Genomic DNA, 93,666 nt, shown 5'->3' on the forward strand with positions numbered 1-93,666 from the left:
CCGTGGGCGTCCATCGCCGACCTTACTGCAAAGTTGCGAGCGGCGCAGACTGTCCAGATAAGGCGACCAGTTCCTCGCGGGCGTAATCCTTGCTGCCGAAGCGGTTGGTCAGGTTGCGGTTGAGCCGGGTCGGATGGCCGGTGGCGTGGGTCAGTTCGTGAAGGCAGGTCCGGTAATAGTTGATCTGCTCAAAGAAAGCGGGCTGCGGCGGCACCTGCACGAAGTCATGGCTCGGCACATAGAATGCCTTGTCGCCGCCGATGCGGAAATCGACGCCGCTCGCCGCAATCACCGCCTCGGCGACGGGGACAATTTCGCGGTCGGGAAGCGGCGCAGGATCGGCGGCAAGACCGGGGCGAAGCCCTTCGCATTGGGCGACATTGAACACGGTGAAGCGCTTAAGGAACGGGATCGCCTTGGCGTCGCCGCCCTCGCGCTCGACGCGGGCCTTCTCGCCCTCGGGAACGAAGCGGTCGGCATAGACCACGATCTGGCCGCGTTCGCCCTTGATGACACAGCCGCCCGCCTCGCGCGCCTGCCGGAAGGTCAGCCAGCTTTGCGAGGGATAGCCATTGGCGATGACCGCGCCCCACAGCAGCAAGACATTGACGCCCGAATAGCTGCGCCCGGTGAGCGCGTTGCGAGGCAATGAAGGACCGGCGCAGGCGGCACCGCCCCACGGCTGGACCCACGGCACGCGCCCCGCCTCAAGCTCGGCGATGATGCGGGCGGTCACCTCGTCATAGAGATTGCCGCGTGGCTCGGCACTGTCGCCCAAAGCCTTGCCACGCGCACGACGATTCGTAGGACTCGACACCATAGCCTCCTCACCCGCCCAAAAAGCCCCATGGCCTCCCCCGAGAGGCGGGGGGTGGGCGGCGAGACGCGACCAGAGGAGGCCCGGCTCCAGCGGCGCGCGCACCCGAAGGGGCGCAATGGACGTGAAGCACTCCGCGCAGCGGAGTTGCGAGCGCCGCGACGGGCCTCAGGCGGAAGCGCCGGCCACACCCGCCGACGAGGGAAGGCCCACAAACAACGCCGTCGCGTCATCAGGACGCGGCGACCACAGATGCGCCATGCGATCGTCACCGTAAGGCCGAGACCCGCAAGGGGCTCGGGGTCGCGGGAGCGACCTAGAGCGCGGTCGTGGGCGGCGAAGCCGCGATGCCCCGCGCCGCCCGGCGCGAGACAAGACGCACCCTTGCATGCGGCCGGCCAGCGCGGCGGCGTGCGCGCGGGCCTGTGGGCCAGCCGCCGCCGTGCTCCACGGTCGCGCAAGTGTGCAGACGCGGGTCAACCAGACGCGCGACCCCTGGCGGCGGCGCAGCGACGCCAGAGTGCGCACCGCAGATCCCGCGTTCGACCAGGCATCGCCGCCGTCCCGCGAGGCGCCTCACTTCTCGCGTTGCCGCCGCCGACGGGAAGCCGCGCGTGCCTGTTCGCCGAAAGCGGTGATTGCGCTGCGCAGTCCATCGCCGGTAATCCACCGTGCCCGCGCAAGATGCGTGTCCCAGCAGGTCTGGGCGCGCATCGCATCCGTGGTTGGATCGATACCCAGAATCTCGAGCGAGCCGTCCTGCCAGGCGACGCCGTCCTTCTCGGCATCCAGCAACTCGGCATAAGTGAGCAGGTGCCGCCGATCATAGTCAAAGACGGTCTCGCCCGACGGCGCGACGGTATCGAGAGGATCTGACGACATCGGGCCTCGGTTGCTCAATGGCCGACCAGCGGCCGTCCCCTCTATACATCAAGTTGGTGTAAGATACAGCTGAAGTCACGGTCTCACATCAATTTGATGTGAGGGACTGGTGGCGCGAGGCATCCACGATAGTCGCTATCGCTGGGTGATCGAGCAACTGATCGAAGCCCGCAAGCAACAGGCGCTGACGCAGCAGGCCGTGGCGGAGAAGCTCGGCAAGCCGCAGCAATATGTCTCGCGCTACGAGACGGGCGAGCGCCGGCTCGACATTTTCGAATTCATCGATGTCGCGACCGCCTTGGCGATCGACGCGCTCGCCCTGGTAGGCAACGCGCCCAAATCCTAGATTCGTCCTGCCAATACGCCGCGCGGACCTGCGCGGATGAGGGCGACGGCGAGCGGGATCATCCGGCGTACGCGCGATTTGAGATGCTCGCCGTCTCCGGGCCAGTCGCCGCCATAGATGCCAAGGCCGATCGCGCGCTGGCTGGCGCCCGCGGCGGTCGCGTCGCCGACCCGGAGCGCTTCCACCAGCCTGCCGAACCGCGTCCCGACATCGGTTGGCGGCTCCCGACCGCGCAGAAAGGCATCGAGGCGGCGGGCCGACTCGAGCTGGGGTTCAAGGATGCGACCATAATCGATCAACGCCGCGACCGGACGCGGCCCGTCGTCGAGGGCGCCATCACGACCTTCCAACTGCAGTGTTCCGTCCAGGAGGTCGAGCAAGACATGCCGTCGATCCGCAATCCGAATCCCGCGACGCCCTATCCGTGCGAGATCGAGCGCCGGACCCGACCGCGCCGGCACCACCGCCAGCAGACGCGGGTTCGCGGCCGCCGTCCAGGGCGGGACCGCGTGGGCGCAGTCAAGCTCGGGATCAGCCGGGAAAGTGCAGCCCCCACAGAGCAGCAAAATGAGCGGCGGCCTCGCTGGCAGGGACAGCGCGCATGTCCGCGCGGTAGGCCGGATCGCGCCGCAGCAGTTCCCAGGCGAGCGCCGGCCGCCCGCCGGCGAGCACGGCCGCGTAGGCAACCGTGTCCCGCCAGTCGGGAAGCCCGGACATCGGCATCAGTCCTGCCGATCCGCGAGAAAGGCGACCGCCTGCGCTTCCTGATCGGGACGCAGCGCGTCGATCGCGCCGGGATATTCGGGGACCGATTCCCCAAGCAGTATCGACGGGCATTGCCCCTCGACATTGCCGAGATTGGGTCGGTGCTGCGCATAGCCGACCAGCGCCGCCAGCTCGGGTGAAAAGTGCCGCGCGACCGCCGGCGGATATACCAGCCACTGCAGTTCGAAGGGTCTCAGCCAGCCGAGGCAATAGCTGACGATCACACCACGGCGCGGCGCGGCCGATATGTTGCCGCCACCGCCATGCAGCGTCGAGCCGAGAAACAGCAGGGCGTCGCCCGGCGCGAGCTCGGGGACGACCGCATCCTCCTCGGGCAGCTCGCCGGCATCCTGGTCGACATGGCTGCCGGGCCACAGCCGCGTCCCCCCATTCTCGAGTGTGAACGGGTCGATCGGCCACATCACGTTCACGAGATATTCCATGCTGCCCTTGGGGCCGGCCCACATGTCCTGGTCGCGATGGGGCAGTTGCGCCGGTGCGCCGGGATGGATCTCGACCGCCTGCGTCAGGTTGAGCGCGATGCGCTCGCACCAGGGCAGCAGCATGCGTTCGACGATCGCCAGCACCGCCGGGTGGCGGACCAGCGCCTCGGCATGTGGCGAACGTCGGAGCAGAGCGCCGAAACGTCGGGTGCGGTGCCCGTAGAAGACGCCCCGGCACATCGGCGTCAGAGCGAAAGATGGGGCGAGGTCGGCGGCCAGGGCGCCGATCGTGGCAGGATCGAGCGCGCCGCGCATCACGCTCACGCCCTCTCGCGAGAGATCGCCGGTGGCGATGTCGATGCCCACGCTCATGCCGCGAGCTCCAGCGCGCCGACATAGGTGCCGGTCCAGGCGAGCCGCTCGCAGATGTCCGACGTGACCTCGATGCGGAAGGCGCCGATCGGACCGCCGGCAATGCGAAGGGCGGGGCCGAGCGGTTCGGCGCGCCATCCCATGGCGAGCACCTCACGCCTGAATCCCTCGGGGATAACGCCGGTGATGTGCTCGAGCCCGCGCGCCAGCGCGAAGTCGGCCATCGCCGAGATCAGTGCGCTTCGTAGCTCCCGCCTGCGGGCGGCACCGTGGCGGCTCGGCAGGCAGAGCCGCGTGCTCTCCCACGTCGTTGGTCCCACGGGAACGCCCGCGATGCAAAGGTGGGGAAATATCTCGCCCAGCAGGTGCGGCAGCCAGCTCGGCAGCATGCGCAGCGACGCCTCGTGTCGTCCGCCATCGTCGATCGAGATGATATAGACGGCATCGGCGGTGTCGAATTGGTCGATCTCGAAGCGGCCGTCGACGACGGGGACGTCCCAATCGAAGAAGTCCACGAACTGCGCCTTGCGGTCCGCGAACATGGATTCGAGCGCCGCCTGATGCGCGCTCCCGGGGTAGTTTTCGATGGTAAGGATCATGTGCTGCTCCCGTGGCTTGATGCGCCGCGAGAGGAAGCAGCTTTGGACAGTCAGCTTTAGCGCCCGGAATCCACGGTCCTTGACGGCCGCAATTCGTCCGTCGCGATCTCGCCGGCGAGGATCGCGGCCGCCAGCAATTCGGTGCGGTCGCTCGCCCCGAACAGGCGGCGCGCATCCCGCATGTAGCTCTCGACGGTGCGGACGGTCAGGCCGAGCCGATGGGCGATGAGCTTGTCCTTCAGGCCCTGTCCGGCGAGCAGGATGCAGTCGCGGTGGCGCGGCTCGAGCCTCGGCAACGGACCGCGCTGCGCCGGGCCGGCAAACCGGCGGGCCTGCTGGAAGGCGAAGGTGCCGAACGTCTGCGCAGGTCCGAGCAGCATTTCGGCGCGGCGCACGGCCTTGAGGCCGGCGAAGGTGCAAGACCCGAAGCAGGCGCCGAGCCTGGCACAGGGGACGGTGATCCCCTCGTTCAGTCCCTCGCGGCGACCAAGTTCCAGGGCAAGCCGGTCATGGCGATCCAGATCGATGATGGCGGGCAGGTTCGACCACAGGAACGCGGCCTCGGCGAACAGACAGCCGCGCATGACCGGATCGCGGCGGTAGCGGCCTTCGGCGATGATGCGCCGGGTGGCACCAGCCGCATAGTCGCGCAGGTCGACCGTTCCGGGCTTCGGAGATCGCAGATCCTCGTGCGTCAGGATCGCAAAGTAACGGCAGCCCAGATCGTCGGCGAACGCGCGCGTCACCGCGCGAAGCTGGGCGCGATCCTCGGTGTCGCGGATCGCGCGGACAATATCGTCCAGCAGACTGAACGCGCACTCGTTCCACAGCCGGCTGCCTCCAGCCATGTAGACCTCCTGCCGCGGCATGCCGCGAACCCGGGCCCCCTAAGCCGGTCGGTTGATCATCCTGCCCCGTTCGCGACTATGACAAGGCGACGCCCGAAATGGGTAACGTGGCGATCGATCCGTTCCGGTGCCAGAGCCTCCCCGACGGTGCGTTACCCATATCGATGCGCGGCTGGTCTAACCGGGCATTCGCGGGACCCGCCGCAAGGATCGAACAGGGCTGGCGAAAAAAATGCGTGGGTAGCCAAATTTCGCGTTACCAATTGTCCCGGTGCGGACTGTCATGTGCACTTCGGACAATTGCAGCGAGGTTCACCCCGCCTGAATGGTCGACGATGACGAGCTCAATGCCTGGTTCGTGCGGGAGGTGCTTCCTCTCGAGCGGGCGTTGACGTCCTACATCCGTCGCAACTGGAGGGTGTCTGAAGACGTGCTGGAACTGAGGCAGGACATATATGAGCATTCGCTGATCGGTGCGCGCCGCGCACTGCCGCTCAATGCGCGTGCCTATGTCTTTACAATCGCCCGCAATCACCTGATCAACAACGCCAAGCGGGCCCGCATCGTGCCGATCGATACGATGGCCGACCTGGATGACATTCACCACGACATCGACATGTTCGAAGCGGAGCGGGCGCTTACCGCGCGGGACGAACTGCGCCGCGCGAAAGAAGGGATCGACAAGCTGCCGCCCAAGTGCCGCGAAATCATCCTGCTGCAGAAGATCGACGGGATGACCGATCGCGAGGCGGCGGCGTCGCTGGGCGTCTCGGTCGAGACGGTCCGGCGCCAGATCAAGCTCGGGATGAAGGCGCTGTTCGACCACATGGCGGGCGGGTCGGGCAGGATCGTGCGCAAGAGCTATAGGCGGCGCGCGGACGGTGAGGTGCTGCCATGAGGCGGCAGGAAGCGATCGAGGACCAGGCGCTCGACTGGTTGATTCGCCGTAATGCGCCGGACTGGACCGAGGACGAGCAAGCCGAGCTCGATGCCTGGCTCGACGAGTCCATGGCGCACAAGGCGGCGTTCTGGCGCGCGGACCATCTTTGGCAACAGGCGGACCGCATTCGCTCGCTCGGGATCGAGCACGACGATCGGGCCGACGAGCACGGCCCTCGCCGCAGATGGTGGCCGGCGGCGATCGCCGCCAGCCTGGTCGCCGCCGTCGGCATTGGCGGATTGTCGGTCGCTCCGCGATTTCTCGACCAGCCTGCACCGCAGGTGCAGCAGGCCCGCTTTGATACGCCCATCGGCGGGCGGCGCGTGGTGCCGCTGGTGGATGGCAGCAAGGTCGAGTTGAACACGCAGACGGTGCTGCGGACGGCGGTTGGACAGAGCAAGCGGGAGGTCTGGCTGGACTCGGGCGAAGCGTTCTTCGAGGTCGCGCATCGCGATGGCGAGCCGTTCGTGGTCCATGCCGGTCGCCAGACGATCACGGTCCTCGGCACGAAATTCTCGGTTCGCCGCGACAAGGATCGCGTGACGGTCAATGTGCTCGAAGGGCGGGTCCGGGTCGACGACGGCGAAGGCGCGATGGCCCATGCCGCGATCATCACGGCGGGCGATACGGCGATCTCGCGCGGGCCATCGACGCTGATCGCAGCCAAGTCGGAGGAGCGGGTCGCGGATGCGCTCGCATGGCGCGACGGCATGCTGAGCTTTGACCAGGCGCCGCTCACGGAGGTCGTCGCCGAGTTCAATCGCTACAATCGCACCCGGCTCGTCGTCACCGATGCCGCTGCCGGGCGGATCCCGATCGGCGGCTCGTTCCAGGCGTCGAGCGTGGACTCCTTCACGCGACTGCTGCGCGACGCATACGGCCTCAAGATCGAGCGCGACGACACCACCGTGAAAATTTCGGCGCCGTAGCGTTACCAAAAGCAAAGACCGGATTGTCGCACCCTTCCATTGGGGCAGATAACCTGCCCGGAATGGGGGCAAAGAAATGATCCGGACACTCGCGGCAGCATTGGCGACCAGCACGTGCATTGTGGCGCTCGCCACGCCTGCGGCAGCACAGACGCGCGAGTACAACATTCCCGCCGGCTCGTTGAAGTCTGCGCTCGATGCCTATGTTCGGCAGTCCGGTCGGCAAATCGTCTATCGCGCCGACGAAGTCCGCTCGGCCCGGTCTCCCGGTGCTCGCGGACAACTGTCGGCCGAGGCTGCTCTCACCAACTTGCTCGCAGGCAGCGGCTTCAAAACCCGCGTCGATGGCAATCTCATTGCGATCGTGAAGGCAGGAAACGTCGAAGGGGTCGTTAGCCAGGGCAGCCCCCTCGCGCGCAACACCAAGGGGCGGCAGGTGCAGCGCGCTCGCGGGCATGGCATTGTCGAAGGCAAGGTCGTCGACAATGCGACCGGTGCCGCTTTGAAGGGCGCGCTTGTCGAAATCGTCGAAACCGGAGAGGTCACGCGCACCGACGATCTTGGGAATTTTCGTCTGGTCGGCGTGCCGGCTGGCGAGTTGACCGTCCGCATATCTTATCTCGGCTATGCCGAGGTCACCAACGACGTGTCGGTATCTGGCAACGCTCCCGTGCGCGTGCAATATTCGCTTCTTGCGGGACAGAGCGCCGATATCGTCGTGACCGCCTATCTGTCGTCGCGCGCGCAAGCGCTCAACCAGGAGCGCACCGCCGACAATGTCTCGACTGTGATCTCGAGCGACCTGCTTGGCGACTTTACAGGGACCACCTTGTCCGAAAGCCTTCGCCGCGCGCCCGGCGTTATCTTCGACCGCGATGCGGCAACCGGCGATGGCACCAATATTACCATTCGCGGCATGGCGCCCGATTTCAACGCAGTGAAAATCAACGGCGTTGAGCTTCCTGAAGGATCAGGTGTCGGACGATCCGCGTCGCTCAACAATGTGCTTACCGAGTCCATTAACAAGGTTACAATCTCGAAGACGCTGCTTCCAAGTCAGGACAGTGCGGGAACCGGCGGGCTTGTCGAAATCGAAACGAAAACGCCGCTGGACCGGCCACGGCGCTTCGTGTCGGTGAGTGTCGAGGGCGCCAAGCGCGGCCGTGATTTCACCGACGACTTCCTCGTCGGCGGTACGGCCTCGGCGCGTTTCGGTGCCAACGACCAGTTCGGTATTTCGGCGTCCGTCCAGTATCGTGACCGCAGCTTGATGCGCATCAGCTATAATACGAGCCCCTTCTTCGGCCTGTATCTGCCGCTTCAAGTCGATGGCACCCCGACGATAACTTCGACTTCGGACATCGATCCGCGTCTCGCCTTTCCATTCGAGCAAGGATCCGACGGCGTCTATCCGATCGGGCTAGATATTTCCTCCGACCGCACGCGCACAAAAAATCTGAGCGCCACCCTTAGCGCGGCTTGGGAAGTCGACACGCATACGAAACTGTTCGCCGACTATCAGCGGCTCGATCTCAAAGTGAACCGATACTCTGAGTCGCTTAGCATGTTCGCGAATCCGATCTCCTATGCGCCTCTTCCAGTCGCTGCCCTCGGAGGCGAGGTGCGTCAGGCGATCGACTGGTCGAGCCGCAGTCTTGGCGTTACGCCGTCCTTTTCATATACGCCCAATGCGAAGACGACGACCGACGTGCTGTCTTTCCGCGGCGAAACCAATCTTGCCAGCTGGAGCTTCAAATATTTGGCCGGCTACGCCAAAGGGCGGACGCGCGGCGAGACGATGAATGTCAATTTTGAATCACCGACGCTTGTCCTGACGGACGACCAGCTTTTGCCCGAAGCGTTCGATCCGGTGGAAGGCCGCGTCATCACGCCCTTTCCCCAGCTTCGTCCAGGCATGAGTTCGATTCCGACTCCCTTGCTTTCGCAGGCCGGTCTCGATCTCCTCAACGCCTCGACTTACGAATGGCGACGCGCAAACCTCTACAGCGCGCGGGGACAGAACGAGCGGTGGAATGGTGAGTTCAGCGTCAGGAAAGAGTTTGCTTCGAGTGTTCTGCGGTCCATCGAAGCTGGTGCGACCTACAAAAATTCAAAATTCTCGGACCAATCGGGCGTGGCTTTTGACTATGCCGCGCTCGTCGTGGGGCTTTCCCCCGCGACCTTCGGCTTGCCGCTCACCGACTCGCCGCTTTCTCCGATCGGCGTCGATTTCGGCTTCCGCAATCTCAGCCGGGAAGACGGGATCGCCTTCGCACAGATTTTGCAAGACGCCTGTTTGAGCACCGTCTGTCCGACCGGATCGAAATATGCTCGCTATATCAACCCGGCCGACAGCCGTCTGAAGGACGAGTTTACCCAGGAAAGCGAGCTCTCGGCCTATCTGCAGGCCACGCTGCAGTTCGGAAAACTCGAAGTCATCGGGGGTGCGCGCGTCACCCGCGTCGATGTCAAAGCCGTCAATCTGCAGGGGCCGCGGATCTTTCGGGCGGATTTCAGCCAGGATGATGACTTCTTTGCCGTCAATAATGCCGTCGTGGCGGATAGGGCGCGGCAGACCGACGTTCTTCCACGCATTCTCGCCAATTACCGGTTCGACGAGAATAATATCGTACGCCTTGGCTATTTTATGACTGTCGCGCGACCGCAGATCAATCTTCTGTCGCAGACACCCGGTGTCACGCTTTTCCTAGGCCCCCTGCCTGGGCCGCGAGGCAACCTTCCGTCGCTGTTCGTCCAGTCGGGCAATCCGGACCTCAAGCCTGCGCGCACCGACAATTTCGACCTGAGCCTCGAACATTATGACGGCGCGATCGGCGTCATCAAACTGGGTGTCTTCTACAAGCGCTTCCACAATCTTTTGGAGTCGACCTACCTGTCTGGCGCGGCGACGATCGACGCGGTGAGGGGCGTGCTGCCCGACGATCCGCGCTTCGCCGACGTCCTCGCCAATCCGAATAACTATAATCTGACGCTGTTCCGCCCACTCAACAATGAGGACACAGCCGATCTGTGGGGCGTCGAAGCGGCGATCGAACGGCAATTCACCTTCCTTCCGGCGCCTTTCGACGGGCTCGGGGTCTATGCGAACTACACTTATGCCAATAGTTCGAAGAACCAGCCGATCACCTGGACTGCAAAGCCGGTGCTCGACGCGCAGGGCGCTATCGTGGACTTCGAGTCCGAAGATATCGTTCTGCGCGATCTTCCGTTCAGCGGGCAGGCGAAACATTCGGGAACTTTGGGCCTGACCTACAACAAGAAGGGATTCAGCGGAAATCTCGCCTACACGATGCAAGGGCGCAGGACCGTCGGCTATATCGGAAACGGCATCAGCAATTTCGAGGAATCCTTTGGAACGCTCGATTTTCGTGCCCAATATAGCACCAAGCTCGCCGGCGGCGATTTCCAGATATTCCTCGAAGGAAGCGATCTGTTGCGGGGGGCGAGCGATTCTGGACTCCGCAGCTCGCAAGGCACCGGCAGCGGATCCAACGGCCGTTATCTGTACCGCGGATCCTATTATGGCGGCAGGCAGCTTCGCGCCGGCGCGAAATTCTCCTTCTAACGCAAACGTCTATCCTACGCGATGTGTCGGACTCACCGATATGGCAGGTGAGTCCGGGCATCGTCGACCGAGGTGCCCATGACATTGATTCCGCGACGTCCCGCCAAGCGGCATATCCCGCTTCGCCATTCCCTTCTCCTTGCCTCGGCGATTGGTGCTGGCCTCCTCGTATCGTTCCCCGCCGTTGCGGCTGAGCAAGCATGCGTGAAAAAGGAGGTGTGCATCGAAGCTGGCGACACTATCCTCCTTCATGTCGCCCGGTCACGTCTCGGCGAGGATCTCATCTGGATCCGCGAGCCGAGCGAAGAAGTGCGCTACATCAAGATGGAGGAGGTTGGCGCGGAGTCCGGCAAGCCCGAACTCCGCCTCACCATCGATCCCGACGAAGCCGATTATGACGACCTTCCGGGATATGCGCCCTCGTCCCACCTTCCGCGCGGAATCAGCCAACCGAACCTCTTCGATGCGTCGGGACCGCTTGCACCCTCGAACCTCGTCGATGGCTATGTCTTCGACATCACCGCACTGCTGAAGGGAGATCGCACTGAGGGCGCCGACCTCGGTGCGGTCAAGTCCGATAGCCTCAAGCTCGCCAGCCTTCGTGCATTTGGTGAGACGGTCCTGGTCGGTCTGAATGCGAGTTACGAGATCAAGAATTCGCCAGGGAAGCAGGGCAATTTCACGACCTACTGGTCGTTCCGGCTGCCGCCCGCGGAAGCGATGGAGGCACAGCCCTACAATGAGAAAATGGGGGGCTACAGCGCGATCGACAACCGGCGCAAAACGGGACGTCGGCCCGCGAATGTAGTCAAGTTCCGCTTATCGGCTGCCGATGTGGCGAAGGGGACCCCGGTCATCAGATTCTATCTCGACCCTGCAATCCCGCTGGCATTGAAGCCCGCGGTCGTCGAAGGGATACTGGCCTGGAACAAAGCTTTCATTCCCCTCGGCATCGATCATGCGATCGAGGTCCGCGAGATGCCGCCGGGTGAAAGCTGGCCCGAATTCCGAACAAGCGTCTCAGCGCTTATCTGGGGGCCAATCGATCGTTCCGCCAATCTCGCCACGGGCGGAGGGACGGCTCGGCATGTCATCGATCGCCGGTCGGGCGAGATATTGAAGGCCGATGTCTTCGTCGATGGTCCTTTTTTCGACGGGTTGCGGCAATTCTTCGCCGTCGCTCCGAGAAAACTCGAAGGAACCGACTATCTCGACGTAACGGGTCCAATCCATCTCGCCTTGCTGCGCCGCTTGACGGGGCACGAGGTCGGGCACGGCATCGGGCTGCGCGACGGCAACTATGGGATCGGAACCTATTCTGTTGCCGCGCGCAGCGATCCCCAATGGCTCGGCAAGATGGGTTTTACTCCGAGCATCATGAACTACGAAGAGTATAATCGCCTGATAGAAGCCTCGCCGGCTCCGAATTTTCCGCTCGACTATCTCATCGCCGGCGTCGGGCCGGGCGATGTTCATCAGATCGGGCTTTCCTACATGATCGCCGATGGCCTCACCCGCGCGCAGCGGATCGAACGCATCCAGTTGGCGGCGCGGGCGCAAATCGATCAGCCCTGGCTCCGTTTCATCGGGCAGGATTTTCTTCATGCCGTGCCTACGAAGATCGCAGACTACGACGACACGAAGGCGCTCGAAGTGGCATGGGCGAAGACGTCGGACGGGCTCGCGGTGCTAGGCCGCGACGCGGCGCGCGGCAGCATCGACCCGGCGACCGCCGCACTCTTGTACAAGGAACTGCAGTCGAGTTTTTCGGTAACGCTCATGAAGCATATCGACATCGTCGGTGCGACCGAGAAGGGCTATACCGAGGCGGCCTGGCCAAATCCCGTCTACCAGCCCGTCGCGGTCGAGCGTCAGCGTAGGCTCGTGGGCTATGTCGCATCGAACCTCAGCCGCTTTTCGGAGAGCTTCCTCGAAGGCGCACCGCCGACGATCAAGACGAGCATCATGCTCGGCGCGGCGAACGCGGTAGGCCAGACCGCGCTACTCTCGCTCCTCGATGGAAACCGGATTTTCGCGCTCGAAAAGGCGATGGTCCTCGGCAAAATGGCCTATCCGGTCGGTGTCTATCTCCAGGACATCCGCGAAGGATTGCTCGGGGCGGGGCGTTGCCCGACGCTTTCCGAAACGCAAAAGCAGCTTCGGCAAAGCTATGTTGATGTGCTCGACCTTCTCGCCAAGCGAGCATCAACGACGGTGCAGATGGCGATCGACAAGGAAATGGGAGTGCTGAAGAGGCAGGCGGCCTGCGGGGACGAGCGATAGGCCGTCGCCTAAGTTCGGTATGAGCGCGACCGCCCAGAGCTGGAATGTCGTCATGCCGCTCGTCGAAGGCTTCGGCATGTCCGTCGGCGGATCGGCCGCAATGCGTGCGGAGATGCCGCACTCGTTCGACTCATGGCAGATACTCACCCAAAGGGACGAATTACATGATGTTTCGGAAAATTCTCGTTGCGGGGCTGCTTGCCTCGGTACCTGCTCTCGCGCCCTCGGCCGCCGCCAAGCCAACCGCTTCGATTACCAAGCCTGCTGTCTCCGATCCGCTCGCCGCGCTTGAACTCGACGTGCCGGCGAAAAGGTTCGTCTTGAAGAATGGCCTGACGCTTATCGTCCATGAGGACAAGTCGGCGCCGCTCGTCGCGGTCAACATCTGGTATCATGTGGGCTCGAAGAACGAACCGAAAGGGCGTTCGGGCTTCGCGCATCTCTTCGAGCATCTGATGTTCAACGGCTCGGAGAATTTCAACGACGACTACTTTAAGGCCACCGAGAAGATCGGCGCGAGTGACCAGAACGGCACCACCAATCCCGACCGCACCAACTATTATCAGACCGTGCCCAAGGCGGCGCTGGACTCGATCCTGTGGCTCGAGTCCGATCGGATGGGGCATCTTTTGGGCGCGATCGACCAGGCGAAGCTCGACGAGCAGCGCGCGGTCGTGAAGAATGAAAAGCGCCAGGGCGAGAATAAGCCCTACGCTAAGGCGTCGGATCTCATCATGGCGGCGACGACGCCATCGGAGCATCCTTATGGCCATTCGACCATCGGCTCGATGGAAGATCTCGATGCGGCCTCGCTAGACGATGTGAAGCAATGGTTTCGCGACTATTATGGCCCCTCGAATGCGGTGATCGTCTTGTCGGGTGACATTTCGCCCGAGGAGGGTCTTGCCAAGGTCGAGACATATTTCGGGAGCTTCGAACCGGGAACGCCAGTGTCGCAGCCCAAGAGCTGGCCGGTGCGGATGGCAGGAGCGGTGCGAGAGGTCGCCTATGACCGCGTCGCGCAGCCACGCCTTTACCGCGTCTGGAACATCTCGGACTATGCCTCGGCCGACACCGACTATCTGCAATTCCTGGCGCAGGTGCTCGCCGGCGATCGCAACTCGCGCCTGGTCAAGCGCCTGGTGATCGACGAGCAGGTCGCGACGGGTGTCTCCGCCGAGGTCGACAATCGCGAGATCGGCGGCCAATTCTACATCAGAGTCGACCTCAAGCCCGGCGCCGACATTGCCGCGGCCGAGCGCGCGATCGGCGAGGAATTGAAGAAGATATTGGCCGCGGGGCCGACCCCTGCCGAAATGGCGCGGGTGCGTACGCAGAATGTCGCGGGCTTCGTGCGCTCGATGGAATCGATCGCGGGCAAGGCCAGTCTTCTTGCCGAAAGCCAGACCTATCTGGGTTCGCCCGATGGCTGGAAGCTCGGCTGGTCGCGCTATAAGGCGGCGAAGCCCGCCGATCTCGTCCGCGCCGGCAACGCCTGGCTGACCGGCGGTGACTATGTTCTCCACGTCCTGCCCTTCGGCCAACTCGCCGCTTCGGGGGTCGATGCCGATCGCAGCAAGCTCCCCGAGCCGGGCGCGACGGCGCCGGCGAGCTTCCCCGCGGTCGAACGTGCGACGCTTGGCAATGGTCTTGAACTGGTGGTGGCGCGGCGGACGGGGGTTCCGGTCGTCAACATGACGATGCTGATCAGTACCGGGACGCCGGCGGATTACGCCTCGACGACGCCCATGACGGGCGCTCTTGCCATGGGCCTGCTCAAGGACGGCACCGCCTCGCGAACCGGCGAGCAGATCGTCGACGAACTCGCCGCGCTTGGTGCCAGCGTCGGCGCGGGTGGCGGCGGCGAGCAGAGCACCGTGACGCTCTCGGCGGTGAAACCGACGCTGCGCCAGGCGCTCGCCATCTATGCCGATGTCCTCCTCCATCCTGCCTTTCGCAGCAAGGATGTCGAGCGCGTGAAGGAGCAGGCGATAGCCGGCATCACCTCGGCGCGGCAGGACGGGGCGTCTGCGGCGGGGCGTCTCTTCCCCTCGCTCATGTACGGGAAGGCATCGCCCTATGGCCGTCTCGCGACCGAGGCCGATGTCGCATCGCTTCGCCCCGCCGATCTTGCGGCTTTTCACGATCGCTGGTTCAAGCCGAACAATGCGACGCTGATCGTCGCGGGCGATACCACGCTCGCCGAACTGAGACCGCTCGTCGAGTCGGCGCTGGCCGGGTGGCAGCGCAGCGCCGTCCCCGAGCATATCGTCCCCGAGAGCGCGTCGGCTAAGTCAACTGTGGTCTATCTCTTCGACAAGCCCGGTGCGCCGCAGTCAGCCATTCGCGCTGCTGTGATCGCACCTAAGCGTGCCGATGGCGACGAAATCGCGCGCGATCTGTTCAACACCGCGTTCGGGGGCAGTTTCACCTCGCGCATCAATATGAAGCTGCGCGAGGAAAAGGGCTGGGCCTATGGCGCTTCGAGCGGGATCTCAGGAGGGCGTGGAAGCCGGCTCTTCGTCGCGCAGGCCTCGGTCCAAGCCGACAAAACCGTGGACTCGATGACCGAAATCGCCACGCTTCTCAAGGACGCGCTTTCCGGCAAGCCGGTCGACGCGGCCGAGCTCGCGCGCGCCAAGGACAATATGAGCATGGGCCTCTCGAACGACTGGTCTAAATCGAACGGGATCGCGCAATATCTGCTCGACGAAGCCGTCGCGGGCCTGCCGGAAGACTACTATGCTGAGTATGCGGCGCGGATCGGCGCGGCGGGCGAAGCTGGAGTAAATGCCGCCGGTTCGGAATTGCTGGCGCGCAAGCCGCTCACTTGGGTAATCGCGGGCGATCTCGCCAAGATCGAGGCTCCGATCCGCGCGCTCGGACTTGGCGAAGTGCGCGTGCTCGATGCCGATGGCAATGTCCTGCGCTGATCCCAACGGGTTGCGTGTGCGGTAGGCGCAAGTAACCAGTAACTCTCGGTCACAGACAGCGATTGAGCAGCTGCAAAGGCCCCATAAAGTTATTCTGTGGCCCTTGCCGGTAGCTCACACCAAGCGGCCAACTCTGACACTTTCCGACCAAGCCAGCGGACACCTTTCGTCCAACGCAGGCGGAGGTCGGAAAATGACGCCTACCAAGCTGCTCATCGGTCAGATCCTCGTGGTGCTCGCGATCATCGTCGCGAGCATCTGGACGGCGACGCAGTGGGCGGCGGCGAAGCTCGCGTACCAGCCCGAGCTCGGGTCGCCCTGGTTCGTCGCCTTCGGCCAGCCGATCTATCATCCGTGGTCGATCTTTCCGTGGTGGTTCTCGTTCGACGCCTATGCACCGATTATTTTCGACGAAGCCGGCGCGATCGCGGCGGCAGGCGGCTTCATCGGCTGCGCTGCCGCCATTTTCGGGTCGCTCTGGCGCGCCCGGCAATCGCACAACGTAACCACCTATGGCTCGGCGCGGTGGGCGACCAACCGCGACATCACCACCGCCAGGCTGTTCGATGATCGCGGCGTTGCCTTGGGCCGGCTCGGCACGCGCGACCTGCGCCACGACGGCCCCGACCATGTCATGGCGTTCGCGCCGACTCGCTCGGGCAAGGGCGTCGGCCTAGTCGTGCCGACGCTGCTCAGCTGGACCGGCTCGACCGTCGTCCACGATATCAAGGGCGAGAACTGGCAGCTGACCGCTGGCTGGCGTTCGCGCTTTTCGCATTGCCTGCTGTTCAACCCGACCGACACCCGCTCGGCGCGCTACAATCCGCTGCTCGAAGTGCGTCGCGGTGTAAACGAAGTCCGCGACGTCCAGAATATCGCCGACATTCTCGTCGATCCCGAGGGCGCGCTCGAACGCCGCAACCACTGGGAGAAGACCAGCCATTCGCTGCTGGTCGGCGCGATCCTTCATGTCCTCTACGCCGAGGAAGAGAAGACGCTCGCTCGCGTCGCGACGTTCCTCTCCGACCCGCAGCGCAGCTTCGCCGCGACGTTGCGGCGGATGATGGCGACGAACCATCTGGGCCCGGCGGAGGCGCCGATGGTGCACCCCGTCGTCGCGTCGGCCGCCCGCGAGCTGCTCAACAAGAGCGAGAACGAGCGCTCGGGCGTGCTCTCGACCGCGATGTCGTTCCTCGGCCTGTATCGCGACCCGACCGTCGCAGCTGTCACCGCGGCATCGGACTGGCGCATCGCCGATCTGGTTGAGGCGGGCCATCCGGTCTCGCTCTACCTCGTCGTGCCACCGTCCGACATCAGTCGCACGAAGCCGCTGGTCCGCCTGATCCTCAACCAGATCGGCCGCCGCCTGACCGAGGAGCTGCACGGCGTCGGCAAAGATGGCGAGGCTGGCCAGGGTCGTCACCGCCTGCTGATGATGCTCGACGAGTTTCCGGCGCTGGGGCGGCTGGATTTCTTCGAGACGAGCCTCGCCTTTCTGGCCGGCTATGGGGTGCGCGCCTTTCTCATCGCGCAGAGCCTCAACCAGATCGAGAAGGCTTACGGCGAGCACAACGCCATCCTCGACAATTGCCATGTCCGCATCGCCTTCGCGACCAACGACGAGCGAACCGCCAAGCGGATTTCGGACGCACTCGGCACCGCGACCGAGCAGCGCGCGATGCGCAACTATGCCGGCCACCGGCTCGCGCCCTGGCTCGCGCATGTCATGGTCAGCCGGCAGGAAACCGCCCGTGCGCTGCTGACGCCCGGCGAAGTAATGCAACTCGCGCCGACCGACGAGCTGGTGCTGATCTCTGGGCATCCGCCGATCCGGGCCGAGAAGCTGCGCTATTATGAGGACCGCAGGTTCACCGCTCGCGTGCTGCCCGCGCCGTCGCTGGATGCCACCGGCTATCGCGACCTCCCTGCTGCTCGCCCGGATGATTGGGCAGGACAAGTTCGCGGCGCCGACATGCGGCTCGCCGCCAGCAACGATGCCGACGAAGGCGTCAATGCCGGCGACCTCGAACAGGCGCGCCATCCCGCGCATGAGATCGAACCGACAGTCGTCGTCGAGCCCGAGATCGCTGACCCGCTCGGCCTCGGCGAGGACGATGGCGACCAGGCGGCCGAGCGTCGCGCGATGGACCGGGTGCAGGCGCTCGGTACCGCGCGCACGGTCTATGGTCTCGATGCCGCTTCGGGCCGTCCCGACGACCTGCAGCTGGGGTTCTGACCATGGAAAAGGTCCGCCACCAGCTCTTCCTGCCGAGGCCGCTCTCTGACCGGCTCGAAGCGCTTGCCGCCAGGCCCGGCGCGAGCAAGTCGGCGATTCTCGTCGACGCGGTCACCGCCTGGCTCAATCGCCGCGGTGCCTCCGAGCTGGAAGACCGGTTCGCAATCCGGCTCGACCGGCTGACGCAGGCGATCAGCCGGGTCGATCGCGACGCCTATGTGATCCTCGAAACGCTGGCGCTGTTCATTCGGTTCGAACTCGCGATCCAGACGCCGCTGGCTGAAAATGACAAGGCGGGCCGCGCGCTCGGCGCGAAGCGGTTCGAGGCCTTCGTCATGCAAGTCGGGCGGCAGGTGTCGACCGGGCGCCGCACATTGGGTGCCGACGCGGGGGACGGCGAATGACCACCGTCGTTCCCGCAACCTCCGCCGAGCGCCGCCGGCGCATGCTGATTACAGCGCTCGGTGCCGACATCGCCTCGGCCATGCGCGATCCGCTGGTTGTCGAGATCATGGTCAACCCGGATGGCGCGCTGCGGCTCGACCGGCTCGGCGAAGGCCGCCTCGATACCGAAGTGCGGATGGAGGCGCCCCAAGTCGAGCGCATCATCCGGCTGGTGGCGAGCCATGCCAGGGCCGAAGTCCATGCCGAGCATCCGATCATCTCAGCCGAGCTGCCGTCGCATATCGAGGGCCGTGCGGGCGAGCGCTTCGAAGGCGTGCTCCCGCCGGTCTCGTCGGCACCCTGCTTCTCGATCCGAAAGCCGGCGCAGAAGCTGCACACGCTCGACGACTATATCGCCGACGGGCTGATGTCGGAGGTCCAGGCCGATGCGCTGCGCGCCGCGGTCACGCAGCGCTACAATATCCTCGTCGCCGGCGGCACCAGTTCAGGCAAGACCACGCTCGCCAATGCACTGCTCGCCGAGATGGCATGGGTCGATAGCCGGGTCATCCTGATCGAGGACACACGCGAGCTGCAATGTCCGCTACCCGATACGGTCGCGCTGCGCACGCGCCCGCCGCAGGTCACGATGACCGAACTGGTGCGCTCGACCATGCGCCTGCGTCCCGACCGGATCATCGTCGGGGAGGTTCGTGGCCCCGAAGCACTCGACATGCTCAAGGCATGGAACACCGGCCATCCCGGCGGGATCGCGACCGTCCACGCCAACAGCGCGATCGCCGCGCTCTATCGGATCGAGCAGCTCGTGCAGGAGGCGGTGGTCACCGTCCCGCGCCAGCTGATCGCCGAAGCCATCGACATCGTCGTGTTCATTTCCGGCCGCGGCGTGGACCGCCGCGTGTCGACGATCGCCCGCGTCGCCGACCTCGACCCGGACACCGGTTCCTATGCGCTCGCCAACCTTCCGACCCTCAGCCCCAAGGAGATTTGATCCATGCTTCATATCCAGCCTTCACGCCTCTCGTCCAACCGCCACTTTTTCACCGGCGCCGCGATCGGCCTGGCCCTCGTCGTCACCACGCGGGTCCAGGCCGCGGGCTCGGGCATGCCGTGGGAGGAGCCGCTCCAGCAGGTTCTCGAATCCGTGCAGGGGCCTGTCGCCAAGATCGTCGCGGTGATCATCATCATCGTGACCGGCCTGACACTGGCGTTCGGCGAGACCGCGGGCGGCTTCCGGCGCCTGATCCAGATCGTGTTCGGCCTGTCGATTGCCTTCGCCGCGTCGAGCTTCTTCCTGTCCTTCTTCAGCTTCGGCGGTGGGGCGCTGATCTCGTGATCGGTAACGGCCAGCATATCGACGGCTTCGAGGTGCCGATCCACGGCTCGCTCGGCTCGCCCTTGCTGCTCGGCGGCGCGCCACGCGGACTGGCGATCGTCAACGGCACGCTCGCCGCAGCGGTCGGTCTCGGCCTCCAGCAATGGCTGGCCGGGGTCCTGCTCTGGGCGGTCGGGCACAGCGTCGCGGTGATGGCCGCCCGCCGCGATCCGAGCTTCGCGCCAGTCCTCCTCCGCCACATCCGCCAGAAGGGCTATTTCGCATGCTGAACCTCCGCGAATATCGCGACCGCGCCGAGCGGCTCGCCGATCATCTGCCCTGGGCGGCGCTGGTCGCGCCGGGGGTCGTCCTCAATAAGGACGGCAGCTTCCTGCGGGTGCTGGCGTTCCGCGGTCCCGACCTCGAGTCCGCGACCGAGGCCGAATTGGTCTCGGCCTGCGCGCGCGCGAACAATGCGCTCAAGCGCTTCGGCAGCGGCTGGGCGCTGTTCTTCGACGCCGAGCGGCGCGAGGCGCTGGCCTATCCCGACAGCGACTTCCCCGATGTGGCGAGCTGGCTGGTCGATGGCGAGCGGCAGGCCGCGTTCGAGGCCGAGGGCACGCATTTCGAGAGCCGCTATCACCTCACCCTGACCTGGCTGCCGGCCGCCGACGCGACGGATCGCGCTGGGCGCTCACTGGTTGAGCGGCCCGATGGCGAAAAGGCGCGAGACTGGCGCGGCGCGCTCGAAAGCTTCGTTGCCGAGACAGACCGCGTGCTCGACCTGCTGGCCGGCTTCATGCCCGATGTTCGCCCGCTGGACGATGGCGAGACGCTAACTTTCCTCCACAGCACCATCTCGGACCGCCGCCACGCCGTCGCCGCGCCCGAGACGCCAATGTATATCGACGCCATCCTCACCGACACGCCGCTGGTCGGCGGGCTGGAGCCGCGGCTCGGCGAGTTGCATGTCCGCACGCTCACGATCCTCGGGTTCCCGAGTCTCAGCCGTCCCGGCATTCTCGACGCGCTCAACCATCAGGATTTCGGCTATCGTTGGGTCACGCGCTTCATCGCGCTCGATAAGACCCTGGCGACCAAGACGCTCACCTCGCTGCGCCGCCAGTGGTTCAACAAGCGCAAGTCGGTCACCGCGCTGCTGCGCGAAGTGCTCTACAACCAGCCGGCGCAACTGCTCGACAGCGATGCCGACAACAAGGTGGTCGATGCCGACCAGGCGCTCCAGGTGCTGGGTGGCGACCATGTCGCGTTCGGCTACCTGACCACGACGATCACGGTCACCGACCGCAGCCGGGCCGCGGTTGAGGACAAGGTTCGCGCGGTCGAGCGGATCGTCAATGGCCTCGGCTTCACCGCGAAGCGCGAGGGCGTGAACGCCGTCGAGGCCTGGCTCTCGTCGCTGCCGGGCCATGTCTATGCCAATGTCCGCCAGCCGCTCGTCCACACGCTCAACCTCGCCCACTTGATGCCGCTGTCGTCGGTGTGGGCGGGACCAGTCCGGAACGCGCATCTCGATGGCCCGCCGCTGCTGGTCGCCAGGACCGCGGGCTCGACGCCGTTCCGGCTCTCCACCCATGTCGGCGACGTAGGCCACATGATGGTGGTCGGCCCGACCGGCGCCGGCAAGTCGGTACTCCTCAGCCTGATCGCACTCCAGTTCCGCCGCTACGCAGGGGCCCAAGTCTACATCTTCGACAAGGGCAATTCCGCGCGCGCCGCCGTGCTGGCGATGGGCGGCGCGCATCATGCGCTCGGGTCGTCCGAGGCTGACGGCGAGGCACTCGCCTTCCAGCCGCTCGCCGGCATCGACGAAGCGGCCGAGCGCAGCTGGGCGTCCGAATGGATCGCGGCACTCCTCGCGCATGAGAATGTGCCGGTCACCCCGGACGTGAAGGACGCGATCTGGACCGCGCTCGGCAGCCTCGCCTCCGCACCGCGCGAGGAGCGGACCATGACCGGCCTCGCGCTCCTCCTCCAGTCCAACTCGCTGCGGATGGCACTCCAGCCCTATACGCTGGAGGGTCCGCACGGCCGGCTGCTGGATGCTGCCGAACAGCAGCTCGCGCTTGCCGACGTCCAGTGCTTCGAGACCGAGACGCTGATGGGCCAGGCCGGGGCGGTAGCGCCGGTGCTGACCTATTTGTTCCACCGCCTGGAGGAGCGCTTCACGGGCAAGCCGACCCTGCTCATCCTCGACGAGGCATGGATCTTCCTCGACCATCCGCTCTTCGCTGCGCGCATTCGCGAGTGGCTGAAGGTGCTGCGCAAGAAGAATGTCGCGGTGCTGTTCGCGACGCAGAGCCTCGCCGACATAGCCGGCTCAGCGATCGCGCCTGCCATCATCGAAAGCTGCCCGCAGCGCATCCTGCTGCCCAACGACCGCGCGATCGAGCCCCAGGGCCATGACATCTACGGACGGTTCGGCCTCAATGACCGCCAGATCGAGCTGATCGCGCGGGCGACGCCCAAGCGGCACTATTACCTCCAGTCGGCGCGCGGCAACCGGCTGTTCGAGCTCGGCCTCGGGCCCGTGGCGCTGGCGCTGTGCGGCTCGTCCGACCCGGCGGCGCAGGCGCGGATCGACGCGATCCTCGCCGAACGCGGCCACGAACATTTCGCGGAAGCCTTCCTGCGCGACGCCGGCCTCGACTGGGCGGCCGATCTCGCCGCCGATTTCCCGGCCCCATCCGACCCCGATCCTCAAGCCCCCCAAGAAGGAGAAGAATGATGCGTATTCCCAATCGAAAGCACCTGATCGCCGCAGCGCTCGGCATCGCAGCCTGCGGCTCGCTCGGCATGGCACTGGTCGCCCCCGCCACGCCCGCCCATGCCCAGCTCGGCGGCGTCGTGTTCGATCCCAGCAACTATGCCCAGAACATCCTGACTGCCGCGCGCACGCTGCAGACCGTCAACCAGCAGATCCAGCAGCTGCAGAACGAGGCTCAGATGCTGGTGAACATGCGCAAGAACCTCACCCGCATCGATTTCCCCCAACTCGACGCGCTCAAGCAGAAGCTCGCCGAGATCGACCGGTTGATGGGCCGCGCGCAGGCCATCGACTTCCGCGTCGACCAGCTCGACGACAAGTTCCAGAAGCTGTTCCCGCAGGATTTCTCGTCGGCGCTGCGCACCGATGTGCGCGTGCGCGATGCGAGGTCACGTCTCGACGCCAGCATGGGCGCGTTTCGCCAGACGATGACCGTGCAGGCGCAGGTCGTGGAGAACATCCAGGCGGATACCGAGGCGTTGGCGGACATCGTCGCGCGCAGCCAGGGCGCCGAAGGCTCGCTCCAGGCCCAGCAGGCGACCAACCAGCTGCTCGCACTCACCGCCAAGCAGCAGTTCCAGCTGCAGCACATGATGGCCGCGCAGTTCCGAAGCGAAGCTGTCGAGCAGGCACGGCGCGCCACCCAGGCCGCGGAGGCCCGCGCCGCCACCAAGAAGTTCCTCGGTTCCGGATCGGCCTACACGCCTCGATAGCCCCCTCGGGGCCGCCAGGCCCGATCCGGACCAGCGATCGGCGGTTTTCCCCTCGCCACCGGTCGCCGTCGCGGGGCGCGGTTCCGCTCCCCCAGCCGCGTCCCGCGACATCCTTTAGCGACAGCAGGAAGGCAGTCCCTTTGAACGACCTCAACGTCATCGACCGCTTCCTGCAGGCGTTCATCACCTACATCGACAGCGGGTTCGGGCTGCTCGGACCCGATGTCGGATTCCTGACCGCGACGCTGATCGGCATCGACATCACGCTTGCCGGCCTGTTCTGGGCGATGGGCGGCGAAGACAATGTCATCGGCCGGTTCCTGCGCAAGATCCTCTTTATCGGCGCGTTCGCGTTCATCCTGAACAGCTTCTCGACACTCGCCGACATCATCTTCCGCTCGTTCGCACAGGCGGGACTGACGGCGGGCGGGGGCACGCTCTCGGCCGACGACCTGCTCAAGCCCGGACGCCTTGCCGGGACCGGCTTCTCGGCGGCCTGGCCGCTGCTCGAACAGGCCAGCGAGATGGTCGGCTTCACGACCTTCTTCGACAATTTCCTGACGATCATGGTGCTGCTGTTTGCCTGGGCGCTGGTGATCGTCGCCTTCTTCATCCTCGCCGTGCAGATGTTCGTCTGCATCCTCGAGTTCAAGCTGACGAGCCTCGCCGGCTTCATCCTCGTGCCGTTCGCGCTGTGGAACCGCACCAGTTTCCTCGCCGAGCGCGTGCTGGGCAATGTGGTCAGCTCGGGCATCAAGGTGATGGTGCTGGCCGTCATCGTCGGGATTGGCTCGAACTTCTTCACCGAGTTCACCGAGGCGCTGCAGGGCCAGGAGCCCGACATAGGCCAGGCGATGAGCCTCGTGCTCGCCAGTCTCTCGCTGTTCGGCCTCGGCATCTTCGGACCGTCGATCGCCTCCGGCCTTGTCGCTGGCGCGCCGCAGCTCGGTGCGGGTGCTGCCCTCGGCACGGCCGTTGGCGCGGCCGGCGTGACCATGCTTGCCGGGGGTGCTGCCGTTGGCGGTGCCCGCGCTATCGGCGGGGCGGCGCTCGGCGCGGTTCGCTCGGGCACCGCGATGGGGTCGGCCGCATCGACGGCCTACCAGCTCGGCCGCGAGACAGCCGCCACGCCATCCGTCGGCGCCGGCCTCGGGGGTGTGGCGCGGGCGGCCGGAAACGCTGCCAAGTCCCGCGCCAGCGGCGCACTCGGGCTGGGCGAAGCCGCCGCAGGTGGCCGGCAGGCGGCGTGGGATGCGCTCAACCAGCGGAACTCTCCGTCGCCGTCGCAGAGTGGGCCGGGCGGCGGCGGGGAGACCGGCACGCCGGCCTGGGCACGCGCCATGCGAGACCAGCAAACCAGCCGGCATCGCCGCCAGCTCGCGATCCACACGCTCCAGCAGGGCGACCGCGGCGGCGCGTCCGCCACCCCCGACATCAAGGAAAGGAACGACTGAGCCATGTTCTTCAAGCGAAGTGCGCAGCGCTACGGGCGCATGCCAACGCCGGAGACGCCCTACCAGCGCGCGGGCCAGCTCTGGGACGAGCGGATTGGCTCGGCGCGGGTGCAGGCGCGCAACTGGCGGCTGATGGCGTTTGGGTGCCTCGTGCTCACCGCCGGCACGTCGGCGGGCCTTGCCTGGCAGTCGTTGCAAAGCCGGGTCACGCCCTATGTCGTCGAAGTCGACAGGCTCGGCGAGGCACGCGCGGTACAGCCCGCCGATGTCGAGTATCGGCCGACCGACCCACAGGTCGCGTGGCATCTCGCGCATTTCATCACCAACGTCCGTTCGGTCTCGCTCGACCCTGTGCTGATGCGCCGCGACTGGCTCCACGCTTATGATTTCGCGACCAAGCGCGGTGCGCAGTTTCTCGGCGATTATGCCCGGGCCGCATCCCCGTTCGCCAATGTCGGCGAGCGGACCGTGTCGGTGCAGGTCACGAGCGTCGTGCGCGCATCGGACAAGTCATTCCAGGTCAAATGGATTGAATCCGCGTTCGAGCGCGGCAGTCCGGCAGGCGTCCAGCGCTGGACCGCGATCCTGACGACCGTGACCAGGCCGCCGGCATCGGCCGACATCCTGCGCAAGAACCCGCTCGGCATCTACGTCGACGCGATCGACTGGAGCCGCGAACTGGACGGCGAGGCTCCCGTGCGCCCTGCGCCGACCGCGTTACCCGCGGACGTACCCTCGACTGTCGCAAGCTCGATCCCCGCCGGGTCGCCGCTCGATCCCGCGACCGGCACCCCGGCCATCAACATCCAGGAGACGCAACCATGAAATCGGCCATCCTTCCAGCGCTTGCCGGAATTCTCGCCGCCACGCCGGCACTCGCCCAGCCCGAAACAACGGCGGGATCGATCCGTCAAGTCGCGACCGCAAACCGCGCGGCGACGTTCCGGCCGGCGCCGTCCGGGTTCATCGGCGGTGCGCAGGTCTATCCTTGGAGCGAGGGCACGATCTATATCGCCTACACGGCGCCCGGACTGGTAACCGACATCGTCCTCCAGCCCGGTGAATCGCTGATCGCGGTGGCGAGCGGCGATACCGCGCGCTGGATGATCGGCGACACTACCAGCGGCTCCGGCGAGACGAAGCAAACACATTTGCTCGTGAAGCCCTTCTCGGGCGGTCTCGTCACCAATCTTGTCGTTACGACAGACCGTCGCACTTATCATGTCCGGCTGGTCAGCACTTCGGCGACCGCGCTGTCGTCGATGCGCTGGACCTATCCGCAGGATGAGTTGCTGGCGCTCCGACGCAAGGCGGATGCCGAGCGAGCCGCCGCGCCTGTCGCGACGGGACTTTCGGTCGAGACGCTTCACTTCAACTACGCGATCAGCGGCGACAAGCCTGCATGGCGTCCGTTGCGCGCATTCGACGACGGCCAGCGGACCTATGTCGAGTTCCCCGCATCGTTGGCGAGTAGCGAGGTGCCGCCACTGTTCCTCGTCGACCGCGAGGGCAAGGCTGAGCTGGTCAACTACCGGCTGAGCGGCCGATTCTACATCGTCGACCGGATCTTCGACGCCGCGGAGCTTCGTCTCGGCCTCAAGAAGCAGCAGATTGTTCGCATCGACCGCACAGCGCCATCGGCCAAGCGGAGGGGCGCATGACGGAGACCGCTGCACCCGCGCCATCCGCATTGGGCTTGCCGCCGAAGGTAGATCCAGAGACCTTGGCCATCCGTTCACGCCCGGCGCGTGCGATCCGATTCCGAAAGAGTGCGATCATCGGCATCGCGGCGCTTGGGTCGGCCAGCCTGATGGGGATCGCCTGGATGGCGCTCAAGCCGCAGGTGTTCCGGCAGGTGGCTCAGGATAGCGAACTGTCACAGCCATTGTCGAAGCCTGCGTCTGACGCGCTCTCCGGCTTGCCGACCAGCTACGGCGACGCGCCGAAGCTCGGGCCGCCGCTTCCTGGCGACCTCGGTCGGCCGATCCTGCGGGCGCAGCAACAGGCGGAGGGCGTTACTCCGCCCGCGCGGGTCGATACTGCCGAAGCCGAGCGCCAACAGCATCACGCCGAACTCAAGGCCGCACGGGAATCGGGATTGATGGCGCAGGTTCAATCGAGCCGTGGTGCTCCGGTCTCGAGGGAGATTGATCCGGCCGCGAGCGTATCAGGCACCGAGCCAACGCAGCCGGCCGCAGCCGGCACCCGTAAGGAGCAATTTGTCTCGGCGCGCGACAAAGACGGCGACCTCAACTCCGGCAGCCTGGTCGCGCCGGTCTCGCCGAACAGCGTGCTCGCCGGCAGCGTCATCGCGGCGAGCCTCATCACCGGGCTGAATTCCGATTTGCCCGGCATGGTCACGGCGCAGGTGACGCAGAATGTCTTCGACACGGTGACGGGGAATATCCTGCTGGTGCCGCAAGGTGCTCGCCTGATCGGCAAATACGATTCCGTCGTGGCCTTCGGGCAGCGACGCGCGCTGGTCGTATGGCAGCGCCTCCTCCTGCCCGATGGCGGGTCGATCAGGCTGGACAACATGCCCACGACCGATCCGGCAGGCTATGCGGGGCTCGCCGACAAGGTCGATTTCCATACATGGACACTTCTCAAGGGCGTGGCGATCGCAACGCTGCTCGGGGTCGGCTCGGAATTGTCGATCTCCGGTGAAAGCGATCTCGTTCAGGCCATCCGCGAGTCCGCCCAATCCAATACGGCACGGGCCGGAGACCAGATCACACAGCGCAATCTCGACATTCAGCCGACGGTCACGATCCGCCCAGGGGCGCCCGTCCGCGTTCTGGTGACCCGCGATCTTATCCTGGCGCCATGGCGCGGCGCGACGGAGAATTGACCAATGGTGGATCTGAAACTCGCCAAGTTGCCGGATCGCGCGCCGGTCAAGCTCGCCATTACCATAACGCCCGACTTGCAGAGCGCCCTCAACGATTACGCCGCGCTCTATGCGCAGGCGTATGGCCGCGAGGAGCCGGTGACCGAACTGATCCCTGCGATGCTGACGTCGTTCCTCGAGAGCGACCGCAACTTCGCCAGGGCGCGCGACGCGCGCAAGGGGCGGCCATGATCGAGCGGGCCTGGGAGCAGAAGATCGAGCCCCTGACGGTGCGTATCTCGACGGCCGTCCGCATCACCGGTCTCAGCCGGTCGAGGATCTACGAGCTGATCCAGTCCGGCGACATCGACACGGTGAAGGTCGGCCGCTGTACGCTGGTTCAGTTCGCGAGCCTGAAGGCACTGACCCGCAGTCGAGCGGCGTCGGATGGCTGAGGTTGGCTACCGGCCATTCGCTTGAACCCGACAGCTTATTGCAACCTCCGCGGAAGTCGTCCCGAACTGGATGGTCGACTATCGATCGATGCCATCGTCGGCGCGGGCGTAGAGTTCGGGACGCGTCCGGGCGAAGTGCAGGCGTGTCGCGCGAGCCTCGACAAGACCCGGTGCGAAGGCCTCCCATGCCGCCACCGCCGCGACGAGACTGCCTGATCGATCGAGCAGCCGGTCGGCGAGCGCGACCACGACCAAGTTCGGCGTGACTTCGGGCCGGACCGCCAGCAGTCGCTCCAGCGCCTGCGCCTCATTTCCGGGACCAAGTCGGTCGGCGAGGATCGCCAGCGCTACCCCGGCGGAGCGTCCCACGCCGTGGAAGCAATGCACCAGCAGCGAGCGATCGGTCCAAGCCCGCGCGAAGACGACCGCGCGCTCCACGTCTCCCAGCGTCGCCACGCGGATGCCGAGGCTGTCGGTGTCGACGTCCTCGAACTGGAGCACGAGATGCGCCCTTCCGGGATCGGGCGCGAACCGAAGTCGCAGGTTCGGCCGGGCACCCGGATCCTCGATCGTGATCACCGCGTCGAACTTGCGCTTGTGGCGCTTCGCCTGCGGCAGGCTTCCGACGGACACGCCGCCGGGCTCGGGTAATGCGAGCGGGGTTGGCTTGATGTATTTCGACATGGTTTGTGCTCACGGAATTGCGGCGAAAGGGCAAGGACAAGGCGCGCGTTGCTTTTGGGAACGTGCCGGTAGCTGTCTGGCCAGCGGCGCTCACGGCCGGCGATCAGGCGCGCCGCGCCGCCGGAAAGGCTGGCCGTAGGATCTTCCCACCGTCGCGCAGCTGGTCGAGATAGTCCGACCAGCGCTGCATCATGACGACGCGCTCGTCCCAATATTCGCCGCGAGCATAGGCTCGCCGGACCTGGTTGGTGTCGACATGGGCGAGCTGACGCTCGATCGCGTCGGGGTTCCATTCGCCCATTTCGTTGAGCAGCGTCGCGGCCATCGCCCGGAAGCCGTGCGCGGTCATCTGGTCGGTCGTGTAGCCGAGCTTGCGCAGGCCCTGGTTGACGGCATTCTCCGACATCGCCTTGCGCGGCTTGCCGAGGCACGGGAACAGGTATTTCCACCAGTGCGTGTGCTCGTGAAGCTCCTTGAGCATCGCGATCACCTGCCGTGACAGCGGCACCCGGTGCGGCCGTCGCATCTTCATGCGCTCCGCAGGGATGAACCAGATCGCCTCGTCGAAATCGATATCGGTCCATTCGGCCTGCCTCAGCTCGCCGGGCCGAAGCAGCACATGTGGGGAGAGCCGCATTGCCATGACGGTGACCTTGTGGCCGCTGTAGCCGTCAATGGCCCGGAGCAAAGCGCCGACCTCGGACGGCCGCGTGATGGCCGCGAAATGCTTGACCTTGGGCACGGCGATCGCGCCGCGAAGGTCGGCGGCAACATCCTTGTCGCACCGAACGGTCGCCACGCCATAGCGGAACACGCGGCTCAGGACGCTGCGCATGCGCCGTGCGCTCTCGTAGGCGCCGGTCGCCTCGACCTTGCGAAGGACAGCGAGCGCCTCATGCGGCGTGATCTGCGCGATCGGGATGGTGCCGATCAATGGATAGGCCTTGGCGAGAAGCCAGCGGATCTTCTCGACGGTCACCGGCGCCAGGCCGTCCCGTTCGCACTTGACGAGCCATTCCTCGGCGACCGCCTGGAACGTGTTGGCGGCGGCATATTTCGCGGCGATCCGCGCACGCTTCTTCTCAAGCGCCGGATCGAGGCCCTCGGCAATCTTCTTTTTGGCTTCATCACGCCGCGCCCGTGCATCGGCTAGGCTTATGGTCGGCCACCCACCGAGATGAAGCTTCTTCTGCTTATCCAGGAAACGGTAGTTGAAGCGCCATAGCTTCGAGCCGTTGGGCTGGATGACGAGATAGAGGCTTTGAGAATCGCTCAGGGTCCAAGCCTTTTCCCTCGGCTTGGCGGCATTGATCTGGATGTAGGTCAGCATGGTCGTATTCCCAGCAAGGCCGGGTCGATCCGAGGGCAACAAAAGGAGCAACTTTTGTGGTCGCTGCTGTTGCCCTTAGCCGGATTTCGCCGGACGGTGTCTGGCGATTCTCGGCCTAAAAATGCTGTGAAACCAGCCGCTTACTGGACGCTGCTGGACGTATCCAGAGCCAGTATTGGTGCCCAGAAGAGGACTCGAACCTCCACGCCCTTTCGAGCGCCGCCACCTGAAGACGGTGCGTCTACCAATTCCGCCATCTGGGCACGGGCGGTGCGCTTTTCAGGGCGCCCCGCAGGGTAGGTGGGCGCCGATACGGGTTGGCCGCGCGGATGTCAACGGCGTTCGATGGTTCTTGTTGGCAGGCGGTGCGCGTGGGGGTGGGATGCTTTGGCCGGTTGCCCCGGCGCGGGGCTTGTGCCAAGGGCGGAGCCATGCGGAACGGCGCGGGTCGGGCCTTTGGCCCGGTGCCGGCGCAAGACCTGAAGGACGCATCGAACCATGAGCGAGAGCGCAAACGCATCCCTGGCCGGAAAGGTCGTCACCGTGCTGGGCGGCAGCGGTTTCTTCGGCAGGCATCTGGCCCAGGAACTGCTGGCGCGCGGCGCGCGGCTGCGCATCGCCAGCCGCAATCCCGAGCGCGCCTTTCGAATCAAGCCGCTGGGCAATCTGGGCCAGGTCGCCTTCGCGCGCGTCGACGTGACGCGGCCCGAAACGCTGGCGCCGGCGCTGGCCGGATCGGACGCGGTGGTGAACCTTGTCGGCGCTTTCTCGGGCGATCTCGATGCCTTGCAGGGAAGCGGCGCGGGCCGCATCGCCGCCGCGGCCAAGGCCGCCGGAGCGAATGCTTTCGTGCATGTCTCGGCGATCGGCGGCGATGCCGGCTCGGCGGTGGCCTATGCCCGGACCAAGGCCGAAGGCGAAACGGCGATGCGCGCCGCCTTTGCCGAGGCCACGATCCTGCGCCCCTCGCTGCTGTTCGGGCCGGACGACAATTTCGTGATGATGTTCGCGCGGCTGATCGCGCTGTTCCCGGTGCTGCCGGTGTTCGGCCCGCAAGTCCGGCTCCAACCGCTGTTCGTTGACGACGCGGCCGCGGCGGCCGCGCTGGCGCTGGCCGATCCGGCCGCGCACGGCGGCAAGACATACGAGATCGCCGGCCCCGAAGTGATCAGCATGGTCGATCTCAATCGCCAGATAGCCCGGGCGCAGGGCCGCAAGCGCAGCTTCATCGAACTGCCCGACGCGGTTTCGGGCGGAATCGCGGCGGCGACCGGCTGGCTGCCCGGGGCACCGATCACGCGCGATCAGTGGGATCTGCTCAAGGCCGGCAGCGTGGCCAGCGGATCGTTGCCGGGGATTCGCGATTTCGGCATCCATCCGCGCCCGATCGAGCTGTTCCTCGATCGCTGGATGGTCTCCTTCCGCAAGCACGGGCGATTCGGCGAAGCCACCACGGCGGGGTAAGGCGGCTCGCGCGCCGCCTCCGCTCGGAATGGCCCGAGCACGCAGCCGATGGGCGTTACGCGTCCACTTCGGCGTAGTGGCTGGGCGGCTGGATCACTTCCATCCGCTCGGACAGCAAGGGGCGGAAACTGGGCCGGCTCTTGATCCAGCGATACCATTCGTTCGCCTGCACGTGCGAGGACCAGTCGATCCCGCCGAGGTAATCGGCGACGGAGATCTGCGCGGCGGCCGCCAGATCGGCCAGCGTCATCGTCGGGCCGGCCAGCCAGGGGCGATGATCGATCAGATAATCGATGTAATCGAGGTAATCGTGCGCCAGCTTCATCGAATCGCGCAGCATCCGCGCGTCGGGTGACTGGCGCAGGACCAGCCGTTTCTTCATCCGCTCATGCAGCAGCGGGCCGGAGACATCGCCGAAGAAGTTCTCGTCGAACATGGCGATCAGCCGCCGGATCTCGGCGCGCTGCTGGGCGGTGCCGCTGATCAGTGGATTGCGATCGACGGTTTCCTCAAGATATTCGCAGATCGCCCGGCTGTCGGACAGGGTGATACCCTTTTCCTCGTCCTTGATCACGGGGGTGCGGCCCGCGGGGTTCATCGCGAAAAAGCGGTCTTCCCCTTCCCAGGGCTTGGCCGTCTGGAGTTCGTAGGCGATGCCCTTTTCGCTCATCAGCAGGCGGACCTTGCGGCTGAACGGGCATAGCGGGAACTGGAAAATGTGCCACATGGTGATCTGGAATGCCAAAGCGGGTTCTCCGCGTCCACCCGATGGCGATTCGCCGCACCTGCGAAACAGGTGGATAAATCGCCGCGCGCCGGTTCGGCCACGCGGGCAAGCGCGCTGTTGCCGGTTTCCCGCATAGCGGCTTTCGCCGCGCTGAACATTTTTCGCTCCGGCGCTGCCGCGCGCGATTGACCCGCCCGGGCCATCGCCACACAAAGCGCGCGAACGGACAACCGGGAGACACGCATGTTCAGCCATATCACTGTCGGCAGCAACGATCTGCACAAGGCGAAGACCTTCTATGACGCCGTGTTCGGCACCATGGGCGTGGAACCGCTGATGTTCGATCCCGATGGCGCGGGGCGGCTGGCCTATGCGCACAAGGGGGCGAACTTCATGATCTGCACGCCGATCGACGGCAAGGAAGCCTGCCACGCCAATGGCGGCACGATCGGCTTCGGCATGGAGACGCCCGAGGCGGTCGACAACTGGCACGAGGCGGGCGTCGCGGCCGGCGGCACCTCGATCGAAAACCCGCCGGGCGTGCGCGAATTCCCCTTCGGCAAGCTGTACCTGGCCTATCTGCGCGATCCTGACGGCAACAAGCTGTGCGCGCTGCACGCCATGGCCTGACCCCACAAGCGAGAGAGGATACAACAATGCTCCTGAAAAGCCTGCGGCTGGGCAGCAATGACCTGGCCCGAACCCGCGCCTTCTACGATGCCACGTTCGGCGCGTTCGGCGTCGAACCTTCGGCGACGCCGGCCGAGTACCCGATCGTGATGTACACCCTGCCCGGCGGCACGCGCTTCGTCTGCGGCCCGGCGCGCGATGGCCAGCCGGCCACCCACGCCAATGGCGGCACGATCATCTTCGAGGCGCCCAGCGACGACGCGGTGCGCGCCTGGCACGCGGCCGGGCTGGCCAACGGCGGCACCTCCGAAGGCGATCCCGAGCCCAAGCCGCAGGCGCGCGGCGCGTTCGGCGCCTATCTGCGCGACCCGGACGGCAACAAGCTGGGCGCCTATCACGGGCTGGCCATGGGCTGAGCGGATGGCGCAGGCGGTTCAGGTCACGCCCGACGGGGGCCGCATCGCCATCGCCCGCGACTGGGTGCCCGAAGCGCCGGTCGCGCTCGAATTCAATGGCCTGGCCTATGCGGTGATGATGGCGACGCCGGCCGAACTGGAGGACTTCGCCATCGGCTTCGCGCTATGCGAGGGGCTGGCGGCGGATGCGGGCGAAGTGACCGACATCGCCGTGGCCGAAGTCGAGAACGGCTGGATCGTGCGCACCGCACTCTCGGGCCTGGGCGCCGAGAAGCTGGGCGAGCGGGTGCGCACCCGCGTCGCCGAATCGAGCTGCGGCCTGTGCGGCATCGACAACCTGGCAGCCGTCACGCGCCCCCTGCCGCCGGTGCCCGCGCACGACGCGATCGAGCCCGCCGCGATCTTCCGCGCCCGCGCCGCGCTCGGCCCCAGCCAGACGCTGGGCGCCCGGACCGGCGCGGCGCACGCGGCGGCCTATGCGGCGGCGGATGGCACGCTGACCTGCGTGCGCGAGGATGTGGGGCGGCACAACGCGCTCGACAAGCTGGTGGGCGCGATGGCGCGGGCCGGCCAGCCGCTGACACCCGGCTTCGTGCTGTCCACCGCGCGGTGCAGCTATGAGATCGTCGAGAAAGCGGTGAAGGCCGGCGCGACGAGCCTTGTCACCGTGTCGCTGCCCACCACGCTCGCGGTCGAACGCGCGCGCGCCGCCGGCCTCAGCCTGTGGAGCCTCGCACGCAAGGACAGCGTGCTGCTGGTCAATGGATAAGCAAATCTTGCTCGGGGAGGAATTCTCCTACCGCGAGAGCAGGAACACCGCGTGTTCGGCGCGCAGGTTCGCGGCGGCGGGGCTGCAGCGGGTGTCGCCCGAGAGGAACCAGGCGTCCTCCACCTTGATCCCGCGTTCATCGACCAGCGCGCGGAAATCGTCGACCGTCAGGTGGTGGATGTTGGGCGTCTCGTACCAGGCCACCGGCAGCAGCCGCGTCACCGGCATCCGCCCGCCCCACAGCAGCGAAAGCCGCACGCGCCAGTGCGCGAAGTTGGGAAAGCTGACGAAGGCGTGCCGGCCGATCCGCAGCAGTTCCTCCAGCACCTTGTCGGGCCGCATGGTGGTCTGCAAGGTCTGGCTGAGAATGGCGTAGTCCACCGACTGGTCGGGATAGAACGCCAGATCGCGATCGGCATCGCCCTGGATCACCGACAGCCCGCGCGCCACGCAGGCGCCGACATTGGCCGGATCGATCTCCATGCCGCGCGCGTCGCATCCCTTCTGGTCGCGCAGCGCGGCCAGCAGCGTGCCGTCCCCGCAGCCCACGTCCAGCACGCGCGCGCCATCGGCCACGTTGGCGGCGATGATCGCAAGATCGGGGCGCAAGGTGGCGGTCATCCCGCGATCGCCTGCAGCGCGGCGAATTCGGCGGAGAGGCGCTCCATATAGCGGTCGGGCCGCAGCGGCGCGTGAAAGCCGAGCCCGGCATAGACCCCGTGGGCATCGGCGGTGACGAGGGCGAAGCGGCGCACAGTGGCATAGTCGGGATGGCGCAGGAACCAGTCCACCATGCGCCGGCCGATCCCTTCGCCCCGATGCCCTTCGGCCACCCAGACATCGGCCAGCCAGGCGAAGCTGGCCTTGTCGGAAATGAGGCGGGCATAGCCCACCTGGCCATGCTCGCCATGATAGGCGCCCAGATTGTGCGAGCCGGCCATCTGCCGCTCCACCGCATCGCGCGCGATGCCTGGCGTCCAGTAGCTGGACGCCAGCCAGCCATGCACGCGCGCACGATCAAGCCGGGCGGGATCGTCGCAAAGCGCGATCATCCCAGGAACCCTTCGACCACCCGATCGAGCGCGGGGACATCGAGCAGGAACGAATCGTGCCCGAACGGCGCCGACAGCTCGACGAAGCTGACCGGCAGTCCCGCGGCATTGAGCGCGTGGACCACATTGCGCGATTCGGCGGTGGGATAGAGCCAGTCGGTATCGAAGCTGACGAGGCAGAAACGCGCCTTGGTCCGCGCGAAGGCATGGGCCAGCAGGCCGCCATGCTCTTCGGCCAGATCGAAATAATCCATCGCGCGGGTGATGTAGAGATAGGAGTTGGCATCGAACCGGCCGGTGAACGAAAGCCCCTGATAGCGCAGGTAGCTTTCCACCTGGAAATCGGCATCGAACCCGAAGGTCTTCTCGGCGCGGTCCTGCAGGCGGCGGCCGAACTTGTCGGTCAGCCCCGCTTCGGACAAGTAGGTGATATGCGCGGCCATGCGCGCCACCGACAGGCCCTTTTCGGGGCCCTTGCCGTGTTCGTAATAGTCGCCGTCGCGCCAGGCGGGATCGGCCATGATCGCTTGCCGGCCGACTTCGTGGAACGCGATGTTCTGCGCCGAATGCCGCGCGGTGGAAGCGATCACCATCACCGCCCGCGCGCGCTCGGGGAAGTTCGCCGCCAGGCTGAGCGCCTGCATCCCGCCCATCGAGCCGCCGACCACCGCGTGCAGGCTCTCGATCCCCAGCGCGTCGAGCAGCGCGACGTGGCCGCGCACCATGTCGCGAATGGTGATGACGGGAAAGCGCATGGCATAAGGCGCGCCATCGGGCGCGAGGCTGGCCGGGCCGGTCGATCCCATGCAGCTGCCGATCACATTGGCGCAGATCACATGGAACTTGTCGGTATCGATCGGCTTGCCCGGCCCGACCATGCGCGACCACCAGCCCGGCTTGCCGGTGATCGGGTGCGGGCTGGCGAGATACTGGTCCCCGGTCAGCGCGTGGGTGACGAGGATCGCGTTGTCCTTCGCCGGCGAGAGCGTGCCGTAAGCCTCATAGGCGATGCGCACCTCCTCAAGCTGCTGGCCGCCATCGAGGACCAGCGGCTGGGGGAGCGTCAGGACCGCGCTCGGCTCGATGATGGTGGCGCTTGCCATGGTGACCCGGCAATTGGGGTTCGCCCCGGCCCCTGTCAATCACAGGCTGTCAATCGAAGGCTGTCATTTGCGGGGCCGCTTCGCTAAAGGCCGCACCGTCATGACCAAGACCATAGCCTCCACCATCGTCCCGCAGCCCAAGCCGTGGATCGAGGCGATCCATGCCTATGTGCCCGGCAAGGCGACGGGCAAGGACGGGCGCCCGCTGATCAAGCTTTCGGCCAACGAGAATCCGCTGGGCACCAGCGAACTGGCGCTGGCCGCGCGCGCCCGGGCGCCCCTGCCCTCGCTCTATCCCGATCCCGACAGCAAGGCGCTGCGCGCCGCGATCGGCGCGCGCCACGGCATCGATCCGGCGCGCGTGGTGATGGGCACCGGATCGGACGAGCTGCTCAACCTCGCCGCGCAAGGCTATGCCGGGCCGGGCGACGAGGTGATCTACGTGCGCTATGGCTTTTCGGTCTACGACATCGCCGCGCGACGCTGCGGCGCGACGCCGGTGGTTGCCCCCGATGCCGATTACGGCACCGATGTGGACGCGCTGCTCGCGCTGGTGACGGACCGGACGCGCGTGGTGTTCATCGCCAATCCCAACAATCCCACGGGCAGCTACCTGCCCCGTGGCGAGATCGCGCGGCTGCACGCCGCCCTGCCCGCCGATGTCCTGCTGGTGATCGACCAGGCCTATGGCGAATACCTCGCGCCCGAGGACGAAGACGGCGCCATGGCGCTGGCCCTGGCGCACGAAAACGTGCTGGTGACGCGCACCTTCTCCAAGATCTTCGGCCTGGCCGGAGAGCGGATCGGCTGGGGCACTGGCGCGCCGGGCCTGATCGCGACGCTCAACCGCATCCGCGGGCCGTTCAACGTCTCGGGCACCGGGCAGGCGATGGCGCTGGCCGCGCTGGGCGACGCCGATTTCGTCGAGCGCAGCCGGCTGCACAACCGCGACGAACGTGCCCGCTTCGTCGCCGCGATCGCCGCGCTGGGCAATCACGGGTTGCGCGCCCTGCCGAGCGAAGCCAATTTCGTCCTCATCCTGTTCGAAGGCGCGCTGAGCGCCGAGGCGGCATACGAGGGACTGGCCGAGCGCGGCTATATCGTGCGCTGGCTGCCCGGACAGGGCCTGCCGCAAGCCTTGCGCATCACCATCGGCCACGCGCGCGACATGGACGCCATCGCCGCCGCGCTGCGCGACATGGCGCAAGCGGCGCGCTGATGTTCGCGCGCGTCGCGATCATCGGGCTGGGGCTCGAAGGCGGCTCGATCGGCCTGGCGGTGCGCGCCTACCTGCCCGGCACCACCACCACCGGCTATGACATCAACCCCGCCACGCGCGAACGCGCCGCCGAGCGCGGGCTGGTGGACCGGGTCTGCCCCACCGCGATCGAGGCGGTGCGCGAGGCGGACCTGGTGATCTTCTGCGTGCCGCCCGGCGCGATGGGCCAGGCGGCCGCGGAAATCGCCGCAGTGCTGCCGCCCGATTGCCTGGTCAGCGATGTCGGCTCGTCCAAGCAGGCGATCGCCCGGGCGCTCAGCGAAGCGCTGCCCAACCACACGGTGATCCCGGCACACCCCGTCGCCGGCACCGAGAATTCGGGGCCCGACGCGGGCTTCGCGCACCTGTTCCGCAACCGCTGGTGCATCGTCACCCCGCCGCAGCACACCAACCTGCTCAAGCTCACCGAACTGGTCGCCTTCTGGGAAGCGCTGGGTGCCAATGTCGAGATCATGGATGCCGAGCATCACGATCTGGTGCTGGCGGTGACAAGCCACTTGCCGCACCTGATCGCCTATACCATCGTCGGCACCGCATCGGATCTTGAGGACGTGACCCAGAGCGAGGTCATCAAGTATTCGGCCGGCGGCTTTCGCGATTTCACCCGCATCGCCGCTTCCGACCCGACGATGTGGCGCGACGTCTTCCTGTCGAACCGCGACGCGGTGCTGACCATGCTGCAACGCTTCACCGAGGACCTGACCGCGCTCCAGCGCTCGATCCGGGTGGGCGATGGTGACGCACTCTTTTCACATTTCGCGCGCACGCGGGCGATCAGGCGTTCGATCATCGAGGAAGGGCAGGACGACAGCCGACCCGATTTCGGGCGCGGCGACCACGAAAAATCCTGACCTCTTCGGGAGCTTTCGCACGCGCCACGACTTGTCGAGGCAAGATCCACGCTTCGGGACGCAGAGCCGCACATGAAGATCAAGATCAGGACCGAGCTCGACTACGACTGCCCCAACCCCACCGACCTGCTGCTCCAGATCGAAGCGGCGATCATCCCCGAACAGCGCGTGCTGGCGGCGCATATCGACTTGCCGCAAGCCCAGCATTTCGCGCGCGTCCCGGGGCATGACGCGATCGGCGATCGCATCTGGCTGCGCTTTCAGGGCAATCTCAAGGTGGTCTACACCGGCGAGGTGGAGATCGATCGGCTGGATGCCGATATCAGCCAGCTCGCGGCCGTGCCGCCCCACTTCCTGCCGGGCGAGACGGTGCAATACCTGCTGCCTTCGCGCTATTGCCCTTCGGACCATTTCCTGATGCTGGTGGAGGCCGAATTCGGCCATCTGGCCGGCGGCGCCCGCATCGCCGCCATGCGCGACTGGATTTACCAGCACGTCGTCTATGCCAGCGGCAGCAGCAATGCCTTCACCGGGGCGATGGAGACATTCGTGGACCGCCACGGCGTGTGCCGCGATTTCGCGCACCTGATGATCACCATGGCCCGGGCCAGCGCGATCCCGGCGCGCTTCGCCAGCGTCTATGGCATCGGCGTGGAGCCGCAGGATTTCCACGCGGTGGCCGAAGTGTTCCTCGACAACGTGTGGTACGTCGTCGATGCCACCGGCATGTCCTCGTCCGGCCGCATAGCCAAGATCGGCATCGGCCGCGACGCGGCGGACGTCTCGTTCCTGACCAGCTACGGCACGGTGATCATGAACAGCCAGATAGTGGAAGTGACGGAAGCCTGAAGGCTGGCGCAGGCGCGATCGCGCTCCATGGCCATGTCTCCACCCGCCCCCTCGCTCCGGCGGTGCCACGGATACCGAGCCGGGCTCAGCCGTTCAGCGCGTTGATCGCGTCCAGCACCCTTGCCTCGATCTCCTCGCGCGGCAGGCCCGGCGCGATCGTTTCGCCCACGCGGTACGTGATCGTGCCCGGCCGCTTCCATCGCCGGTGATACAGCGGCCCGCTATCGACCGCGATCGGCACCACCGGCAGGCCGATCAGCTTGTAAAGCCCGGCAAAGCCCGATTGCAGCGGCGCGCGTTGCCCGTGGGGCACGCGGGTGCCTTCGGGAAAGATCACCAGCGGGCGCCCTTGCGCCGAATAGACCCGCGCCGCCGCGATCATCGCGCGCAGCGCCTTCGCGCCTTCCTCCCGCTCAACCACGACGACGCCATAGGTCCGGGCGGCCCGGCCCCACAGCGGGATGCGCACCAGTTCCACCTTGGGAAAGGCCGCCGGCCGATGCATCAGCACCGGCGTGTCGATCGCCTCGAAGAAGCTCTCGTGCTTGACCGCGACCAGCACGGGCCCTTGCGGCATCGTCCCTTCGACCGCCACGCGGATGCCCAGCAGCCGCTCCACGCACCAGCGGTGATAGCGCGCCCAGCTATCGACCACGCGAGCGAACGGCTCGGGCCCGATCACGCCGGCCGCGAAGGCCGCCGCCACGAAGCCCAGCGTGCCGCCATAGAAGGCAAGGTAAAACGCCAGGCTGCGCGCGATATCCCCCGAACGCACCGGCATCAGCGCTTCCACAGGCCCACAAGGTAGCTCGCGAGGAACTTGTGGTATTCCAGGAACAGGCTGCGCAGCGTGGGGCGCGATGGCACCGCATCGCGCAGCAGCGTTACGCCGGGCGGCAGCTCGCGCCCCAGTTCCAGCGAGGCGCGGCGCATGTGCCAGTCGGACGTGACCAGCCGCACCGTCCTGGCCTTGCGCGCACCGATCCAGCGTGCCGCCTCCACCGCGTTGGACCGCGTGTCGTAAGCGTCATAGCCCAGCGTGACGCAGCAGGCCATGAGCCGGGCCGGCACGTTGTATTCCGCCGCGAATTCCCTGGCCCGGACCTCGCGGTCCACGCCCGAGACGAGCAGCCGGGGCGCCAGCCCCTTGCGCAGCAGCCCCAGTGCGTGATCAATGCGTCCGCCGCTGCCCGTCAGCACGACGATGGCATCGCTGCGCGTGCCGTCGGCCGGCCCGGGCAGGACGATGGCGAAGGCCAGGAAGCCGAGAATCCAGATCAGGAACAGCGTGGCGGCGATGCGGCGGTACATGGGCCGTGGCTTACAGCATCTTGCGCAGCGCGCGCACCACCGTCAGGCGCGCGGTGATCATCGCCAGCAGCGTGGAAAGCACCGGAACCAGCGCGAGCAGGACCCAGTCGCCCGGCCCCAGCGCGCCGTTATCGACCATGCCCGCCCCCAGCCCGGCAAAGCGGCGGCCCAGGAACAGGATCACCACCACCGCGAGCACCAGCCCGACAAGGCCGCCCGCCATCGCGTCGATCGCGATCGAACGCTGGAACACGCGCGCGATCTGCGCGTCGGTGCCGCCCAGCAAGTGGACGATCTCGATCGTATCGCGATTGGTGCCCAGCGCGGTGCGCGCGGCCAGCAGCACCGCCGCCGCCAGCGCCGCCGCCAGCAGCGCCACCAGCGCGATCGCCAGCCATTGCAGCGAGACGATCGCGTCGAACACCGGGCGCAGCCAGTTCGACTGGGCATCGACTCGCGCGGAAGGCGCGACCTTGGCCAGCCGCGCCTGCACCGCCGCCAGTCGCGCGCGCGTGGCTGGGCCATCGAAACGCACGTCGATCAGCGCGGGCACCGGCACGGCCGAGCCCACCGCGCTTTCCAGCCCGTCGCCCAGCCACGGCTCGATCAACGCGTCCACTTCCTCATCGGGTACCAGCCGCAGCGTAACCACGCCGGGCATGTCCCGAAGCGCGTCCAGCGCAGCCCGCGCCTCGGCCTTGCGCACTTCGGCGCGCGCCTCGACGATCTGGACGGTGACGCCGCCTTCCAGCTCGGCCCGCGCCGCCACCACCGCGTTGCCGAGCGACAGGCCGCCCGCCAGCGCGATGACGGTCAGCGCCACCATGATCGCGATGACCCACGGCATCGGCCCGGAAAGCCGGGTCTGCGGCACCAGATCGGTATCGCTGCCGACGAACAGCCGGCGCGCGCGCGACAGCGACGGGCCCGATCCGGCCCGCGCCGCGCGGTTCTGCCCGGAACGGGTCGCGCCGATCACGGCGTGGCCCTGCGCGGCGGATAGCGCAGCGCGCCGGTGGGATCGGACAGCCGCCCCTTGTCGAGCCGCATGATCAGCGAATCCGGCACTTTCTGCAGCAAGTGGACATCGTGGGTGGCCACCACGATCGTGGTGCCCTGGCGATTGAGCGCTTCGAACAGCCGCAGCAGCTTCACCGCCATTTCGGGATCGACGTTGCCGGTCGGCTCATCGGCCACCAGCATCTCGGGCCGGCCGATCAGCGCGCGCGCAATGGCGACGCGCTGCTGCTCGCCACCCGAAAGCGTCGCGGGCCGCGCGTCGAGCCGGCCGGCAAGCCCCACCCATTCCAGGATATCGGCCACCGGCTTTTCCAGATCACGCTCGGCAATGCCCGAAACCCTGAGCGGCAGGGCCACGTTGTCGAACGCCGACAAGTGGGGCACCAGCCGGAAATCCTGGAACACCACGCCAATCCGCCGCCGCAGCGCCGGCAGCCGGCTGCGCGGCAGGGTGATCGCATCGGCGCCGAACATGCGGATCATCCCCCGCGAGGGGCGCTGCGCGAGGTACAGCAGCTTGAGCAGCGAAGTCTTGCCCGCGCCGCTCGCGCCGGTGAGGAAATAGAAATTGCCGGGGTAAAGCGTGAACGACAGATCGCTCAGCACTTCGCGATCGGTGCCATACCGCAGGCCGACGTTGTCGAAGTGAATGATTTCCCCGTCGGCGTTCAGACTCATCAATCTTTCTTTATGTGGCCTCTATTTGACCCGTGCAGGCCTATAGCCGTCAATGAATGTGGAAAAAAGGGCATAGGGCGCTCATCCCCAATCCCGAACGCTTGTCGCTAAGCCGGCAGTCATGCTTTACGGAAAGTGTCATGATTATCGCCTGCCCTGCCTGTTCAACGCGTTACGCCGTCCCGGACAGCGCGATCGGGATCGACGGGCGGACAGTGCGATGCGCCAAGTGCCGCCATAGCTGGTTTCAGGAAGGGCCCGAATACGCCGCCGAGCCCGGCGAGTTGCCGCGGGACCGGGCCGCCGCCGCGCCGGAACCGGCCGTGCCGCCCGCTCCGCCCCCTCCCCGCGCGGCGCCGCCGCCACCCTCGCCTCCGCCTTCGCCTCCGGTCGCGCCGCCGCCCGAGCCCGAAGCGGAACCCGGCTTCAGCGAGCCGCCGGTCGCCTCCCGCTTCGAACGGGTGGCCCCGCCGCCGGTCTATGACGATACCGAATCGGTCGCCTATGCGGACGAAGGCCCGTCCAGCTTCGATTACGCGCCACCGTTCCGTCCGCGCCGCAACTGGTCGCGCCTGGGCACTTACGCGGCGGTGGTCTTCGCCGTGGTCGCGCTGGGGCTGGCCGCCGCGATCGGCTGGGGCGGCATTCCCGCCTGGCTGCCGATCCCGCTGCCCCACGCCACTTTCGCCGAAGCGCAGACGGACCTGCAGCTCGATTTCCCGCCCAACCGGCAGGATCGCCGCACGCTGCCCAACGGCACCGAATTCTTCGGCGCCAGCGGCACGATCAGCAATATCGGGCGCGAGACGCGCAACGTGCCCACGATCCTGATCGTGCTGCGCGATGCGCGTGACCGGATCGTCTACAGCTGGGAAGTGGTCCCGCCCAAGCGCCAGTTGAGGCCCGGCGAATCGATCACCATCAACGAAGCCGTCACCGACGTGCCCAAGTCCGCGACCGCTGCCGAAATCGGCTGGAAGCCGGGCTGACGCACCGCCTTCGCGCCACGCCGGGCAAATTCCGCGCAATGCCGGATGACCGCTTGCAGCCCCCCGAACCCTTTGCTAAGGGCCCCCTCCTGCCACGGGACCGAGGGCTTGCTCCGATCCCGTTGATTTAGCGGTCGTGGCGGAATTGGTAGACGCGCAACGTTGAGGTCGTTGTGGGCGAAAGCCCGTGGAAGTTCGAGTCTTCTCGACCGCACCAGGCAATTTTCGAAAGATCGTGAATTTCGCCTTCGGGCGACTGCCCCCTGCGCGCGCTGGTGCCTGCCGTCGAGTTCCCTTAATCTGCGGGACCGGCTTGGCAAGGATGGCGTGAAACCATGAAGAAGGCTCCCCTGCGTCTCGCCCTCGCGGCGATCATGGCCGGGACTCTGGCGGCAAGCGAGGCGACGGCGAAGGAAACCGCGCCCGCGAGGGGAGAACTGGCGGTCGAGGAACGCTCGCTCGCCGATCTGTCGACGGCGCTGGCCACCGGGCGGACCAGCGCGCGGGCGCTGGTGGAAGCCTATCTGGCGCGGATTCGCGCGATCGACGATGCGGGGCCCGCGATCAACAGCGTGATCGCGGTCAATCCGCAAGCGCTGGCCGAGGCCGACCGGCTCGATGCCGAGCGGCGGGCCGGCAAGGCGCGCGGGCCGCTGCACGGCATTCCCCTGCTGATCAAGGACAATATCGAAACCGCCGACCCGATGCCGACCACGGCCGGCAGCCTGGCGCTCAAGGACAACCTGACGCTGCGTGACGCGCCGTTCGTCGCGCGGCTGCGCGCGGCCGGGGCGATCATCCTGGGCAAGACCAATCTTTCCGAATGGGCCAATATCCGCGCGCGTCGCTCGACCAGCGGGTGGAGCGCCGTGGGCGGCCTGACGCGCAATCCCTATGCGCTCGATCGCAATGCCTGCGGATCGAGTTCGGGCAGCGGCGCCGCCGGCGCGGCCAGCCTGGCCGCGGCCGCGATCGGCACCGAAACCGATGGCTCGATCACTTGCCCGGCCGCGATCAACGGCCTTGTCGGCCTCAAGCCGACGGTGGGCCTGGTCTCGCGCAACCGGATCGTGCCGATCTCGCACAGCCAGGACACCGCCGGACCGATGACGCGTGACGTGCGCGATGCCGCCCTGCTGCTGACCGCCATGGCCGGCTCCGATCCCGCCGATCCGGCGACCGCCGGAGCCGACGCGCACCCCACCGACTATGCGGCGCGGCTTTCGCCCGATGCGCTGAAAGGCAAGCGGATCGGCGTGCTGCGCTTCGCCATCGGCTCCGACCCCAAGACGGCAGCGGTGTTCGAAACGGCGCTGGCCGATCTGCGCGGCGCCGGCGCGACCCTGATCGACATCGCCGACCTGCCCGGTCGCGACAAGCTGGGCGATGCCGAAACCACCGTGCTGATCACCGAGCTGAAAGCCGACCTCAACACCTATCTGGCGACCACGCCGCCCGCCGTGCGCACGCGCACCCTGGCCGACGTGATCGCCTTCAACCGGGCCCACGCCGCCGCCGAAATGGCCTGGTTCGATCAGGGCCTGTTCGAAGACGCACAGGCGACCCGCGGGCTGGACGATCCCGCCTATCGCGCCGCGCGCGAGCAAAGCCGGCGGCTGGCCGGCCCCGAAGGCATCGACCGGCTGCTGCGCGAAAACACCCTCGACCTGCTGGTCGCGCCGACGACGGGCCCGGCGTGGACCACCGATCTGGTCAATGGCGACCATTTCGGCGACGGCGGGGCGGGCGATCTCGCGGCGGTCGCGGGCTACCCGCACCTGACCGTGCCGATGGGGCTGGTGCAGGGGCTGCCGGTGGGCCTCTCGTTCATCGGACCGGCCTGGTCCGAAGCCGAGCTTCTGAGCGCCGGCTATGCCTATGAACAGGCGACGCACCGACGCGAACCGCCACGCTATCGGCCCACCGCCACGCCGTGAAGCGAACGGGCCGTCGATCCCGGCGGCGGCTATTGCGGCAACGGGGTGAATTCCTGGTCGTCACCATCGGGCAGCTTCATCCTTTGCTGCCGCCAGTCCTCCTTGGCCTGCTCCAGCCGTTCCTTCGAAGACGAAACGAAGTTCCAGAACAGGAAGCGTTCGCCCAGGGGGGCCCCGCCCAGCACCATCACCGTGGCCGCCTCGCTGGCCGAAACCGGCACGTCCCGGCCCGGTTCCAGCACGGCCATCTGCCCGGTCCGCAACGGCTGGCCGGCGATCTCCACGGAGCCGGCGGCGACATAGACCGCCCGCTCGGCATGTTCGGCCGGCAGGATGCGCGCCGCGCCGGCCGCCATGTCCCAATGCATGTAGAACTGCGGCGAATGGACTTTGACGGCGGCCTTCATCCCTTCCGCCTCGCCCGCGATCAGCCGCCCTTTCACGCCCTTTTCCTCCCATGTCGGCAGATCCGCGCCGGCGAAATGGTGGAAATCGGGATCGGTCTCCTCATCCTCGACCGGCAGCGCCACCCAGGCCTGGATACCGTGCATGCGCGCGCCATGCGCGCGGGCATGTTCGAAGCGCTCGGAATGGGTGATGCCGCGCCCCGCGACCATCCAGTTGACCTCGCCCGGGCGGATTTCCTGGTGCGAGCCCACGCTGTCACGATGCGTCAGCGCGCCATCATAGAGATAGGTGACAGTGGACAGGCCGATGTGCGGATGGGGCCGCACATCGAGCGTGCGGGGAATGCCGGCGGGAAGGTCGACCGGCCCCATATGGTCGAAGAAGATATAGGGCCCCACCATGCGCCGGGCATGGAACGGAAGCACCCGCCCGACTTCGAAACCGCCGCCCAGATCATGCGTGCGCCGGCTGATTATCCGTTCGATCATCGATGCTCTCCTTGGCCGCGCTTGTAGCCGGAGCGGCGGCCGTCCGTCCAACCCGAAGCGGCGGTCGAATCGGCTTGCGCCCTCCTGCCGAATGTCACACCGCATCTTGACCAATAATTGACACTCAAGAACAGATTGAGAAGTATTGGTATTTTTCAGAAATATTAAAATAATTGTTCTCGTTAATTCCAGAATTATAGGTTATTCTCACCCCAAACAGTCAAGACCGATGCTTTCGCAACCTTTTCAGTCGACGACGTGCAGGGGGATGAAACATGGAAGACTCCAGCGAAGCCGAGCGCACGGCAATCAATACCTGGTTCGAACGCCTGAAGGATCGCGATGCCGATCTCCATCGCGCTCTGCTCGCCTCCCTGAACGAGAATCAGGATGGCGGCGGACCGGCCCTTCGCGGTGAAAGCACGGTCCGGGCCGAGGCGGCCGGGCTCATGCCGCAAGCGCGGATGCGGACAGAAACGATCGTCCAGCTCGGCAGGCCCGCGCTCTTCGTGGTGGGGGGACAGATCCAGCCAGAAACCCCGCTCAGCGACAGTGTCTCGAAACTCATGGTCGAACGCGTGACGGCGGCGAGCGGTGCGCTGAATCCCTGGATGCCGCTGATCGGCCGGATCGACGTGGAGAACCATCCCGCGGGCTTCAACTATGTCGGCACCGGCTGGCTCATCCAGCCGGGCCTGGTCTGCACCAATCGCCATGTCGCGGAGCTGATCGGGCGGCGCGAAGGGGCCGAATTCACCTTCTCCCGCGGGCGCTTCGGCAAGGCGCTTGGCGTCTCGCTCAACCCCGGCCACGAAAATGGCGGGCCGACGGGGCCAGGCGGCGCATTCCCGATTTCCGGGATCGCCTGGATCGAACCACAGGACGGCCCGGATATCGCCCTGCTTCATGTGAACATGCCCGATGACGGCACGCGGCCGCGCTGCATCGAACTTGCCGACGATGATGGCCAGCCCGACGATTTCATCGCCACCATCGGCTATCCCGCCCGCGCCTATGAGGATGCGATCCCGGACCAGGACTGGATGGACGAGATCTATGGCGGCATCTACGATGTCAAACGCATCGCGCCGGGACAGCTCGACGAATTGCGCGCCGACAGCACGACTTACGATTGCACCACGCTGGGCGGTGCATCGGGTTCGCCGGTGTTCGGCCTGAAACACGGCAAGGTCATCGCGCTGCACTTCGCCGGCCTCTACAAGATCGAGAACTACGGCGTGCCGGCAAGAGTGCTGCGCAAGTACGCACAAGGCATCCCGAGCGTCACCACCACCGCCGAGAATCCCGCCGGGCAGACCACCGGAACGATAATCGCAGGGGCGGGAGCAATCGACCTGCGGCTTGCCTCGACCGGCGCGGAAAGCTCGATCGTGGTGCCGCTGCGGATCAGCCTCTCGCTTGGCGAACCGGCAATGACCGGCGCCGATGCGATGACGCTGGATGCCGCCGTGGCCAGCCTGGCCGCGCGGGACCATCCCGGCGTCCTGGCGGTCAAGCCCGGCTTCGATGGCCGGTCGGACTGCATTGTCGTCGCGGTATCGCCCGATCGGTTCGCCGCCGTCAGCGCCGCGATTCCCGCGACTTTCGCAGGCTACCCGGTCGACGTGCGCTATGCCACGATCCGGGAACAACTCGGCCTGTCGGAGCTGGGCCTCGAAGCGAGCGGCGCCATCGTCTACGACGATACCCGGCGGCAAGGCCCCGCCTTCAGCTTCGAGGAAGTGTCCGACGAGGACATGACGGTGATCGCGCATGTCGGCCCGGAATTCAGCTTCCCCGTGCTGGCCAGGTTCATTGGCGAGACGCGGACCAGCCTGACCTCGTCGATGTACCAGTTCTTCGCCAGCCACATCGCCGATGCCGTGCGCGAAAGGCTGGAATCGGCGCAAGTCAGGATGCGCCTCGTCCTCGATCCGGCGACGCGCGACGGCACGGCGGACCAGCCCAAGCCCGGAGAATTCGACCGTAGCGACACTTTCGCCGCGTGGCGGGCCCATCATGCCTTCGAAAACATCTATGTGCGCAAGGGGAACGGCGGCCTGGTCAGCAGCGCCTATCACATCAAGGTCACGGTCCGCGACGGCGAATGGGTATGGCTGTCCAGCGGCAACTGGACGAAAAGCAGCCAGCCCGCCCCAGATCCGGTCACGCACCGGGCCAAGGGGAACCGCGAATGGCACATCGTGATCCGCAGCCCCAGGCTGTCGGCGATGTTCGCCGCGCACATCGAGGCCGATTTCGCCCAGTGCGGCGAGCTCATGGGCACGGCCGAAGCCCCGGCGATCACCGAACAACTGGTGGACGTTCCCGAAGATGTGGTCGTCGAAGCGCCGGTCGAACTGCTCGAACCGCTGGAGATCACCGGGCGCAAGGTGCGGGTCAAGCCCATCCTGACGCCGGACCGGCACGGCCGGGTCTACACCGATGCGGTCCTTGATCTCATCGCCTCGGCGCGCGGCGAACTGCTGTTCCAGAACCAGTATATCAAGATTCGCAGGAACATGGCCGGAAACCTGGGCGAGCTGGTCGATGCGCTGGTGGCCAAATCGAAAGCGATCGAGAACCTGCGCATCATCCTGCGCTCGGGCGACGTGGCTGACGACGTGGCGGAACTGCGCCGCCGGGGCATGGACGTGATGCGCTGCGTCCGCGTCATCGCCAATACCCACACCAAAGGCATCATCGCCGACGGCCAGCGCGTCATCATCGGCAGCCAGAACTGGAGTTCGGACGCCGTGACGTTGAATCGCGACGCAAGCCTGCTGTTCACCGATGCGGATATCGCGGGCTACTTCCGCAAGGCGTTCGAGATCGACTGGGCCCGCGCCCGCCCGGCCGCCGGCATCCACGAGGAACGCCCTGTCCTTCCCGCGCGGGGCGAGGCGCCGCCTCCAGGCTATGTGCGCATGACGCTGGCGGAATACCTGAACGGCTGAGGCGCGGACAACGGATATCGTGGCGGGGCCGGCTCGGCGCGCCCCGCGCATCTGGAAGAAAGGACGGCCATGTCCGATGCCTATCTGACCATTCGCGTCCCCCTGCGGGAGCCGGGCGGGGTGATGGAGGAATCGGCCGGAGCGCCAGCCATCGAACTGGAATGGATCGACGCGCAAGGGCTCGCCGTGGGCGCGCCGCTGCTGGTGCCGCCGCCGGAACAGGTGCTGTCGGAAACATTCGGCGCGCCGGGCGGGCCGCAATGGGGGCACAGCCAGGCGGACGCCATGGTGCCGGCAATCCAGCCCGAAAGCGCGCGATCGCTGCGGATCGGCGGACGGGGTCTGGCGACCCGGCAAGTCACGCTCGAAGCGGCCAGTCGCCGCGGGCTGGGAGCACCCGACGCCCCGCCTTCGCCGCGCGGCCGTGCGGATGCCCCGTGGCGCCTCGCGGTGGTCGCCGACGGATACCCGACCTTCGCCGCCTTCGACGCGGACCTGGAGCGACTGTGGCGTGATTTTTCCGAGGCGCGCCCCTTCGACACGCTCATTCTGGAAGGACTGGTCGGCATGGTCGGGCTGTACTGGCGATCGGACGACGGGCGCAGCCTGTTCGACGCCCGGCCGCGCGACGAAAACCCCTGGATCATCTATGGCACGCACGAAGCCGTGAACACCGCCGTGGCCGGAACCGGGGAGAGCCACGCCAAGATCCTCGTGGTGATGAATCGCGGCGAACGCGGCGGCGCCGGAGGCTTCGACAGTTCGCGGCCATCGTGGACGACCAACCGCGATTCCGAAGGCGAAAGCTGGACGCAGATCGCGATCCATGAACTCGGCCATGCCTTCGGGCTTGCCGATGAATATGCGACAGCGGGCAACGGCACCGCCGTACCCGATCCGATCGAACCCAATGTCAGCACGGAGCCGAACCCGGCTACCGTCTCCTGGCGAAGCCATGTCACGATAACCAACGGCGAAGTACCGAGCCTGCCGGCGGGCATGGCCAATTCCTACCCGGACGGGGCCATCGGCACGTTTCAAGGCGCGCGGTATGATGACACCGCGTTCTTCCGCTCGTCATATGGTTGCCGCATGAAATGGACGACGTGGGAATTCTGCGAGGTCTGCGCGGCCCACATCACCGATATCGTCAGGCGCCTTGGCTGAAATGCGCCGCGGGCCGCCACCGCCGAAACGCAGGCGGATCGCCCCGCAATAATAGCGCCCGATGTACCGCAAGAAGATCGGACAACCTCCAGTCTATCCGTGCTATTTTTAAACTTGTTCTCAGATCATTGTAGAATTACATTCACTGAGTTTCGATTCGATCATACCGTCCTATCGGCCCGTATGAGTGACTATTTCCCTTTCGACATATTATATCGCCTTCTCAGGGCACGCCGGGCCGCATACTAAAAAATACTTATCCAAAAAAAAATCGCTTTCTGTACTTTGCATCTCCGCGCCGGTGCGTGAAAATGGGAAGGGCTTTCCAATGGGAATTTTCAAGAACTGCAAGGATCCCACGCTGACCGCCCTCAAGAAGCAGGGCTTTAACGTCGTGCAGGTTCCGCGCGTCAACCTGCTGCCGACGCAGCTTCTCGTCGGTGTCAATGGCCGGCTGCGCTATATGGGCGACCTCACATCGGTATTCGTTCCCGACCCGCAAGGCGCGCCGATTCCCCCGATCGGGCCCGATCAGCCCGGCCCGAACATCAGCGGCACGAAATCCGCCGATGTCGGCATCGGCGTCGGCCTCGACATTCTCGGCGGCCTTATCTCGGCGCTTGGCGGATCGACGCTCGGCATCAATGTCGCTTATGCCAAGGCCGCCTCGGTCCAGTTCGAATATGCCGCGACACAGCGCAGCGATACGCAGATCGCGCTGGTGGACCAGTTCCTCGCCAGTTCGACCATCAACCCGTTCGCGCGATCGGCCAAGGCGATGCTCGATGCGGACCAGGTCTACGTGGTGACGAGCGTGATCAAGTCGGACACGATCAATGTTTCCGCCAAGGATTCGAACAAGGTATCGCTCGCGGTCAACGTGCCGGTGATCCAGAACGCGATCGGCGGCAAGCTGTCGGTGACGGCAAGCGGCGATGCCGCTTCGGTCGTGACCTACAAAGGGCCCATGCCGCTGGTCTTCGGCTTCCAGGCAGTGCGGCTGATCTTCGACGGCGCTGTCTATCGCACGATGAAGCTGGTGGAAGCGGGAACCGTCACCGGCGAAGCCGTTGGCGGAGCGCCGATCATGCTGGATGTGGAGCAGATGCTGCTTGCTGACGGCTGAGGGCCGGTGCGGGAGGAAGTGGCCATGGCCAATCGAATTCAGGAGCAGCTTCGGATGCTCGCCGTTCGCGAGCGGATGCGCGAAGGGGGAGCGGAACGCATCGGCGAGGCTTCCGCGAACCTCCCGGCCGACGCCGTGCCCGAACGGCCCGCCGAAGCGCTCGACAATGTCGCCGACAACTTGCGCCAGTTGCGCCAGCGGGACGCGCAATGGCTGGAAGGAACCGACGCGACGGCATGGGAGCAGGCCCGGGATATCTTCCTGGCCCATGCCGGCCCGATGCTCGGCCGCGCGGTCGGCCGCCAAGCGCCGCACCCCCACGACGGAGTGGTGGCCGAAGCCGTCATCATCGCCGACGGCACCCGGCCAAGCTTCCTGCTGTGCGATGGCAAGGTCGATCCGGCGGACCCGTTCCTCGGCACCTGGGGAGGCGAGGTCGCCACCGCGCGGACCGCCGGCATTGACCGGCTGGCGGGGGCCGTGGGCCGCATCCAGCCCCAATCCGGCCACGCCCGCAATTTCATCGGCACCGGAACGCTGGTTTCCGCCGATGCCGGCGACGGCACGGGCCTGATCCTGACCAACATGCATGTCATCGAGGAAGCGCGCAGCACTTTCGGCATCGCGATGACCCCGGTGGGCGACGCGCTGCGGATCGACGGCCATATGGAGATCGACTTCGTGGGCGAGGCGTGCTCGCTCGGCCGCAATCGCTTTCGCATCGTCGAGGCCCGGTATCCGGCGGGGGCGGGCAGGATCTTCACGGGCATAGATGCTGCGGTGGCGACGATCGTGCCGATCGACGAGACCTCGCGCTTTCCCGTGCCCACGCCGGCGCTCAGCACGCTTCCGGCCTATGCGACGGGTGGCCTGACCTCGCTCGCGACGATCGGCTTTCCCGCCGCGCCCGGCTTCCACGACGACCCCGAAGTCGACTGGAACTTTGTCATCGGCACGCTGTTCGGCAACAAGTTCGGCCTGAAGCGCCTTGCCCCCGGCCTGTTCACCCAGCCCCTGGGCAGCCATCCCGAAGACATCGGGCACCGCGCCATCGGCCATGACGCGACGACGTTCGGCGGCGCGTCCGGTTCGCTGGTCGTTGCCTGGCTCGATGCCGATACGCCCGGCTTCGCGCTGCATTTCGGCGGGCAGACCAGCGCGAGCAACTATGCGGTTGCGTTCGCCGTCGAACGGACGGCGCTGGAAGCCATCGGCGTGCCGTTCGACGGGGCGGCGCTCCCGCCCGTGCCAACGCCTTAGCCACCATGCCCGGTGAAAGCGCACGACTGGCCGAATGGACCACGCTGTCGAACGGACGGTTCGGCGAATGCTACGTAACCGTGAAGCCGCGCGGCCGGGGACGCCAGTGGGAAGAGATCGTCGCGCTGGCGAAGCGTCGCGAAAAGCGCATGGCCTGCGAGGAAGCGGAGCGCGAGGGGTTTCTCGACCGGCTGACCGAAGCCGTGGTCAACTGGGAGTTCCGGGCGGGCCGGCCCGCGGCGGACATCGCGCAATTGCTCGACAGGAGTTCAGGTTACGGTCTGCTGCAAGGAATGACCGACCAGCAGAAAGGCTTCATGTCGGCCCAAATCCTGATGCCGCTGCTCAAGGTGAGCCAGGCCAGCGCGATCGTCTTCCGCTCCGATCCGGTCCAGAAGCAGATCGGCACGGGTTTCCTGGTCAGGCCCGACCTGGTGCTGACCGCCGGCCATGTGGCGCTGCGCGTCATGTCGACGGAAGACGGCGATGCTGAACCGCTCGCCGGCGCGCAAGACGCGGCCGGGACGAACGGCACCTGGTCCGACAGCCTGATCCCCGGCCTGGAATTCCACTTCACCGCCCTGCCCGGCCATGCCGCCAATGATCGCTTCGTCGTCCGGCCAGCCGCGCAGAAGCCGCTCATCTGCTCGTCCCTTCCCCACGGCACGCCGCCCGACCGGCTGGACCTGTCGACCACGCCACCGGCGGATTCGCGGCTCGATTTCGCGCTCATCAGGCTTGCGCAGCGGGTCGAGCATGTCGATCCCGTCGAAATCGTCGACCATGTGACCGTCGAGGAAGGGCGGGCCTGCTGGGCCTTCGGCTTTCCCGGCGGCAACCTGCTGATGATGGACGTCGCCAATGTTGCCAAGATCGAGGCTGCGGCCGGCCGCTGGCGCCATTTCGCCAACGCGGCGGCGGGCATGTCCGGCGGATGCTGCGTCAATGCCGAAGGGCAGGTCGCCGGATTGCACGAAGGCACGCTGGAACTTGTGGAAGGCGGCAAGCGGGTCCGGTACAACCGCGGCATCAGCATGGCCGCGATAAGAGCGGCGCAATGCCGGGGCGGTGCCGATCCCTTGCGCCAGCGCGTCGTGACGCCGGGTCTTGAATTCCAGGATTCGGCCATGGTGATGAACCTGTATCGCGCCGGGCTGGATCTTGGCGCCCAGGAGGCCGGCTGGCGGGAGCAATGCACGAGCGCCTTCGGCCACAGCCCGCTGGACGAGGCCCCCTTGCCGCCGTTCCATCCGTGGTTTCCCCGGATCGATTTCGAACGGTGGGTGGACGATGAGGATCGCCATGCACGCCTTTGCCTGATCCACGGCGCCCCCGGTGTCGGCAAGAGCTTCACCCCCCGTATCCTGCGGGCCAAGCTGAGCGCGCTGGCGGCCGATCTGCTCTCGCTGAGCCCAACGAAGACCACCGGCATGGCCTGGGAAGACGCGGTCAGCCAGGAACTGGCCGGCGAGGACGCGGAATATCGCACGGCGGCGGCGGCGGCACGCTACACCGATGTCGATTCGCTGATCGCCGAATTGCGCCGGCGATCGACGGACCGGCGGCGCAAGCGGTTTGTGGCGCTGGATTTCGGCAGGGGCGATGCCGGGCGCCTTGAAGGGACGCCCTGGTTCAGCCTGGTGATCGCGATGCTGCTGAACGACTGGATCAAGGTTCTGCTGATCGGGCTGGACGAAGCGGACCGCAATGCGCTGGCCGACCACCTCTATGACGATCCGGTCATGCGCGAGATCACGACGCGCGAGATCGAGCTTCGGCACATCGGCGAAGCCGAATTCATCGGCTATGCCGGCGATCTTGCCAAGGCGCGCGGCGTTTCGCGCAAGATGTCGGACATCCGGGCCTTCGCCCAATCGAACTTCGTCGACCTCACTGGCGACGACAGGGCCCCGTTGCAGACGGTTTCCGCCGCGCTGACCGCCATTGTCTTCGAACGGAGCCTGGGATGACGCCTGGATTCGATCTGAAGGGGTTCGATCTCAACAAGCTGGCCATCGCCGACGGCCTTGCCGATCCGGGCGCATCGGAAGATGCGCCGGTGGACCTGCTGCGCCGCCGCCTGGCCGTGCGCGGATGGGCCCGCCCGCTCCTGCTCATCGACGAAAGCGATGCCGCGCGGCGCGACAAGTTCCTGTCCGCGCTGGCCCCGGAGGTGGAGACCGCGGTGGAGACGCGCCCGGGTCAATGGTATCTTGCCGTCCCGGTGCGCCGCCGCGTGCTGGCGCGGTGCGGGCGCGAAGAGCTGCGGTCCGCCGTCGCGCCGCTTCCGGGAGAAGATCCCGGCGACCCGCTGCGGCAAGCCTTCTCCCTGTGGGTCGAGGATCGCTATCCGCCGCTCGATACACTCCCGTCCGATGTGCTCCCCGAACTCGACAACGTGCGCGGCTGGACCGGATCGCAATGGTCCGCGCCCTACGGCGCGCAGCAGATCCGGGCGGAAATCGCCGCACGCACGCTCGACGCGGATCTGCGCCGGATGACGGCCTATCCGCTTGTCGGACAGCACCACCGCGACGCCTGCGACCTGCTGGAAACCTTCGCGACCCGCCCCGCGCGCGGCGGCGCGAGCGGCATCTACCTCCACGGCGGCGGTGGCACCGGCAAGACCACGCTATTGGCCTTCCTGCAAAACCGGCTGCGCCGCCGCAAGCCGCCGATCGCGATCGCGCGGATCGATTTCGACGAGCCCGCGATCGATCCCGCGCGCATGTCCACGCTCAATCTGGCGCTTTACGAGCAGCTTGCGCGATGCGTGCCGGGCATTGCCGAACGTGGCGACTTCATCCTCGACAATCTCCGCCAGCTTTCGCAGATGCAGCGCAACGCCGATTTTGCCGAGCGCGGGGGCCCCGGATCGGGCCTGAAACGATCGACGGCGGTCGCCGCCGAATCCGTGTTCGCGCAGACCGCGTCCGATGAAGGTTCGATCCTTTACCACACGCTGGCTGCCGACGTGCTGCGCGGCCCGCTGGTGCTGGTGCTCGATACGGCCGAACTGATCCTTTCGCATAGTGACCGCGCCATCTCCGGGCTGGTCTTCTGGCTGCGGTTCCTGCGCTCCGAAGCCCAGGCGGAGGATATCCGCCTGATCGTGGCGGGCCGTGACGCGCCGCCCGGAACGAGCGAGGCCGAGCAGGGCCCGGCAACCCGCGGCCTGCTGGAGCGTCTGGCCGAAGAAGGCGTGGAATTTGATCCGCCCATCGCGCTGACCGAGCTTGACCCCCAGGAATCCAGCCAGCTCCTGCGCAACAGCGGCATCGCGGACAAGGCCGTCGCCGACGCCGCCGCCGCCGCGGTGCCGGGCAATCCGCTGCTGCTGCGCATCACCGCCGATGCCTTGCTGAGCGACGACAGCGATATTCGGCAAACGGTGCGCGAGGCCCATCAGGAAAGCCGGATCGATCCCGACAGCGCGCGAAACTATCTGATGCGCCGCATCGTCGCGCATGTCGCCGATCCCGAAGCGCGGCCCTATGTCCTTGCCGCGCTTTATTCCCCCTTCGCCACGCGCGATCTGCTGCGCGAGGTGATCATGCCCGCGGTCGAACGCGGCGGCGGAGCCGGCGCGGCGGACGGGACCCAGGCCCGCCGACGCGCCGATCGCCTGTTCCGTGCCCTTGCCTCCACGCACTGGATCGCCAGCCCGAACCTCGACAGCCGCACGGTGCGCTTCAATCGCGACATCCGGGCCTTCGCGCTCAAGCTGATGGCGGCAAACCCGGACAGCGGCATTCTTGAGCGGGACCTGCGCCAGTCGGCGGCGATCCATCACTTGCAGCGCCGGAGCGGTTTCGACCGGGCGCTGGCGATCTATCATCTCGCCATGCTGGGCCAGCCCTATCGCCGTCCCGCGATCAAGGCCCGCGCCGAAATGGCGCAAGTGCTTCGCGACGTGCTTGATGAATTGCCCGAAGCGCTGCGGAACTGGCTGACCGCCGAGCCCGAACCGACAGGGGCTTCGGCGGCCACGGCGCCCGATGACGCGCCGCCGGCGATGTCGGACGCGGAATGGCGCCTCTATCTTGAAGGCGAGCCGGATCGCGATGGCGAAGGCATGAAGCTCGTCAAGGACGACCGGGCCACCGAAGCGCTCGCGCTCTATGCCTCCCGGCCGACCCGGCCGCATGGCCTGGCGCCTCCCTTCGTCGTGCGCGCGCTGGCCGACCTTGGCGACTGGCACAACGAACTGATCGACATCGAGGCGATTATCGCCACCCAGCAGGAACGCTGGCTTGGCGCCAGGCGCCTGACGCCGGACGATCTTTCGGAACTCTACTGGGTGACGCGCTTCGCGCTCCAGCGCGATAACGCCGTTCTTCCGCAGCCATACGTCGGCTTGCTGCGGCACATCACGGCGATCACGTCCGGCCCGGGCCTTACCGCCTTCCCGGCGCTGATCGCGGTGGCCGAGGCCAGGCTGAAGGTTGCGATCATGGACCCGAGAATGCGCCGGGCCGCGCTGGCTTCCGGCAACGAACCCAGAGTGCTGCTGGGCGCGGCGGACGACGCGGGGTTCGAGCAGGTCGAACTGGCGGCCGGCCAGATCGCCGTGGTCCAGGCCAACTGGTGGGACAGGCTGCAGCGCATTCCCGAGATCGCCAGGGCCCTCGACTTGTCAAGGCTCCATTGGCTTCAGCAAGACCTGCTTTCCCTGCAAGGCCGGCCTATGGCCGAGGTCAACCGGCTGTTCGATCGCCTGCGCGAACGCGTGCCGGTCAAGGTCGGGAGGCTCGACGAAAGGCAGCGAGCGCTTCTCTTGCGCGGCATGACGCCGGAATTCCACCGCCCCATGCGCGAAGCGTTGCTGACCGTCTGCGCGGACGGCATCGTCGGCCCGGCCACCCGCGCCCTGCTGGACCCGGTGCTGGGCGCCATGACCATCCTGCCCGCGGAGATGAAGCCCGCCGCCTTCTACGAACGGCTTTCCGGCAATCCGCGCGCCTGGGCCTCGGCATTGGTCAGCTTCGCCGACCAGTGCCGCCTGCTGCCGCTGCTGGCGGGCACGATCGCGACCCGGGCCGCCGACGAAAGGGCCCGCCGCATCGCCAAATCGTTCCAGTCCTGGGACGCCGCCCTGTGCCGGTCCGGGTCGAGCGACTGGAGCTTGCCCGATTGATCCGCCACGCCATCGCCAACGAGAGGACACCCAGACCATGACCGCGCAGAGCCTGATCGAGGAAGCCGTCGCCAGCGTCGATGCGATGACACCCGCCGCTTCGGTGGAGGCCGAAAGCACGGCGGGCCACGGCACGTTCTTCGGCATCCCGGTGAAGATCGAATTCGATCTCGACGGCCGCAGCGGCCGGCTGCTTGAGCCGATCCGTTATGTCACGCAGGCGGGTGTCGAATGGCCCGTTCCGCAAGACGCATGGCTCGATGGCGCCTCGATCCCGCGTGCGTTCTGGAGCATCATCGGCGGGCCGTACGAGGGGCGCTATCGCGAACCCTCGGTCGTCCACGATCACTACTGCATCGTCAAAAGCCGTGGCTGGAAGGACACCCATCGCATGTTCCACGAGGCGATGCTCTGCCGCGAGGTTCCCGCGCTCAAGGCACGCCTCATGTTCTATGCGGTCTACCGCTTCGGCCCGCGTTGGCGTTTGGGGGTGGAAGCCGAAGCGGCCATTCCCCCCGCGCCCGAGATCCTGACCGACGACAAGGCCGCATCCATCGTCCGCGACGCGCGGATCATCGCGGAAAGCGCCATGTCGATGGAAGCGATCGAACAACTGGCCGACGCCAGCCGCGCGGCCGGCTGACGGGGCGGCGCCTTACCAGCGGTCGCGCCCGGCGATCAGGTTGTCGACCATGCGTTCGATCCATGCGCGCCGCTCGGCCGGCGGAACGCGCCGCTGGCCGAGCATGGCCAGGCCGTGCCAGCCGCGCAGCAGCAGGATGAAGCTTTCGGCCGGCACTTCGGGCTGGCGGCACGCCACGCCGTCGGCCCGGGCGCAGGCCGCGATGAACCCGGTGATCTGGCCGATCCCGATCCGCGTCGTCTCGGCGGCGGCGGCGGCGACTTGCGGGAAGTGCTGCGCCGCGCCGTAGATCAGCCGGTTCACCTCCAGAAACGCGCCTTCCAGGCTGAAGGCCAGCGCGCGATCGGCATAGGCGATCAGGCCCTTGCGAAGATCGGGCGGACCATCGGACCGCAGCGCGGACAGCGCCGCCATCCGCTCTATCTGCTGGGTCATGATCGCGCGGAACAGATCGTCCTTGGTGGCAAAGCGCCCCAGCAGCGTCGTGCGCGCGACCTGGGCGCGCTTGGCGATGTTGCGCATCGAAGCCCCGCCATAGCCGCATTCGACGAATTCACGCAGCGCGGCGGCAAGCACCGCGTTCTCGATCTCGGCGGTATCCTCACTGCGCGGGCGGCCTCTGGGGCGCGGCCCCGCATCGGCGCGGAATACTGGCATTGTCCCGGTCAAATCCGCTTGCTCCCCGGCCTTTCGTGCCCGGCTCCATCTGCCCTCTTGCGAATAAACAGTCCATATGGAATATTTAATAGACACACGGATTCGGCGTCCCGCAGGGGGCGCACGATCGGGGAGAGGACAGGCCATGGCCACCAGGGCGGGCGAATTCGTCGACAATGCGCCGCGCATCGCGGAGCTGGACTTTTCCGCCATGCGGATGCGTGTGCCGACCGATCGGTATCATTCGGCCGAATTCGCCGCGCGCGAGCGGGCACTGCTGTGGATGCGATCCTGGCAATTCGTCGGCCGGGCGGACGACATTCCGCAAGCGGGCGACTGGATGGAATACCGCCTGTTCGACCAGTCGTTCGTGCTGGTGCGCGGGCGCGACGGCCGGATTCGCGGCTTCGTCAACGCCTGCCGCCATCGCGGCAATGCCTTTTGCGAGGGCAAGGGGCGCTCGGCACGGTTCACCTGCCCTTATCACAACTGGTCCTACGGGCTGGACGGCAAGCTCCTGGCGGTGGCCCGGCCCGATTTCACCGGCACGCTGGAAGAATTCGTCGGCGACAAGGACCAGTTGGGGCTGATCGAAGTGCCCGCCGATATCTTCGCCGGCTTCCTGTTCCTCAATCCCGATCGCGCCGCCGCGCCGCTGGGCGAGACGCTGGGCGAGGCCGCCGAACTGCTCGCGCCTTATCGGCTGGAGGAGATGGTGCCTTGCGGCCTCAACGTGCGCGAGGGCCTGAAGTGTAACTGGAAAGTCATCATGGATGCCTTCCAGGAAGGCTACCATGTGCAGGGCATCCATCCCGAACTGGTACCGGCGATGGACGAATCGCAGGAACGCTATCGCTTCCTGGGCGATCACAGCGTCGCGACGGCGCCGTTCGGCGCGGCGAACATGGCCCATTCCGGGCTGGACATCCAGATCGCCGCGATCCGCAACCTGCCGGCGACCTTTCCCGGCGTGGCCGACGCGCTGCCGCGCTTCGACGCACTGGTCGAACGCTATCGCGGCGCCGACGGCACACTGCCGGCCGATGCCAGCCCGCGCGACCTGCTGCAACGCGCCATGCGCGAGACGCTGGTGGCCAGGGGCCTCGACGTCGGCGGGCTGACCGACAACCAGATCAGCGACAACCAGTTCTGGATCCTGTTCCCCAACTTCTTCATGACCATCCATGCCGGCGAGGCGACGGTGATCGTCGCCCAGCCGCACACCAGCGGCGATCCCAACCGCTGCTTCTGGCACGTGATGAACCTGCAATGGTTCCCGCCCGAGGAACGCGCGGCGCGCCGCGCCGAATTGCTGGAAATCGCCGAGGGCGATCACTTCCCCTATTTCCTCGCGCTGGAGCAGGACTTCGCGCAGATGGAACGCCAGCAGCGCGGCCTGCGCAACCAGGCGCAGGCCAGTCTCACGCTGACGCGGCAGGAAGTGCGGCTGGCCCATTTCCACGCCGCGATCGAAAGCTGGGCGTACCGCGCCTGATCCGGGCGCCCGCCATCACGCCGCGAACCGACAGACCGCACCGATACACCGCACCGGGAGAACCCTTGCCATGGAAATCATCACCGCCACCGCGACCAGCGACGAACTTGGCCCCCTCACCCGGATCGTCAACGCCTATGCCGAAACCCACGGGCGGCTGACGGCGGCGGGAATCTCCTCGCCGGCGGACTGGGAGCCGCTGGGCGAATATGTCGCGATCGACGAATTCAGGCGCGTCGGCGCTTATCTGGAGGAATTCGACTGGCAAGAATATTGCCAGTTCCTCACCGACTGGGCCGAAGGTACCCGCTTCGAGATGACCGTGTTCCGCATCACCGAGGCCGGCCGCGTGGTGATCCAGGAGATCGAGGAGCGCCACTATCGCGGCGAGGAATTCATCCGCAAGAACGTGGTCGCGATCTATGCCTTCAACGCGGACAACAAGATCGTCCACCTCGACATCTATGAGCAGGCCAGCGATTCGGGCCGCTGGATCATCGAGGCGGCCAGCGCGGCGATGGCCTGAAGCGGCAGGCTCACCCCGGCATTGCGTTGCTAGGCGTGCGCCGCCACGCGCTGGCCGCCGAACCGGACGCCGGCCAGCGTGATCAGCCCCGCGGCGATCAGCACCACGCCTGAGGAATGGCCGAAGCGGGCGGCGGTCAGCGCTTGTGCCGCGATCGGCAGCAGCGCGCCGCCCACGATCCCGCCGCCGTTGAACGCCAGCGAAACGCCGCTGTAGCGCACGCGCACCGGAAACAGCGTCGCCAGCCAGCCGCCCAGCGGCGCGTTGGCAAAGCCGAGAACGAACATGGCCGCGCCCACCGCGAGGCCGGCAAGCAGCAGCGAGCCCGATTCGAGCCCGGCCTGGAAGCCCAGGCCGACCGCGACGGTGCCCAATGCGGCCACGGTCAGCAGCGGCGCGGGGCCAAGGCGATCGCCCAGGGCGCCGGCGATCAGGATCGCGCCGATATAAAGCAGGCTGGCGCCCATCTGCACCGCCAGGAAGGCCTGCCGGTCATAGCCGAGCGGTCCGCTCGCCTGCGCCAGCGCGAAAGCGGTGGCAAGGTAGAACAAGGCAAAGGTGGCGACCACGCCGGCGCTGCCGCACAGCACCGCGCGCCAGTGCCGCGTCAGCACTTCCAGGAAAGGCAGGCGCACCGGCGCGGCGCGCTTCAGCGCCTCGCGGAAGGCGGGCGTCTCCTCGATGCGGAAGCGGACATAGAGGCCCACCGCGACCAGCAATCCGCTGGCCAGGAACGGGATGCGCCAGCCCCAGGCCATGAACGCCGCATCGTCCATCGCCGCGCCCAGCGCCAGGAACACGCCATTGGCGGCAAGGAAGCCCAGCGGGGAGCCAAGCTGCATGATCGAAACGAAGCGGAAAGCCCAGCCTTCGGGCGCGTGCTCGGCCGCCAGCAGCGCCGCGCCGCCCCATTCGCCGCCCAGCCCGAAGCCCTGGCCAAAGCGCATCAGGCACAGCAGCGCGGGCGCGATCCAGCCCGCCGTCGCGTAAGTCGGCAGCAAGGCGACGGCGAGCGTGGACAGCCCCATCATCAGCAGCGAGGCGACCAGCGTGGACTTGCGGCCGATGCGATCGCCGAAATGGCCGAACGCCACCGCGCCGACCGGACGCGCGAAGAAGGCGATGCCGAAGCTCATCAGCGCCAGCAGGGTCTGCGCCGCCTGCGACTGGGCGGGAAAGAACAGCGGCCCGAACACCAGCGCGGCGGCCGTGCCGTAGATGAAGAAATCATAGAATTCGATCGCGGTGCCCATCAGCGCCGCGAACAGAACTCGCGCGTTGGTGCAAAACGGGTGCGGCGCCAAGGGGCTCAGCCCCGCTGGTGCAGCAGCGGCAGGCCGGCGCGCGGCCAGTCCACCGCGACCAGTCGCCCGGTGCCCGAGACGGTGATGAACGCGGTGCGCAAATCCTCGCCGCCAAAGCAGATATTGGTGCAGTAGGGCTCCGGCCCCTGCCAGTATTCCAGCTTCTCGCCTTCGGGCGAGAACACGCTGATCCCGCCCGTCACCAGCGTGGCGACGCAGATGTTGCCATTGGCTTCCAGCGCCATCGAATCGAAACGCTGGTATCCGCTCGCCCCGCCCACCATGGTGCCACCATTGGGCGAGGGCCAGGGTTCCTTCGCCAGTTCGCCGGGGCCGACGATCGGCCAGTGCCACAGCCGCCCGGTCTCCGTCTCCGAGACGTAGAGCGTCTTTTCGTCGGGCGAGAGGCCGCAGCCGTTGGGCGTGACCAGCGGGAATGCGGCCTGCCGGATGAACGATCCGTCCGCCGCCGCGAAATAGACCGCGCCGCAATCCATCTGCCGGCCATAGGTCTTGCCGTGATCGGTGAACCACATGTTGCCTTGCGCATCGAACACGATGTCGTTCGGCCCGTTGATCGCCACGCCGTCGCATTCGGTGTAGAGCGTGGTGACCTCGCCAGTGGCCAGATCGACCCGCTGGATCGAGCCGCCGGTATAGGCATCGGCGCGGCCATGCGGGCGCATGTAGCCATCGGCCTCGGTGATCCAGTTGAACCCGCCGTTGTTGCAGACATAGCAGGCGCCGTCCGGGCCGATGGCGGCGCCGTTGGGCCCGCCGCCCAGCTCGGCGGCGACTTCCTTGGTGCCATCGGGCAGCACGCGGATCAGCCGGCCGCCCTTGATCTCCACCACCAGCACCGATCCGTCGGCCATCGCGATCGGGCCTTCGGGGAATTCGAGCCCATCGGTGATCTGCCGGAATTCCAGCCGTTTCGTTTCCATCCTCGCCCTCCCCTGGTGGTCTTACGCGCGGTCGATCACCTCGATGATCGCCGGGAAATACTTGTCGCCGATACCCTGTTCGATCGCCGCGCGGTAGTATTCGGCGGCAAGGCGCGGCAACCGCGGCTCGACCTGCATCTGCTCGGCCAGCTCGATGGTATAGCCCAGATCCTTCAGCACATAGGGCGAAGGGAAGGCCTTTTCGGGAAACTGGCGCGGCACCATCGCCTTGAAGCAATGGTTGCGCAGCGCGAAGCTGTCACCCGAACCGAGCGAGACCGCCTCGACCAGCTTGGCCCCGGTCACGCCCGCCCGTTCGGCCACGACGACCATTTCGGCCAGCGCCGCCACTTGCTCGAACAGCAAGGTGTTGTTGATCAGCTTGACCACCTGGCCGCAGCCGACATCGCCGCAATGCGTCACGTCGCTGCCCATGTAGCGCAGCAGCGGCGCGATCCGCGCGAACAGCGCGTCAGCGGCGCCGACCATGATCGAAAGCGTGCCGTCGATCGCCGCCTGGCGCGTGCGCGCGACGGGCGCATCGGCGAAGAGCAGGCCCTTTTCCGCGAGCATGGCTGCGACCGCACGCGCCTCGGCAACGGCGGTGGTCGAAAGATCGACCACCACGGTTCCGGGGGCGGCATGAGCGGCGATCTCCTCGCACACCGCCGCCACCTGCTTGCCGCCGGGCAGCGAGAGGAAGATCACTTCGGCCTGCGCGGCCAGTGCCGCCACCGATGCGGCCGGCCGCGCGCCCGCGGCCCCCGCCGCTTCCAGCGCGGCCGGAACCCTGTCGAACGCGTAGACCGGGCCCTGGTGCTTGCGCGCGACATTGGCGCACATGCCCGAACCCATGACGCCCAGGCCGATGAAGCCGGCGGGAATTGTCTGATCGCTCATCGCCTCAATCCATCAACATGCCACCGTTGACGTCGAGCGTCGTGCCGGTGATCCAGTTCGATTGCGGCGAGCACAGGAACAGGATGCCCTGCGCGATATCCTCGGGCTGGCCATAGCGGCCGAGCGGGACATTGCTGTTGGCGGTCGGCCCGCTGGCCGGCGGCGGCGCGCCATCGGTGCACTTCTGCCACATCGGCGTCTCGACCGGGCCGGGGGCGATGATGTTGGCATAGACGCCATGCTTCGCGCCGGACTTGGCCACCCATTTCATCAGGCCATGCACCGCCGACTTGGCCGCCACATAGGCCGGGCCCGAGGCGACGCCGCCGATCTTGGCGGCGATCGAACCCAGCGCCACCATCTTGCCATAGCCCTGATCGACCATCACCGGATAGATCGCGCGCACCGGATTGACCACGCCCATGGTGTTGACGCGCCAGATCTTCTCCCATTCCTCGTCGCTGGCATCGGCCAGCGAGAGGTTGGAAATCGCGCCCGCGCAAGCGACCAGCACGTCGATGCGGCCATGCGCGGCCAGCGTGCCTGACACCACGCTGGCGGTATCCTCGGCAGAGGTCACGTCATAGCGTATGTAGTGGACGCGCTCGGCGCCTTCGAACGGGTTTTCCGCGCCCAGATCGGTGGCGATCACGGTCGCGCCCGCCGCCGCGAACGTGCGGACCACTTCGCTGCCGATGCCGCCGGCGGCACCCGTGACGATCGCGACTTGCCCATCCATGCGGGGCATCGCGCTTATCGGGATATCGACCATTCCTGTCTGTTCCTTCCTCTCCCGCCGGCGCCTGGTTCCGCCGGTACGGTCAGTAAATGATTTCAGCCTCTTCCAGCCTGCGCCGCTCCGCCCGGTCCATGCCGAGCAGCTCGCCGTAGACGTGATCCTCATGCTCGCCGAGCTTGGGCGTGCCGCGATGGATGCCCACGTCCGCGCCTTTCGACAGGCGCATCGGCACGCCGACGGCGGCGCGCACCGTGCCATCGGGCTCGACCACATCGACGATCGCCTTGCGCGCGCGCAGATGGGCATCGCCGGCCAGCTCGGGCGTGGTCCAGGAGGCATGGGCGGCAATGCCGTGGGCCTGCAGCGTCTCGGCCGCGGCATTGGCATCCTGCGTGGAGGTCCAGGCCGCGACAGCCTCGTCAAGCGCGGCCTGGTTGTCGTTGCGTGCGGCGGCGGTGGCGAAGCGCGGGTCGGCAGACAGCTCGGGCCGGCCCATCGCCTGGGCCAGCGCGTGCCATTGCGCATCACCGGCCACAGCGATGGCGATCCAGCGATCCTCGCCGCTGGCCGGATAGACGCCGTGCGGCGCCATGCGCGCGTGCGCATTGCCCATGCGGCCGGGCGCCCCGCCGGCGGCGGCGAGCAGCAGCGCCTCGCCCACCAGCGAGGAGGCCACGTCGCGCGCGGCGACATCCAGATGCGTGCCACGGCCGGTGGCGCGGCGCCGGTGCAGCGCAGCCATGACCGCCATCGCCGCGTTCATGCCCACGGTGTGGTCCATGACGTGGCGGATCTCGACCGGCGGCCCATCCTCGTATCCGGTCAGCGCGCCCAGCCCGCCCCAGGCGCCGAACAGCGGGGCATAGCCGGCGAAATGCGAATCCGGCCCGCTCTGCCCCGAGGACGAGACCGAGAGCATGACGATATCCGGCTTGACCGCCTTGAGCACGTCATAGCCCAGCCCCAGCCGGCCCATCACGCCCGGCCGGAAGCTTTCGGCCGCCACGTCGGACAGGCCGACGATGCGCTTGGCCAGCGCGATGCCTTCGGGCTTTTTCAGGTTGATGCGCACCGAAAGCTTGGTCGATGCCACCTGGTCGAACGTCGCCGGGCCCATGCGGCCATAGACCGGATGCGGCTTGCGGAACGCGTCGGGACGCATCGCGCTTTCGATCTTGATGACTTCGGCGCCCAGCTGCGACAGCAGGTGCGTGCAGAACGGCCCGGCATTGTGCACGGTGAAATCGGCGATGCGCAGGCCGGCAAGGGGCTTGGCCATGATCAGCCCTCCACTTTCTCGGCTTCGCGGCGGCTTTCGCCCAGCGCCGGCGGTCCGCCCGCCAGCGCCAGCGACGCGCCATCGAAATGGAAGGGCGAGACCAGCACGTCGAGCACGCCCGCGCCCGCCACCACCACCGGCTGGAACAGGCCGCGATGGCGGCATTGCGGATCGGCCAGGATTTCCTCGGGCGTCTTGTAGCGCGCCAGCGGCACGCCCAGCTTCTGGCCGGCATCGACGATATCGTCGACCTTGCGCACGGCCGCCCAGGCGCGGATGTGGCCATTGATCATCGGCCCTTGCCGGCTGCGTTCCAGCGGATCGCCCAGCGCGGGATCGAGCGCCCAGTCCGGCCGGCCGAGCAGGTCGACCAGCCCGTCCCACTGGCGCTGTTCCAGCGTCAGCAGCTCGACATGGCCATCGGCGCAGGGGATCACGCCGCCATAACGGAAGCTGCGCTCGACCCGGTGCTCGATCGAGCCGTCGCCCAGGCGCTGGATGGCGAAGGCGCCGACGGCAAGGCCGGCGTCCTGGCTGGAGATATCGACATACTGGCCGCCGCATCCGGGCCGCGCCCACAGCGCCGAAAGCGCGCCCAGCGCGGCGGCGATGCCGCCCTGCATCGTGCCGAAATGGCCGAAGATCTTGAGCGGGGGCCGATCGGGAAACATCTCCACCGCCAGCCCGTTGGGCAGCAGGTTGCCCTCGCCCGAAGCGTGCTGGACGATCAGGTCCTCGCCGGTCCAGCCCGCCTTGGGCCCGCTCGCGCCGAAGGGCAGGACCGAGACATGGATCAGATCGGGATGGCGCCCGGCGACGGCCGCCTCGTCGAGCCCTAGGGCAGCGCGATCGGCCAGCGGCGTATCGTCGATGAACACGTCCGCCTCGCCCAGCCGCGCCGCGAGCCGTGCGTGATCCTGGCCGCCGGCCAGGTCGAACACTTCGCTGTCCATGCCGGCGGCAAGATAGGCGAACAGCGCGCTCATGCCGCTCTCGCCGCCATCCTGGCCGGGCAGGAACGGAGGCTCACGCCGCAGCGCCGAACCTTCGGGCGGCTCGGCCAGCAGCACGCGCGCGCCCAGCACGCCCAGCAGCCGCGCGGCATAGGCCGCCGCGACACCGGAGGCGTGCGCGACGACCCGCAATCCCGCAAGCGGCCTGATCTCCTCTTCCGACACGCAGCCTGGCCCTAGCGGACGACCGGCAGCTCGAGATCGAGATTGGCGCCATCGACGAACACCTTGATGTTCGGGTCGAGCGAGGGCAGCACCACCGTGGCCAGGCCCGGCGTGGTCAGCTCGCCGCGCTGGTTCTCGCCCTTGATCTCGATATCGACGAGGGCGTGGCCGTCCTTGACGTACTTGCGCGTCACCTTGCCGCGCGCCCAGGTGCAATCGCCCATGGTGTTGAAGCGGCTCATGCGGGTCTTGATGCGCTTGAGGAAGCCGGCATCGCCCATCCAGTTGGTGACGAGGCTGGCCATCCAGGCCGAACGCTGCGGGCCGTAGTCATAGACGCCGGGCACGCCCACTTCCTTGGCGGTCGATTCGCGGTGGTGGCCGATGCCGGTATATTCGATGCCGCCGCCCGCTTCGGGGTTGCGGAAGAAGTGGCCGGGGTGCTTGACCGCGTTCTTGAAGATCACGCCGTGGGTGTGGCCGCGGCCGCAGCCGACCAGGAAGCCCATGGTGTCCATCAGCGAGAGCGGACCGCGCACGATCTCGGGCAGTTCCTCGCCTTCCTGGACTTCTTCCCAGTAACGCACGTTGCCGCCGCGCATGTTCTTCTCTTCGTCCAGGATCGCCTGGTCGATGCGCTCGAACTCCTCGGGGGTGTATTCGTGCGTCTTGATGTCGGCATACTTGCCGGCCTCGCGCGCGGCCTTGCGCTCGTGCCGGGTGCAGGTGCCGAGCGCGCGGCTGACCAGTTCGCCGCGCTGGTTGTAATAGCTGGCCTCGACATACTGGAGCACCAGCGTGCCGGAGAACTGGCTTTCCTTCACTTCGACGCCGACGACGCGCTCGATCGCGGTGATGCGATCGCCGGGGCGGATGTGGCGGAAGATCTCCCAGTCGTTGCCCGCATAGAAGCCATGCACGCCCGGCAGGCCCCAGCGGGTGCGGCCGACCCAGCCGAATGCCATCGGGAAGTTGGGGTGGGCGACCATCGAGCCATGGCGCGACAGGCGGCCATGCTCCAGATCGCGGTACAGCGGATTGAGATCGCCGATGCCGTTGCAGAAGTTGCGGATCGTGTCCTCGGTCGCGTCCTGCAGATAGGGCCCTTCGGGCCGCAGCTGCATACCGATCATGTTCTCGGCGGCCTTGATCGCCTCGGGCGTGATCTTGCCTTCGGCCGGCGCCGCGCCGACTTCCTTGTCCTTCACCTCGGTGGTCATGTCTTGCTCCTCTTCGGGCGCCGGAAAGGCTTCGCTTTGCGCCGGATTCGTTCAGATTGTGGATAATGCATTATTTTGCCGGATAGCGAGAGTCCAGTGCGCCGGGCATCCCCGACGCAAAAAAGTCTCGTTCAATCGCGGGGCTGGGGCTGGCGCCGCGCTCAGGCGGCCCAGTCGAACTCCGTCGAAGCGACGATCGCGCCGTAGCGGCCCATGCAGGCGATCGCGTGCATGTGCTCGTCGGGCGTCACGCCGGCGCAGCAATCCTCCAGGATCACCACTTCGTAGTCGCGATCATGCGCCTCGCGCGCGCCCGAATGGACGACGCCATTGGTCGAAACGCCGCACATGACGATCCGCTCGATCCTGTTGGCGCGCAGGATCGCTTCGAGCGAGGTGGCATAGAACGGGCTGACCCGGTGCTTGACGATGTCGAAGTCGCTCGGCTCGGGCGCGATCGCGGGATGGACTTCGGTGCCCTTGGTGCCGAGCTGGAAGATGCCGTTCTTGCGCGCGCCGGAAAAGATCGGCGAAGCCTCGGGCACCTCGCGGTAATCGCTGGAAAAGCCGACGCGGACATAGCCCACTTGCGCCCCGGCCGCGCGCGCGGCGGCGATGGCGGCGGCGGTGTTGGCCAGCACGCCGCGCTCCTTGCACTGGATGCCATAGGTCTGGGCGTTGAAGCCGTCCTCGGCCACCAGGTCGTTCATCATGTCCATGACGAGGAAAAGGGTCTTTTTCATAGCGATCTGCTCTCCGCTGAAGGGGGATTGGGCAAGCTGGCGACCGAGTCGCGCAATTCCTGGAAACCGGCCTCGATGTGCTGGCGCGTGGCCAGCATGGCGGCGCCGGCGTCGCCCGCGATCAGCGCCGCGAGCATCTCGTCATGCTCGTCGGCCGCGCGGCTGACCCGGCCCTTGAGCCGGTTGATCAGATCGAACGGATAGCGCGCCCACAGGATCTGCACGAAATGCAGCGTCTGCGGCATCGCCGCGATGGCGAACATGCGGTGGTGGAAGCGATAGTTCGCCGCGCGCGCCGCCTCGTTGTCGCCCGCCGCGAACGCGCTGGCGAATTCGGAAGCCAGCACTTTCAGCTCGGAAATGTCGGCCCCGGTCACGTTCTCGGCCGCGCCGCGCACGAGCTGGGTTTCCAGCAGGATGCGCAAGTTGAGCACCTCGCGCGAGGTTTCGAGGTCGAACGGGGCGACCGTGGCGCCGCGATAGCTGTCCCCGATCACATAGCCTTCGGCCGCCAGCAGCTTGAGCGCCTCGCGCACCGGCGTGATGCTGGTGTTGAGCATCGTGGCGATTTCCTGCTGCTTCAGCCGCGCGCCGCGCGCGAAGCGGCCGGAAATGATCCCTTCACGAAGAAAATCAGCAACCTGCTCTTCCTTCGTGCGAAATTCCATCACGTCGATTCCGTTTTCTGCCGCACGGGCGCCCAGGCAAAGTCCCCCGGCTGGTAAGCCTTGGCCGCGCCCGAGGACAAGAGGCTTGCCGCCGCCTCGTCGCTGTAGCCCAGCTCATGCAGCAGTTCCACGGTATGCTCGCCGATCTCGGGCGGCGGCAGGTTCGGCACGACCTCGCCCTGCCCGGCGAATTCGGGAACCTCGAAATGAAGGCCCCGGAAATCCAGCTCGCGCAGCTTGCCCGGCTGGCGCGCCTGCGGGGTTTCGAGCACGCGTTCCAGCGGCATGACTTCGTTGAAGCCCAGCCCCGCCGCGCGCAGCCGCGCGCTCACGTCGTCGAAAGTGAACTGGCCCACCGCCGCGCGCACCGCCGCCTCCACCTCGTCGCGCCGCTGCTTGCGGTCGCGCAGCCTGGCGTATTCGGGCACGCCATCCTCGGGCATGGCGAGCGCGCGCGTCAGCTTGGCCCAGTGCGCGTCGGTCAGGATCAGCAGGTAGACCCAGCGCTGGTCGGACGTCAGGTAGGAGCCATAGCCGGGCATCGAGAACTCGCCGCCGCCCTCTTTCTCCAGCCGACCGAGAAGCTGGGTCTTGAGCTGCATCCCGGCAAGGTCGCGCGCGGCCAGGTGCAGCCCGGTCTCGTACAGGCCGATCTCGATGCGCCGGTCCGCTTCGGTGGCGTACGGGTTGAGCATCGTGCCCAGCACGCGGATCACCGCGTAAGTGCCGGCGAACTGATCGTGATAGGACGGGCCGAAGCGGGTCGGGCGGCCATCGACGCGGTGATCGTCCATCGCCCCGGTCGCCGCTTCGGCGATCGGGTTGGTCATCAGGTCATCGGCCTGCGGCCCATGGGTATAGCCCTTGACGTGGACGTGGATGATGCCGGGATTGGCCGCCATGCAATCGTCCGCCGTCACCCCCAGCTTGCGCGCGGCGGAAGGGGCCAGGTTGTGGATCACCACGTCGGCCGTGGTGGCCAGCTTGCGGAAGATCTCCTTGCCGCCTTCGGTGGTGAGATCGAGGCAGATCGCCTTCTTCGAATGGCTGTAGGCGATGATCGTGCCCGAAGGCCCGCCGCGCACCAGCGCGCGAGTCGTATCGCCGGCCGGCGGCTCGATCTTGATGACCTCCGCCCCCAGTTGCGACAGGATGTGCGTGGCGAAAGGCGCGGCGATCATCGTGCCCAGTTCGAGCACGCGGCGGCCGGCAAGGGGTTGCGCGGAAGCGGTCATGCGTTTCTCGATAAAGATAATGCATTATATATCAAGTCTGGCGATTGTCCGCGCGCGCGGCTATGGCCTGCCGGATTCGGCAAATGCGGGAGAAGCGTGGCGTGAGCGAAGACTTTTCGGGCTGGGTGGGCAAGCAGGAACAGGCCGCCGACCGGCTGGAGCCGGCGCGATCGAACGCGCTGCGCGCCGCGCTCGGCCATCCGGCGCCGCTTGACGCAGGCGCGGTGCTGCCACCGCTGCACCACTGGCTCTATTTCTGGAACGTCCAGCCGCCAGCCGCGCTCGGCGCCGACGGGCATCCGGCCAAGGGCGGCTTCCTGCCGCCGGTGCCCCTGCCCCGCCGCATGTGGGCGGGCGGGCGCCTGGAATTCGTGCGTCCGCTGCATCTGGGCGAAGCGGTGTCGCGCACCTCGACGATCCTTTCGGTGGAGGCCAAGAGCGGGCGCAGCGGCGACCTGATCTTCGTCACCGTGCGGCACGAGATCGCCGGCGAAAGCGGCCCGGCGGTGATCGAGGAGCAGGATCTGGTCTATCGCGGCGCGGCCGCGCCCGGTTCGATCAAGGCGCCCTCGCCCCATACCCCGGCGATCACCGCCGCCGCGCACGAAGTGATCGCGCCCGACAGCGTGCTGCTGTTCCGCTATTCCGCGCTGACCATGAACGGCCACCGCATCCACTACGACCGGCCCTATGCGATGGACGAGGAGGCTTATCCCGGCCTGGTCGTGCACGGGCCGCTGCAGGCCACGCTGCTGGCCGATCTTGCCGCGCGCCAGGGTCGCACGCTCAAGACCTTCCGCTTTCGCGGCATGTCCCCGGCGTTCGACGGCACGCCGCTGCACGTCTGCGGCGACTATCGCGACGACGGCGCGGACGTGTGGACCCAGCAGGGCGAGACGCGCTGCATGGAGGCAAGCGCCACGTTCGGCTGACCGCGCGGCACGCGCCGGAACCCGCGCCAAACCGCGTGCAGTCGCGCTTTGGCGCGGCTAAGGTGATTCGCGTTTCGCCAGTCTCGCCATCATCAGGGATGATCATGATCCGCACCGTGCCGACCCAGCCGTTCGAAGGACAAGTGCCCGGCACCTCGGGCCTCAGGAAGAAAGTCCGGGTTTTCCAGCAGGCCAATTACGCGGAGAATTTCATCCAGTCGGTGTTCGACGCGGTGCGACCCGAGGCCGGCGCCACGCTGGTGATCGGCGGCGACGGGCGCTTCCTCAACCGCACGGTGATCCAGCAGGCGATCCGCATCGCCGCCGCCAACGGCTATGGCCGCGTGCTGGTGGGCCGGGGCGGCATCCTTTCGACCCCGGCCGCCAGCCATCTGATCCGGCTTAACCGGGCGAGCGGCGGGCTGATCCTGTCGGCCAGCCACAATCCCGGCGGACCGGACGAGGATTTCGGCATAAAGTACAACATCGCCAATGGCGGCCCCGCACCCGAAGGCGTGACCGGGGCGATCCACGCGCGCACGCTGGAGATCGACCGCTGGCTGACGGTGGATACGCCCGATGTCGATCTCGATACGCCAGGCACTGTCGCTGTCGCCGGCATGGCCGTGACCGTGGTCGATCCGGTGGCCGATTATGCCGACCTGATGGAAACGCTGTTCGATTTCGCCGCGATCCGCGCGGCGGTGGCTGGCGGCTTCACCATGCGCTTCGACGCGATGAGCGCCGTGACCGGGCCCTATGCGATCGAGATCCTGGAGAACCGGCTGGGCTTTGCCCGTGGCACCGTGGTCAACGGCGTGCCGCTGGAAGATTTCGGCGGGCACCATCCCGATCCGAACATGATCCATGCCAAGCCGCTGTTCGACCTGATGATGGGGCCCGACGCGCCCGACCTCGGCGCGGCCTCGGATGGCGATGGCGATCGCAACCTGATCATCGGGCGCGGCCGCTTCGTCACCCCGTCCGATTCGCTGGCGATGCTGGCGGCGAACATGCATGTCGCGCCCGGATACCGGGCCGGGCTCAAGGGCATCGCCCGCTCGATGCCGACCAGCGCCGCCGCCGACCGCGTGGCCGCGGCGCTGGGCATCGCCTGCTATGAGACGCCGACCGGCTGGAAGTTCTTCGGCAACCTGCTCGATGCCGGCATGGCGACGATCTGCGGCGAGGAAAGCGCGGGCACCGGATCGGACCATGTGCGCGAGAAGGACGGGCTCTGGGCCGTGCTGCTCTGGCTCAATATCCTGGCGGTGCGCGGGATATCGGTCGACGCGCTGGCGCGCGAGCACTGGGCGCGGTTCGGCCGCAACTATTACGCACGGCACGATTACGAAGGCATCGACAGCGGCGCGGCCAATACCCTGATGGCCGAACTGAAGGACAAGCTGCCCACGCTGGCCGGCGCAAGCTTCGGCCCGCTGAGCGTGCAGGCGGCCGACAGCTTTTCCTACACCGATCCGGTCGATCACTCGGTCAGTTCCAACCAGGGGCTGCGCGTGATCTTCGCCGATGGATCGCGGATCGTCTTCCGCCTTTCGGGCACCGGCACGCAAGGCGCGACGCTACGCGTCTATCTGGAGCGCTACGAACCGGCGAGCGGCGCGCTGGACGCGGAAACATCCGCCATGCTCGCCGACCTGATAGCCGCCGCCGGAACGATCGCCGGCATCACGCGCCACACCGGCCGCACCGCGCCCGACGTCATCACCTGAGAGGCTTGCACCTGAGAGGTTTGCGTGGCCATGCGCTTAATGGCGCATGGACGGCACCGGCCCGCGCCCCCACCCGGCCTCGCATGACGGTATGCTTCCGTGGGAGGCCGGGTGGGGGCGCGGGCCGGTGCCGCTATGAAATGCGCTCTTCCGCGCATTTCCCGACAATCTCTCCCCTCACCCGATGCGCGCCACCGCGCATCGGGTGAGGATCGCGCACGATCAGCCCTTGCGCTCGTCCGTGACCATGTCCTCGGCCAGCTCCAGGCCCGCCAGACCGCCGGCGGCGGTGTGCGCCGGAGCGTGCGGGTGCTCGACATATTCGGGCTCTTCCACCTCCAGCATCCCTTCCCACTTGGTGACGACCGAGGTGGCGATGGCATTGCCCAGCACATTGGTGGCGGTGCGGCCCATGTCCATGAAGTGATCGACCGCCAGGATGAAGGCCACGCCTTCGATCGGCAGGTTGAACTGGCCCAGCGTCGCCGCCACCACCACCAGCGAGGCGCGCGGCACGGCGGCGATGCCCTTGCTCGTCACCATCAGCACCAGCAGGATGGTGATCTGCGTCATCACCGGCACGTCGATGTTATAGGCCTGCGCGATGAACAGCGTCGCGAAGCTGGCGTACATCATCGACCCGTCCAGGTTGAAGCTGTAGCCCAGCGGCAGGATGAAGCTGTAGATGCGCCGGGGCACGCCGAACCGATCGAGCTGTTCCAGCATCTTGGGATAGGCCGCTTCGGACGAGGCGGTGGAAAAGGCGATCAGCACCGGCTCGCGCACATAGCGGAGCAGGCGGAACAGCCGCTTGCCCAGCACCGCGAAGCCGGCGGCGGCCAGCAATATCCACAGCACCATCAGCGTCAGGTAGAATTCGCCGATCAGCTTGCCGAACGTCACCAGCACGCCGATGCCGTCCTTGGTCACGGCGGCGGCCAGCGCGCCAAACACCGCCAGCGGCGCGAAACGCATGACATAGCCGGTGACTTGCAGCATCAGTTCGACCAGCGATTCCACCACCGCCAGGATCGGCTTGCCCTGATCGCCGATCGCGGTGAGCGCCACGCCGACGAACAGCGAGAAGACGACGATCTGGAGGATCTGGTTGGTCGCCATCGCATCGACCGCCGACGTCGGAAACACGTGCAGCACGAAATCGGCGAAGTTGAGCGCGCTGGCATCGACGCCGGAATTGGCTGCCCCGTCGCGCACCAGATTGAGCCCGTCTCCGGGGGAGAACAGGTTGACCGAGATCAGCCCCAGGCTGATCGAGATCAGGCTCGCGGTCAGGAACCAGGCGATCGCCCGGCCGCCGATGCGGCCCAGCGCCGCGCTGTCCCCCATGTGGGCGATGCCCGCCACCAGCGTGGAAAGTACCAGCGGCGCGATGATCATCTTGATGAGATGCAGGAAGATATCGGCGAGCAGGTGGAAATAGTCGGCCACCGTCTTGGCCCGTTCCGCATCGCCGCCGACGATCGCATGGGCGACCACCCCGGTCGCTATCCCCAGAATCATGCCGAGGATGATGTATGTCGTGAGTTTTCGTTCCATGCCTACCTTGTGCTTCCTTCCGGCGGGGGGGCGATCCATGTCGAGTGCGGAACATGGCCTAGTCGATAGGCACGGCTGCCGCCAGAGACACAAGCACGAAAACGACCGCGAACCGGGACGGACGAACCTTGCCCTGCCACCGTTACGGATGCTGCGAACGGACACCGCGAACGCGATCGCCGGGAGCGCGGGTTCCAGACCGGGCGAAGGCGGGGCCGCCTGGCCCGGCCGGCCGAATGCCGGACGGCAAAAAGGAAGGGCGGAAGGCCACGAGGGTCTTCCGCCCTTCAGGTCCGTCAGTCGTCGGAACCGTTGTCTCCGGCCTTGCTCGGGCCGTAGTAAATGCCGTTGAAGAGGTACTTGAACGTCGCGTAAGGCTGGCCGCGCTGCGTCACTTCGGGAGCAAGCAGGAACACGCGGCCCTTGCCGAGCGAAGCGTCGACAATGGCGGTGGTGCCCTTCAGCGTCTTCTGGCCCCAGGCCCAGCCCGAACGCAGCGGATCGTCCTTATCATACCAGGCGACGCGGCGCAGCGAGGGATCGCCTTCAGCGAACGTGAAGGCCGGGCTGTTGTAGTAGAACACGTCCGAATTCGCGGGCAGGCCATAGGCGAGCGGCTGCGCGATATCGACGGTGGTGGCAAGGATCGAGCCCGGCACATAGAACTTGGTGTCGGGCAGCGGCACCTGCTTGCCGTCCTTGTCGGTCGTGGTCAGGGCGTTGCGCAAGGGCAGGCCCAGCTTTTCGCCCATGGTCGTGGCATCGCCCACGGCGATGACCGTGCCGCCGCCGCGCGCGAAGGCGGTGACCGCCGGGATGGTCTTTTCCGGGGTCAATGCGCCGAGCATCGCACGATATTCGGCCGGGATGCTGGCGGGCGCCGGCTGCGAGCGCGAGCCACGGCCCTGGCGGCCGAACACGTCGCTCTGGAAGATCAGCACGTCGTATTTCTTGTTCAGGTTGCCCGCGTCAAGCTCCTGCGGGAACACCTTGGTATAGGCGAACTCGTACTTGTCGAACAGCCAGCGGTTCCAGCCCGAGGCCATCGAGCCGCCATAGATATCGACCAGGCCGATGCGGGTGGGCTTGAGCTGGATCATCTCGCCGGCCGGGCGCGCGTCAACCGCATGGGCATCGATGCCGAGCGGCGACACGCTGTCGCCGATGATCGCGGTCGCCTTGGCAGAGGCGGGGATCCACAAGGCGCCCGGCGCCATCTGCTCGCCATCGACCGTGGTCGCCGATTTCAGCCAGTAGACCTGCTGGCCCGCCTTCATCAGCCGGTTGGTCAGCGTGAAGCTGTTGTTGGTGGCATGGCTGACGACATAGCCCGCCTTGCCCGTGCCGATCACGCGGCCGGCCGGCGGGGTCTCGATCACGTCGGGCACCGCCGGGAACTGCGGCGGCGCGGTGTCGAGGATGCGGTCGAACTTCACGTTCATCTGGTAGGCCAGCGTATAGCCGGTGATGTCATAGGGCCGGACCGGCGGGCCGCCCGGATAGGCGAAGTCCTGCGGGTGGTCCTGCGGCTCGAACATGTCGAGCACGTGCGGGCGGAACGCCTGGTCGGAGCGCACGATATAGGAGCCGGCCGGATAGGACTTGCCGTCCAGCGTGAAGGGCTTGTCGGCCGTCTGCACCTCGATCCCCGCCTTGAGCAGCGAGTTCAGGAAAGCGACGGTGGTGGGCATGTCCGGCTGGCTGTCGGCCGGGATGATATAGGCGCGCGGCGCGCGATAGGCCGGATCGTGCAGCACGGTATCGTAAAGGCCGCTGTCGACGATGTCGCGCGTGTTGTAGCCGGTCAGGCCATCGAGCGGGCTGCCCGCGTTCTTGGCGCGGCTGTCCGCGCCGGCCTGCTCCAGCGCCTGGATGCGCTTGGGCGTGACGATCCAGCTGTCCTCGCTGCCCTTGGCGATCTGGTTGCGGCCCATGACATAGCGATTGTACAGCAGCGTCTCACGATAGCGCGACGCATAGTCGAGCACGGCGCGGTCCATCGTCTTCACATAGTCGATCGACTGCTGGAAATGCCATTCCTGCGGCGCGATCGGCTCGGCCAGATCGCCGCGCGGCAGCTGGTTCTTGGGCACCAGCGGGATTTTCATCGGGGTGGGATTGCCGATGATCTCGGTCAGGATGCCGAGCACGTTGTGGAAATAGCCGATCGTGCGGACACCGCCGTTGAACCAGGTGGAATAAGGCGCGCCCGAACGCATCACCGAGCCCGGCTTGCCTTCGGCGATCAGCCGCGCATGCATACTGTAGCCCAGCATGTCGGTCTGGTTGATGACCAGCGATTCGTAGTTGTAGTTGAACGGATCGCGGAACGGCGGGATGAACACCACCGTGCCGACCGGCCCGGTCTGATGCTCGTTATAGATGATCTGCGGGAACCATTCGCGATAGGACGCGCGGTTCATGTTGGTGGTTTCGGGCTGGTTGGCGGCGAAGCTGTCGCGATTGTTATCGTGGCCGACGTACTTCTGGTAAAGCACCGGCAAGTCGTCGGTGGTCCGCGCCTTGGGGTCCTTGGGGCCCATGTACCAGTTGGCCACCAGTTCCAGCCCGTCCGGGTTGGCGAAGGCGAACAGCATGATGTCATCGTTCAGCAGCCGCAGCGTTTCGGGATCGTTGCCGGTCAGCATCTCGTGGATGATCTGCACATGGGTCTGCGCGTTGACGATCTCGCTCGCGTGCAGGCCGGCGTCGATCCAGACCATGGCCTTGCCTTCGCGGGCCAGCGCATGGGCCTGCTCGTCGGTCAGCCCCTTGGCCCACGCCAGCTTCTGCGCGATCTGGCGATGATGCTCCAGATTGCGGATGTTCTCGGGCGAGGACACGATCGCCATGTACTGCTCGCGCCCTTCGGCGGTCTTGCCGATACTGACCAGCTTCATCCGGTCGCTCTGCTTGGCGATGGTCTGCAGCCAGGCCGAAATCTGCGTGTAGTTGGCCAGGAAGTAGTCCGAACCGGGCTTCGCCTTGAACACGGCCTCGGGCGGGGTGATCTGGGCGGTGGTGGCCGGAGCGGTCTGCGCGGCGACGGGAAGCGGCGCCAGAGGCGTCACGGTCATCGCCAGCATCGTCGTTGCAAGCAGGAATTTGCGCATCATGGTGTCCTTGTTACTGTTGAGCCCTGGGCCACGATCCTGGTGAGAAAGCAAACGCGCCGATTATCGCCAACGGCGCCGCAAAAAGGCCGCGCCGGGCCAGGCCGGCAAGCCGGCGTGGTATCGCGGCTCACGCTCCACCCGCGAACCGACGCTACCGGCGGACGCGGTGCTTTCGGCCGAAGAGACGGATGCCGGGCACGATGCCGGCTCGTCCAGCGGCGGCAACAGCCGGATAATGTAACGCATAGGCGGCCCCCCTGTCTGGCGCCTTGCGATGGAAGCCCGTTGCTTATGCGTGCCGCTGCCGGCACGGGTTCATCGATCCTTCATCGCATTGGCGGCAATACGCGATCTAAACTCCGCCTCTCCATTCCGCGAGTATATGCGGCCCGTTTCGATTTGCGCGTCTTTTCCAGCGCTTCGGGCTTTCAAAGGTTTGCGGCGCCCATAGCTTGACGCTATGGGCCGAAGGCGCGTGACATCCGCGCGCGTGCGCTGGCGCCGCCCCTGGACGCGCGATGTTGCAGCACAATGACTTGCGCGAAGAACTGGGACTTGCGCGAAGAACTGGCGACTTGGGAACATGAGGGTTTTCGCCCCGAACCGGAATGTCCGGCCCCGAGGCGACGGCGAACGCCATAGCCTCACCCCGGCTCAAGGCCGGGTGAGGCTATGCGTGTAACGGTGGAGATTTAAGCCCTGAAATACGCGCCCCGGCAGCCTATTAGGCAGCCTATTGGCCGGGAAGCGCCTCGCCCCGGGCATAGGCGACGGTGCGCAGGGCCAGCACGTCGGTCGAATCGAGCATCGGCACGTCAAGGTCGCCGTCGGCCAGCAGCAGCGGCACTTCGGTGCAGCCCGCGATGATCACCGAAGCGCCCTGTTCGATCAGCGCGTTGGCGACAAGGCGCATGTCCTCGATCGAGCCCCGGCTCTTGTCGCCGCGCTTGATCGCCCAGACCGTATCCATGAACCGGCGGCGCAGCGCGCCCTGGGGCGTGACGGCCTCGATCCCGGCCGGCGCCAGCGCGTTTTCATACAGGCGGGCGTCGGCGCAGCCATTGACCGCAAGCACGCCAACCCGCTCAACGCCGGGAAAGCGCGTCCGCAGCGCGGCAACCGCTTCGTCGATCAGGCTGACGAAGGGCACCGGCGTCGCCGCGCGCACCGCATCGGCGAAGGCGTGGGCCGCGTTGCACGGCATGACCAGGAAATCGACTCCGGCGCGCTCCAGCCCCCGGGCCATGTCGGCCAGGAACGGCGCGGGCGAAGGGCCCGTGCCGGCGACGGCGGCATTGCGGTCGGGCACGGCCGGATTGCTGTCGACGATCAGCCGGACATCGTCCTGCTCGCGCCCGCCCGGCCCACGCGATCCTTGCGAATGGACCAGCACTTTCGCCATGAAATCGATCGTGGCGGCCGGCCCCATGCCGCCCAGCACACCGGCGGTCCGACGCGTCATTGCGCGGCGGCGGCGCCGCTCAGGATCGGCTGGTAGGCATAGAGCGCGGGCGAGCCGCCGGTGTGAACGAACAGCACGCGCTCATCGCGGCCGATCTCGCCGGCGCGGATCAGGCCGATCAGGCCGGCGGCGGCCTTGCCGGTATAGACCGGATCGAGCAGGATGCCTTCGAGCGAGGCGAACATGCGCACCGCCTCGACCATTTCGTCGGTCGGCAGCGAATAGCCGGGGCCGACCCATTCGTCACGGCACACCACCGCTTCGCGCGGGACGGCGGCGACGCCGGCATAGTCGGCGATCTGCGCGGTCAGCGCGTGGATATTGGCTTCCTGCTCGGCCGCCGGACGGCGCACGTTGATCCCGGTGATGGGCAGCCCCGCGCTGTTGGCGTTGAAGCCGACCAGCAGGCCGGCGTGCGTGCCGCCGCTGCCGCTGGCCACGACCACGCGATCGAATTCCAGCCCCATGTCGAAGCCCTGCTGCAGGATCTCCTCGGCACAGGCGGCATAGCCCAGCGAGCCGATCGCGTTCGAACCACCGCCCGGAATGATGTAGCCGGTGCGGCCCTCGGCGGCGAGCGCCTGCCGTTCGGCTTCCATCGCCGCGTTCAGATCGTCGCCGGCGTTGACCACGGTGATCTTTTCGACCCCCAGCAGATCGAACAGGAAATTGTTGCCCGAGGCATCGGCGCGGTAGCTGCCGGGAACGCGCTGCTCCAGCACCAGACGGCACTTCAGCCCTTCGCGCACCGCGGCGGCGGCGGTCAGCCGGCAGTGGTTGGACTGGACCGCGCCGACCGTGATCAGCGTGTCCGCCCGCTGCTTCAGCGCCTCGGCCACGAGGAATTCCAGCTTGCGGGTCTTGTTGCCGCCGGACGTGAGGCCCAGCAGGTCATCGCGCTTGACGTACAGTTGCGCGCCGCCAAGGTGCCCGGACAAATGCTCCATTCTTTCGATCGGCGTCTGGCTGAGCGTGTAACGACGGCGAGGAAAGCGAGCAAGTTGCATGGGTGTGTCCCGTAGACTGGCAATGAATGACTATGATCGCAAGGCAGCGATCCACTCGATAGCCGTGAATTTGAGCAGGCGGGAATGTATTGGCTGGCCAACACCTGCCCCGCGATCTCTCAAATGGCTCGGGTTTATTCCCCCGAAAGCGGCTCTTCCTATTTGGCGGTGATGGCCTGTCGCCGCAAGAGGGGAGCCGTTTCAGTGATTTACGACGCCCATAACCTTTGGGCATGGCCTTGCGGCCGCAAAGCCGCGCGGCCATGCCCAGGCGGTGCGCATAATTGGGAGGTTGTTGGGAAATGCGCGGAAGAGCGCGTTTCAGAGCGGCACCGGCCCGGCCCTACAAAGCCGGCGCGTCCGTCGGCAGGCCATCGGCGATCACTTGCCGCTGCACGTCCAGAAAAGCGCGCGAGATCCGCGACAGCGGCTGGCGCACCAGGTGCAGCGCCTTCAACTCGAACGTCACCGCCGGCTTCACCGGCCGGAAGCACAGGTCCGGCGAGACGAAGCCCTGCGCGGTGAATTCGTCGACGATCGCCACGCCCACGCCGTTCTTCGCCAGCGCGGCGGCGATATAGACCGAATGCGCCACCACGCTGCGCCCGGCGTCGGCGGCCAGCTTGTAGGCGGCCTGCCCCACCAGATCGGCGATCGCCACGCTGGGTGAGAAGCGGATCACTTCATGGCGCTGCAGCGTTTCCAGATCGATCTCGCCGTTCTCGTCCTCGGCCATGCCCCGGCTCATCAGCGCGCCCACGCGGCCTTGCCCCACCGAGACGCCGGCGATGTCCGGGTCTTGCAGCAAGTGGTGGCCGATCACGAAATCGCACTCGCGCGAGGTCAGCACCGCGCGGAACTCGTCATGGTGCAGCGCGCGCACGTCCACCGTCACGCGCGGGGCCAGGCTGCGGAAACGCGCGATGCTGGCCGGCGTCACCGAAAACGACAGCGAGGGCAGCACGCCCAGCCGCAAGTGCCCTTCGGCCATGGTGCGCAAGTTGCGCGCGGTGCGCTGGAACACCGCGATCTGCTTGTGCAGTTCGTCCACCTCGCGGAACAGGGCATGGGCCTCGTCAGTCGGCGCGAGACGGCCGCGCACCAGCCGGAACAGCGAAAAGCCCAGGCACGTCTCGGTATGCTTGACCACCTTGCTGACCGAAGGCTGCGAGACATTGAGCAGGCGCGAGGCCGCGCTGATCGAGCCTGCCGAATAGACCGCGTGGAATACTTCAATCTGCCGCAGATTCATGATGCAACTCTTTCCAACCTTGTCGCTCTCTCCACTCCCTGGACGGACGGTTATCCCAGCCTCGAAACGTGCAAAAATTCACCGCTAACATGAGACAACCGATCGCCGCCAGCCCCCGCGTGGCGGCCCTGTGGCCGCACGTCCCGCGCCGGCATCGGCCGGGCCGGTGAGCCAGCGCCGGGGGCGCGCTATTTTTGCGCTCCCACCGTGCCTTTAATGGCAATGGACGGCAACAGGGCCCCTCGATAGGCAAGGCTTCCAGGCACACCCGCCGGGTCGGGAAAGATCGAGCCCGGCCGCACCGCGCGATGACAGCGACGGCGGCGGCGGTGGCGGGCCGGCGGGACAACTGGATCGGAAATGATGAGCCTGAAGCGGCGTCCCACCATCGGCAGCAGCGCGCTTGCGCTCAGCCTGCTCGTCACCGCCGCGTCGCTTTTCGCCAGCGTGCGCGGGGACGAGCCGGCCGATGCGGCCCAGCCGCGGCCCGCCGCGTTCGCCGATGCCGCCGAAGCCGGGCCGCCGGCCATGCTTGAGCAGTATTGCGCGCGCTGCCACAACGATATCGACATGGTCGCCAGGCTGTCGGTGGAGGACTTGCGCCGCGCCGACCTGGGCCAGGGCCGGCATAACGAAGCCTGGGAGAAGATCCTGCGCCGCGTCCGGCTGGACGAGATGCCGCCGCATGGCAAGGCCCAGCCCGATCCCGCGACGCGCGCGGCTTTCCTGGCCTGGCTGGAAACCGCGCTCGATGCCTATGCCGCCGCGCATCCCGATCCCGGCCGGGCGACGATCCGCCGGCTCAATCGCGTCGAATACGCCAATGCGGTGCGCGACCTGCTGGCGCTGAACGTCGATTTCAGCCGCGAGCTGCCGCAGGACAATTCGGGCTATGGCTTCGACAATATCGCCGATGTGCTCAGCGTCTCGCCCACGCTGATGGAGCGCTATGTCGCGGTGGCCGGCAAGATCGGCCGGCTGGCGACGGGGCTGACCTCGACGCGCGAATTCGTCACCACCTATGAAGTGCCCAAGGACGGCTCGGTGATGAATTCCGGCCGCCCCGCCTATAACGAACGGGCCAGCGAGCTGCTGCCGCTCGGCTCGCGCGGGGGCGGCGCGTTCCGATACTACGCCCGCTATGACGGCGAATACGAGATCAGCGCCTATCTCAACGCCAATACCAACAACGAGACCGACCGGCTGGCCGAAGACAAGGTGAGCCTGCGCGTGCCGCTCAAGGCCGGATCGCATGTGATCGGCATGTCGTTCCGCCGCGAGATCGCGCCGGACGAAAGCGTGCAGACGCTGCGCAACACGCTCGATGTCGTGCCGCTGCCGCTCGATCCGCCGAAGATGCTGCCGCTGGACGTCTGGGTGGATGGCGCGCGCGTCAGGCAGCTTGGCGTGCCGTCCTACCGGATGCATCCGCGCTATTCGCAGCGGAACTTCCCGCGCGACGTGCTGGAGATCGAGGTGGCGGGCCCCTTCGCCGCCGCCGGCGCCGGCGACACCCCCAGCCGCCGGCGCATCTTTGTGTGCCGGCCCCGGCGCGCGGCGATGGAAGAAGCCTGCGCGCGCCAGATCGTCGCCGCGCTGGCCCGCCGGGCCTATCGCCGTCCCGTGACCGAGGCGGACCTGGCCCCGCTGCTGCGCATCTATGCCGCCGAGCGCGCGGGATCGGATTTCGCGCATGGCGTGGAAGCGGCGGTCGAGGCGATCCTGGTCTCGCCGTACTTCCTCTTCCTGGTCGAGCAGGACCCGCAAGGCAGCGCGCCGGGCAGCGTCCATCGCCTCGGCGACCTGGAACTCGCCTCGCGCCTCTCGTTCTTCCTGTGGAGCAGCATTCCCGACGATACCCTGCTCGATCTGGCCGAGCAGGGCCGGCTGCGCGACCCCGCCGTACTCGACGCACAGATCACGCGGATGCTGGCCGATCCGCGTGCCGCGGCGCTAACCACCAATTTCGCCGGGCAATGGCTGTACTTGCGCAATCTGGACCAGCAGCGCCCCGATATCGCCGTGTTCCCGCGCTTCGACACGCGGCTGCGCGGGGCGATGGCCAGCGAGACCGAGATGTTCTTCAGTTATGTGCTGAAGACCAACCGCAGCGTGCTCGATTTCATCGCCGCCGATTACACCTTCCTCAACCAGCGGCTGGCCGAGCATTACGGCATTCCCGGCGTCAACGGCACCGCGTTCCGCAAGGTCAGCCTTGATCCGGCGTGGCATCGCGGCGGATTGCTGGGGCAGGCCAGCATCCTGACGGTGACGTCCTACGGCAACCACACGTCGGTGGTGAAGCGCGGCAAATGGGTGCTCGACAACATGCTTGCCGCGCCCCCTCCCCCGCCGCCGCCCGACGTGCCCGCGCTGAAGGAAACGCACGACGGCCGGCTGCTGACCGCGCGCGAACAACTGGAACTGCACCGCACCAACCCGACTTGTGCCGCCTGCCATGTGAAGATGGACCCGCTGGGCTTCGCGCTCGAAAATTTCGACGCGATCGGCGGCTATCGCACGCGCGACGCGGGCCAGATGATCGACGTTGCGGCGAAAATGCCCGACGGCACGCAGTTCTCCGGGCTCACCGGCCTCCAGCAGATCCTGCTGGACCGCAAGGACGAGTTCACCATGGCCTTCACCGAACGGCTGATGACTTATGCGCTGGCGCGCGGGATCAGCTCGCGCGACATGCCGGCGATCCGCGCGATCACGCGCAAGGCCGCCGCCGACGGCTACCGCATCCAGACCATCGTCAAGGGCATCGTCACCAGCGATGCCTTCACTCTGCGAAAGACCCCTGACAGATGAAGGTTGGCGCGTCATGAGGATCACCCGCAAGCCACTGAACCGCCGCACCGTGCTGCGCGGGATTGGCACGACGATGGCCCTGCCGTTCCTGGAAGCGATGATGCCCGGCGCCCGCGCGGCCGATATCGCCGCGCGGCCCAAGCGGCTGCAGGTGTTCTATTCGCCCAACGGCATGATGATGGAAAGCTTCCGCCCCGCCACCGTGGGCAGCGGCTTTGCCATGACGCCGACGCTCCAGCCGCTGGAGCCGTTCCGCGACCAGATCGCGGTGATCACCGGGCTGGGCCATCCGCAGGCGGCCGCGATGGGCGACCGGCCCGCCGGGCACGGCCGCTCCTGCCCCGCCTTCCTTACCGGCACGCATGTGCGCCAGACCGAAGGCAGCGACATCCGTTGCGCGGTCTCGATGGACCAGGTCTATGCCCGGCACCTGGGCGATGCCACGCAGCTCAGCTCGCTGGAACTGGGCATCGATCAGGCGAGCCTGCTGGGAAGCTGCGACATCGGCTATAGCTGCGCCTATACCAACGGCATCTCGTGGATGAATCCCACCGTGCCGATGCCTGTCACCGCCAATCCGCGCGACGTGTTCGAGCGGCTGTTCGGCGATGGCGACGCGCTGGACGAGAAGAGCCGCCTGGCCCAGCTTCGCCGGCAATCGAGCATCCTCGATTTCGTGATGGACGATGCCGCGCGCCTTTCCGGCCAGCTTGGCGCCGAGGATCGCCGCAAGCTCGACGAATATCTCGAAGCCAGCCGCGCCATCGAAAAGCGCATCCAGCGGGCCGGGGCTTCCGGCGGCGGCGCGCAGGCCGCGACGCTGGAGCGCCCGGCGGGAATGCCGGATTCGTTCGACGAGCACGTGCGCCTGATGATCGACCTGCAAGTGCTGGCGATGCAGGCGGACATCACCCGCGTGGGCAGCTTCATGATCGGGCGCGAGCTGAGCAACCGCACTTATCCCGAGATCGAGGTGCCGGATTCGCACCACATGCTCAGCCACCACGGCAAGAACCCGGACAAGATCGTCAAGCTGGCGCGGATCAACCGGCACCACATGGAATACTTCGCCTATTACCTGAAGCGGATGCGCGAGACGAGGGACGGCGAAGGATCGCTGCTCGATCGCACGCTGGTGATCCGCGGTTCCGCCTTTGGCGATCCCAACGATCACGATCACATGGACTTGCCGATCGTCGTCGCGGGCGGGCTTGTGAAAGGCGATCGCCATGTCGCGGTGGCCAAGGGCACGACGATGTCGAACCTGCTGCTTGCCGGGCTGCACCTGCTGGATGTCCCGGCCGCGTCCTTCGGCGACAGCACCGGGCCGCTCCGGGAACTGGCGCTTGCGTAAAGCGGCCGCTCCGATCCTGGCCGCCGCCGCGCTGCTGGCCGCGAGCGGCCCCGTGCTGGCCCGCCCGGCCGGCGACGACGGCGCGCGGGCCCGGGCGATCGGCGCCAACGACGTGGCGGGCGCGCAGGCCGCGCTGGCCGCCCATGCCGATCCCAACCAGCCGCAGGCTTACGGCGCGAGCCCGCTGGCCCTTGCGGTCGATACGCAGAACCCGGCGATGGTCGCCGCGCTGCTCGCCGCCGGGGCGAAGCCGAACACCGCCGATGTCGAAGGGATAACGCCGCTCGCACTCGCCTGCGAGCTGGGCGAGCCGGCCATCGTGACGCAGCTATTGGATGCCCATGCCGGCGTGAAAGCGACCGCGCCCGACGGCACCACGCCGCTGGCGGTCTGCGCACGCTTCGGCGCGGCCGATGCCGTCGCGCGGATGCTGGCGATGGGGGCCAGAGCAGACGCCGCCGACGCGCGCGGGCAGACGCCGCTGATGTGGGCCGCTTCGGCCGGCAAGACCGATACCATCGCCCTGCTGCTGAAAGCGGGCGCGGGGATCAACCGCGTTTCGGCGGGCGGCTTCACCCCGCTGTTCTTCGCGATCAAGAGCGGGGTGCCCGCCGCCACCGAGGCGCTGATCGCGGCCGGCGCGGACACCGCCCGGCGCGGGCCGGAGAATACCAGCGCGGCGCAGCTGGCGCTCTACCAGAAGAACTATGCCGCCGCCGCCATGCTGGTGGAGCGCGGCGCCGACCTGGCCGAGCGCGACCGCAACGGCAACCAACCGCTCCACGCGGCGGCGGCCGGCGGCGATACCGCGCTCGTCGCGCTGCTGCTGGCGCGGGGCGCGGATGCCAATGGCCTGACCGGCCCTTCGCGCATCACCTGGGTGACGGAGGCCAATTTCGGCGTACCCCCGCCGCCGGTGCCACCTACCCCGCCGCTGCTCTCGGCCGCCGAGGCCGGCCATGCGGCCGTGATGAAGCTGCTGGTGGATGCCGGCGCGCAGCCCGGCTTCGTCGCGGACAACGGCGCCAATGTCGTCATCGCGGCGGCCAGGGGCGGCAGCGCCGCCGCGCTCGCCTATGCGCTCACTCTCGCGCCCGATGTCAACGTGGCGGACGCGAATGGCGACACGCCGCTGCACTGGCTGCTGTTCAGCGGCAGCAAGCCCGAACTGGGTGCCATGCTGCGCATCCTGGCCGCGCACGGTGCGCGCGCGGACATCCAGGACAAGCGCGGCATCACCGCCGCCCAGATCGCCGATGGCGGGCTGAGCGAGGTGAAAGCCCTGTTCGACGCCGCTTTCGCGGTGGGCGCCATGAAAGGCGGTGCCGGGAAAGAGGCCGCCAGTGAAAAAGGGGCTGGCCTCGCAGTGGCCGCTCAGGGCACAAGGCCTGACGCAGCCCAGACACCGCGACTCTGATCGCGGCCCCATCGTTTCAACACCTCTCACGCTGGATATTCGCATGACTCGATCCAAGGCTCCCAAGTTCACGCAAATCGGCCTTGTCGTTGCCGCCGCCGTCACGGCGCTGGTAACGGCGGGCACGCTGGCGGCGGCCGCGCCCTCGCCCGCCGTCAAGACCGCGATCGCCACGCGGCAGGCCAATTTCAAGAAGATGGGCGCGGCGATGAAAACGCTGAACGAACAGCTCAAGGCCGATGCGCCCAACAAGGCGGCCATGGCTGGCGCGGCCAAGGCGCTGCTGGCCGCCGCGCGCGCGCAGCCCAAGCTGTTCCCCGCCGGCAGCGGCCCCTCCTCCGGCGTGAAGACCGAGGCCCTGGCCAATATCTGGACCGATCGCGCCACCTTCGATGGCCAGATGACCAAGCTGCTGGGCGAGGCCAACAAGCTGGTGGGCGCCACCAGCGGCGGCAACGCCGACGCGATCCGCGCGCAATACAAGGCCACCGGCGCCAGTTGCTCCAGCTGCCACCGCCAGTTCCGCGCCGACACCTGACGCATCGGAGCCCGCCGTCATGACCGATACCGCCGCGTCCGCCAGCGCGCCGCGCTTTGCCCGGATCTGGGATGCCCCGGTCCGGCTGTTCCACTGGCTGCTCGTCGCGCTGATCGCCTTCTCCTGGTGGAGCGGCGAACAGCACGAGATGGATTGGCATCGCCTGTCGGGCTACAGCATCCTGGCGCTGCTGGTGTTCCGCCTGTTCTGGGGGTTCGCCGGCAGCCGGACGGCGCGCTTCGCGCAGTTCGTGCGCGGGCCGGGCGCGGTGCTCGCCTATGCACGCAACATCGGCAGGCGCCCCTATGCGGGCAGCGACGGGCACAACGCGCTTGGCGGATGGAGCGTCATCCTGCTGCTGGCGGCGATCGCCGCGATGGTGACGGCGGGGCTTTTCGCGGTGGATGTGGACGGGCTGGAATCAGGCCCGCTGGCCGATTACGTCAGCTTCGACCAGGGACGCGCGGCGGCCGAAGTCCACGAAGCGATGTTCAACGTGCTGCTGGCGCTCATCGCGCTGCATGTGCTGGCGATCCTGTTCTATCTCGTCTGGCACCGCCGCAACCTGATCCGCCCGATGGTCAGCGGCCGCCGCGCGCTGGACGCGACCGAGGCAGCGAGCGATCTGCGCTGGTCGCCATGGAAAGCCGCGCTCGGCGTGGTCCTAGCCGCGGCTTGCGCCTACGCCGTATCGCAGGGCCTGCGCTTCTGAGAGACTGGCGGCGAAGCGCGCGCCCTGCCCGAACGCGGCAAGGCCAGAGGCCGAGCCCGATGGCAACGCCTGTTAGGAAGTTGGCGCCTGTTAGGAAGTTGGCCACCCCGCACCGCCGCCCGATGGGCAAACCGGCGCTTGCCATGGTTAATTTCACCCAGCACGAAATTAGGCGACTTCGCAAGGGTCCATGCAGTAATCAAAATAACTATTACATGACATGTATAACCTAATATAGCATTTTTTCTTTATAGATCGCCAAATCCGTCGCGTTTTTTGGTAAATTTCCGTAACGTGACCGGCTGATCCTGTTATATCCCTCGATGATACCTGCCCGGAAGACAAAACTTCGGGTCGGGAATCACAACAATGCCATTTGCACTTGCCAGCGCGCGCGCCTGGACGCGCGCCTTCGGGATCGGTTGCGCCGCGGCGCTGGCCGTTCTGCCCTGCATCGCGCAGGCCAATGCCGCGCCGCAAGCCGGCCGGTCGATCGACAACGAACTGCGCCTTCATGCGATCGCCTATCGCCTGGGCACCGCCAATGCCGCGCGCTGCACCGCGCCCGCGATGCTGACCGGGATGATCCTGCATGATGTCGGCGCCTATGACGCCGGCACGCGCGCCGCAATCAGCCAGCGGCGCGGCCTGACTTACGGCTTTGGCGTGCGCAAGTTCGTCCCCGGCAGCCCCGCCGACCACGCCGGCATCCGCCCGGATGACGAGATCGTGGCGGTGAACGGCACGGACTTGCGCGATTTCGCCACGGACGCGATCGCCGCGCGCGGCTCCTACGATCGCGTCGCCCGCTTCGAGGACTTTCTTTCGGCCGCGTTGCGCGACGGCCCCGCCACTTTGCGCATCCGGCACGGATCGGACCAGCGCGACGTTACCATGACGGGCGAAGCGGCCTGCGGCGGCGAGCCCGTGCTGGTCAACAGCGGGGAACTCAACGCCTGGTCGGACGGCAAATATGTCGCAGTGACCACGCGGATGCTGGCCATGGCTGGCGACGATGCCGAACTGTCCTTCGTGGTCGCACACGAAATGGCACACAACGCGCTGCGCCATGCCGAACGGCTGGGCCATTTCTCCCCCCTGCTCGCCGAATTCGGCCTGGGCGCCGGCAAAGTGAAGCAGACCGAAATCGAGGCCGACAAACTGGCGGTCGAAATGATGGCCAGCGCGCACTACGATCTGGCCGCCCCCGAACGCCTCCTGCGCCACGTCGGCAAATTCGACTTCCTCGATCTGGCAACCACGCACCCCGCGATCGGCAAACGCATCGAAATGGCGAATACCATGCGCCACCAGATCGAAACCACGCTCGCCGCCTCGACGGCCACGCAGCCGGCAACGGAAAGCGACGCCCCCGCAGGCGCGCTCGCGCTGGCGGACGCCATGACCGGCGGGTCAGGCAATCCGGTGAGCGTGTGAAAGCCGAGGGTGCGTTACGGTGCCTTGGGAACGAAGAATATGTGCTGAAATATCGGAGACCAAACCCCGCGCGGCGAAGAAACAGTCCATTTCGGTGAGACTGTGCGACGGCAAATCGCAAGATATCGATGCAACCGCCGCGGACCGTAGCCGAATGACCCCCGGTCCGGGCTCGGGCACAGCCCCAAAGGGGCTGAAAATCCTTCGGATATCGCGGGAGTTTGCCCGGCGTCATGAGCCAGACGCGCGGAGCCGGGACCCTGGAACAGAGCGCATTCCCACGCGCCGGTGGACACCTGAAATACGCTTGTCTCGGCGGGCATCAGCCCGATGCTCTGCCAGGGGCGTCGCATCAACCGCCCCAAGGCGCAGCGATCATCGCAGCGACACAAACTGGGCGGAACGCCAAAAACGAAGCAGGCCAGAAACAATAGTTTCCGGCCTGCTTCGCGTTGAATATACTTCGCCCAAGCGCCATCAGGCGCCCGCAATGGCCATCAGATCACATCAAGGGCTGGCAGGCCCATTCCCGTTGCCCGACGCTGCCGCAGCCGTCCCGCCAGCCGCCAACGCCGCAAGCGCACCCAACCCAAGAAAATTGGTCTTCTTCTTGACCTTGGGCTGCGCGGGCGTCTGCCCATCAGCCACTTGCCCGTCGGTGGTCTGCCCTTCCGGCGCGCCACCTTCCGTCGCCGGAGCCGCATTCACAAACGGCTTCGCCGCACCACCATCCGCCAGCGCCGGCACCGCCACCCCAAGCGTAACCACGCCAGCAGTCAGCCAAATTCCCTTGGTCATCATAAACACTCCACTTGTGCATGCGCACAGGGGTTTCAATCACTCAAACCTTCTCACACCACCCTCACAAGTCAATCCGCGACTGATCCGAAGTGGAGGGTTGCGTTATCGGCAGTTTGCGGTGCCCCCGGGGGTGGGGAGGTGAGCAAGAAATGCAAAACAACCCCATGCACAGTAGAATTCCTCGCCTTGCTCAAGGCCGATTGCATCCCCACATGCGTAAACATGGCACGCAAGAAGGATCAGGCAGCTGACGGGGCCTCGCCCAAAAAGGTGCTCGAGAAGCGCTATCCTCCCAACAAGCTTTATTCCTTCGCCAAGGTTGCAGAATGCAGTGCGGTCCAGGTCGAGCAGGAAAAGCTCACTGAGATTGCTGGCCTGCTTTGGTTCGGGGAAGGCCTGAGTGAGGAGCAAAAGCACGCCAAGATCCTGAAGGCCATCGACCTGTTCGAGAGCATCGAACCGGATGACGGCATTGAGGCGATGCTCGCTGCCCAAATGGTTGGCACCCACCATGCAGCCATCGAGTGCCTTCGCCGCGCGATGCTTCCAGGGCAGACCTTTGATGGACGCAACGCTGCCCTGACCCATGCGCAGCGGTTGATGAGCCTCTATGCCAAGCAGCTGGCCGCGCTCGACAAGCATCGCGGCAAGGGGCAGCAGAAAGTCACGGTCGAGCATGTCAACGTGGCAGCTGGTGGTCAGGCGATTGTCGGGAATGTTGATACGAGTGCGGCCTCAGGTCCAAAGAGGCGCAAGGTCGCACCGCCGCAGATCGAACATGCCGAACCGCAGTCCAACGCAATCGACGAGCTTTCTACGCCGCGCAAGGCTGGCTCGCGTGCTCGCCGTGGTTAGTTCGCATCTCCGCAATACCGAGCCAATGCGTTCCTCGCCTCGCTGCGGCGCCAAGACCCGCGCCGGCACGCCTTGTGAGGCCCCTGCGGTCAAAGGTAAGAAACGTTGCCGCATGCATGGCGGTGCCAAGGGCTCGGGCGCACCAAAAGGCAATCAGAACGCGCTTAAGTCTGGGCTCTACACTGCCGAAAGTCTGAGATTACGGCGTCACGTCAACCAACTCATCCGTGACACCAAGAAGATATTCGAGGAAATGTAGGCGGTGTGGACTCGGATGGCCCTTGGTGTGGGATGGTGCGATCTGCCATGAGCGGAACAAGTTCCAATCGCGTTCTCAAGTCGGTATTGTTCTGGCTCGTCCTGTCGGCGATCCTTATTTTGGCTCTGTTGCCGCATCCTCCGGCTGTCCCGGTGGAGTCCGACAAGGTTCAACACATGATCGCTTTTGCGACACTGAGCCTGCTGGCCAGGCTGGCATTTCCTCGGCGCAGCCTTGCTGCGCTGTTCGTAACCATGGCAGCGCTAGGTGCGGCGATCGAAGTGCTGCAGATGATCCCGGCCCTCCACCGCGATGCCGAGCTTGCCGACTGGCTCGCGGATTGCGTTGCGAGCCTCACCGTCCTGGTTCTCTTTCGGGGAATGCAGTGGATCTTGTCTCCGAAGCATGATGTACCAGGCGACGGATGAAGCCTGCTTAGTTGGTCGAGCGAGGATGGATGCGGATCCCAGGCGCGTCATCGGGTGAGCCGATGAACTCGATACCGGCTGCTTCGAGGGCTTCTTGAAGAGCTGCTAGGTTGGCCGAAGTTGTGCTTGGTACGCCATCCTCCAGTTCGGCCCGCTTAATGGTGCTGGAGCTGACGCGCGAACGCTGCGCGAGGTCTTTCACACTCCACCGCAGCGCGTATCGCGCCGAACGAATTTGAACACCAGTCACCGTTGACAGGTGACCATTCATGATACTAAAAAGACCATATGAGCCATTCATGTGCGAGCACAAACTTCCGTACACACGACTGGCGAGCGGAATTCAAGCGCCTTGATGGCGCGTTCGCGCCGTCGACGATCAAGTCTTACCTGACCGACGTCCGGTTGTTTGTTGAATGGTGCGAGGAAAGGGGGCTGGCGGCGCTCCCAGCCGAGATCGAAACGGTCTGTGCGTTTCTTGAGGACCAAGCGAAAAGCCTTTGCCCATCTTCGGTGCGGCGTCGGCTTTACGCCATTCGCAAAGTGCACCGGTTGCTGCGCCTGCCCGACCCGACCTGGGACGAGGCGATTACGATCACATTGCGCAGGATTCGCCGCGCGAAACTCAACCGCCCGAAGCAGGTGAAAGGCATGACGCGCGACTATCTGGAGCGCTGCCTGGCCGCACAGCCGGACGATCCATGGGGCCTGCGCAACCGAGCGATGATCTCGCTTGGCTACGACTTGCTCACGCGCCGCTCCGAGCTGGTCGCGCTCAGGACCGACGATATCCAAATGCGGGGGGATGGAACGCTGCGTGCGATTATTAGAGCGGTTTTCGACCGCTTTGAATCGATGAGGGATTCCCTTGCGGGCTGATTTGTGATTCA

At 66.7% G+C, this 93,666-nt stretch carries 84 protein-coding genes, 2 tRNA genes and 1 pseudogene; 50 read left to right on the top strand and 37 right to left on the bottom strand.

Annotation, left to right across the window (positions count from 1 at the left end):
• Positions 1-28: 28 nt before the first annotated feature.
• Positions 29-820 (bottom strand): annotated as a pseudogene (locus tag PYV00_RS12220) (ArdC family protein); the annotation flags it as partial.
• A 573-nt stretch (positions 821-1,393) separates the two neighbouring features.
• On the bottom strand, positions 1,394-1,699 hold the full coding sequence (locus tag PYV00_RS12225) for a hypothetical protein (RefSeq protein WP_275228546.1): 306 nt from the start codon (positions 1,697-1,699) through the stop codon (positions 1,394-1,396).
• A gap of 145 nt (positions 1,700-1,844) precedes the next feature.
• Here PYV00_RS12225 and PYV00_RS12230 point away from each other — a divergent pair, with 145 nt between their 5' ends.
• A complete protein-coding gene (locus PYV00_RS12230) occupies positions 1,845-2,045 on the top strand; it encodes a helix-turn-helix domain-containing protein (protein WP_275228547.1) in 201 nt (66 codons plus the stop codon).
• Here the strand turns inward: PYV00_RS12230 and PYV00_RS12235 are convergent.
• From PYV00_RS12235 to PYV00_RS12255, 5 genes are all read right to left on the bottom strand, one after another.
• Entirely contained in the window at positions 2,042-2,425 is a 384-nt protein-coding gene (locus PYV00_RS12235) for a DNA -binding domain-containing protein (RefSeq protein WP_275228548.1), read from the bottom strand. The genes PYV00_RS12230 and PYV00_RS12235 overlap by 4 nt on opposite strands.
• A 151-nt stretch (positions 2,426-2,576) precedes the next feature.
• Positions 2,577-2,762, bottom strand: a complete 186-nt coding sequence (locus tag PYV00_RS12240) for a transcriptional regulator domain-containing protein (protein ID WP_275228549.1) — start codon at positions 2,760-2,762, stop codon at positions 2,577-2,579.
• Between the two features lie 5 nt (positions 2,763-2,767).
• A complete protein-coding gene (locus PYV00_RS12245) occupies positions 2,768-3,625 on the bottom strand; it encodes a phytanoyl-CoA dioxygenase family protein (RefSeq protein ID WP_275228550.1) in 858 nt (285 codons plus the stop codon).
• A complete protein-coding gene (locus PYV00_RS12250) occupies positions 3,622-4,224 on the bottom strand; it encodes an acyl-homoserine-lactone synthase (RefSeq protein WP_275228551.1) in 603 nt (200 codons plus the stop codon). The genes PYV00_RS12245 and PYV00_RS12250 overlap by 4 nt, the downstream gene beginning before the upstream one ends.
• A gap of 56 nt (positions 4,225-4,280) precedes the next feature.
• Positions 4,281-5,072 carry a helix-turn-helix transcriptional regulator gene (locus PYV00_RS12255; RefSeq protein ID WP_275228552.1) on the bottom strand — a complete coding sequence of 264 codons (792 nt, stop codon included), beginning with the start codon at positions 5,070-5,072 and terminating at the stop codon, positions 4,281-4,283.
• A 325-nt stretch (positions 5,073-5,397) separates the two neighbouring features.
• On the opposite strand from PYV00_RS12255, the gene PYV00_RS12260 reads away from it, so the two are divergent.
• The 18 genes from PYV00_RS12260 to PYV00_RS12345 all read left to right on the top strand — a co-directional run bounded on the left by PYV00_RS12260 (position 5,398) and on the right by PYV00_RS12345 (position 27,939).
• Positions 5,398-5,970: an RNA polymerase sigma factor gene (locus PYV00_RS12260; protein WP_275228553.1), complete on the top strand. Its 573-nt coding sequence runs from the start codon at positions 5,398-5,400 to the stop codon at positions 5,968-5,970.
• Positions 5,967-6,941: a FecR family protein gene (locus PYV00_RS12265; protein WP_275228554.1), complete on the top strand. Its 975-nt coding sequence runs from the start codon at positions 5,967-5,969 to the stop codon at positions 6,939-6,941. The genes PYV00_RS12260 and PYV00_RS12265 overlap by 4 nt, the downstream gene beginning before the upstream one ends.
• Positions 6,942-7,017: 76 nt before the next feature.
• Positions 7,018-10,527, top strand: a complete 3,510-nt coding sequence (locus PYV00_RS12270; RefSeq protein ID WP_275228555.1) for a TonB-dependent receptor — start codon at positions 7,018-7,020, stop codon at positions 10,525-10,527.
• A 78-nt stretch (positions 10,528-10,605) separates the two neighbouring features.
• The gene (locus PYV00_RS12275) at positions 10,606-12,810 is read left to right on the top strand and encodes a zinc-dependent metalloprotease (RefSeq protein WP_275228556.1); all 2,205 of its coding nucleotides are present in this window, start codon (positions 10,606-10,608) and stop codon (positions 12,808-12,810) included.
• Between the two features lie 164 nt (positions 12,811-12,974).
• On the top strand, positions 12,975-15,743 hold the full coding sequence (locus PYV00_RS12280; protein WP_275228557.1) for a M16 family metallopeptidase: 2,769 nt from the start codon (positions 12,975-12,977) through the stop codon (positions 15,741-15,743).
• Between the two features lie 193 nt (positions 15,744-15,936).
• The gene (locus tag PYV00_RS12285) at positions 15,937-17,979 is read left to right on the top strand and encodes a conjugal transfer protein TraG (RefSeq protein ID WP_275228558.1); all 2,043 of its coding nucleotides are present in this window, start codon (positions 15,937-15,939) and stop codon (positions 17,977-17,979) included.
• A gap of 2 nt (positions 17,980-17,981) precedes the next feature.
• The gene (locus PYV00_RS12290; RefSeq protein WP_275228559.1) at positions 17,982-18,383 is read left to right on the top strand and encodes a CopG family transcriptional regulator; all 402 of its coding nucleotides are present in this window, start codon (positions 17,982-17,984) and stop codon (positions 18,381-18,383) included.
• Positions 18,380-19,375 carry a P-type conjugative transfer ATPase TrbB gene (gene trbB, locus PYV00_RS12295; RefSeq protein ID WP_275228560.1) on the top strand — a complete coding sequence of 332 codons (996 nt, stop codon included), beginning with the start codon at positions 18,380-18,382 and terminating at the stop codon, positions 19,373-19,375. The genes PYV00_RS12290 and trbB overlap by 4 nt, the downstream gene beginning before the upstream one ends.
• Positions 19,376-19,378: 3 nt before the next feature.
• Positions 19,379-19,720: a TrbC/VirB2 family protein gene (locus PYV00_RS12300; RefSeq protein WP_275228561.1), complete on the top strand. Its 342-nt coding sequence runs from the start codon at positions 19,379-19,381 to the stop codon at positions 19,718-19,720.
• Positions 19,717-19,989, top strand: coding sequence for a VirB3 family type IV secretion system protein (locus PYV00_RS12305; RefSeq protein ID WP_275228562.1), 273 nt, complete (start codon positions 19,717-19,719; stop codon positions 19,987-19,989). Before PYV00_RS12300 ends, PYV00_RS12305 begins: the two co-directional genes overlap by 4 nt.
• Positions 19,983-22,448: a conjugal transfer protein TrbE gene (trbE, locus tag PYV00_RS12310; protein ID WP_275228563.1), complete on the top strand. Its 2,466-nt coding sequence runs from the start codon at positions 19,983-19,985 to the stop codon at positions 22,446-22,448. The genes PYV00_RS12305 and trbE overlap by 7 nt, the downstream gene beginning before the upstream one ends.
• Complete coding sequence (gene trbJ, locus PYV00_RS12315) at positions 22,448-23,200, top strand: P-type conjugative transfer protein TrbJ (protein WP_275228564.1); 753 nt, start codon at positions 22,448-22,450, stop codon at positions 23,198-23,200. Before trbE ends, trbJ begins: the two co-directional genes overlap by 1 nt.
• Before the next feature lie 140 nt (positions 23,201-23,340).
• Complete coding sequence (gene trbL / locus PYV00_RS12320; RefSeq protein WP_275228565.1) at positions 23,341-24,654, top strand: P-type conjugative transfer protein TrbL; 1,314 nt, start codon at positions 23,341-23,343, stop codon at positions 24,652-24,654.
• A 3-nt stretch (positions 24,655-24,657) separates the two neighbouring features.
• The gene (gene trbF, locus PYV00_RS12325; RefSeq protein WP_275228566.1) at positions 24,658-25,479 is read left to right on the top strand and encodes a conjugal transfer protein TrbF; all 822 of its coding nucleotides are present in this window, start codon (positions 24,658-24,660) and stop codon (positions 25,477-25,479) included.
• Positions 25,476-26,315 (top strand): P-type conjugative transfer protein TrbG, encoded by an 840-nt coding sequence (gene trbG / locus PYV00_RS12330; protein WP_275228567.1) that lies wholly within the window; start codon positions 25,476-25,478, stop codon positions 26,313-26,315. Before trbF ends, trbG begins: the two co-directional genes overlap by 4 nt.
• Positions 26,312-27,505: a TrbI/VirB10 family protein gene (locus tag PYV00_RS12335; RefSeq protein WP_275228568.1), complete on the top strand. Its 1,194-nt coding sequence runs from the start codon at positions 26,312-26,314 to the stop codon at positions 27,503-27,505. The genes trbG and PYV00_RS12335 overlap by 4 nt, the downstream gene beginning before the upstream one ends.
• Before the next feature lie 3 nt (positions 27,506-27,508).
• Positions 27,509-27,736, top strand: coding sequence for a DUF2274 domain-containing protein (locus PYV00_RS12340; RefSeq protein ID WP_275228569.1), 228 nt, complete (start codon positions 27,509-27,511; stop codon positions 27,734-27,736).
• Positions 27,733-27,939, top strand: coding sequence for a helix-turn-helix domain-containing protein (locus tag PYV00_RS12345; protein ID WP_275228570.1), 207 nt, complete (start codon positions 27,733-27,735; stop codon positions 27,937-27,939). The genes PYV00_RS12340 and PYV00_RS12345 overlap by 4 nt, the downstream gene beginning before the upstream one ends.
• A gap of 78 nt (positions 27,940-28,017) precedes the next feature.
• Here PYV00_RS12345 and PYV00_RS12350 read toward each other — a convergent pair whose 3' ends face one another.
• The 3 genes from PYV00_RS12350 to PYV00_RS12360 form a co-directional block, all read right to left on the bottom strand.
• Complete coding sequence (locus PYV00_RS12350) at positions 28,018-28,623, bottom strand: tyrosine phosphatase family protein (RefSeq protein ID WP_275228571.1); 606 nt, start codon at positions 28,621-28,623, stop codon at positions 28,018-28,020.
• Positions 28,624-28,726: 103 nt separating this feature from the next.
• The gene (locus tag PYV00_RS12355) at positions 28,727-29,953 is read right to left on the bottom strand and encodes a tyrosine-type recombinase/integrase (protein WP_275228572.1); all 1,227 of its coding nucleotides are present in this window, start codon (positions 29,951-29,953) and stop codon (positions 28,727-28,729) included.
• 176 nt (positions 29,954-30,129) lie between these two features.
• Positions 30,130-30,216 (bottom strand) — tRNA-Leu (locus tag PYV00_RS12360).
• A 235-nt stretch (positions 30,217-30,451) separates the two neighbouring features.
• Between PYV00_RS12360 and PYV00_RS12365 the strand changes: the two genes are divergently transcribed.
• The gene (locus PYV00_RS12365) at positions 30,452-31,417 is read left to right on the top strand and encodes a complex I NDUFA9 subunit family protein (RefSeq protein WP_275228573.1); all 966 of its coding nucleotides are present in this window, start codon (positions 30,452-30,454) and stop codon (positions 31,415-31,417) included.
• Between the two features lie 55 nt (positions 31,418-31,472).
• Here the strand turns inward: PYV00_RS12365 and PYV00_RS12370 are convergent, their stop codons facing one another.
• Entirely contained in the window at positions 31,473-32,144 is a 672-nt protein-coding gene (locus PYV00_RS12370) for a glutathione S-transferase family protein (RefSeq protein ID WP_275228574.1), read from the bottom strand.
• A 243-nt stretch (positions 32,145-32,387) separates the two neighbouring features.
• Here PYV00_RS12370 and PYV00_RS12375 point away from each other — a divergent pair, with 243 nt between their 5' ends.
• The 3 genes from PYV00_RS12375 to fdhD are packed head-to-tail and all read left to right on the top strand — an operon-like array spanning position 32,388 to position 33,959.
• Positions 32,388-32,774 carry a VOC family protein gene (locus PYV00_RS12375; RefSeq protein ID WP_275228575.1) on the top strand — a complete coding sequence of 129 codons (387 nt, stop codon included), beginning with the start codon at positions 32,388-32,390 and terminating at the stop codon, positions 32,772-32,774.
• 26 nt (positions 32,775-32,800) lie between these two features.
• Entirely contained in the window at positions 32,801-33,190 is a 390-nt protein-coding gene (locus tag PYV00_RS12380) for a VOC family protein (protein WP_275228576.1), read from the top strand.
• A gap of 4 nt (positions 33,191-33,194) precedes the next feature.
• On the top strand, positions 33,195-33,959 hold the full coding sequence (gene fdhD, locus PYV00_RS12385; RefSeq protein WP_275228577.1) for a formate dehydrogenase accessory sulfurtransferase FdhD: 765 nt from the start codon (positions 33,195-33,197) through the stop codon (positions 33,957-33,959).
• A 27-nt stretch (positions 33,960-33,986) separates the two neighbouring features.
• Here fdhD and metW read toward each other — a convergent pair whose 3' ends face one another.
• The 3 genes from metW to metX are packed head-to-tail and all read right to left on the bottom strand — an operon-like array spanning position 33,987 to position 36,114.
• Positions 33,987-34,580 carry a methionine biosynthesis protein MetW gene (gene metW / locus PYV00_RS12390; protein ID WP_275228578.1) on the bottom strand — a complete coding sequence of 198 codons (594 nt, stop codon included), beginning with the start codon at positions 34,578-34,580 and terminating at the stop codon, positions 33,987-33,989.
• Complete coding sequence (locus tag PYV00_RS12395) at positions 34,577-35,011, bottom strand: GNAT family N-acetyltransferase (RefSeq protein WP_275228579.1); 435 nt, start codon at positions 35,009-35,011, stop codon at positions 34,577-34,579. Before PYV00_RS12395 ends, metW begins: the two co-directional genes overlap by 4 nt.
• Positions 35,008-36,114 (bottom strand): homoserine O-acetyltransferase MetX, encoded by a 1,107-nt coding sequence (metX, locus tag PYV00_RS12400; RefSeq protein WP_275228580.1) that lies wholly within the window; start codon positions 36,112-36,114, stop codon positions 35,008-35,010. The genes PYV00_RS12395 and metX overlap by 4 nt, the downstream gene beginning before the upstream one ends.
• 100 nt (positions 36,115-36,214) lie before the next feature.
• On the opposite strand from metX, the gene hisC reads away from it, so the two are divergent.
• The 3 genes from hisC to PYV00_RS12415 all read left to right on the top strand — a co-directional run bounded on the left by hisC (position 36,215) and on the right by PYV00_RS12415 (position 39,093).
• Positions 36,215-37,333: a histidinol-phosphate transaminase gene (gene hisC, locus PYV00_RS12405; RefSeq protein WP_275228581.1), complete on the top strand. Its 1,119-nt coding sequence runs from the start codon at positions 36,215-36,217 to the stop codon at positions 37,331-37,333.
• Positions 37,330-38,244, top strand: a complete 915-nt coding sequence (locus PYV00_RS12410; protein WP_275228627.1) for a prephenate/arogenate dehydrogenase family protein — start codon at positions 37,330-37,332, stop codon at positions 38,242-38,244. Before hisC ends, PYV00_RS12410 begins: the two co-directional genes overlap by 4 nt.
• A gap of 72 nt (positions 38,245-38,316) precedes the next feature.
• Entirely contained in the window at positions 38,317-39,093 is a 777-nt protein-coding gene (locus PYV00_RS12415; RefSeq protein WP_275228582.1) for a transglutaminase-like domain-containing protein, read from the top strand.
• 85 nt (positions 39,094-39,178) lie between these two features.
• Here PYV00_RS12415 and PYV00_RS12420 read toward each other — a convergent pair whose 3' ends face one another.
• From PYV00_RS12420 to ftsE, 4 genes are read right to left on the bottom strand one after another with little or no spacing between them, the layout of a single operon-like run.
• Positions 39,179-39,874, bottom strand: coding sequence for a lysophospholipid acyltransferase family protein (locus tag PYV00_RS12420; RefSeq protein ID WP_275228583.1), 696 nt, complete (start codon positions 39,872-39,874; stop codon positions 39,179-39,181).
• Positions 39,874-40,404 (bottom strand): YdcF family protein, encoded by a 531-nt coding sequence (locus PYV00_RS12425; RefSeq protein WP_275228584.1) that lies wholly within the window; start codon positions 40,402-40,404, stop codon positions 39,874-39,876. The genes PYV00_RS12420 and PYV00_RS12425 overlap by 1 nt, the downstream gene beginning before the upstream one ends.
• Before the next feature lie 10 nt (positions 40,405-40,414).
• The gene (locus PYV00_RS12430; RefSeq protein ID WP_428981632.1) at positions 40,415-41,380 is read right to left on the bottom strand and encodes a cell division protein FtsX; all 966 of its coding nucleotides are present in this window, start codon (positions 41,378-41,380) and stop codon (positions 40,415-40,417) included.
• Positions 41,380-42,102: a cell division ATP-binding protein FtsE gene (gene ftsE, locus PYV00_RS12435; protein WP_275228585.1), complete on the bottom strand. Its 723-nt coding sequence runs from the start codon at positions 42,100-42,102 to the stop codon at positions 41,380-41,382. Before ftsE ends, PYV00_RS12430 begins: the two co-directional genes overlap by 1 nt.
• A 140-nt stretch (positions 42,103-42,242) precedes the next feature.
• On the opposite strand from ftsE, the gene PYV00_RS12440 reads away from it, so the two are divergent.
• From PYV00_RS12440 to PYV00_RS12450, 3 genes are all read left to right on the top strand, one after another.
• Entirely contained in the window at positions 42,243-43,091 is an 849-nt protein-coding gene (locus PYV00_RS12440) for a zinc-ribbon domain-containing protein (RefSeq protein WP_275228586.1), read from the top strand.
• 130 nt (positions 43,092-43,221) lie between these two features.
• Positions 43,222-43,308: transfer RNA gene (locus tag PYV00_RS12445), tRNA-Leu, on the top strand.
• Between the two features lie 118 nt (positions 43,309-43,426).
• Positions 43,427-45,028 (top strand): amidase, encoded by a 1,602-nt coding sequence (locus tag PYV00_RS12450; protein ID WP_275228587.1) that lies wholly within the window; start codon positions 43,427-43,429, stop codon positions 45,026-45,028.
• 29 nt (positions 45,029-45,057) lie between these two features.
• Here PYV00_RS12450 and PYV00_RS12455 read toward each other — a convergent pair whose 3' ends face one another.
• Positions 45,058-45,924, bottom strand: coding sequence for a pirin family protein (locus PYV00_RS12455; protein ID WP_275228588.1), 867 nt, complete (start codon positions 45,922-45,924; stop codon positions 45,058-45,060).
• Between the two features lie 275 nt (positions 45,925-46,199).
• On the opposite strand from PYV00_RS12455, the gene PYV00_RS12460 reads away from it, so the two are divergent.
• The 7 genes from PYV00_RS12460 (at position 46,200) to PYV00_RS12490 (ending at position 58,214) form a co-directional block, all read left to right on the top strand.
• Positions 46,200-48,881, top strand: a complete 2,682-nt coding sequence (locus PYV00_RS12460; protein WP_275228589.1) for a phospholipase D-like domain-containing protein — start codon at positions 46,200-46,202, stop codon at positions 48,879-48,881.
• A 69-nt stretch (positions 48,882-48,950) separates the two neighbouring features.
• Positions 48,951-50,048 (top strand): M64 family metallopeptidase, encoded by a 1,098-nt coding sequence (locus PYV00_RS12465; protein ID WP_275228590.1) that lies wholly within the window; start codon positions 48,951-48,953, stop codon positions 50,046-50,048.
• Between the two features lie 328 nt (positions 50,049-50,376).
• A complete protein-coding gene (locus PYV00_RS12470; RefSeq protein WP_275228591.1) occupies positions 50,377-51,174 on the top strand; it encodes a hypothetical protein in 798 nt (265 codons plus the stop codon).
• Positions 51,175-51,198: 24 nt separating this feature from the next.
• Positions 51,199-52,434: a hypothetical protein gene (locus PYV00_RS12475; RefSeq protein WP_275228592.1), complete on the top strand. Its 1,236-nt coding sequence runs from the start codon at positions 51,199-51,201 to the stop codon at positions 52,432-52,434.
• A 5-nt stretch (positions 52,435-52,439) separates the two neighbouring features.
• Positions 52,440-54,404 carry a trypsin-like serine peptidase gene (locus PYV00_RS12480; protein ID WP_275228593.1) on the top strand — a complete coding sequence of 655 codons (1,965 nt, stop codon included), beginning with the start codon at positions 52,440-52,442 and terminating at the stop codon, positions 54,402-54,404.
• Positions 54,401-57,571 carry a hypothetical protein gene (locus PYV00_RS12485; protein WP_275228594.1) on the top strand — a complete coding sequence of 1,057 codons (3,171 nt, stop codon included), beginning with the start codon at positions 54,401-54,403 and terminating at the stop codon, positions 57,569-57,571. The genes PYV00_RS12480 and PYV00_RS12485 overlap by 4 nt, the downstream gene beginning before the upstream one ends.
• A gap of 37 nt (positions 57,572-57,608) precedes the next feature.
• On the top strand, positions 57,609-58,214 hold the full coding sequence (locus tag PYV00_RS12490) for a DUF1353 domain-containing protein (RefSeq protein WP_275228595.1): 606 nt from the start codon (positions 57,609-57,611) through the stop codon (positions 58,212-58,214).
• A gap of 12 nt (positions 58,215-58,226) precedes the next feature.
• Here the strand turns inward: PYV00_RS12490 and PYV00_RS12495 are convergent, their stop codons facing one another.
• A complete protein-coding gene (locus PYV00_RS12495) occupies positions 58,227-58,871 on the bottom strand; it encodes a TetR/AcrR family transcriptional regulator (RefSeq protein ID WP_275228596.1) in 645 nt (214 codons plus the stop codon).
• 145 nt (positions 58,872-59,016) lie between these two features.
• On the opposite strand from PYV00_RS12495, the gene PYV00_RS12500 reads away from it, so the two are divergent.
• Together PYV00_RS12500 and PYV00_RS12505 are read left to right on the top strand one after the other, a co-directional pair.
• On the top strand, positions 59,017-60,366 hold the full coding sequence (locus PYV00_RS12500; RefSeq protein WP_275228597.1) for an aromatic ring-hydroxylating oxygenase subunit alpha: 1,350 nt from the start codon (positions 59,017-59,019) through the stop codon (positions 60,364-60,366).
• A gap of 70 nt (positions 60,367-60,436) precedes the next feature.
• Complete coding sequence (locus tag PYV00_RS12505; RefSeq protein ID WP_275228598.1) at positions 60,437-60,892, top strand: hypothetical protein; 456 nt, start codon at positions 60,437-60,439, stop codon at positions 60,890-60,892.
• A 29-nt stretch (positions 60,893-60,921) separates the two neighbouring features.
• Here the strand turns inward: PYV00_RS12505 and PYV00_RS12510 are convergent, their stop codons facing one another.
• The 10 genes from PYV00_RS12510 to PYV00_RS12555 all read right to left on the bottom strand — a co-directional run bounded on the left by PYV00_RS12510 (position 60,922) and on the right by PYV00_RS12555 (position 71,102).
• Positions 60,922-62,145, bottom strand: a complete 1,224-nt coding sequence (locus tag PYV00_RS12510) for an MFS transporter (RefSeq protein WP_275228599.1) — start codon at positions 62,143-62,145, stop codon at positions 60,922-60,924.
• A gap of 56 nt (positions 62,146-62,201) precedes the next feature.
• On the bottom strand, positions 62,202-63,140 hold the full coding sequence (locus PYV00_RS12515; RefSeq protein WP_275228600.1) for an SMP-30/gluconolactonase/LRE family protein: 939 nt from the start codon (positions 63,138-63,140) through the stop codon (positions 62,202-62,204).
• A gap of 21 nt (positions 63,141-63,161) precedes the next feature.
• Entirely contained in the window at positions 63,162-64,040 is an 879-nt protein-coding gene (locus tag PYV00_RS12520) for an NAD(P)-dependent oxidoreductase (RefSeq protein WP_275228601.1), read from the bottom strand.
• 4 nt (positions 64,041-64,044) lie between these two features.
• Positions 64,045-64,812, bottom strand: coding sequence for an SDR family NAD(P)-dependent oxidoreductase (locus PYV00_RS12525; RefSeq protein WP_275228602.1), 768 nt, complete (start codon positions 64,810-64,812; stop codon positions 64,045-64,047).
• A gap of 49 nt (positions 64,813-64,861) precedes the next feature.
• Positions 64,862-66,058 carry a CaiB/BaiF CoA transferase family protein gene (locus PYV00_RS12530; RefSeq protein WP_275228603.1) on the bottom strand — a complete coding sequence of 399 codons (1,197 nt, stop codon included), beginning with the start codon at positions 66,056-66,058 and terminating at the stop codon, positions 64,862-64,864.
• A gap of 2 nt (positions 66,059-66,060) precedes the next feature.
• Positions 66,061-67,236 carry a CoA transferase gene (locus tag PYV00_RS12535; RefSeq protein ID WP_275228604.1) on the bottom strand — a complete coding sequence of 392 codons (1,176 nt, stop codon included), beginning with the start codon at positions 67,234-67,236 and terminating at the stop codon, positions 66,061-66,063.
• An 11-nt stretch (positions 67,237-67,247) separates the two neighbouring features.
• On the bottom strand, positions 67,248-68,456 hold the full coding sequence (locus PYV00_RS12540) for an FAS1-like dehydratase domain-containing protein (RefSeq protein WP_275228605.1): 1,209 nt from the start codon (positions 68,454-68,456) through the stop codon (positions 67,248-67,250).
• Between the two features lie 161 nt (positions 68,457-68,617).
• A complete protein-coding gene (locus PYV00_RS12545) occupies positions 68,618-69,199 on the bottom strand; it encodes a cysteine hydrolase family protein (RefSeq protein WP_275228606.1) in 582 nt (193 codons plus the stop codon).
• Positions 69,196-69,867 carry a GntR family transcriptional regulator gene (locus tag PYV00_RS12550; RefSeq protein ID WP_275228607.1) on the bottom strand — a complete coding sequence of 224 codons (672 nt, stop codon included), beginning with the start codon at positions 69,865-69,867 and terminating at the stop codon, positions 69,196-69,198. Before PYV00_RS12550 ends, PYV00_RS12545 begins: the two co-directional genes overlap by 4 nt.
• Positions 69,867-71,102 carry a CaiB/BaiF CoA transferase family protein gene (locus PYV00_RS12555; RefSeq protein ID WP_275228608.1) on the bottom strand — a complete coding sequence of 412 codons (1,236 nt, stop codon included), beginning with the start codon at positions 71,100-71,102 and terminating at the stop codon, positions 69,867-69,869. The genes PYV00_RS12550 and PYV00_RS12555 overlap by 1 nt, the downstream gene beginning before the upstream one ends.
• Before the next feature lie 101 nt (positions 71,103-71,203).
• Here PYV00_RS12555 and PYV00_RS12560 point away from each other — a divergent pair, with 101 nt between their 5' ends.
• The gene (locus PYV00_RS12560; protein ID WP_275228609.1) at positions 71,204-72,034 is read left to right on the top strand and encodes an FAS1-like dehydratase domain-containing protein; all 831 of its coding nucleotides are present in this window, start codon (positions 71,204-71,206) and stop codon (positions 72,032-72,034) included.
• Positions 72,035-72,132: 98 nt separating this feature from the next.
• Positions 72,133-73,767 (top strand): alpha-D-glucose phosphate-specific phosphoglucomutase, encoded by a 1,635-nt coding sequence (locus tag PYV00_RS12565; RefSeq protein ID WP_275228610.1) that lies wholly within the window; start codon positions 72,133-72,135, stop codon positions 73,765-73,767.
• A gap of 222 nt (positions 73,768-73,989) precedes the next feature.
• On the opposite strand, the gene PYV00_RS12570 is transcribed toward PYV00_RS12565, so the two are convergent.
• The 5 genes from PYV00_RS12570 to PYV00_RS12590 all read right to left on the bottom strand — a co-directional run bounded on the left by PYV00_RS12570 (position 73,990) and on the right by PYV00_RS12590 (position 82,161).
• The gene (locus PYV00_RS12570) at positions 73,990-75,324 is read right to left on the bottom strand and encodes a dicarboxylate/amino acid:cation symporter (RefSeq protein WP_275228611.1); all 1,335 of its coding nucleotides are present in this window, start codon (positions 75,322-75,324) and stop codon (positions 73,990-73,992) included.
• A gap of 296 nt (positions 75,325-75,620) precedes the next feature.
• Positions 75,621-78,437: a M14 family metallopeptidase gene (locus tag PYV00_RS12575; protein ID WP_275228612.1), complete on the bottom strand. Its 2,817-nt coding sequence runs from the start codon at positions 78,435-78,437 to the stop codon at positions 75,621-75,623.
• A gap of 736 nt (positions 78,438-79,173) precedes the next feature.
• A complete protein-coding gene (locus tag PYV00_RS12580; protein ID WP_275228613.1) occupies positions 79,174-79,902 on the bottom strand; it encodes an aspartate/glutamate racemase family protein in 729 nt (242 codons plus the stop codon).
• Positions 79,899-80,909, bottom strand: coding sequence for a D-cysteine desulfhydrase (locus PYV00_RS12585; protein ID WP_275228614.1), 1,011 nt, complete (start codon positions 80,907-80,909; stop codon positions 79,899-79,901). Before PYV00_RS12585 ends, PYV00_RS12580 begins: the two co-directional genes overlap by 4 nt.
• Before the next feature lie 343 nt (positions 80,910-81,252).
• Positions 81,253-82,161 carry a LysR family transcriptional regulator gene (locus PYV00_RS12590; RefSeq protein WP_275228615.1) on the bottom strand — a complete coding sequence of 303 codons (909 nt, stop codon included), beginning with the start codon at positions 82,159-82,161 and terminating at the stop codon, positions 81,253-81,255.
• A 363-nt stretch (positions 82,162-82,524) separates the two neighbouring features.
• Between PYV00_RS12590 and PYV00_RS12595 the strand changes: the two genes are divergently transcribed.
• The 6 genes from PYV00_RS12595 to PYV00_RS12620 all read left to right on the top strand — a co-directional run bounded on the left by PYV00_RS12595 (position 82,525) and on the right by PYV00_RS12620 (position 90,433).
• The gene (locus tag PYV00_RS12595; RefSeq protein WP_275228616.1) at positions 82,525-84,975 is read left to right on the top strand and encodes a DUF1592 domain-containing protein; all 2,451 of its coding nucleotides are present in this window, start codon (positions 82,525-82,527) and stop codon (positions 84,973-84,975) included.
• 13 nt (positions 84,976-84,988) lie between these two features.
• Positions 84,989-86,329 (top strand): DUF1552 domain-containing protein, encoded by a 1,341-nt coding sequence (locus PYV00_RS12600; protein WP_275228617.1) that lies wholly within the window; start codon positions 84,989-84,991, stop codon positions 86,327-86,329.
• The gene (locus PYV00_RS12605; protein ID WP_275228618.1) at positions 86,322-87,746 is read left to right on the top strand and encodes an ankyrin repeat domain-containing protein; all 1,425 of its coding nucleotides are present in this window, start codon (positions 86,322-86,324) and stop codon (positions 87,744-87,746) included. The genes PYV00_RS12600 and PYV00_RS12605 overlap by 8 nt, the downstream gene beginning before the upstream one ends.
• Positions 87,747-87,789: 43 nt before the next feature.
• Positions 87,790-88,284, top strand: a complete 495-nt coding sequence (locus tag PYV00_RS12610) for a c-type cytochrome (protein WP_275228619.1) — start codon at positions 87,790-87,792, stop codon at positions 88,282-88,284.
• 19 nt (positions 88,285-88,303) lie between these two features.
• Complete coding sequence (locus PYV00_RS12615; RefSeq protein WP_275228620.1) at positions 88,304-88,996, top strand: cytochrome b/b6 domain-containing protein; 693 nt, start codon at positions 88,304-88,306, stop codon at positions 88,994-88,996.
• 369 nt (positions 88,997-89,365) lie between these two features.
• On the top strand, positions 89,366-90,433 hold the full coding sequence (locus PYV00_RS12620; protein WP_275228621.1) for a M48 family metalloprotease: 1,068 nt from the start codon (positions 89,366-89,368) through the stop codon (positions 90,431-90,433).
• A gap of 507 nt (positions 90,434-90,940) precedes the next feature.
• On the opposite strand, the gene PYV00_RS12625 is transcribed toward PYV00_RS12620, so the two are convergent.
• Positions 90,941-91,231, bottom strand: coding sequence for a hypothetical protein (locus PYV00_RS12625; protein ID WP_275228622.1), 291 nt, complete (start codon positions 91,229-91,231; stop codon positions 90,941-90,943).
• 225 nt (positions 91,232-91,456) lie between these two features.
• On the opposite strand from PYV00_RS12625, the gene PYV00_RS12630 reads away from it, so the two are divergent.
• The 3 genes from PYV00_RS12630 to PYV00_RS12635 are packed head-to-tail and all read left to right on the top strand — an operon-like array spanning position 91,457 to position 92,776.
• Positions 91,457-92,089, top strand: coding sequence for a hypothetical protein (locus tag PYV00_RS12630; protein ID WP_275228623.1), 633 nt, complete (start codon positions 91,457-91,459; stop codon positions 92,087-92,089).
• Positions 92,090-92,114: 25 nt separating this feature from the next.
• Positions 92,115-92,348, top strand: coding sequence for an HGGxSTG domain-containing protein (locus PYV00_RS24430; protein ID WP_428981633.1), 234 nt, complete (start codon positions 92,115-92,117; stop codon positions 92,346-92,348).
• Positions 92,349-92,395: 47 nt separating this feature from the next.
• Complete coding sequence (locus PYV00_RS12635) at positions 92,396-92,776, top strand: hypothetical protein (protein WP_275228624.1); 381 nt, start codon at positions 92,396-92,398, stop codon at positions 92,774-92,776.
• 7 nt (positions 92,777-92,783) lie between these two features.
• Here PYV00_RS12635 and PYV00_RS12640 read toward each other — a convergent pair whose 3' ends face one another.
• Positions 92,784-93,077, bottom strand: coding sequence for a helix-turn-helix domain-containing protein (locus tag PYV00_RS12640; protein ID WP_275228625.1), 294 nt, complete (start codon positions 93,075-93,077; stop codon positions 92,784-92,786).
• Here PYV00_RS12640 and PYV00_RS12645 point away from each other — a divergent pair.
• Complete coding sequence (locus PYV00_RS12645; protein WP_275228626.1) at positions 93,065-93,655, top strand: tyrosine-type recombinase/integrase; 591 nt, start codon at positions 93,065-93,067, stop codon at positions 93,653-93,655. The two genes, PYV00_RS12640 and PYV00_RS12645, sit on opposite strands and share 13 nt — an antisense overlap.
• Positions 93,656-93,666 lie beyond the last annotated feature (11 nt).

The organism is Novosphingobium album (ex Liu et al. 2023), from assembly GCF_029076845.1.
Taxonomy (GTDB): domain Bacteria; phylum Pseudomonadota; class Alphaproteobacteria; order Sphingomonadales; family Sphingomonadaceae; genus Novosphingobium.

Excerpts from the sequence above, each read along its gene's own strand:
- PYV00_RS12225 (WP_275228546.1), bottom strand. The coding sequence starts at position 1,699 with ATGTCGTCAGATCCTCTCGATACCGTCGCGCCGTCGGGCGAGACCGTC.
- PYV00_RS12240 (WP_275228549.1), bottom strand. The coding sequence starts at position 2,762 with ATGTCCGGGCTTCCCGACTGGCGGGACACGGTTGCCTACGCGGCCGTG.
- PYV00_RS12245 (WP_275228550.1), bottom strand. The coding sequence starts at position 3,625 with ATGAGCGTGGGCATCGACATCGCCACCGGCGATCTCTCGCGAGAGGGC.
- PYV00_RS12250 (WP_275228551.1), bottom strand. The coding sequence starts at position 4,224 with ATGATCCTTACCATCGAAAACTACCCCGGGAGCGCGCATCAGGCGGCG.
- PYV00_RS12255 (WP_275228552.1), bottom strand. The coding sequence starts at position 5,072 with ATGGCTGGAGGCAGCCGGCTGTGGAACGAGTGCGCGTTCAGTCTGCTG.
- PYV00_RS12260 (WP_275228553.1), top strand. The coding sequence starts at position 5,398 with ATGGTCGACGATGACGAGCTCAATGCCTGGTTCGTGCGGGAGGTGCTT.
- PYV00_RS12265 (WP_275228554.1), top strand. The coding sequence starts at position 5,967 with ATGAGGCGGCAGGAAGCGATCGAGGACCAGGCGCTCGACTGGTTGATT.
- PYV00_RS12270 (WP_275228555.1), top strand. The coding sequence starts at position 7,018 with ATGATCCGGACACTCGCGGCAGCATTGGCGACCAGCACGTGCATTGTG.
- PYV00_RS12275 (WP_275228556.1), top strand. The coding sequence starts at position 10,606 with ATGACATTGATTCCGCGACGTCCCGCCAAGCGGCATATCCCGCTTCGC.
- PYV00_RS12280 (WP_275228557.1), top strand. The coding sequence starts at position 12,975 with ATGATGTTTCGGAAAATTCTCGTTGCGGGGCTGCTTGCCTCGGTACCT.
- PYV00_RS12285 (WP_275228558.1), top strand. The coding sequence starts at position 15,937 with ATGACGCCTACCAAGCTGCTCATCGGTCAGATCCTCGTGGTGCTCGCG.
- PYV00_RS12290 (WP_275228559.1), top strand. The coding sequence starts at position 17,982 with ATGGAAAAGGTCCGCCACCAGCTCTTCCTGCCGAGGCCGCTCTCTGAC.
- trbB (WP_275228560.1), top strand. The coding sequence starts at position 18,380 with ATGACCACCGTCGTTCCCGCAACCTCCGCCGAGCGCCGCCGGCGCATG.
- PYV00_RS12300 (WP_275228561.1), top strand. The coding sequence starts at position 19,379 with ATGCTTCATATCCAGCCTTCACGCCTCTCGTCCAACCGCCACTTTTTC.
- trbE (WP_275228563.1), top strand. The coding sequence starts at position 19,983 with ATGCTGAACCTCCGCGAATATCGCGACCGCGCCGAGCGGCTCGCCGAT.
- trbJ (WP_275228564.1), top strand. The coding sequence starts at position 22,448 with ATGCGTATTCCCAATCGAAAGCACCTGATCGCCGCAGCGCTCGGCATC.
- trbF (WP_275228566.1), top strand. The coding sequence starts at position 24,658 with ATGTTCTTCAAGCGAAGTGCGCAGCGCTACGGGCGCATGCCAACGCCG.
- trbG (WP_275228567.1), top strand. The coding sequence starts at position 25,476 with ATGAAATCGGCCATCCTTCCAGCGCTTGCCGGAATTCTCGCCGCCACG.
- PYV00_RS12335 (WP_275228568.1), top strand. The coding sequence starts at position 26,312 with ATGACGGAGACCGCTGCACCCGCGCCATCCGCATTGGGCTTGCCGCCG.
- PYV00_RS12340 (WP_275228569.1), top strand. The coding sequence starts at position 27,509 with ATGGTGGATCTGAAACTCGCCAAGTTGCCGGATCGCGCGCCGGTCAAG.
- PYV00_RS12345 (WP_275228570.1), top strand. The coding sequence starts at position 27,733 with ATGATCGAGCGGGCCTGGGAGCAGAAGATCGAGCCCCTGACGGTGCGT.
- PYV00_RS12350 (WP_275228571.1), bottom strand. The coding sequence starts at position 28,623 with ATGTCGAAATACATCAAGCCAACCCCGCTCGCATTACCCGAGCCCGGC.
- PYV00_RS12355 (WP_275228572.1), bottom strand. The coding sequence starts at position 29,953 with ATGCTGACCTACATCCAGATCAATGCCGCCAAGCCGAGGGAAAAGGCT.
- PYV00_RS12365 (WP_275228573.1), top strand. The coding sequence starts at position 30,452 with ATGAGCGAGAGCGCAAACGCATCCCTGGCCGGAAAGGTCGTCACCGTG.
- PYV00_RS12370 (WP_275228574.1), bottom strand. The coding sequence starts at position 32,144 with ATGTGGCACATTTTCCAGTTCCCGCTATGCCCGTTCAGCCGCAAGGTC.
- PYV00_RS12375 (WP_275228575.1), top strand. The coding sequence starts at position 32,388 with ATGTTCAGCCATATCACTGTCGGCAGCAACGATCTGCACAAGGCGAAG.
- PYV00_RS12380 (WP_275228576.1), top strand. The coding sequence starts at position 32,801 with ATGCTCCTGAAAAGCCTGCGGCTGGGCAGCAATGACCTGGCCCGAACC.
- fdhD (WP_275228577.1), top strand. The coding sequence starts at position 33,195 with ATGGCGCAGGCGGTTCAGGTCACGCCCGACGGGGGCCGCATCGCCATC.
- metW (WP_275228578.1), bottom strand. The coding sequence starts at position 34,580 with ATGACCGCCACCTTGCGCCCCGATCTTGCGATCATCGCCGCCAACGTG.
- PYV00_RS12395 (WP_275228579.1), bottom strand. The coding sequence starts at position 35,011 with ATGATCGCGCTTTGCGACGATCCCGCCCGGCTTGATCGTGCGCGCGTG.
- metX (WP_275228580.1), bottom strand. The coding sequence starts at position 36,114 with ATGGCAAGCGCCACCATCATCGAGCCGAGCGCGGTCCTGACGCTCCCC.
- hisC (WP_275228581.1), top strand. The coding sequence starts at position 36,215 with ATGACCAAGACCATAGCCTCCACCATCGTCCCGCAGCCCAAGCCGTGG.
- PYV00_RS12415 (WP_275228582.1), top strand. The coding sequence starts at position 38,317 with ATGAAGATCAAGATCAGGACCGAGCTCGACTACGACTGCCCCAACCCC.
- PYV00_RS12420 (WP_275228583.1), bottom strand. The coding sequence starts at position 39,874 with ATGCCGGTGCGTTCGGGGGATATCGCGCGCAGCCTGGCGTTTTACCTT.
- PYV00_RS12425 (WP_275228584.1), bottom strand. The coding sequence starts at position 40,404 with ATGTACCGCCGCATCGCCGCCACGCTGTTCCTGATCTGGATTCTCGGC.
- ftsE (WP_275228585.1), bottom strand. The coding sequence starts at position 42,102 with ATGAGTCTGAACGCCGACGGGGAAATCATTCACTTCGACAACGTCGGC.
- PYV00_RS12440 (WP_275228586.1), top strand. The coding sequence starts at position 42,243 with ATGATTATCGCCTGCCCTGCCTGTTCAACGCGTTACGCCGTCCCGGAC.
- PYV00_RS12450 (WP_275228587.1), top strand. The coding sequence starts at position 43,427 with ATGAAGAAGGCTCCCCTGCGTCTCGCCCTCGCGGCGATCATGGCCGGG.
- PYV00_RS12455 (WP_275228588.1), bottom strand. The coding sequence starts at position 45,924 with ATGATCGAACGGATAATCAGCCGGCGCACGCATGATCTGGGCGGCGGT.
- PYV00_RS12460 (WP_275228589.1), top strand. The coding sequence starts at position 46,200 with ATGGAAGACTCCAGCGAAGCCGAGCGCACGGCAATCAATACCTGGTTC.
- PYV00_RS12465 (WP_275228590.1), top strand. The coding sequence starts at position 48,951 with ATGTCCGATGCCTATCTGACCATTCGCGTCCCCCTGCGGGAGCCGGGC.
- PYV00_RS12470 (WP_275228591.1), top strand. The coding sequence starts at position 50,377 with ATGGGAATTTTCAAGAACTGCAAGGATCCCACGCTGACCGCCCTCAAG.
- PYV00_RS12475 (WP_275228592.1), top strand. The coding sequence starts at position 51,199 with ATGGCCAATCGAATTCAGGAGCAGCTTCGGATGCTCGCCGTTCGCGAG.
- PYV00_RS12480 (WP_275228593.1), top strand. The coding sequence starts at position 52,440 with ATGCCCGGTGAAAGCGCACGACTGGCCGAATGGACCACGCTGTCGAAC.
- PYV00_RS12485 (WP_275228594.1), top strand. The coding sequence starts at position 54,401 with ATGACGCCTGGATTCGATCTGAAGGGGTTCGATCTCAACAAGCTGGCC.
- PYV00_RS12490 (WP_275228595.1), top strand. The coding sequence starts at position 57,609 with ATGACCGCGCAGAGCCTGATCGAGGAAGCCGTCGCCAGCGTCGATGCG.
- PYV00_RS12495 (WP_275228596.1), bottom strand. The coding sequence starts at position 58,871 with ATGCCAGTATTCCGCGCCGATGCGGGGCCGCGCCCCAGAGGCCGCCCG.
- PYV00_RS12500 (WP_275228597.1), top strand. The coding sequence starts at position 59,017 with ATGGCCACCAGGGCGGGCGAATTCGTCGACAATGCGCCGCGCATCGCG.
- PYV00_RS12505 (WP_275228598.1), top strand. The coding sequence starts at position 60,437 with ATGGAAATCATCACCGCCACCGCGACCAGCGACGAACTTGGCCCCCTC.
- PYV00_RS12510 (WP_275228599.1), bottom strand. The coding sequence starts at position 62,145 with ATGGGCACCGCGATCGAATTCTATGATTTCTTCATCTACGGCACGGCC.
- PYV00_RS12515 (WP_275228600.1), bottom strand. The coding sequence starts at position 63,140 with ATGGAAACGAAACGGCTGGAATTCCGGCAGATCACCGATGGGCTCGAA.
- PYV00_RS12520 (WP_275228601.1), bottom strand. The coding sequence starts at position 64,040 with ATGAGCGATCAGACAATTCCCGCCGGCTTCATCGGCCTGGGCGTCATG.
- PYV00_RS12525 (WP_275228602.1), bottom strand. The coding sequence starts at position 64,812 with ATGGTCGATATCCCGATAAGCGCGATGCCCCGCATGGATGGGCAAGTC.
- PYV00_RS12530 (WP_275228603.1), bottom strand. The coding sequence starts at position 66,058 with ATGGCCAAGCCCCTTGCCGGCCTGCGCATCGCCGATTTCACCGTGCAC.
- PYV00_RS12540 (WP_275228605.1), bottom strand. The coding sequence starts at position 68,456 with ATGACCACCGAGGTGAAGGACAAGGAAGTCGGCGCGGCGCCGGCCGAA.
- PYV00_RS12545 (WP_275228606.1), bottom strand. The coding sequence starts at position 69,199 with ATGAAAAAGACCCTTTTCCTCGTCATGGACATGATGAACGACCTGGTG.
- PYV00_RS12550 (WP_275228607.1), bottom strand. The coding sequence starts at position 69,867 with ATGGAATTTCGCACGAAGGAAGAGCAGGTTGCTGATTTTCTTCGTGAA.
- PYV00_RS12555 (WP_275228608.1), bottom strand. The coding sequence starts at position 71,102 with ATGACCGCTTCCGCGCAACCCCTTGCCGGCCGCCGCGTGCTCGAACTG.
- PYV00_RS12565 (WP_275228610.1), top strand. The coding sequence starts at position 72,133 with ATGATCATGATCCGCACCGTGCCGACCCAGCCGTTCGAAGGACAAGTG.
- PYV00_RS12570 (WP_275228611.1), bottom strand. The coding sequence starts at position 75,324 with ATGGAACGAAAACTCACGACATACATCATCCTCGGCATGATTCTGGGG.
- PYV00_RS12575 (WP_275228612.1), bottom strand. The coding sequence starts at position 78,437 with ATGCGCAAATTCCTGCTTGCAACGACGATGCTGGCGATGACCGTGACG.
- PYV00_RS12580 (WP_275228613.1), bottom strand. The coding sequence starts at position 79,902 with ATGACGCGTCGGACCGCCGGTGTGCTGGGCGGCATGGGGCCGGCCGCC.
- PYV00_RS12585 (WP_275228614.1), bottom strand. The coding sequence starts at position 80,909 with ATGCAACTTGCTCGCTTTCCTCGCCGTCGTTACACGCTCAGCCAGACG.
- PYV00_RS12590 (WP_275228615.1), bottom strand. The coding sequence starts at position 82,161 with ATGAATCTGCGGCAGATTGAAGTATTCCACGCGGTCTATTCGGCAGGC.
- PYV00_RS12595 (WP_275228616.1), top strand. The coding sequence starts at position 82,525 with ATGAGCCTGAAGCGGCGTCCCACCATCGGCAGCAGCGCGCTTGCGCTC.
- PYV00_RS12600 (WP_275228617.1), top strand. The coding sequence starts at position 84,989 with ATGAGGATCACCCGCAAGCCACTGAACCGCCGCACCGTGCTGCGCGGG.
- PYV00_RS12610 (WP_275228619.1), top strand. The coding sequence starts at position 87,790 with ATGACTCGATCCAAGGCTCCCAAGTTCACGCAAATCGGCCTTGTCGTT.
- PYV00_RS12615 (WP_275228620.1), top strand. The coding sequence starts at position 88,304 with ATGACCGATACCGCCGCGTCCGCCAGCGCGCCGCGCTTTGCCCGGATC.
- PYV00_RS12620 (WP_275228621.1), top strand. The coding sequence starts at position 89,366 with ATGCCATTTGCACTTGCCAGCGCGCGCGCCTGGACGCGCGCCTTCGGG.
- PYV00_RS12625 (WP_275228622.1), bottom strand. The coding sequence starts at position 91,231 with ATGACCAAGGGAATTTGGCTGACTGCTGGCGTGGTTACGCTTGGGGTG.
- PYV00_RS12630 (WP_275228623.1), top strand. The coding sequence starts at position 91,457 with ATGGCACGCAAGAAGGATCAGGCAGCTGACGGGGCCTCGCCCAAAAAG.
- PYV00_RS24430 (WP_428981633.1), top strand. The coding sequence starts at position 92,115 with ATGCGTTCCTCGCCTCGCTGCGGCGCCAAGACCCGCGCCGGCACGCCT.
- PYV00_RS12635 (WP_275228624.1), top strand. The coding sequence starts at position 92,396 with ATGAGCGGAACAAGTTCCAATCGCGTTCTCAAGTCGGTATTGTTCTGG.
- PYV00_RS12645 (WP_275228626.1), top strand. The coding sequence starts at position 93,065 with ATGAGCCATTCATGTGCGAGCACAAACTTCCGTACACACGACTGGCGA.
- PYV00_RS12640 (WP_275228625.1), bottom strand. The coding sequence starts at position 93,077 with ATGAATGGCTCATATGGTCTTTTTAGTATCATGAATGGTCACCTGTCA.